Genomic DNA, 114749 nt, shown 5'->3' with positions numbered 1-114749 from the left:
GATGCCGATGCTCAGCCTGATCCTGCCGCTGTGGATCGCCCAGCGCGCCCCCGGCCTCGGCTGGCTCGGCTCGGCGCTGTTCGTGCTCAACACCCTGGCCGTGCTGGGCTTCCAGGTCCGGGCGGCCCGCGACGTCAGCGGGCTGGACTCGGCGATCCGGGCGGTGCGCTCCTCTGGGGTGCTGCTGCTCGCCTCCTGCGTGGTCTGCGGGCTGTCCGTGCTGGACGTCCCGCTGTGGGCGTTCGCCGCCCTGCTGGTCGCCGCGGCCGTGCTCCAGGTGGTGGGCGAGATGCGGCAGTCGGCAGGCTCCTGGCAGCTCGGCTTCGACCTCGCGCCGCCGGAGCGGATCGGCCAGTACCAGGGCTTCTTCGGCACCGGCGTCGCCGTCGCCCGCACCCTCGGCCCGCTGCTGCTCACCGCGCTGCTGCTGGACGGCGGGCTCGCTGGCTGGCTGGTGCTGGGCGGGGTGTTCCTCGCCGCCGGGTACGCGATGGGCCCGGTGGCCCGCTGGGCGGCGAGCGACCGCGGCTACCAGCCGTCGGCCTCCTCGGCGTCGCCCGACGCGGCATCGGCCGCCGCCCCGCCGGCCGCCGCGCCGTCGACCCCCTCGCCGTCCTCCGCGGCCGTCGGGGCCACCGGCGCCGAGGCGCCGTAGAGGTCGTCGTCGCCGCCGTACGGCGCTCCGCCCCCGGCCCCGGCGGCCCGCCGCCCGGACCGGTCGGCGAACAGGTCGTCCGGGCCTTCCTCCGCCGGGTCGGCCGACAGGTCCGGCCAACCGTCCCGCCGCTCGTTTCCGGTCATCGCACGCTCCAACCGCCGCTGCTGCTGCTCCGGATACGGCCGATGCTACTCCGCGAGCGCCCTGCGGAGCCGCCCGCGCGGGCTCCGTACGGGCCCGCGCACGGGCCGCCGGAAAAGGGTGGCCCCCACCCGCCGCCCGCTGGCATGCTGGCCGCGTGGACAGACCCCAGATCTGGCTCGACTTCGCCCCTGAGCTGCACCTCTTCGTCTCCGCGCCCCGGCGGGCCGGCCGCACCGCGCTGCGCACCGACGGCACCTCCAGCCTCGGCCACGTGGTCGAGTCACTGGGCGTCCCGCTCACCGAGGTCGGCACCCTGCTGGTGGACGGCCGCCCGGTGCCCGGCTCGTACGTCCCGGCCGACGCCGAGCACGTCAGCGTCGCCGCGGTCGCCCGGCCGCAGCCCTCGCCCGCCCCGCCGCGCTTCCTGCTGGACGTCCACCTGGGCACCCTCACCCGCCGGCTGCGCCTGCTCGGCATCGACGCCGCGTACGAGAACCCCGACATCGGCGACGCCGCGCTGGCCGCCCGCTCCGCCGCCGAACAGCGCGTCATGCTCTCGCGCGACCGCGGCCTGCTGCGCCGCCGCGAACTGTGGGCCGGCGCCTACGTCTACAGCCACCGCCCCGCCGAGCAACTGCGCGACGTGCTCTCCCGCTTCGCCCCGCCGCTCGCCCCCTGGAGCCGCTGCACCACCTGCAACGGCACGCTGCGCACGGTGAGCAAGACCACGGTGCGCGAGCAGCTCCACGACGGCACCGAGCGCTCCTACGACGCCTTCGCCCAGTGCGCTGACTGCGGCCAGGCCTACTGGCGCGGCGCCCACCACGCCCGCCTGGAGTCCATCGTCACCGATGCGGTGCGCGAGTTCGGGGGCGTCTCGGGGTAGCGACAGCGCCTTCCCTCGGGGTTGTCTCGGGGTCGGATACGGACCGCTGCGGATGGCGGGCCGTCCGGCGGGCGTGGTCTGATCGGCGGTGGGGGACGAGCCCAGGAACTCCTTCGTACGAGAGAGGCCGGGTCGTCGGATGAACGATCAGCCAGTGCACCAACCCTTCGAGAGCGCCGAGACGGCGGACGCCCCCGTGGTGACCGCCCCGGACGGCGCCGAGGTCCGCCCGCTGCTGGTCCTGGACGGGCGGGGCAGCCTCGCGGTCTTCGAGTTGGCCCCCGGGCAGGTCACCCACGCGGTGTCGCACGCCACCGTCCAGGAGCTGTGGCAGGTCGTCGCCGGCCGCGGCGAGCTGTGGCGGCGCCAGGACGGCCGGGAGGAGGTCCACCGGCTCGCCCCCGGCACGGCCGTGTCGATCCCGCTGGGCACCGCCTTCCAGTTCCGGGCCGATGCGGACGCCGACGGGCCGCTGTGCATCACCGCCGTCACCATGCCGCCCTGGCCGGGCACCGACACCGAGGCGCGCCCCGAGGAAGGCCCCTGGAAGGCGACCGTCCGATGAGCCGGGGGAGCACGAGTCGCCCGGGCCGGGGGAGTACGGGCCGCCGGCGGGTGCGCCGCACCGCCGCGGCCGCCGTCGCCGCGCTCACCCTGCTGGGGCTGGCCGCGGCCCCGTCCGTCGCGGACACCGCCACCACCGCACCGCACCTCCAGTCACGCTACGTCACCATGCCCGACGGCGTCCGCCTCGCCGTCGACGTCTACCTCCCGACCGCCACCAAGCCCGGCACCAAACTGCCCACCGTCCTGGTCACCGAGCGCTACTGGCGCGCCCGGGTCCTGCCCGGTCAGCCGGGCGGCACCAGCGGCGAGGCCGAGGCCTGGAACGCCAAGGGCTACGCCTACGTCGCCGCCGACCTGCGCGGCACCGGCGCCTCCTTCGGCGCCATGGCCTCCGAGCTGGGCGCCGCCGAGATCGCCGACAGCGGCCCGCTCAGCGACTGGATCGCCGCCCAGCCCTGGTCCAACAGCCGGATCGGCACCACCGGCGTCTCCTACGGCGGCGACACCGCCATGCTCGCCACCGCCCTCGGCAACCACCACATCACCGCCGCCGCACCCATCTCCTACGACTTCGACCCGTACGAGGACCTGGTCCGCCCCGGCGGCGTGCTGATCGAGCCCCGGCTCGCCCCGTACGCGCTGCTGCTGCGCATCCTGGACCAGACCGGCGGCACCACCTGCGAGACCAGCGAGGAGACCCGGCAGCTCTGCGCGCACGTCGGCCTCACCGGTCTGACCCCCCGTCCGGTCGACGGTCCGGACGGACCGGCCCTGCTGGCCGCCGCCCGCGCCGAGCACGCGAACAACGCCAACCTGGTCGACCTGGCCCACCAGGGCGTCCACCGCGACTACCGCAACGGCCCGCAGAGCTGGACGGTCGGCAGCGTCGGCGAGAAGACCGACGCCGTCGAGGACGGCGGCGTGCCGGTGCTGACCCGAGCCGGCTGGCTGGACGCGGGGACGGCCAACGGCGTGCTCTCCCAGTTCTCCGGCCTGTCCAACTCCCAGGACGACTGGATCGGCCCGTGGAACCACGGAGCCGGCTGGCTCGCCGACCCGTTCAAGCCCGCCCGGCCGCTCACCAGGGCCGAACACGAGCAGAACGACCGGCGCGTGGTCGACTTCTTCGACCGCTACGTGCGCGACGGCGCCCGCCCCGACGGCAAGCGGCAGGTGCACTACTACACCTACAACGAGGACGTCTGGCGCACCACCACCCGCTGGCCGGTGCCCGGCACCCGCACCCGGCCCTTCGAGCTCGGCGCGGGCAACACCCTCACCGCCGGACGGACCGGGGACGCCCCGGCCGGCTCCGACCCGCTGCACCTGGACCCCACCGCCGGCACCGGCCCGCTCGACCGCTGGAACACCAACCTCAGCGGCTCCCAGGTGAGTTACCCCGACCGCGTGGCCGTGGACGCGAAACTGCTCAGCTACACCACCGCGCCGCTGACCGAGCCCACCAGGGTCACCGGCAACGGCAAGGTGACCCTCGACGTCACCGGCCTGGCCGGCTCGGCGAACGGCGCCCTGCACGTCTACCTGGAGGACGTCACCCCCGACGGCCGGGTCACCTACCTGACGGAAGGTCAACTAACCCTCATCGAAAGGGCGGTGGCCGACTCCGACGACAACCCCGACTGGCGCCGGCTGCGCACGCCGCGCAGCTACGCGGCCGAGGACGCCGGGCCCTTCCCGCAGGGGCGGGCGCAGCAGGTGGTGATCGACCTCCAGCCGGTCTCGGTGCTCTTCAAGGCCGGTGAGCGGATCCGGCTCACCGTGGCCGCCGCCAACCCCGACTCCTTCGAGCTGCTCCCGGCCGACGGCCGGGCGGACTACCGGATCGGCTACGGCGGCGAGCGCGGCTCGGTGCTGGAACTGCCCGTGGTGCGCGGGCAGTTGCCCTGATCACCGGGTGTGCAGGCCGAGGGTCCAGACGTGCGAGCTGTAGCTGCCCATCCGGGTCGGGTGGCGTTCGACCAGCGTCGCGGTCAGGCCCTCGGCCGTCCGGCGCAGCGAGCCGGTGAAGCGGTGCTGCTCCTCCGGGGCGAGCGGGAGCAGTTCGGCCAGCACGGCGTCGTCGAGCTCCCGCCCGACGGCGCGCAGCACCCCCGCGTCCAGCACCAGCAGGGTGCCGTCGGGCAGCACCAGCGGTTCCGGGGCCAGCGCGCCGCGCAGCGGCGGGCCGGGCTCGACCACCCCGCCGGGCAGCAGTCGCACCACCCGGCTCCCGGTGGGGTGGCGGCGGTCCGTCTCGACCACCCGCAGGCCGCTGCCGACCACGTAGTGGCCGTAGCTGTGCCAGCTGTCGACCACGGCGCCGTCCCGGTCGTGGGCCCGGGTGTCGAAGGCGCCGTAGCCCTCCAGCCCCAGCACGAAGCGCCCGTCGCCGAGGGCGGCGCCGCGCTCGCCGCGCAGCTCGGCGACCAGCGCGCCGTCGGCGAGGTCCAGCAGCAGGGCCGGGCCGAGGTGGCCCCAGGCGGTGTACTCGAAGGAGCTGGTGGTGACCAGCACCCGGTCGGCGGAGAGGTGCGCCGCGTTCGGCCGCCCCGGGCAGGGCCGCCGCCAGCGGACCCCGCCGGCGGCGTCGACGCAGCTGAGCTCGCCGTCCCCGCCGTGCACCGCCCACCCGTCCCGCCGTGCCAGCGGCCCCGCCGGGCGTCCCTGCGGACGGCCGCCGGGCTCGTGACGGTGGTCCATGACGGTGACCTGCCAGCTCCCCATGGTGCGGATGCTATCGGCTGGGCCCGAACCACGGGTGTCGTTTCGGTAGCTGCTCACGGCGCCCTGACGGCGGACAATCTCCTCAGGAGCGCAGGAGGAGGCGACGGTGGAGTTCCCGGAGCAGGCGGAGTTCGAGGTGATGATCGAGATCCCCCAGGGATCGCGCAACAAGTACGTGATGGACTTCGACGCGGGCCGGATCCGCCTGGACCGCACCCTGTTCACCGCCACCCGCTACCCCGCCGACTACGGCTACGTCGAGGGCACCCTGGGCGGTGACGGCGAACCGCTGGACGCCCTGGTCCTCGGCCGCGAACCCGCCGTCCCCGGCTGCCTGTCGACCTGCCGGGCGGTCGGCATGTGGGTGATGCGCGACGAACGCGGCCCCGACCAGAAGGTCCTGTGCGTCCCGGCCCGCGACCCCCGCTACGCCGAGCTGCGGGACATCGGCGACCTGCCCGAGTTCGACCTGCTGGAGATCACCCACTTCTTCCAGGTCTACAAGGACCTGGAACGCGGCAAGTCGGTCGAGGGCTCCCACTGGGCCGACCGCGCCGCCGCCTACGCCGAGATCGCCGAGTCCCGCACCCGCGCCACGGGCACCCGCTTCGCCTACCCGGCGTAGGTCGGGGCCGGGTCCGGTCCGGCGGAGGCGCCGGACCGGACCGTGGCGTCGGGCGCGGGCCTGCCGGGGCGGCCGCGCGTCGCTCAGAGCCGGGCGCTGCTCAGGATCGCCCGGACCTCGGCGGCGATGGCCGCCTCGTTGTGCTCGAACTCCGGTGAGGTGATGCGGTCCTGCTGGTCCGGCAGGCCGGTGAGGACCGGGGTGTGGAGGTGGCCGCCGGGCAGCTCGGGGTCGAGCTCCAGGCGGAGGCGGTTGGAGCGGTAGGCGACCTCGTTGGAGAGGTAGCCCCCGCCGCCCCCGGCGACGGCGCGGGAGCCGGGGGTGGGTCCGTCGGGGCGGTCGACCGGGTCGGTGGCGCCCGCGGGGATCTCGGTGACGGGGGTGTTGAGCAGCACGGGGTAGGGCTGCTGGACGGCCGTCATGGCGTCGGTGGGCAGGGTGGTGCGGATGAACTGCGGGCCGTCGCCGAGGCCCGGGGCGTCCACGGGGTGCTCCGGGGTGCCGCCGGAGAGCGCGGCGGCGTTGTCGGTGTACGGGTCGGCGGAGCGGGCGCGGCCGGCCCAGGCCTCCAGGGTGAACTTGCCGGGGTAGCCCTGGCTGATGCTGGTGATCAGGTCGGCGGACTGCGGGCCGCCCGGCTCCAGGTGGCGGCCGAAGGCGCGCTCCACGATGCCCTCGTCGAAGTCGCGGTAGCGCACCGGCAGCACGACGGCCCGCACCTCGGCGGTGCTGCCGTCGGCGAGGGTGATCCGCTGCCCGTGCAGCTGCAGGACGGCGGCGCCGGAGGGGTTGGCGCGGCGCGGCTCGGTGTCCAGGCCGTACGGGTCGAAGCCGCTGATGAAGATCCGGCGCGGGGCGGAGCCGGATCCGGAGTCGGATCCGTCGGCGAAGCCGTCCTCGAGGCCGCGCGAGGCGTCCTCGAAGCGGGCCCGCAGTTCGGCGTGGTCGACGTCGAACCGGGGCTGCCAGCGGGCGAGTTGGATGGTCATGGCGAGCCGGGCCCAGTACAGCGGGCGGTCGTCGAGGGCGGGCAGTTCGCCGGCGGGCCGGCGGCCCTGGGCGCGGTCGAGGCCGGCCTGCCAGAGCTTGCGGCCCCAGGTGTCCACGACCCGCTGGGCGCGCTGGGCGGTGCGGGCGGAGCACAGGGCGGCGGGGAAGCCGTGGAGCAGGTCGGCGAGGCCGGAGCGCTCGGTGAAGGCGGCGGTCCGGGCGTCCTGGAGGCGGGTCTGTTCGGCGTCCAGCGGGGCGGTGGTGACGGTCCGGCAGCCGGCCGGTGCGGCCTGGGCCGCGGCGGCGGGGGCGAGCAGGGTGGCGAGGGTGCCGGCGAGCGCGGTCAGTGCGGCGGTGGCGCGGCGGGCGGTCCGACCGGCGGCGCGGCCGGTGGCGGGGCGGGTATTTGTCATGGCCACTGACACTAGGCGGCGGGCTGACACCCCGCCAGGGTGCCTGCGCCGTACCCGTAGGCTGAGCGGGTGACACCCCTCGACCCGACCGTGAAGTCCCTGATCAGCGACCCGTACGGCGCCTACGCCGCCCTGCGCGCCGAGGCCCCCGTACACCGGGTGCTCGGCCCCGACGGGCTGCCCGTCTGGCTGGTCACCCGCTACCCGGACGTCCGCCAGGCCCTGGCCGACCCGCGCCTGGCCCTCGACCGGTCGCACGCCGCCCCCGGCAACTACCGGGGCTTCGCGCTGCCGCCCGCGCTGGACGCCAACCTGCTCAACATGGACCCGCCGGACCACACCCGGATCCGCCGCCTGGTCGGGCAGGCCTTCACCCCGCGCCGGATCGCCGCCCTGCACGCCCCGATCGAGCGGGTCGCCGAGCAGCTCCTCGACGCCGTCGAGGAGACCGCCGGGCCGTCCGGCCGGGTCGACCTGCTCGCGGCCTACGCCGCGCCGCTGCCGATCACCGTCATCTGCGACCTGCTCGGCGTCCCCGAGGACGACCGGCGGGACTTCCGCGCCTGGACCGACACCCTGATCACCCCCGACCCGGCCCGCCCCGAGCAGGCCCGGGACGCCGTCAAGGCGATGCTCGGCTTCTTCACCGGCCTGATCGAGCGCAAGCGCACCGCCCCGGCCGACGACCTGCTCTCCGACCTGATCGCCGTCCGCGACGAGGGCGCGCAGGGCGGGCAAGACGGGCCGGGCGCGCAGGACGGGCCGGGCGCCGGAGGAGCGGACCGGCTGAGCGAGGACGAACTGACCTCGCTCGCCTTCCTGATCCTCTTCGCCGGCTACGAGAACACCGTCCACCTGATCGCCAACGCCGTCCTCGCCCTGCTCACCCACCCCGAGCAGCTCGCCGCCCTGCGCGCCGAGCCGGAGCTGATCGCGGGCGCCGTCGAGGAGTTCGCCCGCTTCGACGGTCCCGCCCCGCTGGCCATCCGCCGCTTCCCGTGCGAGGACGTCACCATCGGCGGGGTCACCGTCCCGGCCGGGGAGACGGTGCTGCTCGCCCTGGCCTCCGCCAACCGCGACCCCGGGCAGTTCACCGACCCCGACCGGCTCGACCTGCGCCGCCGGGAGAACGGCCACCTCGCGCTCGGCCACGGCATCCACTACTGCCTGGGCGCCCCGCTGGCCCGGATGGAGACGGCGCTGGCGATCACCGCCCTGCTGCGCCGCTTCCCCGCGCTCGCCCTGGACACCCCGGCCGAGCAGCTGCGCCACCGACCCGCCCTGCGCGCCCGTGGCCTGCTCGAACTTCCCGTCCGGGTCCGGCCGGACGGGCGGGAACCGGCGTGACCTCTACAGCGTTGTCGTGGTCGAACAGCGTGCTTCGGACGGTGGTGGAGGAAACCCCATGAGTGTGGCCCTGACGAAGGGTGGCAACGTCTCCCTGAACCGGCAGGCGCCCGGCGTGCGGTCCGTCCGGGTCTGCCTCGGCTGGACGGCCGGAGCCGGGTACGACCTGGACGCCAGCGCGCTGCTGTGCGGCCCGTCCGGGAAGGTCCTCACGGACCAGCACTTCGTCTTCTTCAACAACCTGCAGAGCCCGGACGGCGCGGTGCGCCACCTCGGCTCCGGCGGGGGCGGCGAGGACGCGGAGCGGATCGAGGTCCGGCTCGGGGACGTCTCGGCGGAGGTGCAGAAGGTCGTCTTCGCGGTGGCGGTCTACGACGCGGCGCAGCGGCGGCAGACCTTCGGGCAGGTGCGCCGCGCCTACGTGCGGGTGGTCGACGCGGACGCCGGCACCGAGGTGGCCCGTTACGACGTGACGCCCGAGACCGGCAGCGAGACGGCCATGGTGTTCGGCGAGCTCTACCGCAACGGCGCGGACTGGAAGTTCCGCGCGGTCGGGCAGGGTTACGCCTCGGGGCTCGCGGGCATCGCCACCGACTTCGGGGTCGACGTCCTGCAGCCCGCGCCGGCCGCCCCGGCTCCGGCCCCTGCTTCGATTCCCGTACCTGCCGCGCCCGTGGTGCCGCCCGCCGTGCCCGCTGCTCCGAAGACCCAGCCAGCTACAGGGAGTTCACCCGTGACGTGTTTCTTCGACCCCACCCACGGCGTCGGCTCGGCCGTGGTGCTGTGGCAGCCGCAGTGGGGCGTGCCGCGCCAGGTCGAGACCTGCGCCGCCTGCGCCCAGCGGGTGCAGACCACCGTCCCGCCGTTCTACACCCCGCCGCAGGCCGGCTACCCGCAGGCCGGTTACCCGCAACAGGCACAGCCGCAGCAGGCCCAGCCGCACGTGCTGGCCCAGCAGCAGGAGCAGGGCGGCCGCCGCTTCGGCACCGGCGCGATGCTCGGCGCCGGCGCGGCGGGCCTGGTCGGCGGCATGCTGCTCAACGAGGCGCTGAGCGACGACGAGCCGCACGTGGTCGTCAACAACTACTACGAGGACGACGACGACTCCTTCTTCTGAGCCCGTGTAGACCGCCGGGCCGACGGTCCGCAAAGACCGTCGGCCCGTGGTCCGTCGCCCCCGACGCCCCCTCGCTCAGCCGGTGCGGTGCAGGTCGCACTGCTGCTGGATGGCCGAGGGGGCGTCGCTGCTGACGATGGCGACCTTCGGCACCGGTCCGGTGGTGGGGGCGTCCTCGGTGGTGCAGACGAGCTGCTGGATGGCGGGGGCGGACAGCGAGGCGGCGGGCCAGGAGAGCCGCAGGGTGACCACGCCGGGGGTGGCGGTGGCCTGGACGCGGCCGTCCTTGGGGAGCTCGCTGTACAGCCCGGTGCGCCGTTCGGTCTGGTCCGGCCCGGCCAGCAGGGTGTCCAGGGTCTGCTGGAGGTCCTCGCGCTGGGCGCTCGGCCGGATGGCGGACCGGATGCCGTGCTGGTCGAGGAAGTAGAGCCGGGTGCCCGGTTGGACGCCGGTGGCCGGGCCGCCGTTGCGGACGGCTCCGGTGGTGGAGATCGAGCAGCCGCTGGCCAGCAGCAGGACGGCGGCCAGCGGGACGAGTCGGCGGACGGTCACTCCTCCTCCTCTCCGTCCAGCCCGCGGGGCAGGACGAGGGTGAACACGGCTCCGCCGTCCGGCACGTTGGCGGCCTCGATGAGCCCGCCGTGCAGTCGGGCGTTCTCCTGGGCGATGGCCAGGCCCAGCCCGCTGCCCTCGGAGCGGGCCCGGGACTTGTCGGCCTTGTAGAACCGGTCGAACAGGTGCGGGAGTTCGGCGGGCGGGATGCCCGGGCCGGAGTCGGTGACGGTGAGCACCAGCTCGTCCTCGCCGCCGCGCAGGGCGAGGTGCACCGGCGGGCGGCCGTGTCGCAGGGCGTTGCCGACCAGGTTGGCGACGATGACGTCGAAGCGGCGCGGGTCGAGCCGGACGGGCAGGGCGGCGGGCAGGTCGAGGTCGACCCGCTCGCCCCAGCCGCGCAGGTCGAGGGTCTCGCGCACGGCGATGGCGGCGTCGACCGTCTCGCTGCGCAGCGGGGCGGCGCCGGCGTCCAGGCGGGAGATCTCGATCAGGTCGTTGACCAGCCGGGTCAGCCGCACGGTCTCGTTGCTGATCATGCGCAGCGCGGTGGCGGTGTCGGCGGGGAGCTGTTCGGCGTCCTCGTCGAGGATGTCGGTGACGGCGAGCATCGCGGCCAGCGGGGTGCGCAGTTCGTGGGAGACGTCGGCGGCGAAGCGCCGGCCCTGGGACTCGATGGCGCGCAGTTCCTCGATGGTGCCCTGGAGGGTGCGGGCGGTGTGGTTGAAGGTCTTGGAGAGCTGGGCGAGTTCGTCGTGCCCGGTGACGGTCAGCCGGGTGTCCAGCTTGCCCTGGGCGAGGGCGCGGGCGGCGTCGCCGAGCGCCCGGACCGGCCGCAGCACCTGGCGGGCGGCCAGCAGGGCGAGCCCGGCGGCCAGGATCGCGGCGAACGCCCCGGCCCCGGCGGCGCCGGCCAGCAGGGCGTCGGCGGCGCTCTGTTCGCGGTCGAGGGGGAGCAGGGCGAGGACGGTGAGCCCGGACGGGCCGGTGGACGGGGCGCCCGGCGCGTAGGTGACCGGGACGCCGACGGCGAGCCAGGGGTGGCCGTCGGCGGCGAAGCGCTGGAACGCGGCGTGGCCGGAGTCCACGGTGCGCTGCAGGGCGGGCGGGACGGCCACGGGCTGGGTCCAGGCCGAGCGCTCGGTGCCGTAGGCGGCCAGCACCCGCCAGTCGCGGAAGCCGCCGGTGCCCGACAACTGGACGGCCAGGCGGTCGAGTTCGCCCTGGGTGGGCGGGAACGGCAGGGCCGGGGCGAGGACGTCGACGCGGCGGCGCAGCTCGTCCAGGGCGGTGTCCTTGGTCAGGTCGAGGGTGGAGGTGGTGGCGGCCCGGTAGGTGAGCGCGGCGGTGGCCAGGGCGCTCAGGGCGGCGACGGCGACGAAGGCGACCAGCAGGCGCGGGCGAAGGCCGGCGACGGCGCGGCGCAGCCGGGCCAGCCGGCGCCGGTGCGGGGCCGGTCGCGGGGGCGGGTCGTCGGACGGTCGGGGTGCGGGCGCGGGTGCGGGTGCCGGTGCGGGTCCGGGGGCGGCGGCGTTCACCGCAGCCCGAAGCGGCAGCCGAGGCCGCAGCCGAAGCCGCAGCCAGGGCCGGGGCCGGGGCGCGGGCCGGGCGCCGGGGCCTCGGGTGCGGAGTCGTCGTCCTCGAACAGGGGTAGCCGTGCCATGGGAGCCAGTATCGGGGGTTGACCTGGGGGAATGCGCCACCGGGGTGGGTCGGGGGCGGGTTGTTGCCAAACGCTCATACATCGCTCACAGGCTGCGCAAGCGCGCGCGTCAGTCGATGACCACCGCCATCTGCCCGTACGTGGCGTAGCCGTCGGCGAAGTCCTGCTCGGCGACGGTCGTCCGGCCGCGGGCGGGGTCGTTGAGCGACACCCTGCCGCCGCTGAACCCGGTGACCACGACGGTGTGTTCGGCGGGCCCCGCGTACAGGACGCTCCGGCCGTCGTACGCCGTGTAGGTGGTGCTCCGCAGGTGCCGCCAGAGGTAGTCCACCCAGACGATCGCCGGGTGGCCGGCGGCCAGCTGGTCCTTGAGCTGCTGGACGGAGACGCCCGGGCCGTCCTGGCGCACGGTGAGCCCGTAGGAGCGGGCGGCCGCGGCCACGGGCGGGGAGTAGACGCCGAAGCCGGTGCCGGCCGACTCCGAGCCGTCCGGGTCGCCGACGAAGGCTACGTAGGGGTCGCCGGACAGCGGGCCGGAGTGGCCGAACTCGTGGTGCACCAGGTCGACGCCGATCCGGTCGAGGATCTGCTGGTCGTCGGCGGTCACGCCCCGCGCGGCGAGGAGCATGCGCAGCGCGGCCGCCTCGCAGTCGTTGCCGAGCTGCTGGTCGTAGTAGGGGACGGACGCGGCGGCGGGGGCGGCGGGGGCGGCCGGGGCGGCACCGGTGCCCGCCGCCACGGTCGCGGCGGTCAGGACGGCGAGCCAGGTCGCCCGTACGCGTGAGGTGGTCGTCATGGCCATGACGCTACGAAGGGCCGTTGCGCTCCGCAGCCGCTGGGCGGCGATCAGGTGACGGAGCGTACGGCGTGCGCTCCGCCCCGGCTCCGTCGGCGCTCAGCCCGCCTGCCGCCGGTACGCCCCGGCCCGGGCGGCGGCCTCGGCGGCTGCCGCGGCGCGGTCGGCGGCGGCTTCGTCGAGCGGCTCGGCGGTGGTGAGCATCCGGTAGTAGAGCGGTGCCGAGACGGCCCGGATCACCTCGAACGGGTCGGTGTCGGCCGGGAGTTCGCCGCGCTCCACGGCCTCGGTGACGCACGGCGCCCACTCCTCGACCCGGCGCCGGTAGAAGTGCCGCAGGGCCTCGGCGGTGCCCGGGTCGCCGTTGGCGGCGACCAGGACGGCGCGGAACAGCGCGCCCTGCCGGGGGTCGGCCAGGGTGCGCCGGACCAGCCGGGCGTTGGCCCGGAGGTCCTCCGAGAGCGAGCCGCTGCGGGTGCGCGGGAGCGACTGCTCGGCCATGTCGGCGAGCAGGTCGGCGACCAGGGCGGTGGTGCTGCCCCAGCGGCGGTAGACGGTGGTGCGGCCGACCTCGGCCCGCTGGGCCAGCTCGCCGAGGTCGAGGCCGCCGAAGCCGTGCTCGACCAGGGCGTCCTCGGCGGCCCGCAGGACGGCGGTGCGGACCCGGGCGGTGCGGCCGCCGGGGCGGACGGTGCCGGGCGTGGAGGGCGCGTCCGTGGAGGGCTCGTCGACCATTAACGGGATTCCTGTTCCATTAGTCGGGCGGAGTCTGCTAGCTTCGAGACATCCTAACGGAACGGGAGTCCCATTAGTGGCTCCGAGGGGAGTACTGTCATGACAACCACCACGGCACTCGAGGACATGGAATACCGCCGACTCGGCGCCTCCGGACTCAAGGTCCCCGCCCTCAGCCTCGGCACCGGCACCTTCGGCGGCCGCGGCCCGCTGTTCGGGGCCTGGGGCAGCACCGACGTCCAGCAGGCCCGCCGCCTGCTCGACATCGCCATCGACGCCGGGGTCACCCTCTTCGACACCGCCGACGTCTACTCCGACGGCGCCGCCGAGGAGGTGCTCGGACAGGCCCTGCGCGGGCGCCGCGACCAGGTGCTGATCTCCACCAAGGCCGGTCTGCCGCTCGGCGACGGCCCCCAGGACGCCGGCACCTCCCGGGCCCGGCTGGTCCGCTCCGTCGAGGACGCGCTGCGCCGCCTCGGCACCGACCACCTCGACCTCTTCCAACTGCACGCCTACGACGCCGCCACCCCGATCGAGGAGGTGCTGGCCACCCTGGAGGACCTGGTCCGCGCGGGCAAGATCCGCTACACCGGCGTCTCCAACTTCTCCGGCTGGCAGCTGATGAAGTCCCTGGACCTGGCCGAGCGCCACGGCCGCCCCCGCTACGCCGCCCACCAGGTCTACTACTCCCTGGTCGGCCGCGACTACGAGTGGGAGCTGATGCCGCTCGCCGAACAGGAGGGCGTCGGCGCCCTGGTGTGGAGCCCGCTCGGCTGGGGCCGGCTCACCGGCCGGATCCGGCGCGGACAGCCGCTCCCGGCCGGCAGCCGCCTGCACGAGACCGCCGACTTCGGCCCGCCGGTCGACGAGGACCTGCTGTACCGGGTGGTCGACGCCCTGGACGAGGTCGCCGCCGAGACCGGCCGCACCGTCCCCCAGGTCGCCATCAACTGGCTGCTGCGCCGCCCGACCGTCTCCTCGGTCATCATCGGCGCCCGCAACGAGGAGCAGCTGCGCCAGAACCTCGGCGCCGTCGGCTGGTCGCTCACCCCGGACCAGGTCGCCCGCCTGGACGCCGCCAGCGCCCGCACCGCGCCCTACCCGTACTTCCCCTACCGCCGCCAGGAGGCCTTCGCCCGCCTCAACCCGCCGCTCGCGGGCTGACCGGCGCCCGGCCGGGCTGAGCCCCCGGCCGTGCTCGGCCCGCCCGCGCTGACCCGCCGGACGTGCTCAGCCCAGCAGCTCGGCGGCCTCGAGGCAGGCGGCGATCGCGGGCCGGTGGGCGGTGCCCCGGCGGACCGCGGTCTCGATCGTCCGGGTGAGCGTGCCGTCCGACACCGGCCGTACGGTCAGCGTCGGCGGGAGGCGGTCGGTGGCGATCCGGGGGATGAGGACGGTGTGGCCGCCGCTCGCGGCGAGGGCGGTCATGGCGGCGAAGTCGGTGCAGGTGTGCCGCACCCGCGGGGTGAAGCCGGCCGACCGGCAGGCCTGGAGGACGGCGTCCCCGCAGGGGGTCTGCGGCGGGGCGGTGATCCACGAGGTGTCCGCGAGGTCCCGCAGGTCGACCGGTGACCCGGCGGGGTCGGCGGCCGGGTGGTCGGCGCGCAGGACCGCGACCAGCGGATCGGTCCGCAGGGTGCGGGTCTCGATGCCGGGGTGCCGGGGCGCGGCGAGGTCGGTGTGGGCGAGGTTGGCGTAGCGGTAGACGAGCGCGACGTCGGCGCGGCGCTGGAGCAGCAGCCGTACGGCGGTCTCGGGTTCGGCCTCGGTGATGTGCACCCGCAGGCCCCGGTGGGCGCGCTCCAGGGCCTCGCCGAGCGGGGCGGCCACCGGGACCAGGGCGCTCGGGAAGCAGGCGAGGTGCACCGGGCCGGTCGGCTCCCCGGCGCCGGTGTGCAGGCGCTCCCGGGCGTGTTCGAGCGCCGCGAGCACCGCCCCGGTGTCCTCGGCCAGCCGGTGTCCGGCCGCGGTGAGGTGCACCGAACGCCCGGTGCGTTCCAGCAGGGCGCTGCCGGTCTCCTCCTCCAGCAGCCGCAGCTGCTGGGAGACGGCGGAGGGTGTGACGCGGTGGAGTTCGGCGACGGCGGTCACCGTGCCGTGCACCTCCAGGTCGCGCAGGAGGACGAGCCGTCGGACATCGAGCATCAGTCCAGCTTAACGACCTGCTGTAGGAGATGTAGCTGGACGCGGGGGCGTGCGGACGGCGAACCTGACTGCCCCAGCCCCAGTCCTCGAACAGTGCGGGAGTGTCCTCGTGCGCGCCACCGTCATCCACGGCCCCAACGACATCCGGATCGAGGAGGTGCCCGACCCGGTGCTCCGGCGGCCGACCGACGCGGTGGTGCGGGTGGTCAACGCCTGCATCTGCGGCAGCGACCTGTGGGCGTACCGGGGCGTCGCGTCCCGGGTCGCCGGGCAGCGGATCGGCCACGAGTTCCTCGGCATCGTCGAGGAGGTCGGCGCCGAGGTGACCGGCTTCCGGCCGGGCGACTTCGTGCTCGCCCCGTTCGTCTGGTCGGACGGCACCTGCGAGTTCTGCCGCGAGGGCCTGCACACCTCCTGCCCCGAGGGCGGCATCTGGGGCCAGGTCGGCTCGGACGGCGGCCAGGGCGAGGCCGTCCGGGTGCCGTTCGCCGACGGCACCCTGGTGGGACTGCCCCGGGAGGCGGCCGGCGAGGAGAAGCTGCTGCCCGGCCTGCTCGCGCTCTCCGACGTGATGAGCACCGGCCACCACGCCGCGGTCTCCGCCGGGGTCCGGCCCGGTGCCACGGTGGCGGTGGTCGGCGACGGCGCGGTCGGACTGTGCGGCGTGCTCGCCGCGCACCGGCTCGGCGCCGGACGGATCATCGCGCTCGGCCGCCACGAGCGGCGCACCGCGATCGCCCGTGACTTCGGCGCCACCGACGTCGTCGCCGAGCGCGGCGAGGCCGCGGTCGAGGCGGTCCGGGAGCTGACCGGCGGTCTGGGCGCGCACGCCGTGCTGGAGGCCGTCGGCACCGCGGAGTCCCTGCGCACCGCCGTCTCCATCGCCCGCGACGGCGGGGCGGTCGGCTACGTCGGCGTGCCGCACGGGGGCTCCGCCGGAGTGGACATCTCCCAGATGTTCGACCGGAACGTCACCCTGGCCGGCGGCGTCGCCCCGGCCCGCGCCTACATCCCCGAGCTGCTGCCCGACGTCCTCTCCGGCGCCATCGACCCCGGCGCGGTCTTCGACCGCACCGTGGACCTCGACGGCGTCCCCGACGGCTATCGCGCGATGCACGAGCGCACGGCCCTCAAGGTGCGCATCGCGCTCTGACGGCGGGCGGCCGGGCGGCCGGGCGGGCGGCGTGGCGGGCGGCGTAGCGGGGTCACGGCCGCCTGTCTGTTCAAAGTTGATTGAGTGTCCTATCTTTTGCTCATCTTCAATCAACTCATCGCAGCTTCGAGCAGGGGGATCGATGTCCCACGTCGCCGCCGAGACCGTCATCGCCCTCGACATCGGCGGCACCGAGATCAAGGGCGCCGTGGTGGCGCAGGACGGGACGGTCCTGCGCAACGAGCGATGGCCCACCCGGCCCGGCCGCGGCGGCGCAGCCGTGATCGACACCGTGCTCGGCTGCGCCACCGAACTCGCCGAGCGCGCCCGGCGGCTCACCGGAACCCCGCCCCGGGCCGCCGGGGTCGTCGCGCCCGGGCTGGTCGACGAGGCCGCCGGCACGGTGGTCAAGGCGGTCAACCTCGACTGGCACGACATCCCGGTCCGCCACCGGCTGGCCGAACACCTCGGGCTCCCGGTCGCGTTCGGCCACGACGTCCGGGCCGGCGGCCTCGCCGAAGCCCGCCTCGGCGCCGGGCGGGGCAGCGACTCCTTCGTCTTCGTCCCCGTCGGCACGGGCATCGCCGCCGCCGTCGTGACCGGCGGCCACGCACTCACCGGCGCGCGGGGGATCGCGGGCGAACTCGGCCACCTCGTCGTGCGGCCCGGCGGCGAGCGCTGCGCCTGCGGCGGCCGGGGATGCCTGGAGACCGTCGCCTCGGCCGCCGCGATCGCCCGCCGCCACGCCCGGCTCACCGGCACCCCGGACCTCGGCGCCGAGGACGTGCACCGGCGGGCGACCGCCGGCGAGCCCGTCGCCGGGCAGGTCTGGGCCGACGCGGTGGAGGCCCTCGCCGACGGCCTGGCCGCCACCGCCGCCCTGCTCGACCCGGAGCGGATCGTGATCGGCGGCGGCCTCGCCCGTGCCGGGGCGGACCTCCTCGCCCCGCTGACCACGGCCCTCGCCGACCGCCTGGCCTTCCGGACCCCACCCCGGCTGGTCGCCGCCCAGCACGGCCGAGCCGCAGGCTGCCTCGGCGCGGCCCTGCTGGCGCGGGACCTGCTGCTCGGCGGTCCGAGTGCCGTGCCGCCGGAGGTGTGAGCGCCGAGGCACCGGGATCGCCGGGAACCTGCGGCACGAGCTGGAGCGCTGACCCTCCGACAGCCCACCCTCCCCGTGACGGAGGCCTGGGTCCTGGCCGGCTACGGCCGGGAGCCTGGGCACCGGAATCGGTGCCCCGGTCCGCATCCACAAAGCTCGGTGGTGTCGGTACCGGCACGGCCGCCCCGGCGAGCCGATCATGGCCCTGGCGTGGTCGGCCCTCCCCGGGGTGGGGTGGTCGGCCGCAGCACCGCCCGATGGCAGGTGGTGGAACGTCGGGCGCCGCCCACCACAGTCCCTCGCCTTGCCTTGCCCGTGTCGTCCGTACCAGAAAGCACCGTCCATGGCCGTTTCCCGGACACCGTCTTCCCGCCGCCGCAGCAGCCCGGCACGCCGCTGTGCGAGCGTGGCCCTCGTACTCGGCGTCGCCGTCACAGCGACCGGCGCAAGCCCCGCCCAGCAGGCAGCGGCTGACGACGGCCCGTTCCCCGTACCGGTGACGGCCCGCCTGGCCGACCAGGTGATCACGGTCAAGGCCAACGGCACCCGCGCCACCGTGACCCTCTGGAGCCGGCAGGACGGCCGCTGGCGGCCCCTCGACTCCACCGCCGACGCGCGCATCGGGTCCGGCGGCCTCCACGACGGCCCCACCCGTGTCCAAGGAACCGGCACCACACCGACCGGCACGTACACCATCACCCAAGCCTTCGGCATCTCCCCGGATCCGGGCACGAAGCTGCCCTACCACCACGTCACCACCCACGACTGGTGGGTCCAGGACCCCTCCTCCGCCCACTACAACCGCATGCGCACCGACACCCAGGGCGGCTTCCACCTCACCGAACAGGGCCCCCTCGGCAGCGAACACCTCATCAACTACCCCGTCCAGTACGACAACGCCCTCGTAATCGACTTCAACATGTTCCCCGTCGTCAAGGGCCGCGGCGCCGGGATCTTCCTCCATGACCTCGGCCCCCGAGCCGACGCCACCGGTGGCTGCGTCGCCGTCCCCGCCGCCTTCCTGACCCGGACGCTGCACTGGATCGACCCCGCAGGCCACCCCGTCATCGCGATCGGCTAGAACTCTCCGCCCCGTGCCGCGCCCGCTCACGGCATCCCACCCGGTCCTCGTAGCAGGGAGTTCGACGGGCCCTGACCGGCCAGCACAGCGTCCAGGACGCGCCGACAGGTGGTGCCGCCTGCGCCGGTTTCTCGCCGTCTGGCGTCGTCCTGCGGATGTTCCCCTCCCGGGCGGCGGCGTGTCGACGGGGACCGCCGGTCGCGGCGGGCGCTCATGACACCGAGTGCCGGTCGCGCTGAGTGTCCACCACGCGATCCTGATGACGCCCAGTAACGACGGCGGCCGAGCGTCGGTCGCGCTGAGTATCCGTCGCTTGAGTATCGCTCACCCTGCGAATCGATCGTGCCGAAACGATGCCGGTCGACCCGTTCCGGAAGATGATGGTGGGGAGGGGACGGGCGCTGGTCCTCGGGGAAGGAGCGTGCGACATGGCGACCTTCGACGGGCCCACCGGGCTGCTGCTCCAGGTCCGGCCGGACACCGGCCTCGATCCGGACGAACTGACGGAGCTCGCCGCCCGGCTCCGCACCGAACTGCTCGACGACCTCGACCTCACCGACGCCGAACCGGTCGAGGAGGGGTCCGCACCCGAGGACGCCAAGGGTCTCGGGAGCCTGGCCGGCGCGCTGCTCGTGCACTTCGTGGACATCGACATGCTGCGGGCGGTGGTCGGCGCCGTCCGGAGCTGGGTCGGACGGACCGGCCACGTCGTCGAGCTGAGCTACGGCGGCGACACGCTGAAGGTCACCGGGGTGACCGCCAAGCAGCAGGAAACGATGATCGATGACTGGCTCGCACGTCACGCGGCCGTCACCTGAACTGCCTGACGAAGTCCGCTTCGCGCTGGTGGTGGCCACGGCCACGTACACCGACCCGGCGCTGCGCCAGCTCCGGGCCCCGGCCCGCGACGCCGACCAACTGAGCGAGGTGCTCGCCGACCCGCGGATCGGGGGCTTCGCGGTGACCCGGGTGGTCGACCGGACCGCGCAGGAGATCCGCCTGGCCGCGGAGGAGTTCCTCACCGGCCGCGATCCGGAGGACCTGCTGCTCGTCTACCTCTCCTGCCACGGGCTCGTGGACGTCCGCCGCAAGCTGTACTTCGCCGCCACCGACACCGTGAAGACGCGGCTCGCCGCCACCGGGGTGGAGTCGCAGTGGCTGCTCGACCTGATGGAGGACTGCCGGGCCAGGCGCCTGGTGGTCATCCTCGACTGCTGCTTCAGCGGCGCTTTCTCGCACGGGCTCAAGGGTGACGAGGACCTGGCGCTGGGCGAACGCATGCGCGGCCAGGGCCGCGGGCGGGTGGTGCTGACCGCCTCGCGCGGCAGCGAGTACTCCTGGGAGGGCGAGTCGCTGTCCGGGGTGGAACCGCCCGGTTCGGTGTTCACCACCGCGATCGTCGAGGGCATCCGCAGCGGCGCGGCCGACGAGGACCACGACGGCTACATCTCGGTCGACGACGCCTACGCGTTCGCCTTCGACCGGATCCGGTCCGGCGGCAGCCAGCAGACCCCGCAGCGCTGGCTCTACGGCGCCGAGGGCAAGATCCTGCTCGCCCGCAGCCCGGCCGGCGTGGCCGTCACCCCCGCGCCGCTGCCGGAAGCCCTGCGCAGCGGCCTGGACAGCCCGCACCCGGCCATCCGGCTCGGTGCGGTGACCACGCTCGGCGAGTGGCTCACCGGGGCCGACCCGGCGCGCGAGCTGGCGGCCCGGCGGACGCTGCAGGAAGTCGCGGACGCCGACATCCCCCTGGTGGCCTCGGCCGCGCGGGCCCTGCTGGCGCGGGTCGAGGCCGGGCCGGGGAGGGCGCCCGTGGAGGAGGCCGGGCCTGAGGAGCCTGTCCCGGGGAAGGCGCCCGTGGAGGAGGCCGGACCCGAGGGGCCTGTCCCGGGGAAGGCGCCCGCGGAGGAGGCCGGACCTGAGGGGCCTGCCCCGGGGAAGGCACTCGCGGAGAAGCCGGCGCCGGGACTGCCGGCGGAGGAGGGCAGGTCCGAGGAGCCCCGGTCCGAGGAGTCCCGGTCCGGGCCGGTCGCGCGTGTGATGCCCCGCCCACCGGGGCTGGCCGCACGGCCGCCCGCCAAACCGGTACCGGCGGCCTGCCCCGCCCCGGAGGCAGCCGTCGTCCCGCCCCGGGCACCACCGGCGCTCCGGGAGCCGACGTCCCGGCCCCCGCCGGCGATCGCGGCCCCACGGTCGGGGGAGCGGGCGCGGACGGTCCCGCCGCCACCGCAGACCAGGGAAGTGGCCGACCTCTCGTCATTGGCGCACGAACTCGTGCCGCCCCCGCCCAGCCCGCCACCGCCGACGGACGAGGAGGGCCCGCCCGACGGCGTCCCGCCCCACCGGTGGATACGACTGCTGCCGCACGGCCGCCGTGCCCGTGTCCTCCTCCTGGGGATCCTGCTGCTGGCGGTGGTCACGGTGGCCACCGTGGTGCTCACCACCCGGTCCGGCACCCCGCCCCCGACAGCGGGCGGCGCAGCCCCGAAGTCGGGTGTTCTCGCCATCTCCACGGATCCGTCGCTGGCCAAGCAGGTCCCGGCCGCCGTGCGGTCGAGCGGCAAGCTGGTCGTGGGCACCGACCCGTCCTACCTGCCCAATGAGTTCAAGGACGGCAACGGCAACCTCATCGGCGTGGACGTCGACCTGGCCAAAGCGATCGCGCAGAGGCTCGGCCTGAACGCCGAGCTGCGGGACACGTCGTTCACCTCGATCCTCCCTGGTGTCGAATCGTCGGAGTACCAACTCGGCATGAGCTCCATCACCGACACCAAGTCCCGTGAGGTGTCCGTCGACATGGTCGGCTACTTCACGGCCGGCACGGCCGTCGCGGTGCGTGGCGGCAACCCCGACCAGATCGACCCGACGAACCTCTGCGGCGCGAAGGTCGCCGTCGAGACCGGCACCACTCAGGGCGACGAGATCACGAAAACGATCAATCCGGGCTGCGTCAAGGTCGGCCGTCCGGCCGTCCGGATGGGCTCGTTCGGCACCGCCAAGGAGGTCACCAACGCCGTGATCTCCGGCCAGGACCAGGCCATGCTCGCCGACTCCCCGGTCGTCGATTACGAGCGCATGCAGACCAACGGCCAAGTGGTGCAGCTCGGCGACACGTCCGATCCCTCCCACTACGGAATCGCCGTTGCCAAGGGATCCACGCTCACCCAGGCCGTCCAGGGCGCCGTGCAGTCGCTGATCAACGACGGCACCTACAACCAGATCCTCGCCAAGTGGGGCGTTCAGGCCGGAGCCGTCCAGGGCGCCCAGGTCAACGGAGCCACCGGCTGAGCCGCCCTCGCTCTCAGCGGACGAATCGTCAGAACACCCACAGAAGCCACCGCTTGGAGAGAGAAGGAGAAGCAAGAACAGGCGCTCGCCGCGGCCGCGGAATCACCCCGGGGTGAAACCTCGCTGCCCGGCCGGTTGCGGCCGCAGCAAACCGGCCGCGCCGGAGGCCGCTCGGCCACCTGCCAGGAGGACAGCGGCGGACCCCTCCCATCGATCCGCGACGGGCACTCGCTGGTCATGGGCGTGACCGGGTGGCGGTGCTGCTTGGTGGCCTCTGACAAGCGATCTTGACTGTTTGCCATGCCCACCGCGTCCGTGCCGGATGGCCGCCGGCCCTGGTCCGGCCGGCCCCGGTCCGGCCATCCCCGAGCGGGGTCACGGGGAGGGTGTCACACGATCTGGAGGCTGAAGGTGATGCAGGCGATCACCGTGTTGTCCTGGTCGAGGACGGTTACGCGCACGATGTAGCTGCCGCTGGGGGTATCCGTGGAGACGGGGCAGGTGGTCTGCGCGGTGTACGGGCCCGCCGCCGCGGCGGTGAGCGGTGTGGTCTGCTCGGCGGTCGTGGTGAGCCCGTACGTCAGCAGCAGGTCGACCGTGCCGCTGGTGATGGCCTTGTTCAGGGTGCCGGTCAGGGTCACCGTCAAAGTGCTCCCCTTGACCACCTGCTTGGGAGTGTATGCAACGCTCTCGACCATGAAACCGTCGGTGGCTGAACAGATCACCGCCCCTTGCCCGGGTCATCAGGGTGCTGCCGGCCGGGGACGCGGCGCACATGTTCTTCCCGGCCGGTGGGCAGGGCATGAACCTCGGCATCCAGGACGCCGCCAACCTGGGCTGGAAGCCGGCCGCCACCCTCCAGGGGCGGGCCCCCCGACGGACTGCTCGACAGCTACGACTCGGAGCGCCGGCCGGCCGCCCGCGCCGTCATCGACAACACCCGCGCGCAACTCGCCCTGTTCGCCGCGGTGAGCCCCGAGCAGATCGCGCTGCGCGAGGTCTGGTCCGACGCACTGGCCCAGCCGCACACCAACCGGCAGTGGGCCCGCCGGATCGCCGGCTTCGACGACCCGCTCCCCGCCGCCACCGCACCCGGCGCCCACCCGCTGACCGGCACCCGCCTGGCCGGCCTCACCCTGGACACCCCCGACGCACCCACCGCCCACCCGCTGACGCACCACGGCCGGACACTGCTGCTGGACCTCGACGGGAGCCGCACGCCGTGCACCGCGGACGGCCTGGAACAGCGGGCGGCCACCGTCGACACCCGCTCCGCGCACCCGGTCTGGCACGACGTCACCGCGGCCCTGATCCGCCCCGACGCCCGCATCGCCTGGGCCAGCACCGACCCCGACCCGCACCGCCGGGCCACGGACTGCCTCACCACCCTGCGCACCCTCCACCGCTGAACCCCACCGCCGAACCCGTCGGCCACCTCCGGCGCCGGCCCATCCCGGCCGGCGTCAACCGTGCGGCCCGGTCATCGCCGTGACCTCCTGCCGCACCGTCAGTTCCGTCTCACGAGGTGGTGAGCGTGCCCAGGGCGTCCCGCGCCGCGGCGGTGGCGGCGGCTTCGGCGTCGGAGGGCGGGACGTCCTTCAAGGTGTAGCCGGAGCGGGTGGCCGCCTGGTAGTCGACGGTGACGACCGCGTTGCGCTGGAGCACCACGAGTTCGACGCGGCCGTAACCCCACGCGACGGTGTAGAGCAGGGTCGCCTTCGCCCCGACGTCGGGCACCGACCGGTCGTCGGTGATCTTCATGTTGGTCGTGGCCGCCACCGTCCGGGCGCTGCTCAGCGTCGCTTGGTAGATGCTGTCGGCGTTCGGGGTCAGCGTGACCACGACCTGCAGCATGATCAGGCCGGAGTCCTGGCCGTTCCAGCTCCCGCGCGACGTCCCGGTCCCGGCCGACTTCTGCTCGGTGCAGGAGGCGCCCTTGGCGTAGCGGGCGACCGTCTCGGGGCGCACCAGTGCGCAGCCCGCCGCCGAGGCGGTGTAGAGCGCCGCGGCCGGGGACGACGGGCCGGAGGACGCGGCCGCCGTCGAACCCGCCGCCGCCGCTGAGGCGTTCGTCGCGCCGGCGGTGGCCGGGCCGGCCGAGGTGGTCGCGGTCGGCGTGACGAGGTTGGCCACCAGGCCCAGGACGAGCGCGGCGGTGCCCGCGCCGGCCGTGATGCCTCCCAGCAGCCAGGTCCACCGCCGGGCGGGCCCGCCCGGGCGCAGGTCCGCCGGGTCGGGGAGGGTGGCGGGCACGGCCTGGGCCGGCAGGGGGCTCGTGTGCGGGAGGGTGGGCAGCGGCTGGGTCGCCGGCGGGGTGTCCTCGATCTCGGCCATCTCGTGCTGAACCCTTCGAAGGCTGTCAGCCGCCGGCTGACAGGTGATAGGCGGTCAGGGTGGTCCCGTAGCCGACCAGCAGGGCCGCGTCCTGGACGAGGACGTGCGGGTCGCCGGGCTGGCGGGCGAAGGTCTGGTGCCACTGCGGGCTGCCGTCGGCGCCGGCCAGCGACTGGAGGGCGATCCCGCCCGTGTCGGTCGGCGTGGTGACGAGGACCGAGCCCGCGGCCGCGCCCTGGACGGTGGCGGCGCCCTGCGCCGACGGCCAGGTCCACGCGGTGGCCCCGGTGCGCGGGTCGGTGCCGGACACGCCCTTCGGGCCGCCGGTCACGACCAGGGCCGCGGTGTCCGCGCACCCGGTGATGGCACCGGGGTGGGTGCCGCGCCACAGCTGGGCGCCCGTGGTGTCGAAGGCCGCCGTCGGGATCTGCCCGTCGGTGCCCGTCACCCCGCTGACGGGCAGACAGGTGAGCACCGCTCCGCGGAGCGCGAGCGAACCCCGATAGGAACCGGCGGACATGGTCGCCGAGGCCGGCGGCAGGCCGCTGGGCCGGCTCCACAGGGCGGTTCCGCGCCCGCCGTCCACGGCGGTCAGGGCACGGTCCGGGTCCAGTGCGTACAGGCTGCCGCCGCTCGGCGGCGCGTACAGCTCCTGGGCGTCCAGCGACCAGCGTTGGCGCCCGCTCGCGCGGTCGAGCGCCAGGAAGCGGAAGGTGTCGGCGGCGGCCAGGGTCGGATCGCCGAGGACCGTGACGACCAGCAGGCCCGCCCCGTCCATGCCCTGGACCCGGAAGGAGGTGCCCAGCGCCGCGCTGCTCCACAGCCTGCGCCCCGCGGCCGCGTCGTAGCCGTGCAGTGCCCCGTCCGCTCCGGTGACCAGCAGCAGACCCGGCAGCGGCAGGGTCAGGGCCTGCGCGCCGGGAACCGGGTCGGGGGAACGCCAGAGCTCGGCGCCGCTGCGTGCGTCGCGCGCCCGCACCGAGCCGTCCTGGTCCACCGACCACACCCGCCCGCCGTCGCCGACCAGCGACGCCCCCGCCTCCGAACTGCTGCTCCACAGCACCCGTCCGTCGGAACGGGCGTAGCCGACCGCCCCCGTGCGGTCCGCGCACACCACCGCCGCCGGGCCGCAGGCCACCGGCGCCATCCCGGCCCGGGGGAGGGCCGCCGTCCAGGCCTTCGGGGGCGCCCCCGCGTTCCCCGGCCACAGCAGCCGGGTGGCCCCGCCCGCGGCGGCCGTGGCGAGCAGGGCGCCGCCGAGGACGAGCAGCCGGCGCCGGGTGCCGTTCGGATCGCTCAGCACCCGGGCCAGTTCGCGCTCACGCCGGTGTACGGTCCGCTCCGCCCCGCCCATCCAGTCGGTGCCGACCGCCGGGCCGTACCGGAAGGCCTCGGCGAGCTCGGCGGGTGCGGGCCGCCGGGCCGGATCCCGGTCCAGACAGCGCACCAGCAGGCCCGTCAGCTCCGGTGGCGCCCCGTCCAGGTCCGGGGGCTCCTCGGAGGCGCGGTAGACCAGCACCGCCGGCGGTCCCTCGCCGAAGGGCGCGCGGCCGGTCGCGGCGTAGGCCAGCACGGCGCCCAGCGAGAACAGGTCGCTGGCGGGCGTGAGGGGCCGGCCCGCCGCGTGTTCGGGGGACATGAATCCGGGGGTGCCGATGATCTGGCCGCTCGCGGTGGGCAGCGCGTCGGCCGTCGGCTTGCTGATCCCGAAGTCGATGACCCTCGGGCCGTCCCGGGCGACCAGGATGTTCGAGGGTTTCAGGTCCCGGTGGATGATCCGGGCCCGGTGGACCGCCGCGAGCGCCTCCACCAGCCCCGCCCCCAGGACGTGGAGCGCGGGCCGGGCGAGCGCCCCGTGCCGCGCCACCGCCTCGTAGAGCGACGGCCCGGCGACGAACTCGGTTGCCAGCCAGGGGAGTTCCGCCTCCGTGTCGGCGTCCACCACCGCCACGGTGTAGGCCCCGTTGACCGACCTGGCCGCGGCCACCTCCTGGGCGAACCTGCGCCGGAACTCCGGGTCGGCCGCGTACTGCTCCTGCACGGTCTTCACCGCGACGGGGCGCCCGCTGCCGGTGGCGGCCAGGTAGACGGCGCCCATGCCGCCCGCGCCGAGTCGGCGCAGGACGCGGTACGGGCCGATGCTCCACGCGCTCATCCGGTACCGGCCCGGTAGGCGCGCAGGGTGGTGGCGGAGGCGCAGTAGAGCGTCGGGCCGTCGGCGGCGGTGGTCCACAGGCCCTCGTCGGAGGGCGGCCGGGCCACCCAGCGGACGGCGCCGCGGGCGGCGTCCAGGACGGCCGAGCCGTACGGCCCGCCGGGCAGCGGGACGGCGAAGAAGCCGTCACCCGCGCTCGGAGCCCGGAAGTCACCGGCCGCCGCCGGGGCGGTCCCCGCCGCCACGGTGCAGTGCCACAGCCCCCGGCCGGTCGTGACGTCCAGGCAGTAGGCCGTGCCCTGGGCCCCGGACAGCAGCAGCCGGTCGCCGCCGAGCGCACAGCCGAAGACCGCTTGCGGGACCGGGGGAGCCGTCCAGCGCTGCCGCCCGGTGGCCGCTTCCACGGCCGCGACCGTCCTGCCCACGACGACCACCAGCAGGTCGCCGGTGCGCAGCAGCCGCGCGGGTATCCCGCCGCCGCCGGGGGCGAGACCGGTGGCCTGCCAGCCGGACCCGCCGGTGCGCAGGTCCACCGCGTGCAGGACGTCACCGTCCTGGTAGTAGCACCTGCCGTCGGCGACCAGGCCCATCGAGCTGCCGGAACCGCTGTACAGGGACTCCGAGTGGCGGGCCATCTCCACCGCCAGGCTCGCGGCGACCTCGTGCTGCCACAGCACCTCGCCGGTGCCCAGATCGGCCCCGACGACGAGTCCGCCGCCGGTGGCGGAGGTCTGCCGGGCCGTCACCACGGTCCGCTCGTCCGCGCCGAAGACCCGCAGGGTCATCGCGGCGCTCATCTGCTGGTCGGCGGGCACGGCGAGCGGGATCCGGTGGGACTGGGCCGAGGCGTCCAGCCACACCAGGCTCGCGAAGTCCGGGGACGTGCCGTAGAGCAGCCCGCCCTGCGCCTGGACGAACTGGACCTCCTGCTGGGACCACGCCGTACGCCCCGTCGAGGGGTCCACGCCGGTCGCGCCCATGCCCTCGTTCCACCACACGGGCGTCGAGCCGATGAGGGACAGCTGGTGGTCGACCGTCACGCCGCTGAACGGCCGGCTCCACAGCGGGGCCGGCGCACCGGGCGGGGTACCGGCGCTGCCGCCCGTACCGCTCGTGCCCGTACCGCTCAGGCCCGTACCGCTGGTGCCTGCTCCGCCCGCGTCGGCCCCCCACGCGTCCACGGGGTCACCGACCGTCGCCGCCCCGGCGGCCGCCCGGGCCCGGCGGGTGAGCAGCAGCGGCACGCCCACGGCCGCCGCCGCGCCCGCGCCGAGCCCGGCACCGAGGCCGAACAGCCCGCGCCGGCTCAGCGACTGCCAGGCCCGCACCGGCCGCGCGGGCGGATCCGCGGGCGGCGCCGCCAGGTCGATCCCGGCCTGCCGCTCCCGGGCCTCGAAGTCGGCCAGCAGCCCCGGGCTCAGCAGCGCCGCCGGATCGGCCGGGGCCAGCGCGGCCAGCACGGCCGCCGCCGTGGGCCGCCGACCCGGGTCCTTGTCCAGGCACGCGGCCACCAGCGGGCCCAGCGCGGCGGGCACCCCGGAGAGGTCCGGCCACTCGTACACCACCCGCCGGTTGATCTGCGCGGGCTCACCGGTGCCGAAGGGGGTACGGCCGGTGAGCGCGTACACCAGTAGGCAGCCGAGCGAGAACACGTCCGAGGAGGCGAAGGTGACGGACGCGGAGACGATGCGCTCGGGGGCGATGTATCCCGGGGTGCCGCACACCATGCCGGTCCGGGTCAGGTGGGCCGCGTCGAAGGCCCGGCTGATCCCGAAGTCGATGACGCGCGGGCCGTCCCGCGCGATCAGCACGTTGCCCGGCTTGAGGTCACGGTGCACCACCCCCGCCGCGTGGATCGCGGCCAGCGCCTCCGCCAGCGCCGCCCCCAACGCCCGCGCCCCCGCCTCGCCGAGCGGACCGAACCGCAGCACCACCTCGCCCAGCGACGGCGCCGGCAGGTACGCCGTGGCCATCCACGGCCGGGGACCGCGCGGCTGCGCGTCCACCACGGGCGGCGTGTGGAAGCCCGTCACCCGCCTCGCGGCCTCCACCTCCTGCTGGAACCGGCGTTGGAACTGCGGGTCCTCGGCGTACTCGGGCCGGATCACCTTCACCGCGAGCAGTCTCAGCCCGGGCGAGCGGGCCAGGTACACCACCCCCATCCCGCCCTCGCCCAACGGCCGCAGCAGTTGATGGGGGCCCACGAACACGGCCGGCCGCGCCCCCGCGCCCGCGCTGTCACCCTTGGCAGCCACCAAGCCTCCCCCGTGCCCTCGCCACCGTCACCAGACAGGGTGGCACGGACACCTCATCCGGTGGACCCCTTCCGTACATCGAAGGCCCCCCGTCCGGCGGGCGGGAGGAGACTTGTCCTGCACAGCCACAGCCGGTCGGTGCGTCAGGGGGACAGTGTGATCGAGCTCGTTTTCAGCGTGCAGGACTTGGCGCGGACCCGGTTCAGCAGTTCGCCGATGGACCATCTGCTGCTGGGGGCCGTCGGAGCCGCGCGAGGGCACTACGTCGGTGGGTCGAGCACCCGGGAACGCTGGTGGCGACGGGTGCGGGCACAAGCGCCGGCGAAGGCCGCTCCGTTCATCGAACTGGTCAACGCGAGCAGCGAGGGGATGCCGGACTTCCTCGGCGCGGACCTCCTCGGGCACTGCCGGCGGCTGAGCGACGAACTGGACGACATCACCGCCGTCCGCGACGACGTGGTCCGCAGCGACCTCGCCAGGTACGAGCAGGTGCCGCGGCTGCCCAGAATCGTCGAAGAGCTGCGCGACGAAGGCAGCGCGGCCCTGCGGCGCGTCGCGGACGCGGCATGGGCGCTGCACCGGGCCTGCCTGGCCCCGGACTGGTCCGACATGGAACGCGTCCTCCAGGCCGACATCCAGCGCCGGGCCCGCACCACGGCCGAGCACGGCCCGGGAGCCATGCTCGGCACGCTCCACCCCCAACTCGCCTGGCACGACCGGGGAGTGCTCGAGTACACCGAGCCGCCCGGCTTCGACGGCGTCTGGTCCGTCCCGCTCGAAGGACGCGGCCTGGAACTGCGCCCCAGCCTGTTCCTCCAGGAGGGCGTCGGCTTCCTGCTCCAGGACGGCCGCCAGCCGGCCGTGTTCCACCCCGTCACCCCCGGCGCGCACCGGGACGGGCCGCCGGACACCGGAGACGGCCTGGCCGTCCTGCTGGGGCCCGCCAAGGCCAGGGCCCTGCGGGCGATCGGCCCCGGCAAGGGCACCGCCGAACTGGCCCGATGCCTGGGAATCAAGCCCCCGGCGGCCTCGGCGCACGCGGCGGCGCTGCGCGCGGCCGGACTGCTGGCGACCACCCGGCAGGGACGCGCCGTGCGGCACACCCTCACCCCGCTCGGCACCGACCTGCTCGACGCCAACCCCGGCTGACGCGCCGCCCCTCCGCCGGCCGAACCATTCGCCGCTCGTCCGAATGGATGGCCCCCGCCCGCGGCCCGTGGTGGGCTGTCCAGCGCCGCCCGCACGGGTGGCGGACGACGGCATCAGCCCGCAGACAGCACTCGTGACGACGTTCCACAGTACCCGGACCGGGCCCTCGGCGGCCCGGCCCTCCGGGTGGAACCCAGGTGTCGGACCGGCCCGTTGGGCGGCCCGACTCCCACGCGCGGCTGGCTGAACGGCGGTGCGCACTCGAGCACGGGAGGATCTCGCATCATGCGCGCAATCATCAAGGCGGCCACGGCAGTCGGGCTGGCCCTGGCGGGGCTCACGGCAACGGCCGGTAGCGCTTTCGCCACCGGGGACTGGGCGAGCCAGATCGGCACGACGAATCAGGGCTGCTACGCCTGGAGCACCTTCACCAGCAACTCCATCGCGGGCCATGTCTACTCGCAGACCGGCGACAAGTGCGAGGTCTGGATCGTCCAGAACGGCCACTGGCAAGGGCCGTTCGCCACCAGCGGCAGCGGAACGGTGGTGGACACCTGGACGAACTCCTACGGCCCGGGCGTCGGCGTCTACATCTACGCCCAGGACGACACCCAGGGCGGGTCGACGACCAGCCCCGTCTACGGGGGCTGACGCCACACCCGCGCGGCACGGCCCCGCGGCGCCGCCGTCGAGCGCCACGGCTGAGAGAGGGCCCCGCCGGGCGATCCGGCGGGGCCCGTCGCGCTCTGCACGGGTGGGCCGGTGACACCCTGGTCCTCCTGCCGCCCGCCGCCCGGGACTGGGGAGAGCCGCGGCCCCGACCGGACGACCTCTGCGCGTCACGAGGCGAGTATTCGGGCCCGCCGGGCGGGGGCGGTGACAGCTACCTGGTAGAGCGCGAGGGCCACCGCGAGGAACGGCTCCCGGACGGCGCCGGCCACCGACGCCACCACGGAGGCCACCGTGACCACCGCACAGACCGCGGCCGGACGGGCCCGGCGCAGGGCCAGCGGCAGCCCCATCGCGGCCGCGAGGGCGATCCGGGCCGACCACCCGCCATAGGAGTTCCACGCCGGGCCCGGCAAGGCCAGGAACAGCGCGGTCAGCACCACGGCCGTCACGCCGTCGACGGCCACCAACTCGCCCCGGCGCAGCGGCCGGACGGCACCGTCGCGGTACGGCGTCGGCCAGGTCGGTGGGAGTTGGGCCATGCGCCCCACCGTATCCACCCCACCACGCGCACGCCTCAGCCCCGGGAATGACCGACCGTGGTAGGAGACGGCGCCGGTGGAGCCGCCCCGCCTCCACCGCGCGGCGGAGGCCACGGGTCGGATCGCCGGCCGATGTGCCGCGGCGCTGCCGCACGGCAGCCTGGTGCCGTGATCGAACTACGGCAACTGACCAAGCGCCATCGCGACACCGTCGTCGTCGACGACCTCACCTTCACGGTCCGGCCGGGCCGGGTGACGGGCTTCCTCGGCCCGAACGGGGCGGGCAAGTCCACCACCCTGCGGCTGATGCTCGGCCTGGACCGCCCCGACAAGGGCCACGTCCACTACGAGGGCAAGGCCTACCACGAACTGCGCGAACCGCTGCGGCACATCGGCGCGTTGCTGGAGGCCAAGGCGGTGCAGAACAGCCGCACCGCCTACCACCACCTGCTGTGGCTCGCCCGGACCAACCGAATCGGCCCGGCCCGGGTCCGCGAGGTGCTCGCCCTGGTGGGCCTGGAGTCCGTCTCCTCCCGCCGGGCCGGCGGCTTCTCGCTCGGCATGGGCCAGCGGCTCGGCATCGCCGCCGCACTGCTGGGCGACCCGCAGGTGCTGCTGCTGGACGAACCGGTCAACGGCCTCGACCCGGAGGGCGTGCGCTGGATCCGCACGCTGCTGCGGGGCCTGGCCGCCGAGGGCCGGACGATCCTGGTCGCCAGCCACCTGATGAGCGAGATGGCGATCACCGCCGAACACCTCGTGGTGATCGGACGCGGCAGGCTGCTCGCCGACACCGGCATGGCCGACTTCATCGCCGACAACTGCCGTCCCCAGGTGCTGGTCCGCACCTCGCAGCCGGACCGGCTGCTGCGCGTCCTGACCCGCGCCGGGCTGACGGCGCACCAGCAGGAGCGCGGCGCCGTGGTCGTCGACGACGCCGGAACGCGGAGGGTGGGCCGGATCGCGGCCGAGGCCGGGCTCGTCCTGGGGGAACTGACCACCCGCACCGCCTCCCTGGAGGACGCCTTCCTCCGCCTCACCGGCGACGCCGCCCAGTACCGGGCCGAGGCCCTCACGGGGACGGACCGGCATGTCCTCTAACGCACCGACGGCCGTGGTCCGGGCCGAACTGACCAAGATCGGGACGGTCCGGTCCACCCTCGTCCCGCTCGTCCTCGCCCTGGTCGTCAGCGTCGGGACCGGCGTGGTGAACGGCGCCTCGGCCCGCTCCGCGATCGACCGGCACAGCCCCCTGCTCCGACCCGACTTCAACCCGGTGGACGCCGGCTTCGTCGGCGTCCAGCTCGGCCAGCTGGCCCTGATCGCCTTCGCGGTCCTGCTGGTCTGCACCGAGTACGGCACCGGCATGATCCGCACCTCGCTCGCCGCGGTACCCAGCCGCGGCCTCTTCTGCCTCGCCAAGATCACCGCCGCCACCACGGTGGCCCTGCTCGTGGCCGTACCGACCACATTCCTCGCCTTCCTCGCCTCCCAGACGGCCCTGGGCCCGCACGGCGTCGGGCTGAGCCACCCCGGAGCGCTGCGCGCCGTCCTCGGGACCTGCCTCTACCTGACCCTCATCTGCCTGTTCTCGCTGGGCATCGCGACGACGCTGCGCAGCACGGCGCTCTCGCTCTCGCTGCTGTTTACCCTCGTCTTCGTGCTCACGCCGGTGGCCAACACCATCCCGGCACTGCGCACCATCGCCCGCTACCTGCCCGACCACGCCGGCGCCGAGGTCATGAGGGCCGATCCGGGCCTCAGCCCGGTAACGGGTCTGCTGGTCCTCGCGGCCTGGACGGCGGCGGCCCTGCTGGCCGGCTACCTCACGCTGCGCAGCCGTGACAGCTGAACGATCGTTCTCGATCACTCTCCGTTCGCACATCCGGTTCCGGCGGGGGCAACGGTGACGCTTCCTCAGATGCGCCCGACCTGCCAGGATCCGCTGGTGAAACACGTGACCTACCGTCTCCACCCGGCACAGATACGCCGTCAGTGGATCTTCTCGACGCTCTTCCTGGCCGGTGGTGCCTACCTTCTCTACCGCGGTTCTCTCGCCCCGACAGACGTCCGGACTGTCGCCGGCATGGCTTTCGGCGTTCTCCTGATCATCAGTGGACTCCTCCAGGTGAGGGGCGCCTTCAGCAGCGTGAGCTTCGACGAGCGCGAGATCTGGTGGACCGGGGCGCTGGGCTCCCGCAAGCGGTTCGCCTGGGCGGACATCACCGACGTCGAAGTCGGGAAGAACCGCAACCGCCCCGACTCCGGGGACGTCGTGCGGGTCACCCACCGGGAGCACGGCGACTTCAAGCTGCCGGCGGTGATCGGCATGCCGGGCGCCTGGCGCGACCCGGACTTCGAGACCAAGGCGGCCGCCACCATCGCCACCTGGCGCGCGGCGACGGCGACGGCAACAGCCGAGCCCGCGACGTAGCCGGGCACATGCGCTCCGGCCTCGCTGGTGGTGCCGGCGGCGGCCGTGACCACCGGTGCCGATCGCACGGTCTCGGTGACGGTTCTCGCCGCGGACCGGTCCCAGCGACGCGTCCCGGTGACCGCCGGGGTGGACGCGGCCGGCCTGGTCGAGGTCACACCCGCCGACGGAGCGGTGCTGAACCCCGGTGACAAGGTGGTGATCGGGCAGTGAGCGGATCTCCCCCGGCCGAGGGGCCGGCTCGGCGGTCGGTCATCGAACTGGTCGGAATCACCCGCACCTACCCGGGCCCGTCGCCGGTCCACGCGCTCCGTCCGACGGATCTGACGGTCGGAGCCGGTGAGTACTGCACGGTCGTCGGCCCGTCCGGATCGGGGAAGTCGACGCTGTTGAACCTGCTCGGTCTCCTGGACCGGCCCTCGGAGGGCACGTACCTGCTCGACGGCGTCGACACCGCGCGGCTCCCGGAGAAGCTCCGGACCGCGCTCCGGGGGCGGCGGATCGGTTTCGTCTTCCAGTCCTTCCACCTGCTGCCCTACCGGACGGCCACGGACAACGTCGCCCTGGCCCACCTGTACGACGCGGTGCCGCGTCGACAGCGCCGGCAAGCGGCGCGGGAGGCGCTGGCCCGGGTCGGGCTGGGCCATCGCCTGGACGCCCTGCCGACGACGCTGTCCGGCGGCGAGCGCCAGCGGGTCGCCATCGCCAGGGCCCTGGTGCACCACCCCTCACTGCTGCTGTGCGACGAGCCGACCGGGAACCTGGACTCCGCCACCGCGGCCCAGGTCCTCGACCTCTTCGACCTGCTGCACGGCGAGGGCATGACCCTGCTGGTCATCACCCACGACGCGCACACGGCCGCGCGGGGCCAGCGGACCCTGACGATCCGCGACGGAGTGCTGACCGAGACCCGGCCGGTGGCGAGCGCCCATGGCTGAGTCCGAGCCGACCGGCTTCCCGGTGTCGAGGATCCGCGGTCGCGACCTCTACGCCGAGGCCCTCGCCGGGCTGTTGCAGCGACCGGCCCGCACCCTCCTCACCATGCTGGGCACGGTCCTCGGGGTCGGGGCCTTCACCGCGATCCTCGGGCTGACCTCGACCACCTCCGGTCAGATCTCCAAGGACTTCACCGTGCTGACCGCGACGACCGTCACGGTGAACGACCCGGGGGACGGCGGCGCGACCGCACCGTCCAAGAAGGGCGTCGACGACTTCCCCGCCGACGCCGACGGGACGGTGGAGCACCTCAACGGAGTGGTGGGAGCCGGCCGCACCTGGCCGGTGTTCGGCACCCCGCCGTCCGTGTCGACCGTGACCCACCCCGTACCCGCCCAGCTCCGGCAGCTCCCGGTCGCCGCGGCCACCCCCGGCTACCTGAAGGTCCTGGAGCCCACGCTGAAGTCCGGCACCCTGTTCAACGCCTTCCACGACGAGCGCCGTATGCGCGTGGCGGTGCTGGGCAACGCCGCGGCGGCCCAACTCGGCGTCTCCAACCTCGCCAACCAGCCCGCGGTGTTCATCAACGGGGTGCCGTACACCGTCATCGGCATCATCGACGACGTGAAGCGCTCGCCGGAGGCGCTCCTCGACGTCCTGATCCCCGCCGCGACCGCGCAGAGCGAGTACGGCGCCCCGGCGGGCCAGCCGGCCATGCTGATCCGGACCAAACCCGGAGCCGCGCAACTCGTGGCCCACCAGGCGCCGCTGGCACTGCGTCCGGACAAGCCGCAACTCCTCCAGGCGGTCCCGCCGCCGGACCCGCACGGGCTCAAGGACCAGGTCGGCGGTTCCCTCGGTGACCTCTTCCTGATCCTCGCCGCGATCACCCTGCTGATCGGCGCGGTCGGAATCGCGAACACCACCCTGGTCGCGGTCCTGGAACGGACCGGGGAGATCGGCCTGCGCCGCTCCCTGGGAGCCCGCTCCCGCCACATCGCGGTGCAGTTCCTCGGCGAGACCACCGTGATCGGCACCCTCGGCGGCCTGATCGGCACCGCCCTCGGACTCAGCGTCGTGCTCGTCGTCGCGGTCGCCAACGACTGGACCGCGGTGCTCAACCCGACCACCACCCTGCTCGCACCGCTGATCGGCACCGTCACCGGCCTGGTGGCCGGCGCCTACCCGGCGCTGCGCGCTGCCCGTATCGAGCCCCTCGAAGCACTCCGCAGATGACCCCCCCCCGAGGCCGCACGACGAGCCGCGCGGCCGGAAATCCTCGGCGAGAACTCCGACGGAATCGCCGTTCACGCCGTGAACCGGATTCGGAGCCACCGCCCACCGGACGACGGTCCGGAGCAGCAGCTCCGGCGCAACACCCGGGCCGTTCCCGAACGCCCACCCGACCCGACCGGTGGGGCGGTACAGTGAAAAGATCGTCCGTGTCCTGATCGCCGGCGCACCTGCCCGTCACGCACACGCACACTTCCGGGGGGAACGATGACGACACGCACCCGCACACTGTCCACCGCCACGGCCCTGGCCGGGGCCGCGGTACTCCTGCTCGCCGGATGCGGCGAGAAGGACGTACCCACCCTGGACTTCGGCTCCGCGCAGCCGTCGGGGAACCGGCTCACCGCCCAGCCGCCGTCGGGTCGCTCGCTGGCGCTGGCCCAATGGCCGCACGCCTGCGAGGTGCTGGGCGACGCCGAGATCAAGGCGATCCTGCCGCAGGCCGCCGGCATCAAGCGAAAGCCGGTCAAGGTCACCATCATCGACTTCAACCCGCTGGCCGAGGCGGACCCCGGCACGACGGGCGACGTGCCCGACGCCGGCTGCAAGTTCGGCTTCGGCCTGCCCGACAAGTACGAGAGCGACAGCAACAGCAGCGTCACGCTCACCTTCACCGCCGTCGCCGACCCCGCGCTCGTCGCGAAGAGCTACGCCAAGGACCTGGCCCGCGCCCGCGAGGACGCGACCAAGTACCACAAGGAGTTCCAGGACCTCGGCACCTCACTGGGCCCGCAGGGCTGCTACACCGACGACCTCGCCAGGGGCAACCTGACCTGCCGCCAGGGACCGTACGAGTACGAGCTGAGCGGCACCTCGACGGCCGACGGCGTGGGGGAGTACCCGAAGGCGGACCGGAACTGGAGCGACAAGGTGCTGCGCCAGGTCGCCCGCACCCTCAGCGCGCGCATGCCCTGACGGCGGCGAACCGGCCCGCCCGGCATCCGGCCGACCGCCGGCAGTGGGCAGTGGGCAGCGGGCGGGCCGACACCGCCGGAGGAGCCCTGACGACCGGTCGGCGACCGGTCGCCGACCGGCCGGACAACGTCCGGCGGAAGTTCATCGGTTCAATTCCGTACGTATTTCGCGTGCTTGTGATTCTCGTCGCATCCAAGCCTTCTGACGGCCTTTTAGCACCGTGACGGTCCGGTGCACCGTTGCGTGAGCGTTACTGTGGTGGAGCGGCAATGTGGCTGCTCGGACCGGGCACGCCTGCTTGCGACTCAAGTTTCTTTCGTGGTGCGCGTGCGATGAACCGTGTTCGCGCCGCCTTTTGGGAGAGGCGACTTGGCCCTCGAATTCATCCCGGCCCGTCCAGACGACGTGGCCGGTCTGTTGACGCTCTACCGCCAGGTGTACGGGCGGAGCTACGCGCTGCCGCTCGGCACCGACCCCGAGGTGATGGCCCGTGAGATCACGGCCCCGGATACCACCTGGCTGGTGGCCCGGGAGCCCGGCGGCGACCGGCTGCTCGGATCCATCCTCGGCACGGTCGACCCGGCCGCGCGGATCGGCAAGCTGCAGGGTCTGGTGATCCACCCCGACGCCCGTGGGCTCGGCGGGGCCAACCTCGCCGTCCAGCAGCTCGCCGACCAGCTGCTGACGGGCGACCACCCGGTCGACTCCGTGTACGCCACCGCCCGGACCGACACCACCGCCCCGCAGCGCATCTGCCTGAAGTCCGGCTTCCGCGCGCTCGGCGTGCTGCCGAACCTGCGCAAGGCCGCCTGGCACGAGACCATGGTGCTGCTGGCCAAGCACCGCGCGGGCGTGCTGGAGCAGCGGCTCCCGGTGCACAAGGTCCCGTCCGAACTCGGCGGGCTGGTACGGGCGCTGGCGGACGTGCCGGGGCCCGCGCAGCGACCGGAGCTCGTGGACGAGCCGCTGCCCAGGCCGAGGAAGGGCGGCAGCGCCGTCCGGGAGCTGGAGTTCATCGACGCGCCGGCCTTCGTGAGCCGCCGGTTCGACGGGCTGGAGGAGCGCTTCTACCCGTTCCACGAGCCGAACGTCATGCTCTCCGCCGCCGACGGCGCCTACGAGGTGTACGCGCACCTCAGCCCCGCCGACGGGTACTGCACGCTGATCGGCATCGAGCTCGCGGAGAGCGACGAGGAGATCGGCGAGGAGCTCGACACCATCACCGACCGGCTGGCCGCGCACGGCGCCCGGTACATCGAGGCCCTGGTGCCGCTGGACAGCTACCACCTGCTGCGCCGGCTGCTCGGACACGGCTTCCTGCCGGTGGCGGCCTACCCCGCCATGCGCCGGGAGGGCGAGGGCTTCCGCGACCACGTGGTACTCGCCCGGGTCCTGCAGCCGCTGGACTTCCGGGGCCTGGCCGTCGACGCCGCGTTCCAGCCGTTCACCGAGCAGTACATCGAGCTGTGGAAGAAGCAGCACCTCGACACCCACGGGATATTCCAATGAACACGTACCTCCAACCGGTCTCGGTACCGGACCCCGAAGCACTCGCCCACGTACAGCAGCTGGTCGACCTGGCCGAGCCGTACCGCGCCGGGGACGACGTGGACGCCCTGTTCACGGCGGCGATGAACGAGATCAACGCCTGGCACGCCGAGCGCTCGCCCTACTTCGGCAGGCTGTGGGAGGCCGAGGGGCACCACCTGGAGTCCATCGAGGAGCTCCACCGACTGCCGTTCGTGCACGCCAACTTCTTCAAGCTGCACGAGGTGCTGTCGCTGCCGCGCGAGGAGACGCTGCTGACCCTGACCTCCTCCGGCACGACCGGCCAGAAGTCGCAGATGGCCTTCGACGACTTCACCCTGCGCAACGGCCAGCGGATGGTCGCCCGGGTCTTCGACCACTACGGCTGGATCAGGTCCGAAGGCGACGAGCCGGTCAACTACCTGCTCTCCAACTACCAGCCCCGGCCGGGCCTGAACCTCGGCACCTCGTTCACCGACGAGTACCTGTGCCACTTCGCTCCCGTCCGCTCGGTCGAGTACGCGCTCAAGCACACCGGCAGCGGCCACGAGTTCGACCCGTTCGGCTGCGTCCGCGCGCTGATCCGCTTCGCCGAGGAGGGCGCGCCGGTCCGGATCCTCGGCTTCCCCGCCTTCCTCTCCTTCACGCTGGACCGGATGCGCGAACTCGGCCTGCCGCCCCTGCGGCTGAACCCGGAGTCGCTGGTGGTCTTCGGCGGCGGCTGGAAGGGCAACGCGGACAAGCAGGTCGCCAAGCCGGAGCTGTACCGGCGCATCCACGAGCAGCTCGGCATCCCGGACGGGCGGATCCGCGACGGCTACGGCGCGGTGGAGCACTCCGTCCTGCACATGGAGTGCCCCAACCACCGGCTGCACGTCCCGGTCTGGGCCCGCCAGCTGGTCCGCGACGTGCGCACGCTCCAGCCGCTGCCGTACGGCGAGAGCGGCTACCCCCAGTTCATCTCGCCGTACATCACCTCGGTGCCGGCCCAGTCCGTGCTGATGGGCGACCTCGTCACCCAGCACGCGCCGGAGGAGTGCGGCTGCGGCCTGCCCACGCCCTGGTTCGAGGTGCACGGGCGGGCCGGGCTCAGCCGCAACCGCAGCTGCGCCGTCGCCGCCGCCGAACTGCTCAAGACCGAGGGGACGAAGTGACTCAGCACTACTGGCAGGGCGCGTGGGTGGACGACGCGGAGGCGGCGGCCCGCCTGGAGCGCCTCGACGAGTACGCCGCCGGTGCGCTGGCCGAGCGGCTCAGCCCGATCACCGTGCTCGCCGCCTGCGACCGCCTGGCCGTCGCGCTGGCCGACCCGGCGGGCGAGCACTCCGTCAAGCTGGCGGGTCTGCTGCGCGAGGCGGGCGTGCCCGAGGACGAGACCTCGCGGACGATGCGCGACCTGACCGAGGCGCTGTCCCGGGAGGCGCTGGAGGTCAAGCTGACCCGCGAGCTCGGCGGCATCGACCCCGGGCGGCTGGCGCGCTTCGACTTCCGCCGGGAGATCTTCGAGGGCTGGCTGCCGGTCGGCCTGCTGGTGCACATCGCGCCCGGCAACGCACCCGCCGCCGCGGCGCTGACCGTGGTCGAGGGCCTGCTCGCGGGCAACCTCAACGTCGTCAAGACCAGCGGCGAGGGGCGGTTCACCCATGAACTGCTCGCCACCCTGGCCGAGTTCGACGGCACCGGGGCGATCGCCCGGCAGGTCGTGGTGCTCGGCTTCCCGTCCTCGCGCACCGACTGGCTCCAGCGGCTGTGCGCGGCCGCCGACGCCGTCGCCGCTTGGGGCGGCGAGGAGGCCATCGCCTCGATCGCCGCGCTGATACCCGCCGGCTGCCGGCTCGTCGACTGGGGCCCGAAGCTCTCCTTCGCGTACCTGACGGCCGACGCCTGGTCCGCCCCCGGGACGCTGGACGGCATCGCCGACGACATCTGCCGCCTCGAACAGCAGGCCTGCGCCAGCCCGCAGGTGGTGTACCTGGACACCGAGGACGAGGACGAACTCTTCGCCTTCGCCGAGCGGTTCGCCGCCGTGCTCGCCGCCCGCGCACCCGCACCGCAGGACCGGGAGCAGCTGGAGAGCGCCGAGATCACCAACACCGTCCTGGTGGCCCGGCTGGAGGAGCACCTCGGGCTCACCAAGGTGCACGCCGCCCCCGACGCGAGCTGGCACGTGCTCGCCGACACCCGCAGCGCGCTGCGCGCCTCGCCCCTGCACCGCACGGTCTGGGTCAAGCCGCTGCCGCGCAAGCGGATCGCCGAGGTGCTGCGCCCGATGCGCCGCTACCTGCAGACCGCCGGGATCGGCGCGAGCCGCACCGACACCGCGGAGCTGGCCGGCGCGGTGCTGGCGGCGGGCGTCCAGCGGGTGACGGTGCCCGGCGGAATGCTCGGCAGCTACGACGGCGAGCCGCACGACGGCGTGTACGCGCTGCAGCGCTACAGCCGCCGGGTGGACGTCCAGCTGGACGAGCGGTTCACCGGCGACGCCTGCCTGGACGACCTGGTCGGTGCGCGCGCACTCACCCCTCCGGCGGTCGCGGTGACCGCCAAGACCGAGTTCGAGCAGCTGCAGACCGACCTCAGCCGTGCGGAGGTCTTCTTCCGCAGCGGCGGCAGCTCCGGCGCGCCCAAGCTCTCCGCGTTCAGCTGGGACGACTACCACGAGCACATGCGCTCCGGCGCGGAGGGCCTGCTCGCGGCCGGGTTCGACCCGCGGACCGACCGGGCGATGAACCTCTTCTTCGGCGGGCAGCTGTACGGCGGGTTCTCCAGCTTCTTCTCGGTGCTGGAGACGCTCGGGGCGGTCCAGTACCCGATGATGGCGCAGGACGACCACGCGGCGGTCGCCCGGTCGGTGGTCGAGCACCGGGTCGACACCCTGTTCGGCATGCCGAACTACCTGCTGCGGATCTTCACCGAGGGCGCGGACCTGCTGCGCGAGTACCGCGGTGTGCGCAAGCTCTTCTACGGCGGCGAGCACTTCCCGGCCGGCCGACGCGAGTGGCTGCGCGAGGAGTTCGGGGTCGAGGTGATCCGGGCCGGCGCGTACGGCAGCGTGGACGCGGGCCCGCTCGGCTACCAGTGCCCGGACGCGCCGGAGCGGGTCTACCACCTGTTCAGCGGACTCCACACGCTGGAGATCCTCGACCGCGAGGAGGACCGGCCCGCGTCGGCGGGCGAGGCCGGGCGGCTGGTGTTCACCGCGCACACCCGGCGCGGGCAGCGGCTGGACCGGTACGAGATCGGCGACCTCGGGCGCTGGCTGGCCGAGGACTGCCCGTGCGGTCGGCGCACCCCGCGTTTCGAACTGCTGGGGCGCTTCGGCGACATCTTCCGCAGCGGCAGCCACTTCCTCAACTACCGGCGGTTCGTCCAGGTCGCGGAGGAGCGGCTGGAGCACCACGGTGCGCTGCAGATCCTGCTGGACGAGGACGACGCCGCCAACGAGACGCTGACCGTCCGGCTGGAGGGCCGGCCGCAGGACGGGCCGGGCGTCCGGGAGTTCCTGGACGGGTACCCGGACCTCGCGGCGGCGGTGGAGCGGGACCGGCTGGTGGACCTGCGCGTGGAGTGCGTCCCGGCCGCGGACTTCGCGCAGACGGCGGCGAGCGGGAAGCTGCTGGCCGTGGTGGACCGGCGGTCCAGGAACCGCTGACGTTCCCGAGGGAGCGGGGCAACCGCGCGAGCGGCCGTGCATCGTGGGAGGATGCACGGCCGCTCGCGCGTTCTCCCAGCGGACGTCAGTTCGCGCGCTGGTCGACGAGGCGGATCAGTTTGCCCGTGCGCGGGTTGATGTCCAGTCCGTCCGGGCCGACCCACTCGAAGGCGAGCGGGTGGATGTTCTCCTTCCGGACCTCCGCGCCGAACATCGGCCGGGCCTCGTCCAGCACGGCGAGCAGCTCCCGCTCGAAGTCGGCCGAGCGGGCCGGGCCGGCCAGCCGCAGGAGCAGTTCGTCCTTGGCCTCGCGGTGCCGGAGCACGACCTGCAGGTCGCCGACCGCGCCCTGCCGGTCGGCCCGGGCGGCCATGGCGCGCAGGTCCTCCAGGTAGACGGTGACCACGCCGACCCGGGCGCCCTCCTCGGAACGGCCGAGCAGCCGGAAGCGTCGTCGCGGGTAGTCGACCCACTCGGCCATGTCGCCGACCGGGTAGCGGATCACCGGCATCAGACGACGCACCAGGTCGGTGGCGACGACCCGGCCCGCACGGCCCTCCTCGGTGATCGGCTCGCCGGTCTCGGGGTCGAGCAGCTCGATCACCTTGTCGGTGCTGAACACCTCGTGCACCCGGGTGTCCGGCTCGTCCGCCACCGGCCCGGCCAGGATGCCCGCGTCCACGCTGGCGTAGCCGATCGAGCGGACCCGCGCGTTCGGGAAGGCGGTGGCCATGAGCGTCAACTGGTCGCCGTAGAAGGCCTCTCCGGCGAACAGCGCCAGCCGGACCTGCGGCAGCGTCCCCACGGTCTCGGTCACCTGGCGGGCCAGCCGGCACAGTGAGGTCGGCGGTGCGGCGATCACCGTGGCGCGGAAGTCCCGCAGGGTCTCGACGGTGTAGTCCAGCGGCGCCGCACCGCCGATCGGCAGCTGCACCAACGGGACCGGCGCCTCCTGGAAGGCGTTGAGGGTGAAGACGAAGCTGGAGTACAGCTCCCCGGCGTAGAACAGATTGGCCGCCCGGTCGCCCGCCCGCACCCCGGCGGCGGGCAGCCCGCCGGCGAAGCGCCGGGCCATCGCACGCCACTCGTCGCGGGTGTAGACCGAGACGCGCGGTGCGCCGGTGGTGCCGCCGGTCTTGAAGACGATGCCGTCCTGGTGCGGGCCGGTGAGCAGACCACTGCGCTCGATGCCGTGGGCGCCCCAGTAGGCGGTGTGGTCGATCAGCGGCAGCGCCGACAGGTCGGCGACGTCGCCGGGCAGTCCGGCGTAGAGGTCGCGGTAGAAGGGCGAGTGCTCGCGTACATGGGCCAGGAGATCAGCCAGCTGATGATCAGTCATGTCGTCCAAACCTGCGATGTGATTACCCGTTGATCGTAACCGCATCGCCGCGGGCCGGACGCCGTGCCCCGCGGCCGGGCACGGCCGGAAGCGGATAATGGGTAGATGTCATCTAAGTCCTCGACGGGCGGCGGCGCGACAGCGCGAGGAGCGAGCTTCGAGGCCCTGTGCCTGGCCTGGCTCGGTGCTCACTGCGTAGCCCAGAAGCCTCCGCCGGCCTCCTGGCTGGACAACGCCCTGGTGACATCGATCGGTGGCCAGACGGGCGAAGACGTCGATGACGCGGGAGCGTTGACCGACAGTGACGGTTGGCTACTGGTGCAGGCGAAGACCAAGCTGTCGCTGAGCGAGTTGGAAGACTCCGATCTGGCTTCTGCCTTGCAGCAGGCCGTGAAGCAGTACCGCAGAGGAGTGCCGGTCAGTCTGCAGGGGCAGCAGCAGGGGCAGCGACCTCTCGACCCTGCCCGGGACCGCATCGTGATCGTGACGAACGGCCCTGGCGTATCTACGGTCCGAGACAGCCTGGCAAACGTTGTCGACCGCTTGGCCACGTTGCCTGACGCGGTGCCCTTGGACAGCGTGGCCTACAACAAGCCCGAGACAACGGCCAGGAACGCGCTTCTCGGCCACGTGCGCAGGCTCTGGGAAGCCGAGGCGCACACGCCGCCGACCGACAGCGAGCTGAGGGCCTTTCTGAGGGTGCTGCGCGTACGCGTTCTCTCCCTGGAAGAAGGGGAGGAGGACCGCCAGGTCGCGCAGAGTCTGCTGTCGCCGACGCTGGCGACTGCAACGCCGAGCGGCACTGCATGGAGGGCTCTCGAGACCGTCGGAACCGCCCTGCACAAGGGCATGCAGTGGATGCGTCGTGCGGACGTAGAGGCCCGCATGAAGCACGAAGGCTGCATCTTCGGGCTGCGCCCCGAGGTGCACACCGATGTCCAGCTCCTGCGGGACTACAGTTCAAAGCGCCTGACAGGTGACCTCCGGGAGGTCAAGATCCCGACGGTCGCCGGAGACGTCGTGCTCCAGCGGGACCTCGACGCGGTGGTCGCCGGCGCCGGCGACGGTTTCGTTCTGGTCGGCGCCCCCGGGGCCGGAAAGACCGCGGTCGCGGCCCAGCTCGCTCGCCTGCTGAGCGACCAGGGGGAGGACATGGTCTATCTCCCGGTCAGTGCGTTGACGGGCGCTTCGGCGCACCTGCGCGGCGACCTCGGCATCCAGCAGCCCCTTCACGTGATCTTGCAAGGGTGGGACGGGCCGCAACCGGGGACTCTGATCCTGGACAACCTGGACGGCACCCGCCTCGCAGAAGGCAGTGACTGGCTCTCGAACCTTCTCGGCGAACTCCAGGGCACCCGCTGGAGGGTGATCGCCACTGTCCGCAGCTTCGACATCAAGAACAACCGTAGCTGGCGGCAGGCCTTCCACGGAGCCCCGGTCGATCCCGCGCGCGCGGACAGCTCCCTCGCGGGCACCCGGCACCTGCTCGTGGATGACCTCACCGACCCCGAGATCGCGCCCGTCCGGGCCGCCAGCCCCGTGCTGGACGCCGTCTTCGCCCAGCCCAACACCCACCTGGCCCGCCTGCTGCGGAACCCGTTCAACCTGCGACTCGCCGCCGAGCTGGTGCAAGACCCGAACGCCTCACTGGCCGCGATCATCAGCCAGCTCGACCTGCTGAACAGCTACTGGGAAAGGCGAGTCACTGACGCCAGCGATGGGTACGCCCGCGAAGGCGTCCTGACCGCGCTGACCCAGGAGATGATCCGACTGCGCCGGGACCGCATCGGCCGTCCCGCCACCGTTTTGGACCCCGCAGGGTTGGCGCGCCTGAAGGACATCCTGCACGACGGCGTCCTGCGCGAGGAGACAGCTGGTGGCTCCCTCGCGGCAGCACCCATCCTGTACGCACACCCCGTCCTGTTCGACTACGGAGTCGCCCGCCTCATCCTCAGCGACGCCACGGATCCCTCCCACGCTGCAAGCCAACTCGATCAGTCCCCGGACCTCGCTGTCCTGGCCCGCCCCAGCCTCGACATGCATCTCGCTCACCTGTGGCACAGCGATCCGAGCCGCAAGCCGTTCTGGACGCTGGCCCTGCGACTGGCGCCACAATCGCAAGGACACCCGCTCGCGGCAGCAGCGACCGCCTACGTCGCCCTTCAACAGGCGATCACAGCAGCCGACCTACAGCCCCTCATCCAGGCGTGCTTCGGGGAGTCTGCACTCGTTGAGGCGACAACGGCCCAGGAGTACCTCGCCTACCAGATCACCGGAGCCCTCGACCCGGAGAACACCGCCTCCGAGGAACTGCACCAGAACGTGCAAGCCCTGTCCGAGACTGCCGAGGCCCTAGCCCAACGTGCCCTGGATACGACGGACCTCCAACTCGCGCGTACTGCTGGCATTCTGCTCGACCGCCTCCGCAGAGCCGACCCCGCCACCACTGCGGGTGCCGCGGGCCGGGCCGAGCGCGCTCGGGCAACTGTGTGCCTGCTTCAGATCGCGCTCAAAGATCCCTCGAACCCCCAGTACGAGTCACTCGCGAATTTCAGCGCCAACTCCTTCCTGGACGCCGTCGCTATCGATCCCACGTCCAACGCACCGATCCTCGACGAGATTCTCGCCGCCGCCACCATGAAGCACTGGGGCGTCTCGGTCATCTCCGCCTTCGCCCGCCGATTCGGCGAACTGGCCACTGCCGCGCCTGCACGGTCCGTGCACCTTGCTGAGGCCGTCTGGAGCTTTGAGGAGACACGCGATCAAAAGACCGCGCTGACGTACTCGCAGATCAGTTCGTTCACCGGCACGCGCGAAGGCGATCTCCAAGGGGTGCGGTTCGACATTGGCCGGCAGTACCCCGCCCTTCTCGCCAAGGACCTGCACACGGCCGTCGATCTCTACCTCCGCATTCTCGACACCCTCCCCATCGATGTCGCCCTGCCCGAGAGCGACGCACGTCCCCGCGTGACGTACGGACGCCACCTGCGAGCAGCGGGGGGCCACGAGGTACTGGTGACCATGACGGACGCCTTCGTCCGCCACGTGCGAGAGCTCGCAACGCAACGCCACGCTGACTTGGCACATGTCCTTCAGGAACTGAAAGACAAGCTCCACCACAGCGACGTGTGGAACAAGGTCCTCGAGGCCGCAGCCAGTGACCGTGAGGGCCTCGGCCTGCCGATGGCTGAGCTCCTGTCCGCCGGAGACCTGCTCGGCTCCGCTGCGACCTGTGTCCAAGCCGGACACCTCCTGGCCCGGATCACCCCGCTCTGCGACGACACCCAGCACCAGGCTCTCGAACAGCGCATCCTCCACCTGCACGACGCCGAGACCGCGACCGGGCAACCGCACCTCAGCCCCGAGACGGCTGCCACCCTCCTCGCGGTCCTAGACCGCGGCCGGTTGGCAGACGAGAAGTCCACCAACCTCCTGCAGCCCTACGACGCCCAGGGCGGACCGCCGGCTCTGCCTCCTGCTCACCTGAACTCCGGCCTCCTCCAGGTACAGGACTTCAGCCTGTCTACTGGCATCCCCTCAGGCGGGCGGCCGACCACCCTGCAGCAGGCGGTAGAGGCAGTCCGCGCCGACCTTGTGGCCACCGGATCCCAGGACGCGGCGCAGGCCCAGGCCGCCAAGGTCCAACTGCGCTCGACGTTCGCCCAGTTGCGCCACGAGTTCAACGAGTCCCGGACGAACAACGCCCAAGTCGACGCAACACCACAACAACTGGCCGAGGCCGCGAACCAACTGGTCCTCGGCGCACACGGACTCGCCCAGGACGAAACGGTTCTGCCCGACACAGAGCTCGGCACGAACATCCGCGCAACCCTGATCGAGGCAGCCCCCGCCCCGAACGCAACCCAAGCAACGTACAGCGAGATCAAGGCCGTAGAGGCCCTCGTCAGCCTGAGCGCCCGCCCGGACTGGGGCAGCGCCCCAGAGGTCCACCCCTTGCTGCAGACGTTCCTGGGCCACCCCTCCTCAGCCATCCGAGCCATCGCTTCACAGACCATTGCCCACCGCACCACCGACTCGTCCCAGCTCGCCCAGACACTGCGCCAACGCCTGGAGACGGAGCCCGACGACCTGGTACGCCTGTCCCTCCTACGTGTCCTCGTCTCCCTCATCCACAACGCCCCCAGCATTGTCGACGCGACCCTGGGTGAACTGTCACAAGCCGACGACTGGCAGCTCCTGTCGCCACATCCGGAGCAGCTCGCTGACGACAGCACGAACGCGACCCAGCTTCGTGAGTACATCGTCGAGGTGCTGGTCTACCTGGCAGTCACTCGGGAAGCGCCTGCCAGCACGTTGCTCCTGACGGGATGGCTTTCCAACCCAGTCGGCTCCACGGAACGGGCAGAGAGGACCTGCGTCATCCTGCGGCAGTTCCTCAACCCCGCTCCGCCCACCCCGGCCGAGTACCAGGACCGGACGTTCGCGCTCCTCGCGCTGCCCCTGCCCGCGATCACACAGCTCCTTAGCTCTGCCCCGGCCACGAACGACCCGAACGGCAGGGCCGCTCTGCGCGTGTGCCGGGCGATCTCCCGCGAGCTCTACCTCGCCAGCGGCGCATCAGAGATCGCAGCAAAGAACATGTCGCTTGGTGACCCGAAGGCGTTCGCTGATCACGCCCTCCCGGTCCTGGACGACCTCGCGTCCGTGGGGAACCCGGCGGTGACTCACGACGTCATCAACATTCTCGGGCATCTGCGTTCCCTCCACCCGCGTCGAGTCTTCCTCAGCGTCGCCTCCGCAGTTACCGCGACAAAGGACTACGCGCGCGAGCTCCAAGGCCTCGAAGCGGTACTCGAGATCGTCGACGCCTACCTGGCGGAGCACAGGGAGCTGCTACTGAACGACCCCGCCTGCATGACGGCCCTGCGCCGGGTGCTGGAGTCCTTCGTCCACCTCGGATGGGAGCCGGCCATCAAACGCGCCCAGGAGCTGCCAGAGCTGTTCCGGTAACCGCCGGTATCCGGCCTGGCAGAACTGGCGGCCAGTCTCCGCCGTCGCTGCGGCGGGGGAGGCAGCGGCCCACGGCCACGGCGCTGTCAGTCCGAGAAGAGCTGCGTCCCTACGTCGCCGAGAACCAGGCAGAGGACCGCGAGGCCGTCGCCATGTTCGGCGGTGCCGGGCAGCAGGACTAACATCTGAGGGTTGTCCTCGGCGCCCGTCCGGGCCTCGTCGTGCCGGAGCCCGTCGTGCATGTCGAGGCGTGGGAGGCCGGCGCGACGCTGCACGCCGCCCTCGCCCGCCACCCCAACCGCCCCGCCCGCACCCGCTTCACCCAGGACGAGGACGACGGTCAGGAGGACGGGCTGCGCGGCGACGTCCCTCACCGGGTCCGCCGCCGGGCGGCCGGGATGACCCTGGAGAACCTCCAGCAGGCCCTGGAACAGGCCCGGGTCGAGGAGCGCCACGCGGATCGGTACGCCGACGCCGGGGACGAGACCGCCTATGCCACCGCAGCCACCGTCTGCGCCGAGTGGCAGCGCGTGCGGCCACACCGCCGGACCAGGGCCGAGCGCTACGACCCCGACCGCGACACCGCCCTCCAGCACGCGCTGCGCGCCCAACGCCACCGCCAGGACGTCGCCGAATGCGCCCGCGAGGCCGCCCACCGGGCCCGCCAGACCACCGCCGCCGCCCTCCGCCGCCTCGCCGGCACCGCCGCCCAGCCCCCTCTGCACCGCCCTCGACCGCGCGGGCCTGTACGCGCTCACCGACGACGACCACCAGGCCGTCCGCGACCTCACCCGCCACCTCGACCCCGCCACGCTGCGCCAGGTCGCGAGCTGGCTGGAGCGCACCCGCACCGCCACCTTCGCGCTGCGCGGCACCGAGCAGGCCCGCCCACCCGTCCCAGGACGCGCCGCGGCCGGTTCTGACCGGCTCTGTTCACGGGAACGGGTTCTGGCTCGACTTCTGTGGGGCGGCGGCGTGGGCGCTCGTCCCTGCGGCGGGCTCGGGCCTCTTGCCTGCGGGTTCTTCGGCGTTACGGGGCCGGTCCGCTGAGCGCTGGGGGGCCGCCGCAGAAGTTGAGCCGGAACCGGGAAATTGACGGCGCTAGCAGGGGTTGTGGTGGCTGCCCGCCCACACGGCGGGGGTTCGCTGCGCCCAGGGGGCGGCCTGTTCCAGCTGTCCGGCGAGACGGAAGAGGACGTCCTCGCGTCCGAATCCCGCGGCGAACTGGATGCCGATCGGGAGTCCGGTGGCGGGGTCGGTCTCCAGGGGGACGGACATCGCGGGGGTGCCCGCGACGTTGAACGCGGCGGTGAAGGGCGAGCGGTGGAGGAGTTGCCTGAGCCAGCCGGGGCCGTCGGCGCCCTCGGCACTGCCGGCGTACGTGCCCAAGGGGAGGGGCAGTTCGGGCAGGGTCGGGGTGAGCAGCACGTCGTAGTCGGTGAAGTACCGGCCGATCGCGCGCGCGACGCTGTTGCGCATCGCGAGCGCGTGGACGAACTCGGCCCCGCTCACCTGCTGTCCGTAGGCGTAGCTGGCCAGCGTCTCGGGTTCGACGGTGGTGGGGTCGACGGGTCGTTCGAAAGCCGCGGCGAAGCCGTCGATCCACGTCACCAGGTTGGTGCTCCAGAGGCGGGCGTTGGCCAGGATGAAGTCCTCCCAGCTGACTCCGAGGTCGACCTGGACCTCTTCCACCCGGTGTCCCAGGGACTCGACGAGTCGTGCGGAGCGGAGTGTGGCATCGACGACGGTGCCGTCGACTGCCCGGCCGCCCCAGGGCCGCGTAAGGAGGCCGATCCGCAGGCTCCCCGGGGAGCGGGTGATCTCCTGTGCGTAGGGCCGCTCCGGCCGCTGGGCGGAATAGGGGTCGCCGGCCTCGGGGCCTTGGACGAGGTCCAGCAGCGCGGCGCTGTCGCGTACCGAACGGCTGAGCACGCCGTGGACGGCGAGCCCGTTGAAGACCTCGTCCGCGTCGGGGCCCATGGAGATCCGGCCGCGGGTCGGCTTCAGCCCGAACAGACCGTTGCTGGCCGCGGGGACACGGATGGAGCCCGCTGCGTCGGTGGCATGCGCGATCGGGACGATGCCTGCGGCGACGGCGGCTCCCGAGCCGCCGCTGGAGCCGCCGGGGCTACGGGTCGGGTCCCAGGGGTTGCGGGTGGCGCCGTACAGGACGCCTTCCGTGGTGGTGCTGTAGGCGAACTCCGGAGTCGCCGTGCGTCCGAGCGTCACCAGCCCTGCGCGACGGAAGCGTGCCATGAGCGATGAGTCGGCCCCGGCGACGTTCCCGGCGGCGATACGGCTGCCCAGCTCCACCCGCTTGCCGGCCATCGCGACGGCAAGGTCCTTGATCAGGAAGGGCACCCCCGCCAGTGGCGTACTGCCGGGAGCCGGCGTGTCCTGTGCGGGCCAGGTCTCGACGACGGCGTTGATCCGTGGATTCACCGCGTCGGACGCCAGCTGGGCGGTCGAGGCGAGCTCGGCGGGAGTCACTTGGCTGCGGGCCACCAGGTCCGCCAGGCCGACGCCGTCGTGGCTCACGTACTCGGAGAGCTTCATTTTCGTCCGTTCAGGAGCATCGATACCGGTTGGCGATACCGATCGGTATCTCATGAGACCGATCGGTATCGTGTGGGACTGAGCGGTACCGTAGCATTGCGGCCAGGGCGGTGGACCGCCCGCGGGACCGATGAGAGGCCGTATGGCGAACACGGACAGGGCCAGCAGGCAGAGCAGGGTGGCCAAGTTGCCGCCCCGGGAGCGGATCCTCGACGCGGCGGAGCACCTCTTCTCGCGTGAGGGGATCAAGGCGGTGGGTGTCCAGGCGATCGCCGGCCGGGCCGAGACCACCAAGATGGCGCTGTACCGCCATTTCGCGACCAAGGACGCGCTGGTCGAGGAATGGCTGCGCATCGTCGCAGCCGACTACACCGCCGTGTTCGACCAGTTGGAGACCGCACACCCCGACGAGCCCCGGGCACAGATCCTGGGGATGGCCCGGTTCATCGCCGACGGACTTCCCGAGATCTCCCACCGGGGGTGTCCGTTCATCAACACCATCGCGGAACTGCCCGACCGCGCCCACCCGGCGCGGCGGCTGATCGAGGCCCACAAGGCCGGCCAGGTGCGCCGGCTCACCGACCTGTGCGCCCGGGCCGGGCTGCCCTATCCGGACGAGGCGGCCGCGGAGATCACCTTCGCCCTTGAAGGAGCCCAGGTAAGCGCCCAGAACGGAAGCATCGAGCATGCGGCTGAGCGGCTCATGAGGATCGTCGAGGATGTCGTGAGCCCGAAGGCCGCCCCGTGAAGGGTCACGCTACGGAGTGAGGAGGGCGCGTAGCCGGGCATGGCAGGACCCCTGCGCAGCGGCAAGGGCAAGGTCTGCCACCGATACGGCGAAGGCCGGGACGGCGCCGTCATCTCTGACAGGCTGCCGCACTACGCGACCGGCGGGGCGAACAGCAGAGCCCGTACGTCCGCGAGGATCAGCCGCTGCATCCAGGTGGCGAGCACAAGGGCCTCCTGGACACCGGCGCAGGCGAACTGGGCGACCTTGGTGTCGGGGGCGGGGCCGACGAGGACGTCGATCGTGAGCCCGGCGTCGGGTGAGGAAGGCTGCGCAGGTGCGTCGGCCACCGTGCGCGGCAGCGCGCCGGCGTACTCCCTGGTCTGCAAGGCGCCGGGGACGACGCGGGAGGAGTAGGCGCCGACGCAGGTGGCCGGTCGGCAGTCGCGCGGGCCGTGATCTGCCGGATCTCGCCGCAGGTTCCGCAGAGTCTGGGCGGTGCCTCGTAGCATTGGTCGCAGACCGGACCGTCGTCGCCCTGGTGCCGCCCTGTACCGCGCCGTGCTGCGCCGGGTCGCGGCGCAGCGGCGGCCGGCGACGGGCCCGCCGTCCTCCGCCAGCATGGCGCGTTCAGGTCGAGGACGATGTCCATCACGTCGAAGAAGGTTCCGCGGGCCCCGCCTACCTCGGCGGAAGAGCACCGGCCGGCAGCACTGTGAGCGGTGCGCCGACGGTTCCTCACGGGGTTACCGAGATGGGCAGGACGTTGCTCGCCCCGTGCCCGCTGACCACCAGGACGTTGTACGCACCGGCGCGGGGCAGGGCCGGCATGGTGAAGGTGAGCGAGGCGAACGACTTGGCGGTGATCGTTCCGACGATGTTGGCGAGGGAGCCGATGTAGACGACGGTCGCCTCGTCGAGGTTCTTTCCCGTGACCGTGATCGAACCGCCGCCCGCCGCGTGGGCGGTGTCCGGGGTGAGGGAGAACAGGACGGGGGCGGAGCTGGTGACGGCGCCCCGCTGGGTCCAGTGCCCGCTCATCGAGTTGGCCAGGGAGTAGTAGAGGGTGAGGATCCGTCCCCGGGGGACGGAGACGCTGCCGCCCGGCTCGCAGTCGAGGACGAGGCCGGTCGGCAGGACGGTGCCGTCCGGCCTGGGCCTGCCGTCGTGGAAGGTCAGCGGGTGCTCGCTGATGTTGCAGACCGCGATCTCCTGTCCGTCGGCGCCCGCGGAGAAGGTGGGCGTGGCGGTGATGTCCGCCGCCGAGTCGATCGTGCCGCGGTCCGCCAGGAAGTTGAGGTTTCGTCCCGTCACCTCGACCTGCGTGGTCCAGGGGCTGCGGTCGATGGTCACGGCCGCGCCGCCGCTGGGCATCGTGAGGGTGCCCGTGTTCGTGAAGTTGCTGCCCCGTATGGCGGCGATGCCGCTCGTGGTTCTCGAGCCGACCGGTTGCAGGCCGAAGGCGCCATCTGGGGTTTTCACCCAGTCGGCCGCCGTGCCGATGATCCCGTAGTTGCGGTTGGAGATCTCGTTCAGGACGAGACGGAAACCGTCCGGGTGTCCGAGCCACATCGGCTGGTCGATCGTGATCCCCCGGGCCTGGCCGATGAAGATGCACCCGCCGCGGAAGACGGTGCCTTCGAAGTAGGCGTGCGAGATCGTCGTGTCGAGCCCCAGGCCGTTCGACGGCGACAGCGTGCCGATCACGATGCCGGCGAAGCCGCACCCGTAGAAGTCCTGGTTCTCCAGCAGCGGACCGTACTTGGCGCGGCTCACGACGCCGCTGCCGGCGCACGAGTAGAAGTGCCCGGTGTCCATGCGCGTGCGGTTGCAGTCCTGTTGGATCGCGAGGTCCGCGCCCGCCCCGTCGAGTGCGTCGCTCCAGCCGTCGCCGACCCCGATGGCGAACGGCTGTCCCGACAGGTCCCGGGTCGGCGGGTGGAGTCCCTGGACGGTGATCCGGTCCGGACCGTCGATGCCGACGATCTCCAGTCTTTCCAGGGTGTCGTCGTCCGTGGCGCCGATGACGATGAAGTCCCCTGGCCGGGCCGGAATCTTGGTGAAGTCCGTGCCCGCCCCGAGCACCGTCGGCACACCGGCCCGGCAGGACACCGTTCCGCTGACCGGCGTGACGAGCCGCAGGTTGCCGTACCGCAGGGCGAGCGAGGGCGAGCAGTACATCGTCCCGCACCGGACGGCCCAGACCTCCCGCGCGTAGATGTTGTCGTTGTTCGCGGCCAACGTGCCGTCGTGCGTGGCCAGCTCCTCGTCGGTCAGTCCTCCCACCACCCGGTAGCCGTCCTTGACCGTCTCACCGACCCACACGTCGTCGAGGTGCAGCCGCCCCGCCCCGTGCAGATGGAGCCCGTGATCGGCGACGCCGCCCCCGTGGAGGCTGATGCCGCTCAGCGTGACCCAGCCGGCGGCGATCGACAGGATCGACCGCATGCCGGCCCCGACCGCCGTGATCTGGCTGCCCCCGCCCGAAAAGCCGGTCGTTCCCCTGCCCCGGATCGAGAGCCCGGTGTCCGAGGCCCCGGCGAGGTAGCTCTCGACGGCGATCTCTGTGCTCGTCCGGTAGGTTCCGCCGGGAAGGTGGACGCAGCCGGAGACCGTCCTGGCCGCGCGGATCGTGGCGACCAGCGGTTCGGTGTCGTTGGCCGTGCCGTCACCGGCCGCGCCGAACCACCGGACGTTGAGCTCCCCGGCGTCGCGCCGCCGCACCCAGCGCCCCGACACGTGGGTGGAGCGGGCGCAGGGGAACGACAGGCCGCCGTCGCCCACCGACCCGCCGCTCGTGTACGAGCCGCTCGGAGCCGCGGGAAGGCTGAAGACGTCCGGCGCCATAACCCCGACGGGCAGGTACCGGTCGTCCAGCGCGAACCCGCCCGTCCCGTCCACCCCCGCCACCACCGCACGCCCGCCCGGCGCGAGCCCGTGCGGCCCGGACGTGGTCACGGTGACGCTCGTCGCCGTCCCGCCTCCCGTGTGCGCGGCGTTCCCCCGTGACCCGAGCAGCGCGAAGGACTGCGGACTGTGCGGGTCGACCGCGATCATCCACGGGCCGTTGGCGGTGGTGTTCCCGGGGACCCCTTCGATGAGAACGACCTGCCCGGTGACGAACTGGTGCCCGGGCGCCGTGACGACGATCGGCCCGGGAACGGCCGGGTCGAAGCCGACCCGCGTGATCCCGGCCGAGGCGACCGTGGCCCCCGTGATGTGCGTGGAGTCGAAGAAGAAGGTCCCGCCGCCGCCGTCCTGGCCCGAGGTGTAGCCCGCCACTTCAACGGCGTCCCCGGCCTGCGGCGACCGGATCGCCTGCAGCGCAGCAATGGTGGAAACACTGGAAACAGTCACGACAGACACCACCCGGGTCCGGCGACCGAGCGTCATCGGCAGCACGGCGCCGCCTGGTTCGGAATGAAGGCCTTGCCTGCTCTTTCGAGCATACGCGGGAGCCCTACCACGCGCCCTGCCCGCCTGCCGCCCGCACCTCGGGCGGGCCGGGGTCCACAGGACATGCGCCGGAGACCGGGGTGCCGGTGCTGACGGTGGAGGTCGACCGCTCGACCACGGCCCCGGCCGGTGTCGCCGCGAAGTTCCCCCGGTACCGCGAGCTGTTCCGCACCAGGGTCCGCGACAACGACCCGGCCCTCGCCGGCCGGGAGCCGGCCGACCGGACGGTGCACTGGTGGCGCCGTACCTGGCCCGGCCACACCCGCGCCGGGTTTCCGCCGGTCGCCCTGGTCGTCACCGACGCCGGACCGGTCGCGCTGGCCAACCGGCAGGACGCGGTGGCCAACCGGCAGGACGCGGTGGCCGAGCTGTCGGCGGAGTTCTGGCGCGGGCAGGGGTACACCGCTCACCAACGACGACCACCAGGCCGTCCGCGACCTCACCCACCACCTCGACCCTGCCAGGCTGTGCCAGGTCATGAGCTGGCTGGAGCGTACCTGCACCGCCGACTAGACCCCTCAGTAGTGTTTGCTGCTGTAATCCGCGTCGATCCTCGACGACTTCAGGTATCCCCAGATGATCGCCCAGAGGATGCATCCGAGCAGGGGTGTCAGTCCGACGGTCAGGTCGAACCAAAATGGCGATTCCTTGTGCCTGAGGTGGGCGATCAAGTCGGTGAAGTAGAAGCCGAGTGACCCGCCGAAGCCGACCACGCTCAGGAGCGTGACCAGCAGGCGCCATTTCTCGATCATCTGTTCTGCTCGCCCGACTCTGGGCCTGACACCTTGCCAACCAACGGCGACACGCCATCCGGCAGCGGAGCGCAACTGCTGCGCGTACCAGGCCGCAAGACGGTCCCGGAAGAGCCAGTACAGGAAGAGCTCGCCAGCAGCGATGGACACCAGGAGCGCTGCCCAGCGAGGAGGAACGTGAATCGCGGCGGTGGCACCGAGCAGCGCAAGACCAAGGAGCCCGAAGAGAATAGACCCGTAGGCGTCCCGACCGTCTTCCATGAGCCACGCGACTGACTCCGGATCGGTCGCTCTGCCCCAGCGGGTCCTCGTCATGCGATTCAGGCTAGGCGGCCGCGCACCGCGAAAGTGGTAGCGGCGCCGCGCCGATTCCCCGCCGCCGCGCCGTGCCACATCCGCGTCCCGGCAGCCGTTCTGGTCTGCGCCCTGGTCGATCCGTGGTGGGAGGTGTGGGTGCTGCACGAGACGTTCTACCCGGCGAGGGACCGCAAGGTGTGACCTGTTGGGTTATCGGCAGAGTTCGAAGACGATGTCGTCGAAGTCGGGGAACTCCTGGCCCGCGTGCTCGATGATGGCTTCGGCCGGGCGTCGGGGGCCGGGGGCGAAGCGTTCCGCGATGTCGGTCCGTTCCGGGCTGGGGCGTGGGGCCCTCACACCCTGGGCATCCACGCGCCGGCGGGCCAGATCCGGGTGAGCGCCTCGAACTCGCAGTCCTTGTGCCTGCCGGAGCGGGAACCGGTCGCGAGCGGCCCCGGAGGGCCCCTGACATCCACTCCGGCCTCGGCGCGGTGCGGCCCCGCGAGGCCGGAAGGGGCTCGTTCAGGCCGCCGCGGAGGCCCTCTTCGCCGGGCTCCTGATGCAGCTCCCGATGCGACCCCTGACGTAGCTCCTGATGCCACCACCCCGACCCCGGGCGACCAACGGTATTTGTCCAGCTCAGACCGCCTACCAAGACGCCCGGAAATTCCGACAGCCCTCTCTGGGCCCGTCCTTGGCGTGGCAGCGGTGGGCGTGGTCGGGTCGGAGGTGCCTGCGGTGCCGAAGATGGACAGCGGGGCCGGCCGGGGCCGCGCCGCGCTGCGCCGGCGCCCGCAGCGCGGTTCGCCACCGTCCGGGCGTGCTCGTCGGTCCCTGGTGCTGCGCCCCCCGGGCGGGTCCTGGGCCCCGCCCGGGTCGCCCGAACGCGGTGCTGCAGGCCCCGGAGATCGGGGTACCGGTGCTGATGGTCGAGGTCTGCCGCTCCACCGCGGCACCGGAGCGGGTCGCCGCGGAGTTCACCGCCTACTGGCATCAGGTGATGCCAGACCGCGTTCTCTGCCTGGTCGCTACCCGACCGCCGAACGACACGCTCGCCCGGCGTTGGTTTGGCCGCCCGCCGCAAGCGCCCCTGACCAGGCCCGACCACCGTCGAAGCCTGCCAGCGAAGCTGCGGCGATCCCCGGGAGCACGCTGTTGCCTTTCTCCGGCGTATTCCGGTTGGCCTCCTGCTTGGGGCCAGCCGGGATACGCGGTCATTGACTGGCCGTATTAGGGCACGGGTAGGTTCTCGATCCGATAACTCGCCGCCACCTGCATTTGCAGCACCCTTTCCGCGGACATCACGCTGTCCCAGGTCCGGCCGCCGAGTTGATTGTCGATGATGGCCAGGGCGTTCCCGTTCACCCGGCCGTACACGACGTGCCCTCCGGTGCTGCCGCCGCGCATGAAGATGACGTAGTGCCCGTCGACGCCGCCATTGGCGACGGCGCGGAACTCGACAGGTTTCGGTGACAGTTTTATTCCCACCTGCTCGAACCAGTGGAGGGAGTAGTCCACTGCCGTCTTGAAGCTGCCGATGGTCTCCCGGGGAAGGCCGAAGCGGCGGACGAACACGGCGGCGTCGACCTCGACTCCGGTCATCTCCAGGACGACGCGCGCGGTGGTCTGTGCTGCACAGTCGCGCCACTTGACCGTGAACGCTGAGCCGATGCCGGTGACGCTCACCGCCCCCGCGCCGACCGGGCTCGCTGCGAGTGTGAAGATCGCGATCTTGGCGAGTTCCGCCGCCACCCACAGGGCCCGGGACTTGAACCGCTCGTTCTCGTACGTCGCGTTCGCGCCCTGCGAGAACCCCTGCCGTACGGCGACCGCCTGGGTCGGATTGGCCGCCGTGGGCAGCGGCGGAAGCCGCGTGTAGGCGTTCTGGACGATCGCGATCTTGGCGAGCCGGTCGTCCTTGTCCAAGCGGTCCCACAGGACCACACCGCTGGTCAGGGGCAGCGGCTTCAGGAACATGTCGCAGAAGTCCTCACTGAGCACCTCGAACTTGGCGTACGCCGCGCCCACCGGCACCGCCGCTCGGCGAAGGGCCTCGGCCTCCGGTGGGAGCGGGGAGGGAGGGCTGACGCCGGCCGCGGGCGCGGGCTGGCTCTGCGGGGTGCTCATCGCGCCTACCCGATGCCGGACAGGTCGGACGTGATCGCGATGTCGGTGCCGGACGTGGGGGTGTACTCGCCCCACTCCGCGATCAGAGCGCCCTTCTCACCCGGTTGCAGCACCGGGAAGGGCGAGCTGGTGCCGTTGTGCGCGAACTGCACCTTCTCCAAGACGATCTGGTTCGGGCCCGGAACCGCGGTGATGAGTACTGCCTCCTGGATCCCTCGCTCGTCTGCGACATCGAGCAGGACAGGCAAGCCCACGACGAAGTTGGCGCTGCTGTCGACCTTTACGATCACTGGCGTCGTGCTCGGTGCGATGTTCGCCGAGCAGGTGGTGTAGACGGCGTCCTGGAGCCGGGTCGCGGTCCTGGCGGGGTTCGCCGGCGGGATACCGGGGTAGTTCCGGTCGTCGTACGCGGCGATCTCCTGTGCGACGGACAGGTACGGGGCGGGGATCGTGGCCCCGATGGAGCCGCCTACGGCGTAGCGCATCCATGCCTCCTCCCAGCCCTTTCGGACGGTGAGCACGACCCGGGCGCTGCCGGCGCGTAGGAACGCCTGCCGGTTGGCGTCGGGATGGCGCAGCGCGCGAATGAACTGCCAGGCGGGCGGGACGTCCCAGAAGTAGGAGTAGAGGAAGCTGACGACGTTCTCCCACTCGATGGCCTCGTTGATGAACCGGATCACGTCCTCGTGCTGCCGCACCAGGGTCCACTGATCCAGCGTGAGGCCCAGAGTGGGGTCGTCGAAGCCGATGCCGTGCGGAAGGTCGACGCCCGCTGCGAGGAACGCGGCGATCACGTCGGCTGGCATGAGGTCGACGGTCGGGCCGAGGATGAACCGCAGCACGCTCTTCATGATTTCGTCGCTCTCCTCGCGACGCAGCGTGAGGGTGTCCACGTTGCTCAGCTGGTCCTCGATCGCCGCGATCTGGGCGGAGATCTCCTCCTGGTGTGCGAGGTAGCGTGCCTGGGCGGCGTCGAACAGCGCGGTCCACACGTCGTTGCGCCACTGTTCGACCGTGGTGGGATCCAGCTCGACACTCGCGGTGAGACCCGCGAACATCCGCTCGGCGTGATTGGTGAAGACGGTTACCTTCTGGTGGCCGGTCTCTCCCAGCAGGAAGGATGTTCCGGCGGTGGTCTTCAGGTGGTAGCCGCGGACGATCACGGGGTCGGTCGGCTGGTGCCAGGCCGGGTCCGCCACCACGCCGATGACGTCGAAGTCCAGTGCCAGGTTAGAGCCGTCGTGTCCCACCTGGGCGTCCAGGACGACATCGGTGATCCGAGTGCCCTCGGGAACGTCGAACTCCACGTCGAGGAACCACCAGTGGCCGTCGGACACCACGTGCTGACCGGCCTGCACCGGTGCGGGGGTGGTCGGATACGGCCGCACCGTGGCACCGTACTGGTCGGCCAGCCACTTGTACTTGGGCACCCCGTTCGGGTCCGGCAGCCCGGCCGGGTTCACCGCGTCGGTCGTGATGTCCGAGTGCTTGACCGAGAAGTCGAACGAGCCCTGCTGCCCGCGCAGCGTGTCGAGTTCGGCGTAGGCCCGCCGCATGGCCGCCCCGGGTTCCGGGATGACGATGTCGTAGGTGAGCCGGAGGCCGTAGCGGTAGAGGCGCACGCGCCACTTCCGCATCAGGCTGAAGTAGTCGATCCGCATCGGCTGCGTCTGGCTGGGGTTCTTCAGCTGCCGGGTCGACGATTCGGAGGTGCCCGTCTCCGTCTTCGTCGAAATGGTCATCTTGTGTTCCTGGCGTGACCTCGTCGAGGCCTTCTGGGTAGTGCTCCGGGCGTGCTTGATGCTGTCCGTGGCGGAGGCCGACTTGGCGTCCTGCGCGGTGAAACTCGCGGTACTCGACCCGGAGATGACGGGTATTCCGCCCTGCACTGTCCCGGTGATGTTGAACTGGTTGGAATGCTGGCTCTGCGAGGACGTCGACTGGGCCAGGTCGGTGTTGTCCGTGACGCCGGTTTCGCTGACCTGCTCCAGCGAGTCGGTCACGATCGTCGTGAACTCCTTGGAGGTGACGGACCATTCGGTCTGCGTCACCGCCGTCTCCTCCAGCGGGGAGAGCGGGATCGTGGCCAGGAGTTGGCCGCGCTCGATCCCGGAGGGCACCATCTCGATGCGCTCCAGGTTGAGCATCCCCACGGGCGGGGTGGCCGCGTCCAAGCCGCGCACCGCGACCACAGCGGTGTTGAGGGCCCAGGCGGACCGGCCGGTTTCCACGTCCGAGCTCCGCTCCTGCGCCCACCTCAGCCGCTCGGCCCGCAGGTCGACGAGTACCTCCGCAAAGGTCTTCAGCTCGTGGGCCGGCACCCTGGAGGCTGCGGCCAGGTCGGGCATCAGGGCCGGCACCAGCGGTGCTTCGAACGCGGTGAGCAGGTCGAGCGTGGCGGCGGAGACGCTGCGGGCCGAGCCGCCGCGCTGGTACACGCCCTCAGCAGCGCGGAGCCGCTCCCGGACCTGCTCGGTCTCACCCGGCTCCAGCGCGAACTGCCGGATCGCGACGATCTTGGACAGGCTGCCGGTTCCCGTCTCGGAGACCAGTGTGGTGGGGAACTTGACCGGAACCAGGGTTCCCTTCAGGACTTCCCGGGCCGAATTCTCCAGCGGCGGCGGGGGAAGGGACGGATCGGCAGGAACGGTAGGCATAGCGGATCTCCTCGCGGGGATCTCCGCGCGGCCGGGGGCTGGCAGGGCGCACGCGGACCACGTCTCAAGGTTCTCCGGCACGGCACACGGGAATCCCGGGGCGGTTTGCCCGGCGGAGGCATATCAACACACCTTCGGCGGCGCTCGCGACCACAGGAAGGGTCCCCCATAGCGCCCGTGCGGGACAGTGCTCACTGCCGCTTGGCGAAACGGAGCTCGCTATCACTTGGGTCGTCAGGAAAACTCTATCCCGCCGCGTCCTGGGTCGCATCCGCCGCAGGCGCCCAAGCCGTTTGGTGCTGAGGCCTGTTCGTGGCCGGTGTCGTAGCCTCGGTTGCGCAGTTCGGCGATGCCGGCGGCGGCCGTGCCGACCAGGACCACCAGCAGCCGCGGGAACGCCCGCCAGCGGCGCTCCCACGCCCGACCCGACCCGCCCTCGCCCGCCTGCTCCCACAGGGCGGCGCAGGCTGCCAGCTGCGCCGCAGTCTCCTCGGCGCCGACACCCGGACGGTGGCGTTTGATGAACGCCCGCAGCCGGTGCCGGCGGTGCTGGCGGTGCACGCGAGCTCGGCGGCGGGCCGGTACACCCCGCCGCTGTCGACCGGCGGCTTTGGGGCGGGGTGGAGGTCGAGCGGGCCGCAGTCCTCGCCGCGCTCCCGGGCGTCGGCGACGAAGGTGGCGTGGATCCCGGCCGACGTCGAGCAGGTGCTCGCGCCCGTGCCGTACCGCCGGATTCTCCGCCCCTTGCATCGGGACGCCTGGGCGCAGGGCCTCGGGGAAGGTGGCGGTCAAGGCGGAGTCGGCCGCGGTGATGTGCAAGGCCTTTGCACGGCAAGCCTGCGGCAGGGGCGCTAACTCCGCCAGGCCTTCGGCCTGGAGCCGGCAGACCGGGTCGCAGTACGCGGCGGGGCGGCCGGTGGCCGCCTTCGGTAAGAGGGGGGGCGGCCGCACCCCGGTCGTGTGCAGTACCCCGCTCGCGCCGACTACGACCAGGAACGACGACGAGGTCGACCGCCGGAGTGAGCGGGACGGGCTCCTGGGCGATGTCCAGGCCGAGCGTGAGTCGGTGGTCGCCTGGTCTCGGTGCTGTCGGTGGTGGGTTTTAGGGTGCGGCGGGTGACGACGATCTCCGGCCCGTACCCGGGTCTTCCCGTGCCGTTGCCCGATGTCCTGCCGGATCCGTGGGTGGTGGTGCGGGGTACGGACTGGCCTTCGTTGGGCACCGCGTACGGGACCGGGGAAGGGCTTGCTCGGGTACTGGCCCCCCTTCTGAATCCGGACCTGACCGCGGCGGAGACCCGGCAGGTGATCAACGCCCTGGAGCCGGTGCAGCACCAGAACACCATCTACGAGGCGACGGCGCCGGTCGCACTGTGTATCGGGGCGGTCCTGGCCCACCGCGCCGAGCACCACTGCGGGGCGGCGGACAGAGTGTGTGCCCTGCTGCTGGACTGGCTGGCTGGTATCGCCTACGACAGCGACGATGCCTGCGTGGCAGCTCATCAGCGGTACTTCGAGGAGGACTTCCTGGAGGGCTACCCTCCGATGGCGGCCGTGCGTGCCTTGAGGCCGGTGCTGTTCCAGGCCGTCGTACCGTTCCTCGACGATCCCGACCCCGCAGTCGCCGGTTCCGTGTTGTCCGCCGCACTGGCGTTCGCCGAGCACCCGGGCTTGGCCGGGCACCGTGACAGCCTGGCCGACCGCGCCCGACACCTCCTGCTCGTCTGCGACACGCGGTGGCGTCGTCAGCAGGCCCTCGATGTCCTGACCGTGCGGGGCCATGACACCACCGGCCTTGCCCGCCCCGGCGATGACGACCGAAGCCCATACCTCCCTGGCTCGGCCTGGCCTCTCGGTGACGGCGATCTTGACAACCCGCCATTCTGACCGTCCCGTGGTGGGAGGTACGGGTGCTGCATGCCAAGTTCTACCCGGCGATGCCCGTCGGGTGTGACCTGTTGGTTGTTGTGGCGGGTCGGTGATCGGCTGAGCAGCCGTGTTCTTGGGCTTGGGTTTGACGGGTTGGTTGAGACGGAGCCGGGCTGTGGTGGGGTCGTGTTCGGGGCGGGGCTGGTCCTGCAGGGGTGTTGCCGGCTGAGTGTCGGGCCGTTTGACCTGTGGGTTTTGGTGGTTGGTTGAGAACTTGCGGGTCGCGTGAGAAGTGGTGGGGATTCCCGCACTCTGCTTGAGAGCCCTGTCGGTGCTGGCCAGGCCCGCGGCTGGACGGGAAGGACGTTGACGGTCTGGACGGCTGGGTGGGCCTGGTGGAGGGCCGGATCGTTCTCGGTACCCAGCCGGGTACCACCCTGCCGAAGCCGATCGTCCACGCCGAGGCGTGGGCCGGCGTGACTGCACGCCGTCCTTGCCCGGCAGCCCCACCACCCCGATCGCGCCCCGGACGAGGATGACGACCAGGAGGACGGGCTGCTCGGCGGCGTCCGCAGCCGGGTCCGCAGCCGGGTCCGTCGCCGGGCGGCCGGGATGACCCGGGAGGACGAGCGCGCCGCCGACCGGTACGCCGACGCCAGCCACTAGGCCGCCTTCGCCACCGCAGCCGACGCCTTGGCCGAATGGCAGCGCGTTTGCGACGACACCGCCGAAACCCATGCAGAGCGCTACGACCCCGACCACGACACCGCCCTCCAGCACGCACTGCGCGCCGATCGCCACCGTCGCGACGTCGCCGAATGCGCCCGCGAGGCCGCCCACATGGCCCGCTGACGGTCGAAATAATTTCTTTCGACGCACCTGCAACCTCGGTGAGGCCCGCACGTCTGTGGAAGTGAGAGGCCGGGGGGATCCCATGTGCCGCTCACATCACACCAGATACGTACGGCTCCATGGGAGGAACCATGAACATCCGCTCCAGCATCGCTGTGCTCGCCCTCGGCCTCGGCGCCGGTCTGCTGACCGCCGCGCCGGCCTCGGCGTCGTGGTTCCCGCCGCTGTCGTCCGACTCCACGGTGGAGATCCGGGCCGACTTCAGCGGCAAGTGCCTGGAGGTCGCGGACGCGCGCACCGACGACGGCGCGCCCGTCGTCGAGGCGACCTGCACCGGCGCCAGCAACCAGCAGTGGAACATCACCGACGGCTACGTCCTCAACGTCCACAGCGGCAAGTGCCTGGACCTGCCGGGCTGGAACCGCAACGCGGGCACGGCGATCGACCAGTGGACCTGCAACCAGGGCGACAACCAGCGCTGGGGCCACCTCGACCTCACCGGCGGCGGCATGTCCATCGTCAACTTCAGCAGCGGCCTGCTCCTCGAGACCGACGGCGCGGACACGGCCGACGGCACCCCGGTGATCCAGTGGTACTCGGAGTACAACGACAACCAGCGCTTCACCCTCAACCCGGTCGGCTGACGCACCATCATGCCGACTCCTCAGCCCCGTCGCCCCGCCGGCCGACGGGGCCGAGGCTGCGTGCCTGGTGATGTCCGATGCTTTCCCAGTGGTTTATGAGGAGGGTCGCCCTGATCCGCTGGGGCCCCGACATCGACGACTGGTGCTGGTACTTCACCTCCCCGACACGATCCGCCGCACCGCGCAGCCGGCCGGGCCCGACGGCCCGGCGAGCTGGTGAACACCGGCACCGACGGGCCCGGCGCGGCCGCCGTGCCGACCAGGACCACCAGCAGCCGCGGGAAGGAGCGCCAGCGCCGCTCCCACGCCCGGCCCCGGCTGCCCGGCCCGGACTGCTCCCACAGGGCGGCGCAGGCCGCCAACTGCGCCGCGGTCTCCTCGGCGCCAGCCCCGGGGCGGTGCCGTTCGTCACCACCGGCATCACCGCCGGCCCCGGCGGCGTCGCTGGATGTCCAGTACGACGGGGCTGACGAGTGGTACACCGTCGAGAACAGCCTCGTTCCGGCCTCCGACCAGGCCTCAGCCCAGGCCATTCACGAGGCGATGATCGCCGCCATGGAACGCGGAGGCGGGAGCGAGGCCGGGCTGATGATGGGAGTGATCGTGGACATCGAGGAAATGCTGGACCGGCTGGGCGCGGTGATCGGGCCACCGCCGGCGGATGGAGCGGTCCCGGTCCCGTGGGAGCGCGGCCCCGAGGTGCTTGGTTTCCAGCTGCCAGCGGACTATCGGGCGTTCGTCGACCGGTACGGGATGGTCAGCATCCGAGAGGAGCTGCACATCTACGCACCGTCGGCGGCGCCCAGTCCTGACACCGGACAACCGCTCGGCTTCGCGGGATTCCTCTACGTCACCACAGATCCTTATGGATACACCGCCATGCTGGCCCAGGCTTTCGCGGACGGGGACTACCGAGAGTGCCCGTATCCGTTGTTCCCGGCCGAGGGAGGGCTGTTGAAGTGGGGCAACAACTGGAGCTCCGACCAGTTCTTCTGGCTGATGCGGGGTCCGGATCCGGACCGGTGGCCGGTTGCCGCGAAGTTCGACTCGATGCGGGAGTGGGACCTGTTCGAGGGTGGTTTCCTGGAGTTCCTGCTGGCGGCGGTGACGGAGCAGTACCCGTACCACGATGACGTCGTTCCCGGCGGGCAGGGGCATATCGGTGACGGCCGTGCGTATCGCCCTCGAGGTGACTGGTCGAAGCAGCTCTGGTAGCCAGGCCGCGAGACGCCGCAGAAGGCAGGATGGGTCACCGGCCGCACGCGCCCACTTCTCGCACCGGTCAGTATGGGAGCGGGAGCGCCGGTCAAGCTGGGCCGGCCCGGTCGTCCTCGGTTCCCGCCCGGGCCTCGCCGTGCCGGAGCCCAGTCGTGCTTGCCGCAGCGTGGGAGGCCGGCTTGCCGCTGCGCGCCGCCCGGCCCGGGATGGCCTGTCCCGGGCTGGGGCGGTCGGTTGCGGTGGTAGAGCGTCTGCCGCTGCCAGGACGATTCACCTGCTGAGCCGCGGGCGGTACTGCTCGGCCGTGGCGCTTGGAGCGAAGCTGCTACAGCAGCGGCCCGAGGTGGGCGATGACCGTGCTGGTTGGAATGCGGAGGATCGTTCTTGCCGAGGGGTCGTAGACGATGTAGGACCCGTCGGCGATGCCGAGCAGCACGACGACGTCTTTGGGCGGTGGGGAGGTAGTGGGACTTGAGTTCGTCAGAGCGACCAGACCGGCGCTCACACCGACGAACCGTGCGGCGAAGCTCAGCGGTCTCCCGTCCGCAAGCGCCCGGCCGTCGCGCTCGCCCAGTACTCCGAGGCCCCAGAAAGCGCTGACCACGAAGGCTGACAGTACGGCCAGCACTATCGCACGTTGAAGGCCGCGGGACTGAAGGCGGGTGATGAGGTACGGGACGGTGGCCAGGAGGTAACCGGTGGCGAGTGCCGCGAGGAACTCCAGGCCGAACGCGGCGTAGACCGCGACCGCGAGTACGAGCAGGGGCCCGCCTGCCACGGCGGCCCACACCCAGGGCAGGGCGCACCCGTTGTCGGCCAGAAGCCCCCGGACGACGGAAACGTAGATGGCCGTCCCGACTGCGGCCCATGTGGCGATGAGGGCCAGGATGATGCCGAGAGCGGCGGAGTTCACGACGATGGGTGTCTGGCTGACGCCGGCCTGCTCGGGGACGAGACCGAACACGGCGAAGAACTGCTTGTAGTAGAACAAGCCCGCCCCGTACAGGACGAGGCCCGTGGCGGAGGCGGTCGCGAGCGCGGGCTGCAGCCATGCGAAGGCCCCCTTCGGCGGCGCGGTCCGGGCTTCGCGCCGGGCCCGTCTACGTGCCAACGAGATCCCCGGTGTCCACGGCACCGTGGTCAGCCTGGGGAGTCTGACGGGCGGTGGGCCAGGCGGTCCCGCTCGGCTTGCCTGCCGCTGTCCGGAGCGGTGGGCCGTCCGGCCCCCGGCGAGGGTGAGGGACAGGGGAGAGGCATCCGCATCATGGGCACAGGTCCAGGGCGCGGGTGAGCGCGTCCTTCTTGCTCTGGGTGACGGTCAGGCTCCAGGCGTACTTGACGGCCACGACGGCGCACGGTTGGTCCTCTCCCGGACGGCCCTGCAGGCACAGGGCGCAAGACGCCGCTGGGCGGCAACGCGGCAGCCATCCTCAATGATCACCCCCGGCCAAGATCCCCACCCGCGGACAGCAGCGCCGTCACACCACCGGCCCTGCCAAAGCCCTGACGGACGTCGACGGACGCAGCGCTCGTTATGGCGCCGCCCGCGCACCGGGTACTTCCTGCGCGCGGAGAGCTTCTACAACGTCGCCACCGAGATCGAGCGCCTGGACCGCGAGGGCCCGACCCCGTTGCTGCCCGCCTACGGCGGCCGTTCCCCGCACGAACGCTCCCACGGCCAGTCGTTCCTGGACCTCGCGCTCCACCGCTTCGGGCCGGACGGTCTCTACGTCCTCGACGAGCCGGAGGCGGCGCTCTCCGTGCAGGGCTGCCTGGCCCTGATGGTCAGGATGCGCGAACTCCTCGCCCAGGGAAGCCAGTTCGTGATCGCGACGCACTCGCCGATCCTGCTCGCTCTCCCCGGCGCCCGGATCCTGCAGCTCGAAGCCGACGGCACCATCGAGCAGGTGGGATACGACCAGGCCGAACCCGTCGTGCTGACCCGTGCCTTCGTGAACCGGCCCGAGCGCTTCCTGCGCGACCTGTTCGGCGAGGACGAACCGGGCCCATCCTCCCCACGGCTCTGACGCACGCCGACGGCAGGCCCGGACCGGATGGACGTCGAGCCGTGGAACCGCCGTCCGCCCCACGCCACGACCGCTCGTGGACGCGGACGGAACAACCACCACGCCGGACACGATCCGGGGCCGCCGACTCCACCCGAAGCCCGCACAGCGGATCGGGCCCACGCCGGCCCTGACCCGGAAACGGGCGGGGAACACCGGCACGGCCCGGTTCCGCATCGAGCACGGCCACCTCGACCCCACTGGCAAGGCGAAGCACGCCGGGCTGATCTCCTGGCTCACCCGCCAGCGCCACCTGAACGGCCAGGGCCTGCTCGAGGCCGCCCGCGTCTCGGAGCTGGGCGCGTTCGGCATGATCTGGTCGAAGAACGCCAACGCCTGGGAGCGCGGCGCCGCGTACGCCGCCGCGTTCCATCACCGGCACGGCCACCTGGCGGTCCCGGCGACCGCTAAGCTGGATGACTACGCGGTGGGGCGTGGATGCGCCGCCAGCGCAAGGCCGACGACCTCGCCACCGACCAGGCCGCGGAGCTGGGCGCGTTGGATGAGCTGTGGAGCTTGGAGCCGGACTGGAACCGCTCCTACCGCCGCCTGCTCGCCTACCTCGCCGCCGGCGGCACCCTCGACGGCCCGGCGAACCGCACCGGCGGCGACGCGGACCCGGCCTTCCGCCCCGGTACCTGGCTGCGAAAACAGGACAAGGCCCGCGCCGAGGGCAAGCTGACCGAGCGGCAGAGCGCGCTCCTGGACGCGCTCCACCGGCACGTCGAGACCGTCGCCGGCTGACCGGCCCCGCACGATCCGCCGCTGCGGTGAGGTACCAGGCCTTCGCCCGGCCGGCCTGCGGCAGGGTCACGAACTGCGCCAGCGCCGCCAAGCCCTGGGTGAACCGGTCGGTACTGGACACCGTCGGCTTCGCCGCGGCGGCGGAGGTGGCCGTGGTGCGGGGCTACGCGGTGGCCGGCCGGCCCCGGCGGCCCGCGCTGGTGGTTGCTGTGGTTGCGGTGGTGCGTGGTCTGGGGGCGAGGGCGGCGCGCAGCGCCGGGGTGAGGACGTGTCGGGTCTGGGAGGGGGTGAGGGTGGCGGGGGTGGGGAGGGGGTTGAGGTAGCGGGTGTAGATGAGGCCGCCGAGGATCGTCACCACGGCGGTGGCGCGGGCGGTCGCGTCCCGGCCGCCGAGGAATTCAACGAGTTGGGCGAGCAGCTCGTGTTCCAGGTATTCGCGGATCACTTCGGCGGCTTCGTCGCCCTGGGTGGTGAGCTGTCGGAAGTCGGTGTCCTTCCACAGGTCCGTCACCGCGGTGATCAGGCGGTCGGGGAGGGTGGCCGGGTCGCCGCCGAGGACGGTGTCCACTGCGAGTGCGTTGGCGCACTGGAACTGCATGACCTCCGCGAACAGTCCTTTCTTCGAGCCGAAGTGGTAGGCGATCAGTGCGGGGTCGACTCCGGCGGCCCCGGCTACCGCGCGCATGGTGGTGCCGCGGTAGCCGCGCTCCAGGAACAGCGCGTGAGCCGCCGGGACGATCGATTCGCGGGTCGGCGGGTTGCCGCGGGGCCGGCCCCGGGTGCGGGAGGGGGCGGGGGCGTCGTTATTCATCAGCGTTGAGCCTGCGTTGCGTGGTCGGCACAGTCAAGGGCGTTCCGCGAACCACACGAAGGGATGACCCGACACCATGCGCATCGCAGTCTTCGGCGCCAACGGGGCGACCGGCCGCCACCTCACCGAGCAGGCCCTGGCTCACGGCCACGAGGTCGTCGCCGTGACCCGCCGTCCCGGCTCCCTCGCCGAGCGGCCCGGCCTGGCGGTGGCCGTCGCCGACGCCACCGACCCGGCGGCCGTCGCGGCCGCGATCGAGGGCACGGACGCCGTCCTGTCCGCACTGGGCGCGCGCTTCAGCAAGGAGAGCATCACCACGTACTCGGCGAGCGCCGCGGCCATCACCGCGGCGATGGCCCGCCACGGCGTGGAGCGGCTGCTCGCCGTCAGCTCCAGCATCGCCGACCCGCACTGGCGCCCCACCGGCGCCCACTTCTTCAACCACGTGCTCGACCCGCTGGTGAACCGGCGCCTGGGCCGCACCCTCCACGAGGACATGCGCCGCATGGAGGCCGTGATCCGCCGGACGGACCTCGACTGGACCCTCGTGCGGCCCTCGGGCCTCTTCGAGCACCCCGCCGTCACGGACTACCTGACCGCCGAGACCAGCGCCGACGGCGTCTTCACCGCCCGCGCGGACCTGGCCGCGAGCATGCTGCGCGAGCTGGAGGAGCGCAGGTACGTCCGCACGGCCATGGGCGTCATCACCACGGCTGTGAAGCCGAACATCGCCAAGCTGGTGTGGAACGAGGGCGTGAAGAAGAAGTGAGCCGGGCGACAGTCGAACTGCCGGCCGGCGTACGGGCGTTCCTCGCCCGCCCGGACACGGCCACCCTCACCACGCTTCGCGCCGACGGCACCCCGCACGTCACCCCCGTGCGGTTCACCTACGACGCGGGCGCCGGCCTGGCCCGGGTGACCACCCGGGCGGCGGCCGGCAAGGCCCGGAACGTGGCGGCGGGCGGCCCGGCGGCCCGGGTCGCGCTCTGCCAGGCGGACGGCTTCCGCTGGGTCACCCTCGAAGGCCGGGCCACCGTCACCGACGACCCCGAGCGCCTCGCCGAGGCCGTGCGCCGCTACACCGCCCGCTACCGCGCGGCCCCACCCGCCCCACCGGACCTGGTCGTCATCGAGATCGCCGTCGACCGCGTCCTGAGCCTCAACCTCTGAAATCCCCTGAATCCCTGTACGGAAAGCGAAGTGACACCGCGATGCCCACCCTCCCCGTCCTCGACTCCACCCTCCACTACCGCGAGTGCGGCGACCCCGACGGGCTGCCGTTCGTCTTCCTCCACGGCAACCCCACCTCCTCCCACCTGTGGCGCAACGTCCTGCCGGGGGTGGCCGCGCCCGGCCGCCGCCTGCTGGCGCCCGACCTGATCGGCATGGGCGACTCCGGCAAGCCGGACCTGGCCTACTCCTTCGACGACCACGCCCGCTACCTCGACGCCTGGTTCGACGCCCTCGGCCTGGCCGAGGCCGTCCTGGTCGGCCACGACTGGGGCGGCGCGCTCGCCTTCGACCGCGCCGCCCGCCTCCCGGGCACCGTCCGCGGCCTCGCCTTCGCCGAGACGATCGTCAAGCCGCTGGTCGGCGACGAGTTCCCGGCGGCGGGGCGGGAGTTGTTCACCCTCCTGCGCACCCCCGGGGTGGGCGAGGAGATGGTCCTGGAGAAGTCGCTGTTCATCGAGGGGCTCCCGGACACGCTCGCCACCCCGCTCGACCCCGCCGACCTGGAGGCCTACCGCCGCCCCTTCCCGACCCCGCGAAGCCGCCGCCCGGTGCTGGCGTGGACCCGCATGATGCCGCTGGACGCCGAGCCCGCCGATGTCGTGGCCCGCATCGAGCGCTACGACGCGTGGCTGGCCGCCAGCCCCGAAGTCCCCAAGCTGCTCGCCGCGTTCGAGCCGGGCCCGGGCGCGATGACCGACGAGGGGACGGTGGCCTGGTGCGAGAGGAACATCGCGGGCCTGGAGGTCTCCCGCCACGGCCTCGCCGGCCACCACTGCCCGGAGGACCGCCCCGAGGAGCTGGCCGCGGCGATCAGCGCCTGGGCCGACCGCCACGGGCTGGCGCGCCGGTAGGGGTCCTCGATCCCGGCGGTGCCGATCCTCCCGGAGCCGGCCGCGCTACCCGCCGGCGGGGCGTACGCGCCGCGGTCGCCGCCGTCATCGAACGCTCCAGGAAGCCTGCGCGTGGCCGGCGACGACGCCACGCGGCGCCGGGCGATCCCGCCCTGCACGGCCTGGTCGCCTCCAACGCCGACACCGAGGCCCGGCCCAAGGCCCGGCGGCTGGAGGGCACGGCCGGGCTGGACGCGTCCGGGCGGGTGCCCGGGATGGTCCGCCCGGAGACGGGCGGCACCGCGAGGGGCGCCGGCCGCTGCGGCGCCCGGCATGCGATGGCGGGTCGAGCCGTACCCGGCGCCGGGCGCGGTGATCGTCCACTGCGCCGTCTTCTGATCCGGCAAACCGCCACCGGCGTGGGGCTTCTCCTGGCAGCCTGCCAGGAGAAGCCCCACGCGCGAGGAAGGACAGCAGCGTGTACCGCATCCCGCCGGGAGCCGGCCGGCCCAGGCCCGCCATCCCCACCCACGAGGACACGCTGCGGGAGTTCGCCCGCCCCGTCGCGGCGCTGGCCCGCCCCGAGCCGGGCTGGACGATCCTGCTCGGCCGCGAGGGAATCGACGGCTACCTGACCGACATCGACCTGGACTACGCCCACCAGCGCGCCTACCGCGTCCGCGTGCGCACCGTCCGGCCGGCACCGGAGTACTTCAGGGTCAAGCCGCGCACGCGCCTGGAGGACGTCCTCGACACCACGGTCTCCAACTTCAGGGACGAGGACGGGCTCGACCCCCTCGCATCGGCCGAGACGCTCCTGAACCCCGCCCCCGCCGCATCCGGAGAGGCGGTGCTGCGCCTCGACGGCCAGGAACACGCCGTCCGCACGGCGGCCCGGGACGGCTTCTTCGCGGCCGTGCTCGAAGTCGGCGACCAGAGCATTGTCGTGGCAGCCCCGGAGACGCTGCGCGACGTCGCCCTCGACCTGACCTGGATCCAGCCCGGTCAGTCCCTGTAGGCGAGACGACGCCGGCCGGGACGGGCTGCCGCCGGTTGCCCTGGTCCTGGAGAGCAGCCGCGAGCATCCGCCCCGGAACCAAGCCGCCCACGCCGGAGAAGAAGTGCCCGGGAGGCCGGCGAGTCTCCGCGTTCGTCACCCGCCCGGCAGTGAGAGGAAACCGAGGAACTGTGGCTGGCCCCGCTGCTCCAGGTCGTCACCACCGAGATCGCCGGCAATTGCGGCAGCAGCCTGTTCCCCGGATGGCCCGCCGCGCGGTTTCGGCTGAGCGGGCGCGGGGGCGACCGGCGTTCGGGCGGGCGAGGTGCTGCGGGTCCGGCGAGGTGGCGGGGCTCGAGGGCCCCGCCCGGGTGGCTGCCGGTCAGTTGTGCTCGGAGCGCTCGGCGGTGTGGCCGCCGGCGGTGGTGGCGGGGGCCTCGGCGACGGTGGTGGTGGCGGGGGCGGTGTGCTGGGCGTAGCCGGCCCCGATGGACAGCAGGGCGGCGGCGGCGATGAGGAGGGCGGATATCCGGCGGATCATCAGGGTCCAATCAGCTGAGATGGATTCTGGTCGCTGAAGCATGACACACCCGCAGCCGGTGGCCCAGGGTCCGGCCTCGGTCTCAGGCCGCCCACCGCCGTTCCAGCAGGGAGCCGATCTCCCGTGCGGCGGCGTCGAGTTCGGCGAGGAAGGGGCGCAGCGCCGGATTGCGGTTGGTGGCCCGGACGGCCACCCCGATCCGGCGGTGCAGCCGGGGGTGGTCCAGTCGGCAGACGTGCACCCCGGCGTCGTCGGCCAGGCCGAGTGCGGGGATCAGCGCCACGCCCATCCCGGCCCGGGCGAGGTTGACGGTGACCTGGTAGTGGTCGCTGCGGCAGCGAACTCGGGGGCTGAACCCCTCGGCCGTGCAGGCGCGTTCGAGCACCGGCTCGCCGTGGCCGCCGCCGTGGGTGCCGATCCAGTTCTCGTCCGCCAGCTCCGCCAGCCGCACCGCCGGGCGCCGCCCCAACCGGTGCCGCGGCGGCAGCACGATCAGCGGCGGCTCCTCGAAGAACATCCGCACCTCCACCGCCGCGTCCCGGCACCACGGGTCCAGCGGGTGCTCGAAGACCACGGCCGCGTCCAGTCGGCCCGCCTCCAGGTCGGGCACCAGCTCGTGCGGTTGGCCCATCACCAACTCCAGCTCCACCAGGGGGTATCGGGCCGCGAACCCGGACACCGCCCGGGGCAGCAGGTCCAGCCCGGCCGAGACGAAGAAGCCGATCCGCAGCACCCCGGCGGCCGCCTCCGCGTGCGCCCGCAGGTCGTCCCGGGCGACGGCCATCAGGTCGGCGATCGCCTGGGCGTGCTCGGCCAACCGGACGCCGGCGGCCGTCAGGCGCAGTGACTGCGGCGCCCGCTCCACCAGGGCGACCCCCAACTCCTGCTCCAGCCGCGCTAGTTGGTGCGAGACAGCGGAGGGGCTCAGGTGCAGCGCCTGCGCCGCGGCCACGATGGTGCCGCGGCGGGCGATCTCCAGCAGGACGAGTAGTCGGGCGCTGTTCAGCATCGGCCCAGACTAGGTCGCGGTCCCGGGTTCCGGCTGGGGCTCAGGCGCCCCGCTGCGCGGTCGCCGGATCCGGGGTCGCCAGATCCGGGGCCGACCGCTGCGGGCCCTCGCCCGCCACATCGAGGCGCAGCAGGTCGTACTCGGTCTCCCGGCGCACCACCAGCCGGGCCCGGCCGTCGCGGACGAAGACCACCGCGGGCCGCGGCAGCTTGTTGTAGTTGGAGGCCATCGCGTAGCCGTAGGCGCCGGTGACCGGGGTGGCCAGCAGGTCGCCCACCCGCAGGTCGTCGGGCAGGGCCGCGTCGTCGATGATCACGTCGCCGCTCTCGCAGTGCTTGCCGACCAGCCGGGCGCGCTGCGGGCGGGGTGCCTCGGGGCGGCGCGGCAGGAAGGCCTCGTAGCGGGCGCCGTACAGCGCGGGGCGGAGGTTGTCGCTCATCCCGCCGTCCACGCTGACGTACGTGCGCACGTCCGGGATCCGCTTGACGGTGCCGACCCGGTACAGCGTCAGCCCGGCCCGGGCGGCGATCGAGCGGCCCGGCTCCACGCCGACCCGGCCCGTCCAGCCCGCTCCGCGCACCGCCGCGTGGACCCGCTCCGCCCAGACGGCGAGGGACGGGGCCTGCTGCCCGCCCACGTAGGCCGCGCCCAGGCCGCCGCCCACGGTCAGCCCGGTGATGGCGCGGGTGACGGCGCCGTCGACCGCGCTCTCGGCTCCGCTCTCGGCCGCGCAATCGACCGCGAAGCGGGCCACCGCCGCGGCCCCGTCGGCCAGTTCGGCCGGGTCGAGGACCTGGGAGCCGACGTGTGCGTGCACCCCCTCCAGCCGGACGGCCGAGGAGGCGGCGGCCCGGCGCACCGCGGCCGAGGCGGCGCCGTCGGCCAGGCCGAAGCCGAACTTGGAGTCGTGGCCGCCGGTCCGGATCGCCTCATGGGCGCCGGCCGCGACACCGGGCGCCACCCGCAGCCGGATCCGGGCCGGCGGCAGGCCCTCCACGTGGTGCAGCCGCTCGATCCGCTCCAGCTCGTCGAAGCTGTCCACCACGATGTGGTGCACCCCCGCGGTCATCGCGGTGCGCAGCTCGGCGTCGTCCTTGTTGTTGCCGTGCAGCACGATGCGGTCCGGCTCCACCCCGGCGTACAGCGCGGTGCGCAGCTCACCGCCGGAGGCGACATCCAGCAGCAGGCCCTCGTCGGCGACCAGCCGGGCCATCGCGGTGCAGAGGAAGGCCTTGGCGGCGTAGGCCACGTTGCCCGGGCCGAAGGCGGCCACCGCCTCCCGGCAGCGGCTGCGCAGGTGCTCCTCGTCGTAGACGAAGAGCGGGGTGCCGTGCTGGCGGGCGAGCTGCTCCAGCAGGACGCCGCCCACCGCCAGGCCCTCGGGCCGGATCTCGGCGGTGAGCGGCAGCAGCCCCGGCTCGACGGGCGCGTCGGAGGGGGAGTCGAGCTGGGCGGCTGAGCAGGCCTGGACGGACGGCAGGGCGGGCGACACAGGGGACACGGCTTTCCTCCTGGGCGGGTTGACTCGCCCGCCCATCCTCCGACCGGGGGAGGGCCCGAGAAAGCGCATTCTTCCGGCGCTGAGCCGTACCTCCGTCGATGCTGCCGAGCCTCCCCTCCGCCCCGCTACTCCGCGGGCTGAGGTGCTGCCGGCTCGCAGCGCTTGGTGTACGGCAGGAGGCCGGTGAGTGCGATTCTGAGCAGGGCCCGCAGTTCGACGTGGAGCGGGACCGATTCGTCGGTGGCCCGGCTCCATCGGTAGAGGAGTCCCAGGTAAGCGTCCCGGAGCAGGTTGCCCGCCATCACCGGATCGATGTCGCCGGCCACGTCGCCCCGTTCCCGGCCCGCGGAGATGACCTGGACGAAGACGTGGCCGGCGTATTCGGGCTCCTCCTGGAGCGGCTGGCCCGACTTGACCCAGGCGGCCAGCATGACCTGGGTGAGGTTGCGCTCCGCCTCGTTGAAGTCGGCGAGCGCGGACATGCACCGCTCCAACTGGATGATGGTGCCGTCCTCCTTGTGCGCCAGGGACTTCTCCATGAACTCCTGGAGCCGGTCCTGGCGCTGCTGCGCCCAGGTGGTGACGAGGTCGTCCTTGCGCTGGAAGTGGTTGAAGAAGGTTCCCCGGGCGACGTCGGCGCGTTCGGTGATCTGGTCGATGGTGGTGTGTTCGTAGCCCTGCTCTGCGAAGAGTTCCAGTGCGGACGAGTACAGGCGATCGTGCACGCGCTGCTTGCTCCGCTCCCGTCGGCCGGGGGCACGTACGACCTGGGTTCCCTGAGTGGTCATCGTTTCTCTCTTCTCAGCTCATCGAGTCATCTCCGTGGCGCTCCCCCGAAGTCCGACGACAGCGCGCTTGTCGGCGCGTCACAAGGCCGTGTCCGCGGTGACACTTCTTTGTACCGTAGTGCACGAATGCATCTCAGTGCTAGTTGTTGGACGGACTTCGAGCCCGGACGCAGGAACGGCCGCACCGCGGAGGACGCGGTGCGGCCGTTCGTGGGGCCGGGCCCGGCGGTCAGCCCCGGGCGGTGGCCAGGAGGGCCGCGATGGCGGCCGTGCTCTCGTCGCCCAGCAGTCGGCTGGTCGGTACCTCCACCCCGAGGTCCTGTCTGAGGCTGCGGTTGAGCTGGACGGCCATGAGCGAGTCGAGGCCCAGGTCGCGCAGCGGCCGTTGCAGGTCGACCCGGTCGACGGTGGTGCCGAGGACCGTCGCGGCGTGAGCGAGCAGCCGATCCGTCGGCAGCTGCGGACCGGCCGACGGCGCGTACCCGGGTGCGCCGAGGTCCGCCCGCTCGGCGGGCCGGGCCGGTTGCCGGAGCAGGGCGATGCCCTGGAACTCGGCGAGCAGGTGGTTGTCCGCGGTGGTCAGGACCACGTCGCAGCGCGCGCTCCGCCCGTCGGCCCCGGGCGTGAAGCGGGCCACGCACCAGACCTCCCCGGCGGGCGGTCCGGCCAGCCGGACGCGCTCGAAGGAGAGCGGCAGGTACGCCCACGCCGGATCGTCCGCGGAGGCGCAGTGCGGCCATGCCCCGAGCATGGCCAGCAGCCCGGACTCCAGGGCCGCGCCGACCGCGCCGGCGGGCAGCTGCAGTCGGGCCACCGCCTCGCCGTCCCGCCGCCACAACTGCCGTACCGCCTGCAGCTCGTGGGGCACGGAGTAACCGTGCACCTCGGCCCTGCGGTAGAACTCGGGGCCCGGGACGAACTCCCCGCACCGCGTCAGCACGATGTCCAGCGGGACGGCCGTGGTCTCCGCCGGGCGGGCGCGCCGGCCGGTCGACGTGCGCGCGGCCTCCGCCCACGCCGTCCCGGTCACGCACGGAACCGGGGCACCGGACCGGCCGCAGAACGCGTCGACCCGGAAGCCGAACTCCCCGTCACCGAACTCGCCCTCACCGCCGGCCCCGTCACCGGACTCCCCGTCACCGCCCGTCCAGTCCAGGGTGATGGTCAGGGTGGTCTCCGCCGCCTCCGACAGCCGCGGCAGGTCGTCGCCGATGCGGACGTCCCGCAGTTCCACTGGGCCCTCGCCGACGAGGTCGCGCAGGGTCTCGGTGACGGCCTCCAGGTACAGCACCGGCGGTACGAGGGCCGCACCGCGCACCGTGACCCCGGGGCCCGACGCGGTGACTCCCAGCCTGGACAGCCGGATCCGGCGTTCCTGGCGTTCCCGGCGTTCCTGGCGGGCCCGCGGCGCCACCGGAGGGGCCGGCGGGTTGGGGGCGGGTTCGACGCGGTGCTCCTCCAGGTCCCACGGGTACAGCGGCAACGGCACCCGGGTGGTGTCGTCGCCGTACCACCGCCGCCAGTCGACGGTGGCGCCGAGGCCGAAGACGCGGCCGAGGGCGCGGGCGATCGTCGTCGGTCCGCTCTGCTGCCGGGCCAGGGTCGTGACCACGGTGGGCGGCAGACCGGCGTCGCGCTGCACGTCCTCGATCGCCTGGCTGAGGACGGGATGCGGGCCGACCTCCAGGAGGACCACGTTCCGCTCCTCGGTGACCCGTCGCACCGAGTCGGCGAAGCGCACCGGCTCCCGCAGGTTCTCCACCCAGTAGGCCGCGTCGAGGACGGCCCCCTCCACGGGAGCGCACCGGGTGGTGGAGAACATCAGGGTGTCGGGCGCGGTCGGCTCCAGGGGTGCGAGCCGCGCCAGCAGCTCGTCCCGGATCTCGTCCATCACCGGGGAGTGGGAGGCGACGTTGACCTTGACGGCGCGGCACAGGACCTGGCGCCGGTCCAGCTCGCGGGCGATCTTCTCCAGGACACCGGCGTCGCCGGCCAGCACGGTGGAGCGCGGGGAGTTCTCCACCGCCACGCAGACCTTGTCGCCGTAGCCGGCGAGGAACTCGTGCGCCTGCTGCGGGGAGAGTTCCGTGGAGAGCATCGCGCCGCGGCCCGCGAGGCGTTGCATCAGGCCGCTGCGCCGGGCGATGACCCGTGCGGCGTCCGGCAGGGACAGGGCTCCCGCCACGCAGGCGGCCGCCAGCTCGCCCATGCTGTGGCCGAGGCAGAGGTCGGGGTCCACGCCGACGGCCCGCCAGTGCGCGGCGAGCGCGACCTCCACGGCCCACAGCACGGGCTGCACCACGTCGACGGCGTCGGTGAGTTCCGCGGCCTCGTCCAGCAGCAGGTCCAGCACCGACCAGCCGAGTTCCTCGCGCAGCGCCGCGTCGCACTCCGCCATGGTCGCGTGGAAGGCCCGGGAGGTCCGCAGCAGGTCCCGGCCCATGCCCTGCCACTGCGAGCCCTGGCCCGGGAAGACGAAGGCCACGTCGCGGGGGCCGCCGAAGCCCGCCTCGTGCAGCCCGCCGTCGGGTGTGGGCCGGCCGTCCGCCAGGGCGCGCAGGACGCCGGCCAGGGCGTCGTGGGAGTCGCCGACGGCCCACAGCCGGAAGGGGTGGTGGTCCCGGCCGGTCGCCGCCGACCGGCAGATGTCGCGCAGGGCGAGGCCGCGGCCGCGGCCGTCGGGGCCCAGGTGCTCCGCGTGGCGCAGGGCCAGTCGGCGCAGGGCGGTGGGGGAGCGGGCACTGAGGACGAGCAGGTGCGGGCCGGTGTCGTCGGCCCGGTCCGGGGTGCCGCAGGTCTCGGGGGTGACCGGCGCGGGGGTGACCGGTTCGGGGAGGTGTTCGCCGATCACCAGGTGGGCGTTGGTGCCCGAGATGCCGAACGAGCTGACGCCGAGCACCGCCCGTCCGCCGGCGGGGCGCAGCGGGGTGTTGCGGGTCACCACGGCGACGGGGAAGCCGGGTTCGGCGAGCCGGGCCTGAGGGGACGTCAGGTGCAGCGAGCCGGGAATGGTCCGGTGTTCGGCGATGAGGACGGCCTTGATGAGGCCGGCGATGCCGGCGGCGGCCTCGGCGTGCCCGATGTTGGTCTTCACGGAGCCGACCGGCAGGGGTGCCGGGCGGTCCGTCCCGTCGCGTACGGCTTCGGCCAGCGCGCGCAGTTCCACGCCGTCGCCGACGATCGTCCCGGTGCCGTGCGCCTCCACGTAGTCCACCTCGGCCGGGGACACCCCGGCAGTGCGCCAGGCCGCGCGCAGCATCGCGGTCTGCCCGGACACCGCCGGCTGCAGCAGCAGTCCGCTGCCGTCGCCGTCGTTGGTCACCGCGCTGCCCAGCAGGAGTGCGCGGACCCGGTCGCCGTGGGCGAGCGCGTCGGACAGCCGCTTGAGCAGGACCACCCCCACGCCGTCGCTGCGGACGAAGCCGTCGGCGGAGCCGTCGCCGAACTTGCACCGCCCGTCGGCGGCGAGCATGCGCCCCTGTGAGTAGGCGACCGCGTCATCGGGCGAGAGGACGAGGTTGACGCCGGCCGCGACCGCGAGGTCGCATTCGCCGGTGAGCAGGCTCTGACGGGCCGTGTGCACGGCGACCAGGGAGGACGAGCAGGCGGTGTCCAGCACCAGGCTGGGGCCCCGCAGGTCGAAGGCGTGCGAGATCCGGCCGGAGGTGACGGCCCGCAGCCTGCTGCCGGACAGGGTCCGTACGTCGGCGGTGGCGGGGTGCCCGGTGGCGTCCGCGTACTCGGCGGTCGCCTGTCCGACGAACACCCCGCCGCCGCTGCCCCGGACGGAGGAGGGCGGGATGCCGGCGTCCTCCAGCGCCTCCCACACGGTCTGCAGCAGGAGGCGCTGCTGCGGGTCCATGGTGCGGGCCTCGCGCGGGGAGATCCGGAAGAACCCGGCGTCGAAGTCGTAGGGGCCGTCCAGGAAACCGCCGTGACGGGAGATCAGTCTGCCCGGTGTCGCGGGCTCGGGGTGGTACCAGGCGGTGACGTCGAACCGGTCCGGTGGGACGGGGGTGATGGCGTCGGTGTTGCTCTCGAGCAGTGTCCAGAACTCCTCGACCCCTGCCGCCCCGGGGAGTCGGCATGACATGCCGACGATCGCGATCGGTTCCGATATGTACATTTCGTAACCTTCCCCCAGTTGGTGATTCAACCTTATACCGAAGGACAAATTTGACCTCGGATTTTGCGGAAGCTTGGGAATGGGGGTGATGGCCCGTCAGTCCATGACGTTCGCTTAACACGGTTACCACAATTGGCCTCTGGGCTCCCTGGCGGTGTCCGCATGGCGAGACGTCCGGGTCGACCGGCCTGGAGGATGACCTTGACTCGAGTCGGGCATTGAACTTCAGTCCATGAATGTGCTTCAGTTGGAGCGCCAGCTGCCACGAGCAAGGGCAAGCCGAGGACGCGCAAGCCGGACCGTCGGGCACGACCACGGCGCGTGCGTCGTCGAGTTGATCCTTTCCGGCCCCCAACCGTGAACCTTCAGACTTCTCAGGAGCAGCCGTGGACGATCCTCTTTGGCTGAAACACTGGTACGACCGCCGTGAACCATTCGCAGCCGAATGCCGGCGGGCCCGGGACGAACTGCTGGTCGACCTCAAGCAACCGGCCCTGGCGCAGCAGCGCGTCCTCGCCGACGTCATCGACATGAGCGCCGGCTCGGTGCACTGGAAGGAGCGCGGCTACGACGTCCTCGCGGACGACCCCGGCCGCTTCCGCTCGGTGCTGCCCGTGATGCGCTACGACGACTTCGTCCCCGAGATCCGCAACGAGACCCGGACCAAGGGCGGCACCCTGACCTGCAGCCCGGTCCTGCGCTGGCTCAAGACCAGCGGCACCACCGGCGACCCCAAGCTGGTGCCGTACACCCTGCACTGGCTCCTGACGTACCGCATCCCCGCGATGAAGGCGATGTGGGGCACGTACCTGGAGTACCACCCGGAACTGCTGGCACACCCGTACGCGACGCTCGACACCCAGACCGTCCGCGAGGACGTCTACGACTTCGTGCACGGCATCGGCCACCAGGCGATCAGCAACCGGCACCCGAAGGTCAACAGCCGGGACTGGAACCCGCCGTGGTACGAATCGCCGTGGTTCGGGCCCGGGGTGCCGAGCAGCCACGAGGGCCGCATGTACCACCGCATCCGGCATCTGGTCGCCCAGGACCTGCACTACATCTCGTCCATCAACCCGAGCACCCTGATCTCCCTGCGCGACATCCTGGCGGAGCGCGCGGACCAACTGGTGGGCGACCTGCGGGCCGGAACACTGGAGGGCCGGCCGTACACCGAGCCGGACGAGCAGGCCGCCCGCCGCCTGGCGGAGGTGCTGCGCCGGCCGGACTTCACGCTCAAGGACGTCTGGCCGTCGCTGACCCTCTACACCTGCTGGCTCTCGGCCTCCGCGAGCCTGTACGCGGCCAAGCTGGACGCGGTCTTCCCGGGCGTCGCCAAGCTGCCGTTCATGAGCTGCGGCACCGAGGGGGTCACCACCATCCCGGTGGACGACTCGCTGCACAGCCAGCCGCTGGCCGTCTCGCAGGCGTACTTCGAGTTCGTGCCCGCCGAAGTGCCGCTCGGCGAACTCGTCGAGAGCGGCGAGCAGGTGGAGACGCTGCTGTTCGACGAGGTGGAGGCGGGGCGCGACTACCACCTGATCATGACGCAGGGGAACGGCCTCTACCGGCTGTGGACCGGGGACGTCTACCACGTCGACCGCATCGTCGACGGCACCCCCTGGGTGCACTTCGTGCACCGCGACGGGATCTTCCACTCCTTCACCGGCGAGAAGCTCACCGAGTCCCAGGTGGCCGGGGCCATCCAGCGCGGCCTCCGGTCCCAGGGCATCGACGTCGGCCTCTACATGTGCGGCCCGCGCTGGGCGGAGCCGCCGTACTACCAGCTGGTCGCCGAAGTCCCCGAGCCGTCCGAGCAGTTGGACCGGGCCCTGTCGGCAGCCGTCGACGCGGCGCTGCACGAGATCAACATCGAGTACGCCTCCAAACGGGACAGCGGCCGGCTCGGTGCGCTGGAGGCCGCCACCGTGCGCCAGGACGCCATCGCCGCGTACGTCGAGAGCAGACGCCAGGGGAGCAACACCACCCAGTACAAGTACAGGCCGTTCCAGCGGGACGTCGACTTCGTCACCGCCCTCACCAGTCGCTGAAAGGGAGTTCGGACGTGATCGAGACCAAGAGACCGCCGCAGAACACCCGCCGCGAGATCGTGGCGCTCCCGGTCGACGGCGCCGAGCTGGCCCTGCACCTGTGGCGCCCGCGCGGACCGGCCAAGGGAGCGGTCTTCTACTTCCACGGGCTGCAGTCGCACGCCGGCTGGCAGTGGGAGGTCGGCCCCCAGTTCGCCGACAACGACATCGCCTTCTACGTCCTCGACCGCCGCGGCAGCGGCACCAGCGGGGGAGACCGGCAGGACCTGGCCGATGTGGACACCGTCATGCGGGACTACATCACGGCCCTGGAGCACGTGCGGCGCACGATCGGCGACGAGGTGCCGCTGTCCCTGTTCGGGCACTGCCTGGGCGGCTCCTTCATGGCCGCGCTCATGCACCACCCGGACTTCACCACCCGCTACGACGCCGTGGTTGTCTGCTCGACCTGGCTGGGCAAGCTGCACGCCACGCTCGACGAGGAGCAGCGGCGGGCCCTCGCGGCCGAGACCAGCACCGAGCCGTGGGACCCGGGACTCAGGTCGGAGGACTTCACCGACGACCCGCGCCACCGGCACTTCATCGACCACGACGACCTGGCGGTGCGCACCCTGACCCGCCGCTCCCGAGCCGTGCTCCTCGGCCTGGAGGAGCTCTACCTCCGGCCCCGGCGGGCCCTGCCCCCCGTTCCGTCGGCCTACGTCTCCGGGGTGCGGGACCCGATCGTCGACCTCGACGACGCGCGCGCCGTGTACCGGCGGATGACCGGGGCGAACGGTGCGCTCGTCCAGCTCGCGACGGACAAGCACTACCTGTTCTTCACCGACTTCCGGGCCCGGCTGGTCGACTGGGTGTCCACCTTCACCCTGCTCCAGGGGGTGGACCGCGATGGCTGAACCGGCCCGGGCCACCCTGTACCGGGTCGAGGCGCCGATGGCGGTCGGCTTCGACCACCCCGCCAAGCGCCGTTCGACCTCGGACAGCCTCCTGCTGCGCCTGGAGGCCGACGGGGTGGCCGGACTGGGGGAGTGCGCGCCCCGGGCGTACGTCACCGGCGAGACCGCCGCGTCCGTGACCGAGGAGCTCCGGAAGGTCTCCCTGGACGCGGTCTTCGCCCGGCTCCGCGCGGCCGACCCCGCCGAACTGCTGGCCGAGCTCCGCGAGAAGGGCGTCGCCGACACCTTCGGCGTGCGGGGCGGCAACAACCTGCTCTGCCTGCTGGAGATCGCGCTGCTGGACCTGCTGGGGCGCGGACTCGGGCTCGGTGAAACGGAGTTGACGCCTGGTCAGAGTACGTCGGCCGTCCGGCCGGCGGCCCTGCCGGTGTCCCAGGTGCTCGACCTCAGCCTCGACGTGGAGGAGTTCCTCGACACCCGCGGCCCGTTCCACTTCGTCAAGGTCAAGGCGTCCGGCGACATCCGCCGGGACGTGGCCACGGTCACCGCGATCCGCACCCGCCTCGGCGGCACGGTCCCGGTCATGGTCGACGCCAACATGAGCTGGTCCGTGGCGGACGCCCCCGGGCACCTGGCCGCCCTGTGCGACGCCGGCGCCGACTTCGTCGAGGAACCGCTCGCGAAGGGGTCGTGGGCCGAACTGGCCGCGCTCCGGGCGGGCAGCGGGCTGCGCCTGATGCTCGACGAGTCCGTGTGCACCCTCCAGGACGCCGGGTGGGCGGTGCGCTCCGGAGCCTGCGACGCCTTCAACGTCCGGGTCGCCAAGAACGGCGGCCCGGTCACCGCCGCCAAGGTGATCGGCCTCGCCCGCCGGGCCGGGCTGTCCTTCCAGATCGGCGTGCAGGTCGCCGAGGTGGGGCCGCTGATCAACACCGGCCGGGCGCTGGCCTTCGCCCACCCCGACGCCCTCACCGTGGAGGCCGGCCAGTCGGACCGGTTCTTCCCCGAGATGGTCGTCTCGCCCCGCCCGGCCGTGGACCGCACCGCCAACACCGTCGCCCCGCCGCCCGGACCGGGGTTCGGCCTCGAGCTCAACGGCCGTGCCGCGACCTGGTCCGTGGCGCACTACACCGAGGGCGGCTCCGGCTGGCGGACCCGACCCGAACCCGCCCTTTCCACCGCGACTTCGCCAGGAGGCATCCACCCATGACGGTCGTCTTCGAGTGCTGGTACGACGATCAGCGTCATCTCGGCCTCGGCCTGCCGTCGGACGGGGCTCCGCTGCGCCTGTACCCGCTGGCCGGCGGGACCCTGGCCGCGGCCCTGCCCGCCGCCGGCGGCGACCCGGCCGCCGCGGTGGCCCGGATCACCCGGGAGCGCGAGCCCGTCGAGGTGCGGCCCGCCGACCGGCACCGGGTGCGGATGCTGCCGCCCCTGCTGCCCGCGCACCCGGGAGACGCGCTGGTCAGCGGCTTCATGATGACGCACAACGTGAAGGTCGGCGCCGAGGTGCCGGACCAGCCCAACTGGTTCGTCAAGGGCCTCGGCGACTGCCTGAAGGTCCCCGGCGAGCCGCTGTCCGTCCCCGCCGACGCGGTCGCCGTCTGCGAGGAGGCGGAGGTCGTCCTGATCTACATCGGCGACGAGGCGGGCGTGCCGCGCTACGTCGGCCACACCTTCGGCAACGACCTCACCGACATCGGCCGCTTCAAACAGCACGCCGGGCACCTCTCGTACGCCAAGCTGTGCGACGCGGGCGTGTCCCCCTGGCTGCACCTGGCCGAACCGCCGCGTGTGGTGACCGGAGAGGTCGTCATCGAACGGGACGGCGTACCCGCCTGGAAGGGCTCCTTCACCACCGGCGCGGACGCCCTGCACTACGACCTGCCGACCATGATGTCCCGCCTGTTCGCGTACCGGGCCGTCCACTGGCCCGGCCGAGTGCACTACGTGTACATCGGCGCCGACCGGAGCAGCTTCCACGCCGGCTTCCGGACCGCGGACGGCGACCGGGTCACGATGGCCTTCGCCAGCCACGGGGTGACGCTCTCCCACCCGCTGGAGTGGGTCCGCGACCCCCGGCCCGACCTGGTCCCACCGGCCTGACCGGGCCCCACCAGCGCGACCGAGTCACACCGTTCCACGGAGGTTGATCCGCATGTCCCCTGACGTCCCGCCGCGGCGTCAACTGATCCTGGCCATCAGTTGCCTGAGCATGTTCATCACGGCGCTCGACAACTCGATCGTCAACCTGGCCCTGCCGGACATCCAGCACGACCTGCACGCCTCGGTGTCGAGCCTGCAGTGGATCGCCGACGCCTACACCATGGTGCTCGCCACCCTGCTGCTGACCGCCGGCGCCACCGCCGACCGCTGGGGAAGGCGCCGGGTGTTCCTCACCGGCCTGACGGTCTTCACGCTGGCCTCGGTGCTGTGCGGGCTGGCGCCCTCGGGCGGATGGCTGATCGCCTTCCGCGCGCTGCAGGCCGTCGGCGGGGCGATGCTCAACCCCATCGCGATGTCGATCATCTCCACCACCTTCCCTGAACCAGCCCTGCGGGCAAGGGCGTTCGGGGTCTGGAGCAGCGTGTACGGAGCGAGCATGGCCGCGGGGCCGCTCGTCGGCGGGCTGCTGGTGGGCACCGTCGGCTGGCGGTCCATCTTCTGGGTCAACGTGCCGGTGGGCGTGCTGGCCATCGTCCTCACCCTGACCTTCATCCCCGAATCGCGGGCCGAACGGGCCCGCCGGCTCGACCCGGTCGGGCAGGTCCTGGTGATGGTGCTCCTCCTGCCGCTGACCTACGCCGTGATCGAGGCCCCCGGCATCGGCTGGACCGCTCCCCGGATCCTGGTGTGCCTCGGCGCCGCGACGCTCGGCCTGCTCGGGCTGCTCGGCTACGAGAGCCGGCGCACCGAACCCCTGATCGACCTGCGCTTCTTCCGCAGCGTCCCGTTCTCCGGGGCGACCCTCACGGCGGTGGCCGCCTTCATCTCGCTCGGCGGCTTCCTGTTCATCAGCAATCTGTACCTCCAGGAGGCCAGGGGGTTCTCCGCGCTGCGCAGCAGTCTGTACCTGCTGCCGATGGCCGCGATGACCCTGGTCTTCGCCCCGGTGTCCGGACGGATCGCCGGCGCCCGCGGCACCAGGACTCCGCTGCTGCTCGCCGGTGCGGCCCTGATGCTGAGCGCCCTGATGCTGACCGGGCTCGGGAGCACCACCCCGGACTGGTGGGTGCTCGTCGCGTTCGGCCTGTTCGGCGTCGGCTTCGGCCTGGTCAACGCGCCCATCACCGCCACGGCCGTCGCCGGGATGCCGCGCTCCCAGGCGGGGGTGGCCTCGGCCATCGCCTCCACGAGCCGTTTCGTCGGACAGGAGCTGGGGGTGGCGGTCATCGGCAGCGTGGTGGCCGCCGGCCTGCACGGCCGAAGCGCCGCCGTCGCGCTCGACACGGCCAGCCGGGCCGGGTGGTGGATCATCGTCGGCGGCGGGGCGGTGGTCACGGTCCTGTCCGTGGCCGCGACCACCCCCTGGGCGAAGGGCACGGCCGCGCGGGTCGCCGGGCGGCTGGACCTCGCCGAAGCGCCGGCCCCCGACCCCGCCCCGGCCGCCGTCGCCGTCGCCGCGGCCCCCGACCCGGCCGCCCGGGAGAAGGGCTGATCCCGAGACCGACCGCCCGGGCGAGACCCGGCCGGCCGTCGGCCGACCGGAATCCAGGAACCGCATGAGCCTGAGATCGGAGAACCCCATGAGCAAGACGTCCGCACTGCGTGTCCTCGTCCTCAACGGCCCCAACCTGAACCTGCTGGGCGAGCGGGACCCCGCCCACTACGGGACGGCGACGCTCGCCGACGTCGAGCAGAACGTCACCGCGCTGGCGAAGGAACTCGGCGCCGAAGTGGACTTCGCCCAGCACAACTCCGAGGGGGACGTCGTCGACCGGCTGCAGCAGGCACGCCACGACTACGACGCGGTCATCCTCAACCCCGGCCCGCTCTCCCACTCCAGCCTGCCGGTCCGGGACGTCGTCCAGGTCATCAAGACCCCGGTGGTCGAGGTCCACATCTCGAACGTGATCTCACGCGGCGGCTACCACGAGAAGTTGGTCACCGGCCCCGCCGCCACGGCCGTGATCTGCGGCTTCGGCATCGCCGGCTACGAGCTGGCCCTGCGCTTCCTCGTCGACCGGTACGCGCCCGCCGCGGACGCCGGCCGACCGAGCTGACGGCGTCCACCCATCTCCTGCAACAGGACGATCCCCAGCAACAGCACAGCCCCGGCAACAGCACAGCCCCGAAACGACAGGCAGTGGAGGTACTCAGAGTGGAGGCGACAGGGATGTCCGCACCGGCATCGGCGTTCGGACTGCAGGACCAGGTCGTGCTGGTGACCGGAGCCGGCAGCGGCATCGGACAGGCGGCCGCGGTCGCCTTCGCCGAGGCGGGCGCGCGGGTGGCACTCGCCGGCCGGCGCCCGGAGGCCCTCGAGGAGACCCGCAAGCTCCTCCCGGACCCGGACGGCGCCCTGGCGCTCCGCTGCGACGTGGACAGCGAAGCCGAGGTCACCGCCCTGCTCGACGCGGTGGTGGAGCGCTTCGGCCGGCTCGACGCGGCCTTCAACAACGCCGGCACCTTCGGCCGGTTCGGCCCCCTCCACGAGGACGACGACGAGAACTTCGAGCTCGTGGTCGGAACCAACCTGCGGGGCCTGTGGCGCTGCATGCGCCACCAGGTCGCGCGGATGCTGGAGAACGGCGGTGGAGCCATCGTCAACTGCGCCTCCGTGGCCGCCCATCTCGGCCACGCCAAGAGCCCGCTCTACTCGGCGACCAAGCACGCCGTCATCGGCCTGAGCAAGTCGGCGGCGCTCCAGTACGCCGGCTCCGGCATCCGGGTCAACGTCGTCAGCCCGGGTTCCACCGACACCGGCATGCTGCGCTCGCTGTACGAGAGCGCGGACGCGCTGCAGGCCCGCTCCAGCCGGGCGCCGCTCAAGCGGCTCGGCACGCCCACCGAGGTGGCCAACGCCGCGGTGTGGCTGGCCAGTCCGCTGAGCGCCTACGTCACGGGCCAGACCGTGCTGGTCGACGGCGGCGTCACCGCCGGCAGTTCCTGACGGCGCGCCACACCCCCCCCGGACTCCGAACCCCGGATTTCAGACCCCTCCATCCCCGAGCCCCATCCCCCCGAGGAGACACCGAACCATGGCGGCCACGCTCTACCGCAAGGTCTTCGACCAGCACGTCGTGCGCGAACTGGGTGAAGACCAGTACCAGTTGTTCATCGGTCTGCACCTCATCCACGAGGCGACCAGTGCCCAGGCCTTCGCCATGCTGCGCGAGCGGGGCCTCAAGGTCGGCTACCCGGAGCGCAACGTCGCCACGGTCGACCACATCATCCCCACCGACGACACCTCGCGCCCCTTCGCGGACCCGCAGAGCGAGGCGCTGATGTCCGCGCTGGAGCAGAACACCGGGTCCTTCGGGCTGCGCTTCCTCTCCCCGGAGCGGCGCGAGAACGGTGTCGTGCACGTGATCGGGGCGGAGCGCGGGCTGACCCAGCCCGGGCTGACCATCGTCTGCGGGGACTCGCACACCGCCACCCACGGCGCCTTCGGCGCACTGGCCTTCGGCATCGGCACCTCGCAGGTCCGCGACGTGCTGGCCACCCAGTCGGTCATCGTCAACCGGCTCAAGGTGCGCCGGATCGAGATCACCGGCGAGCTGGCGCCCGGGGTCTCCGCCAAGGACGTCATCCTCTACGTGATCCACCGCCTCGGCCCCAAGGCCGGTGTGGGGTACGCCTACGAGTTCGGCGGGCCGGTCGTCGACGCGATGTCGATGGACGAGCGGATGACCGTGTGCAACATGGTCGTCGAGGGCGGGGCGCTGGTCGGCTACTGCAATCCGGACGAGACGACCTTCGGCTACCTGCGCGGCCGGCCGAGCGCCCCCCAGGGCGAGGACTGGGACCGCGCGGTCGCCTGGTGGCGCTCGCTCGCCTCCGACCCGGACGCGGAGTACGACGACCGGGTGGTCTTCGACGGCGCGGAGATCAGCCCGATGGTCACCTGGGGGGTCAACCTCGGCCAGTCGGTGCCGGTCGACGGGCACGTCCCCGGGCCGGCCGCCGACGCCTCCGGCGAGGCCGCCCTCGCCGACGCGCGCGCCTTCATGGGCGTCGAGGCCGGGCAGCCGGTCGCGGGCATCGGCATCGACGTCGCCTTCCTGGGCTCCTGCACCAACGGGCGCCTCTCGGACTTCGTCGAGGTGGCCGAGGCGCTGCGGCGCAGCGGTGCCCGGGTGGCCGAGGGCGTGCGCGCACTGGCCGTGCCCGGTTCGCAGGAGGTGCGCGCCCAGCTGGTCGAGCGCGGCCTGGACAAGGTCTTCGAGACGGCCGGCTTCGAGTTCCGGCAGCCCGGCTGCTCGATGTGCATCGCCATGAACCAGGACCGGCTCAACGACGGCGAGACCGCGGCCTCCTCCTCCAACCGGAACTTCAAGGGCCGCCAGGGCTCCCCGACCGGCCGGACCCTGATCATGTCGCCGCTGTCGGTGGCCGCGGCCGCGGTCCGCGGCGCCGTGGCCGACCCGCGTGAGGTCTTCGGGATCACCGGCTGACCGCCCCCGCCCGCCCCGTACTCGAACAGCGTAAGAAAGGCCCGACTGCCATGGTCGCCATGCAGCCCATCGAGATCATCAGCGGCACCGCCATCGCCATGGACGGCGATGACATCGACACCGACCGCATCATCCCGGCCCGCCACCTGAAGGCACTCACCTTCGACGCCCTGGGCACCTTCGTCTTCGAGGGCGACCGCAAGAACGCCGAGGCGGCCGGAGCGGTCCACCCCTTCGACGCGCCCGAGCACGCCGGCGCCTCCGTGCTGGTCGCGGGGGAGAACTTCGGCTGCGGCTCCTCGCGCGAACACGCCCCGCAGGCGCTCTACCGCTGGGGCATCCGGGCGATCGCGGCGGTCAGCTTCGGCGAGATCTTCCGCGGCAACTCCGCCACCATCGGCCTGCCGTGCGTGCTGCTCACGCCCGAGGCCGCCGCCCAGGCCCGGGCGGTCATCGCGGCGGACCCGACCGCGGAGGTCACCGTCGACCTGGCGACCAAGCAGCTGCGGACGGCCGGTCGCAGCTGGCCGGTCGAGATCAACGAGTCGCTGCGCCAGAGGTTCGTCTCGGGCGGCTGGGACAGCCTGAGCACGCTCGCGGAAGGGACCGCGGCAGCCGCCGACCTGAGCCGCCGCCTGCCCTACCTGAACGGGTGGCGGGCGGCCTAGGGCCTGTCCGGCGGGTCTTGCCGGCCGGCACGAAGAACCGGACACCCAGGGGGAGAGAAGTGATGCGGCGACTCGTCATGCCCGACACCACGGGCTATCCGCGGCTGGCGGAACTGGTGCGCGGCTGCCCGGGCGGTGCGGAGGTCGATCTCCTCACCGAACAGCCGGGCAGCACACGGGAGTTGGCCGAACGGATGCGCGGCGCGACGAACGTGCTGAGATTCTTCGACGGCCCTCCCCTGGACACCGGGGCACTGCTGGACGCCCGGCCGGCCCGGGTGCTGGTGGCCGGCCCGCTGGGCGGCGCCGTGGACCTCGACGCGGCCCGGGCCGCCGGGATCCAGGTCTACGACACCCCGGGACTGGCCGCCGGGACGGTCGCCGAGTTCACCCTCACCCTGATGCTCGCCCTCGCCCGGCGCCTGCCCACCGGGGTGGGCGCCGGGTCGGGCTGGCAGCCCACCACCGGCCGGGACCTCTCCGGACGGCTGCTCGGGGTGGTGGGCTGGGGGCGGATCGGCTCGGCGGTCGCCGCGCTCGGGGTCGGCATCGGCATGCGGGTGGCCGTCTGGTCGCGTTCCCTGGACGAGGAGGCCGCGCGCAGCGCCGGAGTCCGGCGCCTGGAGCTGGACGAACTCCTCGGCAGTGCGGACGTGGTGAGCCTCCACCTGCGCGCCGACCCCGGGACGACCGGGATCATCGACGCCCGCCGGCTCGCCCTGCTGCGCCCCGACGCCCTGTTGGTGAACACCGCCCGGGCGGCCCTGGTGGACATGGCCGAGCTGCGCCGTCGGCTGAGCGCCGGGGCGCTGGGCGGAGTGGCCCTGGACGTCTTCGATGTGGAGCCGCTGCCCGCGGACGACCCGCTGCGCACGGACCCGCGAGCCCTGGTCACCCCGCACATGGCCTGGATGACCGATGACGCGGTCGAGCGCTTCCTGGCGGCGGCGATCGCCTTCGGGGTCGAGGGGGACGACAGCCTGGTGCGGCGACTCGCCTGAACCGACCCCTGAGGAGCGGACACGTAAGACGCGTAAGGGCACGTAAAGACACGTAAGGACACGTAAGGAGCGGACACCCAAGGAGGGAGAAGCGATGCCCGTCGAGATCTTCGTCGGTGACGATCACGTGCTCGGCGACGTGCTGGACCGGGTCGCGGCGGAACTGGGCAAGGAGGGCCACACCGTGGTGCGCGGCCCCGCGGCGCCCGCGCCGGCCCGGACCGAGTACCCGCGGGCGCAGTGGCCCCGCTACTTCGGCCGGGCCGAGGTGGCGGTGATCAGCTCCCGGACCGTGATCACGCCGGAGCTGATGAGCTGGGCACCGCGGCTGCGGGGACTGGTCTTCGCCTCCAGCAGCACCGCCTCGTGCGATCTGCGGGAGGCCTCCGAACGGGGCATCGTGGTCGCCCACGGTGCCACCCCGGAGAACATGGAGGGGATGGCCGAGGCCACGGTCATGCTGCTCTCCGCGCTGATGCTGGACCTGCCGCTCAAGCAGCGGCAGTTGGCCCGCCACGAGCCGCGTCCGGCCCCGCAGGCGCTCACCGCCCGGCTGCTGGCCGGCAGCACCGTCGGCCTCGTCGGCCACGGCCGGATCGCCCGGGAGGTCATCGCGCGGCTGGCGGGCTGGCGGGTGGCGCGCGTCCTGGTCGCCACCCGCCACCCCGAGCGCCACCGGTCGGCCCCGCCGGTGGAGTTCACCGACCTGGACACGCTGCTGGCGCAGAGCGACGCGGTCAGCCTGCACCTGCCGCTCACCGCCGACACCCGGGGTGTCATCGGCGCGGCCGAGCTGGACCGCATGAAGCCCGGAGCGGTCCTGGTGAACACCTCCCGCGGCGGTCTCGTCGACGAGGCCGCCCTGTCCGAACGGCTCGCCACGGGCCGGCTGCGGGCCGCGGCGATCGACACCTTCGACACCGAGCCCGTACCGGCCGACCATCCGTTGCGCGGGCTCGACAACGCCATCCTCACCGAGCACATCGTGGGCCACACCCGGGACCTGTTCGACTCCCTGGTGCCCACCGCGGTCGAGCACGTCCGTGCCGTCCTCGCCGGGCAGCGCCCCCGCTACCCGGCCGACCCGGGAGCGCGGACCGACCGCGCCCGGAACGTCCCGCAGGCCCGCTGAACGGGACACCCCCGCTGAACGGGAAACCAGAGAAGGAGAGTCGGATCATGCGCAAGTCAGCAGTGCCTTCGACGTACGACGCGGAGACGGACGTCATCGTCATCGGCTACGGATTCGCCGGCGCGGTCACCGCGATCACCGCCCATGACGCGGGCGCGGAGGTGACGGTGCTGGAGAAGATGGCCCAGCCGGGCGGGAACTCCCGGGTCAGCGGCGGGAACTGCGTCATTCCCCGGGACAGCGACGAGGCCGTCGAGAGCTTCACCGACTACCTCACCGAGCTGTGCTTCGGGACCACCCCGCGCGACGTGGTCGAGGCCATCGTGCGGGAGGCCCGCACCCTGGTCAAGTGGTGCGCGGACCTCGGCGGTGACCTGCACATACCCGAGCAGCTGATCGTCGCCGGAACGTATCCGCGCACCGTGAAGGGCCCCGGCTTCCCCAAGGTGCCCGGCGGCCAGGGCACCTTCGACAAGTACTGCCTGCGCGGCGACGCCGACGTGCCGCCGTCGCTGCGGCTGTGGAACCTGCTGTCCGCCAACGTGGCCGAGCGGGCGATCGACGTCCGGCTGCGGACCGCCGCCCAGGAGCTGATCACCGACGACGCGGGCGCGGTCGTCGGCGTGGCCGCCGAGGTGGACGGGCGGCGCGTCACCCTGCGCGCCCGCCGGGCGGTGGTGATGACCTGCGGAGGCTTCGAGAACGATCCCGGGCTCAAGCAGGACCACGTGCCCGCCAAGCCGCTGAAGTTCGCGGGCAACCCGGGCAACACCGGCGACGGGATCCGGATGGCCCAGGGGGTGGGCGCCGACCTCTGGCACATGTCCCCGACCTCGACCATCATCGGCTTCCAGGCGCCGGAGTTCGAGGCCGCGTTCGGCATCTTCTTCCCCTCCGACGGCTTCGTCTACACGGACCGGCACGGCCGTCGCTACGTCAACGAGACCGGGGTCGAACTGCACGAGTTCACCCGGGTCTTCGCCCACTTCGACACCGAGGAGGTCGAGTTCCCGCGCATTCCGAGCTGGGGGATCTTCAACGAGGAGACCCGCCTGGCCGGCCCGCTGACCTGGAACGCCAGCGGCTACAACCGCGACCTGTACCGCTGGAGCCCCGACAACTCGGCCGAGATCGAGCGGGGTTGGATCGTGCGGGCCGACTCCGTCGAGGAACTGGCCGAGCGGCTCGGCGTGGCCGTGGATGAACTGGAAGCCACCCTGGGCCGCTACAACGCGGCCTGCGCGAGCGGCGTGGACACCGAGTTCGGCCGTTCCGCGCAGACCCTGAAGCCCATCGAGGCGCCGTACTACGCGGTGCCGCTGCACCCGACGGTGCTCAACACCCAGGGCGGGGCCCGGCGGGACCGGAACGCGCGGGTGGTGGACCCGTACGGGGAGCCGATTCCCCGGCTGTACTCCGCCGGGGAGTTCGGATCCGCCTGGGGCCACCTCTACCAGGGCGCGAGCAACATCACCGAGTGCCTGGTCACCGGACGGATCGCCGGTGCCGGTGCGGCGGCCCAGGAAGGGAACTGACGCACCGTCGGTTCGCAGGCCGCCGGTTCTCACAGGTCGGCCGTCGCAGGCACCGTGTGCCACTCCGTGACGGGCCGGGCGCTCTTGGCCCGGCCCGTCGCCCACCCCGCAGTCCTCCCGGGAGGAGAACACCCCATGACCGTTCGCACCGCCCTCATCACCGGCGCCGCAGGTGGCATCTGCCGCGAGCTCTCCCGGGCGCTGGCCGCCCGCGGCGAGCGGCTGGTCCTGCTCGACCGCGACGAGATCGCGCTCAAGGAACTCGCCGCGGAGCTCTCCGGCGCCACCGAGGTCCGCGCGGTGGTCGCCGACGTCCGGGAGGTGGCCCGGCTGGAGGCGGAACTGGGCGCGCTCACCGGCGAGTGGGCGCCCGGGATCCTGGTCAACGGGGTCGGCGGAGACACCCGGGTGCAGTCGCTGGAGAACCTCGACGAGGCGTTCCTGCACGAGTCGATCGCGCTCAACGTGGTACCCGTGCTCACCACCATGCGGCTGTGCGTACCGGCGATGAAGCGGTCCGGCTACGGGCGGATCGTCAACTTCTCCTCCGCCGGCGGGCGGACCTACAGCCACTTCAGCAACGCGGCCTATGTCGCCGCCAAGTCCGCCGTCCTCGGCCTCACCAAGCAGGCCGCGTACGAGCTGGCGCCCTTCGGGGTCCGGGTCAACGCCGTCGCGCACGGCCCGATCGCCACGAAGCGCATCGCCGACGCCTGGGTCGACCGCCCGGAGGAGGAGCGGCGGGCGGTGCTGTCACGGATCCCGGTCGGCCGGTTCGGCACCATCGCCGAGGCCCTGGGCAGCGTGCTCCACCTCTGCTCCGAGGAGGCGGGGTTCACCACCGGCACCGTCATCGACGTCAACGGCGGGCTGCTCATCTAGTCGCACCCGCCGGGGTGCGGTCGGGCCCGGGTCAGCGCCAGGCGGCCAGCACCGCGAACCTGAACCGCTTGTAGAAGCAGTCCGCGGACCGGAAGCCCGCGTCCGCGAGCCAGGCCAGGTGGGAGGCGACGGGCGCCGGGCGGTCGTAGGCCATCCGCTCGCGCGCCTTGTCGACGGTACCTTTCGGGGTCCCCGCCGCCTTGACCTCCCGGAGCCAGAACTCCGCGTAGAGCTCGTCGAGTTCGGGTACCGCCGCGGCGACCTGCTCGGCGTTCACGAACACCCCGCCCGGCCGCAGCACCGCGTACACCCGACGGTACAGATCGGCCTGCTCGGCCGCGGACAGGTGATGGATCGCCAACGCGGAGACCACGATGTCGTAGGGGCCGCTGGGCAGGGCGTCGGACAGGTCGCCCTCGATGAGGGTGTGCTTCACCGCGTACAGGTCGAGCATCCGGTCGGCCACGTCGAGCATTTCCCGGGAGGCGTCCAGGAGGTCGATCGAGGCGTTGGGCAGGTGGGTCGCCAACTCCCCGCTGAACAGGCCGGTGCCCGCCCCCAGGTCCAGGACCTTGGGGGCGGTGCCCCGGCCGTGCACGGCGAGGTCCACCGCGATCTCGTACAGCGCGTGCAGGTGGGGGATCAGTCCCGCGCGCTCGCGGTCGAACTGCCCGGCGTCCGCTCCGAACAGCCGCGAGACGTGTGCGGTCACGGAAACCTCCAACTGCTCCGAGCGGTGGCGGCTGTGCCGCCTCCACGGCTTTCCGTGGATCGTACGCGGTGTCCGCTCCGCCCCGCTTCGGGCGCCACATGGTGAGAACGGGGCGTGTGTTGACGGTCCCTCAGACCTTGGCGCCGTTCTTGGCACGGGCGGTGGCCGGGAGGCCGTTGGCGAGGTCCTCGGTCAGCAGGCGCCAGGCGATGGCGTCGGCGGCGGTGCGCAGTTGGGGGCTGCGGGGGCGGCCGGCGTCGGCGTCGAGGCGGGCGTTGAGCCAGTCGGACCAGGCGCGGGCGAGGGCGCGGACCTCCCGGGTGCCGGCCTCGGTGTGGGTGAGGCGGTTGCCGTCGCGGGTCAGGTAGCCCTCGGTGGCCATCCGGTCGAAGACCGGTTCCAGCACCTCGGGCGGCAGCTTCTTGCGGGTGGCGATCAGGTCGAGGGAGGCGTGGCCGAGGGCCTTGGTGTGGCCGGCCACCTCCATCAGGGCCCAGGCGCCGGCCAGGTCCACCCGGGTGTCGGCGTCGCCGACGATGGTCCGGACGGCGTCCAGGTCGATGTCGCGCACGATCTTGCAGACGGCGAACTCCAGGTGCGGGTCGGAGTCGCTGGTGGTCGGCTGGGCGAAACCCTCGCCCATGTCGGTGGAGCCGGCCCGGGTGGTGTCGCGCAGCTGCACCTGCTTGAGGAACAGCGCGACCACGAAGCCGACCGCGGCCACCGGGATGGTCCACAGGTACACGGTGTGCAGCGCGTCCGAGTACGACTGGATGATCGGCGCGGCCTGCTCGGCGGGCAGCTTGTGCAGGCCCTGCGGGCTCCCGGCGGCGTGCGCCAGCACGGCCGGGTCGGCGCCGGTGAGCCGGGCGGCGGAGGCGACGCCCTTGGCCAGCTCGGTCTTGAGGCCGTTGGCGTAGATGGTGCCGAACACGGCGGTGCCGAAGGAGCTGCCGATGGTGCGGAAGAAGGTCACCCCGGAGGTGGCGGTGCCGAGGTCCGCGTAGTCGACGGTGTTCTGCACGGCGATGGTCAGCACCTGCATGCTCAGCCCGATGCCGACGCCGAGCACGAACATGTAGAAGGAGGCCAGCGCGGTGCCGGTGCCGGGTTGCAGCCGGGACAGCAGGTAGAGGCCGACGGCCATCACCAGGGTGCCGGCGATCGGGAACACCCGGTACTTGCCGGTCTTGCTGACCACGTTGCCGCTGGCGATCGAGGCGATCAGCAGGCCGATCACCATCGGCAGCATCCGCACGCCGGAGACGGTCGCCGAGTCGCCGTCCACGTACTGCAGGAAGGTCGGCAGGAAGGTCAGGGCGCCGAGCATCGCGAAGCCGACGATGAAGCTGAGCACCGAGCAGACCGCGAACACCGGGTTGCGGAACAGCCGCATCGGCAGCATCGGTTCGACCGCCCGGGTCTCCGTCCAGCAGAACAGCCCGAGCGCCACCACCCCGCCGACGAACAGGGCGATGATCACCCCGGAGCCCCAGGCGTACTGGTTGCCGCCCCAACTGGTCGCCAGGATCAGGGCGCTGGCACCGACCGAGACCAGGGCGATGCCCAGGTAGTCGATCACCGGCCGCACCGCCGAGCGCACCGCCGGGATGGTCCGGGCGGCCGCGAGCACCACCACGACGGCGATCGGCACGTTCACGTAGAACGCCCAGCGCCAGGACAGGTGGTCGGTGAACAGCCCGCCCAGCAGCGGCCCGATGACGGTGGCCAGGCCGAACACCGCGCCGATCGCGCCCTGGTACTTGCCGCGCTCGCGCAGCGGGATGACGTCCGCGATCAGCGCCATGGCGGTGACCATCAGCCCGCCCGCACCGATGCCCTGCACCGCCCGCCAGGCGATCAGCAGGGTCATGTTGGTGGACAGGCCGCACAGGAAGGAGCCGCCGACGAAGACGATCGCCGAGACCTGGAAGATCAGCTTGCGCCCGTACAGGTCGCCGAACTTGCCCGCCAGCACGGTGGCCACCGTCTCGGCCAGCAGGTAGGACGTCACCACCCAGGACATGTGGGCGGCGCCGCCGAGGTCCGAGACGATGGTGGGCAGCGCGGTGCCGACGATGGTCTGGTCGAGGGCGGCCAGCAGCATGCCGAGCACGATGGTGGCGAAGACGACGTTCCGCTGCCGCACGTCGAGCACCGGCGGGGCGGAGGGCTGGTTCTCGGTGGCGACAGTCATGCCGCCAGCCTCGGGGGCACGGGGGCCGGTCGCGATCCGGTTCGTCCGTTCGGGTGAGGCGGGTGCCGGACGGGGTTCGGGTGGCGGCGGGGTCCGGTGCAGGTGAGGATGAGCCGCAGCAGAGCCGGGGCCGGTCCCCGGGCGCCGGGAGGAGGTTCCCCATGACCGCCCCACCCTCCCGCGACGCGGAGAGCCCGCGCCCGCAGCCGCCCGGCGCCTCGGCGGTCGGCGGGCGGGCGGAGGCACGGCGCTGGCGGGCGCTGACGGTCTGCCTGGTCGCCGGGTTCATGACCCTGCTGGACGTCAGCATCGTCAACGTCGCCCTGCCCACCGTCCGGGCCGGACTGCACATGTCCGACAGCGGCCTGCAGTGGGTGCTCAGCGGCTACGCGCTCGCCTTCGGCCTGGTGCTCGTCCCCGCCGGGCGGCTCGGCGACGCCCGCAGCCGGCGGGCCGTCTTCCTCGCCGGGCTCGCCCTGTTCACCGCGGCCAGCGCACTGGCCGGGGCGGCCCAGGACCAGGAGTGGCTGGTGCTCGCCCGGCTGTTCCAGGGCGCGGCGGGCGGGGTGCTGGTGCCGCAGGTGTCGGGCTTCATCCAGACCCTGTTCCAGGGCGCCGAACGGGGCCGGGCCTTCGGCGCGCTGGGCGCGACCATCGGGCTGTCCACCGCCGTCGGACCGCTGCTGGGCGGCCTGTTGATCCACGTCTTCGGCCCGCAGGACGGCTGGCGCTGGGTGTTCCTGGTCAACCTGCCGATCGGCCTCGCCGCCCTGCCGATCGCCTACCGGCTGCTCCCGCCGCCCCGCCCGGCCGCCGAGCGGGCCGGGCAGCGCGACTTCGACCCGCTCGGGGTGCTGCTGCTCGGCGCGGGGACGGTCGCCCTGCTGCTGCCCTTCGTCCAGGAGCAGCAGTGGCACGGCCCGGCCCGCTGGCTGCTGCTGCCGCTGGCGGCGGTGCTGCTGGCGGCCTTCGTCGGCTGGGAGCGCCACTACGCGCGGGGGCACGAGCCGCTGGTCAGCATGGCGCTGTTCGCGGTGCGGCCGTACGCGGCGGGGGTGCTGCTGTCCCTGGTGTACTTCGCCGGGTTCACCGCGATCTTCTTCATCTTCACGCTCTACCTCCAGGCGGGCCTGCACTACTCGGCCCTGACGGCAGGCCTGGCGATCACCCCCTTCGCGGTCGGTTCGGGGGTGGCGGCGCCGGTGGGCGGGCGGCTGGTGGGCCAGCTCGGCCGGCGGCTGGTGGTGCTCGGGCTGCTGCTGGTGCTGGTCGGCCTGCTGGCCTCGGCCCTGGCGGTGCAGCTGTGGTCGGGGAAGTCGGTGGGCTGGGCGACGGTGGGCCCGCTGCTGGTCGCCGGGGTGGGCAGCGGCCTGGTGATCGCCCCGAACCAGACCCTCACCCTCCAGCACGTCCCGCTCGCCCGCGCGGGCAGCGCCGGCGGTGTCCTGCAGACCGCCCAGCGGGTGGGCTCGGCGGTCGGCATCGCCGTCGTCGGCTCGGTCTTCTTCGCCCACGCCACCGGCCGCCACCCGGACTGGGCGCTCGCCTTCCAACTGGGCGTCACGGTGGCGGCGGGGCTGGTGCTGGCGGCCCTGCTGGTCGCCCTCGGCGACGAGTGGGCGGGGCGGCGGGCGGCCGCCGCACCCGGTGCCGGCCCGGTCAGTGGTCGCGGCGTTGGATCACCGCCGCCGCGATGAGGACCGAGGCCAGCGCCCATACCGCGTAGCTGATCCAGGAGCCGGCGACGGTGGCCGGGTACTCGCTGGGGCGCATCCCGACCAGGGTGGTGCGGGCGAGGCGCTGCCAGGCGGGGAAGGGCAGGGCGTGCAGGAGGTCGGCGGACCAGCGGTAGCGCTCGGTGACGAAGGACGGCAGGAGGAACAGCACCGCGATGGTGCCCACCACCGCGCCCGCGCTGTGCCGGATCACGGTGCCGAGGCAGAGCCCGACCAGCGCGCAGACCGGGGCGAACAGCGCGGCCGCGGCCACGTACCGGAAGGCGGTCGGGTCGGTGATCGACTGGCCGATGCCGCGGTCGGCCAGGACGGCCTGGGTGATGCCGAAGGAGACGCCCGCGGCGACGGCGCCGTAGCCGGTCATCACGCCCGCCAGCACGCCTGCCTTGGCCAGCAGTACCGCCCGGCGGTCGGGCACGGCCGCGAGCGTGGTGCGGATCAGCCCGGTGGCGTACTCACCAGCGATGACGATGGCGCCGATGCCGCCCGCGACCAGCATCATGATGTCGGCGGAGCCGATGTGGAAGGAGTCGTTGAGCGCGGTCTGCGCCATCACCGCCGGATTGCCGTCGCCGGGCGTGTAGGTGTCGTGGGTGTAGCTGGCCGCCTTGTAGTTGGCGGCGATGATGACGAGCGTGCTGATGCCGAGCACCCAGGGCATCGAGCGCAGCGACCAGAACTTGAGCCACTCGGCGGCGAGCAGGTCACCGAAGCGGGCCCGGCGTACGGGGGTTGAGGCGTGCGTGGGGGTGCTCATCGGGGTGCTCATGGGGGTGTTCATGGGGGTGTTCATCGGGGGTCTCCGGCGAGGTACTCGACGCTGTCGGCGGTCAGTTGCATGAAGGCCTCCTCCAGGGAGGCGCCGTGCTCGGTCAGGCCGTACAGCAACAGGCGCTGCTCCAGGGCGAGTTCGCCGATCCGGCCGGCGTCGAGGCCGGTCACGTCCAGACTGCCGTCCGGCCCGGGGCGGACGGTGGCGCCGGCGGCCCGCAGCACGGTGGTCAGCCGCTCGGGTTCGGCGGCGCGGACGCTGACGGCGGCGCGGCCGGCCCGGGCGGCGAACTCGCCGAGGCTCTCGTCGGCGATCAGCCGGCCGCGGCCGATCACCACCAGCCGGTCGGCGGTGTGCTCCATCTCGGCCATCATGTGGCTGGAGACGAAGACCGTCCGGCCTTCGTCGGCGAGTCGGCGGAACAGTCCTCGCACCCAGAGCACGCCCTCGGGGTCGAGGCCGTTCAGCGGCTCGTCGAAGAGCAGTACGGGCGGGTCGCCGAGCAGGGCGCCGGCGATGCCCAGGCGCTGCTTCATGCCCAGCGAGTAGCCGCCGATCCGGCGCCCGGCGGCGTCGGCGAGGCCGACCTCGGCGAGCACCTCGTCCACCCGGCGGCGCGGGATCGCGTTGCCGAGGGCGAGGGCCCGCAGGTGGGCGCCGCCGGTGCGGCCGCCGTGCACGTCGCCGGCGTCGAGCAGCGCGCCGACCTCGCGCAGGCCGCGCGGCAGACCGCGGAAGTCCCGGCCGCCCACGGTGGCGGTGCCGGAGGTGGGGGCGTTCAGGCCCAGCACCATCCGCAGGGTGGTGGACTTGCCGGCGCCGTTGGGGCCGAGGAAGCCGGTGACGTGGCCGGGGCGCACGGTGAAGGTCAGTCGGTCGACGGCCGTGCGGCGGCCGTAGCGCTTGGTCAGTTCGTTGACTTCGATCATGGGCACTACGGTGCCGGGGGAGCCCCCGCGGCCGCATCGGACCGGCGTCGACACCGCAGGTCGGCCCCGGTCGTACAACCAGGGTTGGATGACGGCGCCCGAGCCCGTCGTTACGATCTTGAACCATGCCCGAGACACCGACGCCCCCGCTGCTGCGGCGCGTCCCGCCCGAGGCCTGGGTCGCCCTGGCCTGGTGCGTGGCCGCCGCCTACCCCGCCGTGCTGCTCGGCGCCACCGAACGACTGCAGCACGGCGCCGCCCTGCACGGCGGCCTGGCCTTCACCCTGGGCGACACCGCGATCGCCTTCGTCGGCGCGGCCCTGGTGCGCCGGCTGCCGGTGCTCTCGGTCGTCGTGCTGCTGATCGCCACCTGGACGGAGACCGACGGCTGGTCGGCGAAGAACCAGGTCCCGCCAGGTGCGCTGCTGGCGGTGTACGTCGCCCTGTTCCTGATCACCGCCCGCGGCTCGCGCCGCAGTTCGCGCACCGCCTTCGCCGTGGCGGGGGTCTTCCTGGTGCTGCACATGGGCATGGTCCACGGCAACACCGTCGGCATCTTCACCGGCACCCACATCGGCGAGGCCGACGGCGCCGCGCTGCTCGCCCTGGTCGCCTGGCTGGCCGGGCGCTCGGTGCGGCAGAACCGGGAGCACGCCGAGACGCTGAGCAGCCGGGTGGCCGCCGAGGCGGTCACCGCCGAACGGCTGCGGATCGCCCGGGAGATGCACGACACCGTCGCGCACAGCATGGGCATCGTCGCCCTCCAGGCCGGCGCCGCCCGCCGGGTGATCGACCGCCGGCCCGAGCGGGCCAAGCAGGCCCTGGGCGAGATCGAGACCGCCGGCCGGGAGACCCTCGCCGCGCTGCGCCGGATGCTGGTCGCGCTGCGCCAGGCCGACGGCGAGGTGTCCGACACCGTCCCGGCGGGCCTGGCCGACCTCGACCGGCTGGCCGAGACCACCACCGCGGCCGGGGTGCGGGTGGAGGTGCGGCGCGCGGGCGAACCGGGGCCGCTGCCACCGGAGATCGACCTCTCGGCGTTCCGGATCATCCAGGAGTCGGTGACCAACGTGGTCCGGCACGCGCGGGTGCGCGACTGCCTGGTGAGCGTCGACGGCAGCCGGGCGGGGGAGCTCCGGCTGGAGATCACCGACCGGGGCCGGGGCCACGGCGACGCGCCCGGCAGCGGCTTCGGCCTGGCCGGGCTGCGCGAGCGGGTCGCCCTGCTGCACGGCGAGTTCGAGGCCGGGCCGCGCCCGGACGGCGGCTTCCGGGTCGCCGCCCGGCTGCCCGTCCCCGAGGCGGTGACCGCGTGATCCGGGTGGTGCTGGCCGACGACCAGCCGCTGGTGCGGGCCGCGTTGGAGATGGTGATCACCGAGACGACGGACGTCGAGGTGGTCGGCGAGGCGGGCGACGGCGCCGAGGCCGTCCGGCTGGCCGCCGAACTGCGGCCGGACGTCGTGGTGATGGACATCCGGATGCCCGGCACCGACGGCATCGAGGCCACCCGGCGGGTGACCGCCGCCGGCGGGCCGACCAAGGTGGTGGTGCTCACCACCTTCGACGAGGACGAGCACGTGTACGCGGCGCTGCGCGCCGGGGCCTCCGGCTTCCTGGTCAAGGACATGGCGCTGGACGACATCCTCGCCGCGGTACGGGTGGTCGCCGCGGGGGAGGCGCTGATCGCGCCGAGCGTCACCCGGCGGCTGATCGGGGCCTTCGCGGCCCAGCAGCCCACGCCGACGCGGGCGTCGGACCGGCTGGGGGTGATCACCGAGCGGGAGCGGGAGATCCTCACCCTGGTCGGCCGGGGCCTGTCCAACCCCGAGATCGCCGCCGAACTGGTGCTCAGCATCGCCACCGTGAAGACCTACATGACCAGGCTGCTCGCCAAACTGGACGCCCGCGACCGGGTCCAGCTGGTCATCCTGGCCTACGAGGAGGGCCTGGTCTCCGTCCCCGGCTGACCAGGCCCCACGCACCTCAGTCCTTGACCGCCACGCCCGCGTACATCGCGATGTCCCGGTCGCGGATCGGCGGGGCGTCGGCGTCCGGCCGCCAGTGGTGGACCAGGGTGACGCCCGGGTCGAGCAGCCGGTAGCCGTCGAAGAAGGCCTCGGTCTCGGCCTTGTCGCGGATCTGCAGCGGGATGCCGCGGGCGTTGTACTCCCGGCCGACGCCGCCCACGCCGACCGGGTCGGTGTCGCCGGTGAACACGGTGAGGGCGAGGAAGCTGCCGGGCGCCAGCGTGTCCATGAAGCGGCGGACGATGCCCTGCGGGTCGTCCTCGTCCAGCACGAAGTGCACGATGGCGATCAGCGAGAGCGCCACCGGCTGCGAGAGGTCGAGCACCTCGCGCAGCCGGGGGTCGCCGATGATCGACTCCGGGTCGCGGAAGTCGGCGTCCACGTAACAGGTGCGGCCCTCGGGCGTGCTGGACATCAGGGCCCGCGCGTGGGTGAGCACGATCGGGTCGTTGTCCACGTAGCCGACCCGGGCCTCGGGGGCGATCGCCTGGGCGATCTCGTGCACGTTGGGGGAGGTGGGGATGCCGGTGCCGATGTCCAGGAACTGCCGCACCCCGTACTGCTCGGTGAGGTGGCGCACCGAGCGCTGCATGAAGTCGCGGGTGGTGCGCATGGAGGTCGGCAGCGCGGGCCAGGCCCGGACGGAGGCGTGCGCGGCCGTCCGGTCCGCCTCGAAGTTGGTCTTGCCGCCGATGAGGTAGTCGTAGACCCGCGCGGAGTGCGGCACGTCCATCCGCAGGTCGACCGAGGGGTACTGCTCGTCCGTCACGCTCTAGCTCCCCGTTGCTGTCCGGCATCCTTCACCGAACGCCACGGCGGCCGGCCCTGGTGCGCATGGTAACGGTTGCCCAGTGCGACAAGGTGACGATTGCTCAGGTCTGTGCCTCCGGACTCCGCACCCCGCCCCCGACCGCCTGCCGGGGCAGCGACCCGGCCCGCCCGCCGCGCCCGGCCGCCAGCTCCACCGCCGCACCGATCCAGGCCGCACCGAACGCCCAGGTCGCCACCCACTCGCACAGGTACACCGGCCGGACCGTCCAGTCCGCCCCGAAGCCCGACAGTCCCGTCACCACCGCCGCCAGCAGCGCGACCAGGATCAGCACCCCCGCCGCCAGGTACGCCGTGGCCACCCGGGCCGGCTGCGCCGAGCGCGGATTGCGGAAGGAGTACAGGCAGAACAGCGCCAGCATCACGAACAGCAGCCCGGCGCACACCAGATGGACCACCCCGACCGTGCGCTGCAGCCCGCTCGGATCCGGGGGCGTGGTCGGGCACAGCGCGACCCCGAGCGCGAACACCCCGGCCGCCGTACTCCACCGGTCGTCCCGCCGGTCCAGGCGGTAGCAGATCAGGAACACCCCGAGCGCGCACAGGGCGCCCACGAAGATGTTCCGGGTGCTGCCGTAGTACGCGGCACTCATCGACGCGGGCCAGTACCCGCCGGTGGCCCGCCCGGTGACCTCGTCCGCCAGCCAGTTGCCGAACGGCAGGGCCGGCGGCAGCAGCACGCCGATCGCCCCGACGCCGAAGCGCAGGAAGGTGACCGTCCGTTCGTCCTGGAGGCCTTCGCCTTGTGGTGGGTTCGTCGTTTCCTCGCTGCGCAGGTCGTCGCTCACGGACGCCTCCTCGCCTTCCGCACGGGCAGCACCGGCCCGCAGTCCTCCGGCCGCTGGGGAGTCGTGCGGGGCGGTGTCGACGGGGCGCCGCCGCACGGACGCGGCCGTCAACTGGTGTACCCGCAAAGGCGCAGGTCCCACCACCGGATCAGGTGGTTTGCGACGACGGCGAGTTGACGCGACCGCGCTGAAGCGACACCGCGCTACAGCGGCACCGCGCTACAGCGCCGCCTCGGCGCCGGGTTCGAGGGCGAACTCGGCGTCGTCCGCGTCGTAGTCGTAGAGCTCGCCGTAGCGGCCCCAGTCGATGGCGGTCTCCAACTGCCGTCGGGCGTCCTCGGTGTCGTAGCCGGCCCGCAGCAGGTCGAGGAAGAGGTCCTCGCGGAGCTTGTGGTTCGCGGTGGTGGCGAGGGCCTGGACGACGGCGCGGACCAGGGGGGCGCGGCGGGCGGCCTGGTGGGCGAACAGCTGCTTCCTGGTGAGGATGTCGGCGGTGGCGAACGCGCGGCCGTCCGGGGTGATGGCGAAGCGGCCGTCGGTGGTGCGGGCGAGGTCGAGCAGGACGGCGGCGTCGACCAGCGGGAGCAGGTCGTCGACCTCGAAGTTGAGTTCGTCGGCGATCTCGGCCAGGCCCTCCTCGCCGCCCATGGCGAGCAGGATCTCCAGCAGGCCGGCCAGCCCGCCGACGGTGGCGGGCGGCAGCGGGGTGGTGATCGGGGTGGCGGCCTGCCGGGCGGCGGGCTCGGCGGCGGGCTGCTCCTCGCGGCCGGTGAGGATGCCGTAGACGGTGTCGACCAGGGCCTCGAACTGGGGGGTGCGGCGGTCGCGCGGGCGGGGCAGGTCGACGGTCAGTTCGGAGCGGATCCGGCCGGGGTTGGAGGACAGCACGAGGATCCGGTCGGCCAGCAGCACCGCCTCCTCGATGTTGTGGGTGACGATCAGGATGGACTTGACCGGGGCGCCGCGGCCCTCCCACAGGCCGACCAGCTCGTTGCGCAGGTTCTCGGCGGTCAGCACGTCCAGGGCGGAGAACGGCTCGTCCATGAAGAGCGCGTCCGGTTCGACCACCAGCGCCCGGGCGAAGCCGACGCGCTGGCGCATCCCGCCGGACAGCTCCTTGGGGTAGGCACCCTCGAAGCCGTCCAGGCCGATCAGGTCGATCGCGCGCAGCGCCCGTTCGCGCCGCTCCTCCTCGTCCACCCCGCGCGCCTGGAGGCTGAGTTCGACGTTCTGCTGGACGGTCAGCCAGGGCAGCAGGGCGAAGGACTGGAACACCATGGCCACCCCGGGGTTGGCGGCCCGCAGCGGGGTGCCCCGGTAGGTGACCGTCCCGGAGGAGGGCGAGATCAGCCCGGCCAGGCAGCGCAGCAGGGTGGATTTGCCGGAGCCGGACTTGCCGAGCAGGGCGACGATCTCGCCCTCGGCCAGGTGCAGGCTGATGTCGTCCAGGACGGGCAGCGCCCGTCCGTCCGGGGTGGTGAAGGTCTTGGTGACGTCGGAGGCCTCGACGATCGTGGTGCGGGTGGCGGCGGTCATCGTGCGGGGTCTCCTCGGGTAGCGGGTCTCAGAGGGCGTAGCGGGTCTCGGAGAGCCGGTAGAGCCGGCGCCACAGCAGCCGGTTGAGCGCGACCACGTAGACGCTCATCACGCTCACCCCGACCAGGATCTTGGGGAAGGTGCCGGTGCCGGTGGCGTCGGCGATGTACGAGCCGAGCCCGGTGGCGGTCAGGTGGTGGGAGCCGTAGTCGACCACCTCGGCGACGATCGAGGCGTTCCAGGCGCCGCCGGCCGCGGTGATGCCGCCGGTGACGTAGTACGGGAAGACGGCCGGCAGGATGAAGGCCCGCCAGCGCAGCCGGCCCCGGACCTGGAAGCCGGTCATCGCCTCGCGCAGGTCGCTGGGGATCGCGGAGGCCCCGGCGATCACGTTGAACAGGATGTACCACTGGGCGCCGAGCGCCATCAGCAGCACCGAGCCGAGGTTCAGCGAGACGCCGAGGGCGACGAACGCGGCGGTGGCGAAGGGGAACAGGAAGTTGGCCGGGAAGCTGGCCAGCACCTGCACCACCGGTTGGGCGAAGCGGGTGACCTTGGGGTTCATGCCGATCCACACCCCGATCGGCACCCACACCACGGTGGACACCGCGAGCAGCACCAGCACCCGCCCGAAGGTGGCCGCGCCGAGCGCGAAGGCGTGGCCGAACTCGCCGAGGCCGACGGTGGTGTGGACGTAGTCGAAGGCCCGCCAGGCGCCGAAGACCACGACGGCGGCGACCGCGCCGGCGAAGAACACGTCCCCGGTGCGCTCCCGGGTGGCGGGCCGGGCGAGCGGGTGCTCGGCGAGGCCGAACACCCGGGTGGCCCGGTCCAGCGCGAACCCGACCGGCCGCAGCGGGCGGGCGGCCAGCTCCGGCAGGCTGGAGCGGCGCAGCAGGTCCAGGACGACGCTGCGCGGCCGGTCGGCGGCCTCCGACTCCTCCACCCGGAAGCGTTCGGACCAGGCCGTCATCGGCCGCCAGAACAGCACGTTGACGCCGATCACCATGACGACCATGACGCCGATCGCGATGCCGACCTGGTCGAGGTCGCCGTTGCCGATGGCGGTGGCCGCGTAGGAGCCGATGCCGGGCAGCGCGTAGCGGTGGTTGAGCACGCTGATCGACTCGGAGGCGGCGAGGAAGAACCAGGCCCCGCCGAAGCTCATCATCCCGTTCCAGACCAGCGGGATCATGCCGCTCGGCACGTCGAGGCGCCAGAACCGCTGCCACTTGGTCAGCCGCATCACCCGGGCCGCCTCGTCCAGTTCGCGCGGCTGGCTGACCAGCGAGTAGTAGAACGCGAAGGTCATGTTCCAGGCCATCGAGGTGAAGATGGCGAAGACCGACGCGCATTCGAGGCCGAGCGTGGAGCCGGGGAAGAGGTTGATGAAGGCGGTGACGGTGATCGACAGGAAGCCCAGGATCGGCACCGACTGGAGGATGTCCAGCACCGGCAGCAGCACCTTCTCGGCCCGCCGCATCCGGGCCGCGGCGATCGCGTAGACGAAGGTGAACAGCACCGAGGCGATCAGCGCGACGAACATCCGCAGCAGCGAGCGCACCGCGTAGAAGGGCAGCTCGGACGGGTCGGTGGAGACGGTGGCGGGGGCCTGGTCGGGCAGGAACGGGGCGTCCAGCGAGGGGGCGAGCCGCAGCAGTCCGTACAGTCCGGCGACCAGTGCGGCGGCGACCAGGACGTCCACCCAGCGCAGTTCGGGGCGGCGCCACACGCCGCGCGAGGGGAATCCGCCGCTGCCGCCGGGCACCCGCACCACCGTCCGTCCGCTCGTCCGCCGCGGCCCGGAGTCCGGTCACCGGTCCGGCCGCGCACCAGCCTCGCCGCAGACGGACCGGCCCGCCACCGGAGGCGGGCCGGTCGGTCCGCGGCGGTGTGGGCCGGTCGGCGGGTCAGCGGGTCGGGGCGTCCGCGCGGGCGATCAGGGCGTTGAGCAGGGCGGCCCCGCGCTCGGCGTCGTCGACGCTGACCGCGAAGTCCGTCCCGCGCTTGGTGCGGACCACCAGGCACTCGCCCCGGCGCAGGAACACCGTGGAGCCCCCGCGGTACGCCCGGTAGCCCCAGCCGCCGGCCTGGCGGGCGGTGAGCTGCTCGACCCGGGCCGAGACCAGCTCGCCGGGGGCGAGGTGCCGGGCGGGCAGGCCGAACGGGCCGAAGGCGACGTCCAGGCCGTGCGGGCTCACCCGCACCCGTACGGAGGAGCAGAGCAGGAGGACGACGGAGGACAGGCCGAACAGGACGATCCCCGGCCAGTCGGGCATGCCCAGGCCGCCGACCAGGGCCAGCAGGGCGCCGGCGGACAGCAGTCCGAAGAGCGCGGCGACCACCTGCATCCACGGGTTGGCCGCGGAGGAGAGCCAGACCAGCCGCTGGCCGGCCGGCAGGTCCAGCACCGGCGTGCCGGGTTCGGCCGGGGCGGTGGCGGCCGGCCGGGTGGCCAGCCAGGTCAGCACCCCGGCCGCGCCGGCGGCTACGATGATCAGGACCACCTCGATGCCCATCGGGGCGGCGTCCTGCCAGCGGGCGCGGTCCAGGTTGGCGTGCACGATGGAGGTCTGCGCCCCGGTCAGCAGCACGCCGGTGGCGGCCAGTACCGTCCCGTGGGCGCCCCGCCCCCGGCCGGGTCGGAAGCGCAGGGCGGCCCCGGTGCCGAGCGCGGTGAGCAGCCAGACGGCGGCCGGGAACAGCGAGGCCGCCGTCAGCGACATCGAACCGTCCGGGTCGCGCCCGCTCCAGTGGGTCGCCACCGGGTCGGGCAGCCGGTCGCCGGCGAGCTGCGGGAGCGCGAGCAGCAGCGCCAGTACGCCGAGTGTCCAGACCACCGCCCCCCACAGCGCCCCCCGGCGCACCGGCCGGCTTGAGTAGGGCTCTCCGGCCGGCTCTTCGTTCCTCACGACATCCCCCTGATCAGGTCCACGAGATCGTTCCTGCTGTAGCCGGCCTGGGCCGCGTCCGCGACCAACTGCCGTACCCGCTCGACCAGTTCGGTACGGGTGTCGGCGTCGGTGGCGATCGTGATGCCGCGGCCCCGGCGGAACTCCAGCACCCCCTCGTCGCGCAGGGCGCGCAGCCCGCGCAGGACGGTGTTGGTGTTCACCCCGAGGGCCCGGGAGAGCTCCCGGGCCGGTGGCAGTTTGTCGCCGGGGGCGCATTCGCCCTCCGCGACGGCCCGTCTGATCGCGCCCGCCACCTGCTCGTGCAGGGGGCGGGCGTCGCCAAGGTCCAGCTTCAGCAACATGGTGCTAGTGACGATAGCACCATTCGGTGGTGGTGCCAGTGCCGCTCGGGGTGCGGGTCGCTCGGGGCTCGGGGTTCGGGCCGGTCGGGGTTCGGGCCGGTCGGGGCTACTGTCCGATGAACTCGGACAGTCGGTAGAACTCGGCGGCGAGCTCGGCGCTCCCGCTGATGTCGATGGCGTCGAAGTCCAGCCGTCGCCACAGCCACAGGTTCAACCGCATCGGATCCGCGGAGAACGTGAGGTGCGGCTCCGTCCCGGCGGGGGCTTCGGTGATCCCGTCCGCCGCCACGGTGACGGACCGCTCGGAATCGCCGTAGACGAACTTCACCGCGACCCCCTCCAGGGAGCCCAGCTGGTCGCGGATCGCCGCGTTCCGCGCGACGGATTTGTGGATCAGCTTGGTGTCGATGAATTCGTTCACGCCGTCCGCGGCCAATGCGGAATCGATGGGACTGACCTCGAGGCCGAGTGCCAGTTCCGCGTCCACCCGATGGGTCATGACTTCATGGGCGAGCCGCCGCCGCCAGAATCCCACGGTATTGTCCAGGCCGACCCAGGTGACGGCGGGATCGGAGTCCTCGTGGCTCCTGAGGTCGTTCAGGATATCGGCCAGGGCGGTGTCGAAAGACTCGATCGGATCCTCGGACGACAGCCTGAGAGTGGGCTCCACCTCCTCGAAAGCGGCCCGGTCACTCCCGGCGTGAATGCAGGCGGACCGTTCGACGAACACGGTGGCGACGTGTTCGACGAGTGCCCTCATGTCCCACTCGCCGCAGCTGGGAACGGGCACGCCGAGATTCCCCACCGCGTGCGACCGGAGGAGTGCCGATTCCTCAACAATGTGCCTCATGAATTCGCTGACCATGCCGGGCAGTGTAACAGCGCCGTGCTAGGGTCGGAATGGGGTGTGCGGTGGAATTCGGGCTTCGCGCGGCGAATCGGAACACATGCCCCCAAGGGAATCGTCGGACGCTAGGAACAGAACCCATGGCCCCATCTTCGGGAAGCCCGATTGCGGGCCTCATTTCCCAGGTCCTGCCGGCCGGCGTCGCCGGAGTGGAATCGTGGGTGAATGGCCATGAGATCGAGCTGTTCCCCGCCGAGGAGGAATACATCGCCGGAGCCACCGCGTCCAGGCGCGGCGAATTCCGGGACGTCCGCTGGTGCGCCCGTCAGGCGCTGGGCTCGATGGGCGCGCCGGTCGGTCCGTTGGTCCCCACCGCGACCGGTGCGGAGTTCCTGGTCGGCTATCCGACCTGGCCGCCGGGGTACACCGGCTGTCTGACCCACTGCGACGGGTATCGGGCTGCCGCCGTCGCCGACACCGCCGACGCCCTCGCCCTGGGCATCGACGCCGAACCCCACGACCGTCTCCCCGGGCCGGCCTTGGGCAGGGTGGTCGGCCCCGAGGAACTGGATCTGCTCGCCGCACTGGACTCGGAACGCCCCGGAGTGGCCTGGGACCGGGTCCTGTTCAGTGCGAAGGAGAGCGTCTTCAAGGCCTGGTTCCCGCTGACCCGGCAGTGGTTCGACCTCCGGGACTGCGTGATATCCGTCGACCCGGCCGGCGGGGGCTTCACCGCGGCCCTGCGGCGGGGCTCGGCGGCGACCGCGACGCCCACCCGGCGCGCGATCCTCGGCCGGTGGGCGGTCGGCGGTCCCCGCTCAGGGGGTCACATCGTGACCTCGGCGGTCATCCGATGAACCTGTTGATGACGGTGGCCTTCCCCGTTTCGAGCGCCCGGTCCATCACGTGGCTGCCGACGGCGATGTCGAGCACGCCCAGCCCGAACGGGGAGAAGACGACCGGCTTTCCGTCCGGGAGCGCGACCGTCCCGTTCAGTAGACCGCCCAGCGTGCCGTGGATGAACTCCCTGCTACCGGTGGCCTGTTCGGCCAGGTGCGGGGAGGTGTTCGCCTTCAGGCAGTGCTCGACGTCGTCGACCAGGTTGGTCGACGCCAGGATGACCTCGGGCGGCAGGTCACGCAGCGAGATGTTGAGGACCACCTGGCCCGGTGCGAACCGGTGGTCGGCCGCCACGTACGGTTCGCCCGCGGTGGTCGCGAAGACCACCAGGTCGGCCTTCAAGGCCGTGTTGAGCCCGACCGGCGCGACGTCGAGACCGATCTCCGCACGCACCTGTTCCGCGAACCCCGTGACCCGCTCGTGGTCGAGGTCGTGGGCGACGACGTCGGCGATGTCGACCGTCGAGCTGTGCAGGTGGTCGAGGACGGTGGACGCGATCACCCCGGTGCCGACGACGCCCACCGTGATGCCGGTTCCCCGGCACAGCTGCTCCGCCGCGACCGCCGCCGACGCGGCCGTACGGGCGGCGCTGATGTGCGCGGACTCCAGGCACGCCAGTGGACGGCCGGTCTCGAAGTCGTTGAGGATCAGCACCGCGGACGCCCGCGGGATCCCGCGCGACAGGTTGTCCGGGAAGCTGGAGATCCACTTGATGCCCATCCGGTTGACCCCGGCCCCGATGTAGGCGGGCAGGGCGATGACCCGCGAGTCGGGCTTGTGCGGGAACCGGAGGAAGTAGCTGTCCGGGTTGATGGTGTCGCCGGCGTCGTGCAGGCGGTAGGTCGAGGCGACGATGTCCCGTACTTCCGCCTTGTCGCCGCGGAGGATGTCGGCGATGTCGGGGCCGGCGACGACGATGAAGTCAGACACTGCTGCGCTCCTTGATCAGGGTCGGGTGCTGGTTCAACCACTGCTCCGAGTAGAGGGTGGAGAGGTACTTGTCCCCCAGGTCGGGGGAGATGACGACGATCCGGGAGCCGGGGGGTATCTCGTCCCGCATCCTTCGCACCCCCGCGAGCACCGTGCCGGTCGAACCTCCGACGAGGAGTCCGTAGGTGCGGGCGACGTGGTGGCACTGGGCCACGCTCTCGTTCTCCGGCACGACCACCTTGTGGAAGCTGCCGTCGTCGGAGTAGATCTCCGGCAGCCGGCTGGCGCCGAGGCCGGGGATGTAGCGACGCTCGGAACGCCCCCCGAAGGTCACCGAGCCCTCGGAGTCGACTGCGACCACCTGGTGCGAGAGGCGGTTCTCGCGGCGGTACTCCAGACAGCCCATCAGCGTTCCCGACGTGCCGACGCCGACGAAGAGGTAGTCGATGGCGCCGAGTTCCCGGTCGATCGACCGGGCCGTGGTGTCCCTGTGGGCCTCCACGTTCGCCCGGCTCCGGTACTGGTTCAGCCACACCAGGTGCGGGTCGGCGTTCAGCATGTCGCCGACGAGGGCGATGCGCTGGTGGAGGAAGCCCCCGTTCGCGTCGGGTTCCTCGACGATGACGACGTCCGCCCCCAGGGCTTCCATCGCCAGCACCGCCGATTCGACCGTGTTCAGGTCGGAGACGATGGTCAGCGGGTAGCCCTTGATCGCGCAGACGACGCTGAGCGCGATCCCGAGGTTCCCCGAGGAGGACTCGACGATCCGGCTCGTGCCGGGGACCAGGGTCCCCGCCTTCTCGGCCTGTTCGACGAGGTTCACGGCGGCCTTGAACTTGATCGAGCTCGCGGGATTGAGCCCCTCGATCTTCAGGAAGACGTCCGAACCGGGCAGAAAGTCGGGGAGCGTCAGGAACACGTCGTCGTTGACGATTTCCGTCGCGTTCTGGTAGATCAACTGGACATCCTTCCAACAGCGTCTGCGGAGTGGAGGGCGGCCCGGAGCCCGATCGACCTCAACAACCCGAGGGGGCGGATCACTTGGCGGACAGGGCCGGCTCGCGCTCGGCGTCGAGGGGCTCCGAACCCTGGTCCGCGAGCGCTGCCTCGTCCGCCAGCATCCGCTTCTCCGCGTGCTCGGGCAGTGCCCAGCGGTAGAGCGGCGCGGCCAGGGCGCTGCTGATGAACGCGACCAGCACCAGCATGGAGAAGACCTCCTGACTGATCATCCCCTGGGCCAGGCCGATGTTGATGAAGATCAGGATCATCATGCCGCGGGCGTTCATCAGACCCCCGAGGGCGAGGGAGGTGCGCCAGGGGAGGCCGCTCCCGCGCATGGCCAGGCCGCAGCCGACGTACTTCCCGAACAGTCCCACGGCGAGGATGAGCAGGAAGGGACCGGTCGTGGCCCATCCGCCGAGCGCGTTCAGCTGGGTGTTCAGGCCGGAGAAGGCGAAGAAGATCGGGAGCAGGAGAACGCTGACGACATCCATCATCCGCTTCTGCAACGCCTCACGGAAGGCGGGGTTCCTCGGCATGGCGAGTCCGGCCACGAATCCGCCGAACACCGAGTAGACGCCGATGTAGTCCGTGAACAGCCCGGCCGCCAGCGTGATCCCGAGCACCAGGTACAACTGGTCGTGGCCGAACCTGCCGGTCCGCTCGACCCGGGCCCCGAGCGGCCGCAGCAGGCGGGCGACGCCGAGGAGCATGACCGCCACGAAGACGACGGTGAGGCCGATCGTCCGGAGGGCGCCCGCGCTGCCGGAGTTGGCGTGCACGGCCGAGAGCACGGCGAGGAAGCACCAGGCCGCGGCGTCGTCGAACGACGCGCCGAGCAGTGCCATCCGCCCCAGCGAGGTGTTCTGCAGGTTCCGCTCGTACAGGATGCGGGCCAGCATCGGCAGCGCGGTGATGGACAGGGCGCCGCCGATGAAGAGCGCGAACTCGAGGGTGCCCACTTCGGCGGTGGACAGCCGGTCGTGCAGCAGCCACCCGACACCCGCACCCATCAGTACGGACGGGACGATGCCGGAGACCGCCAGTAGACCGGCCCGCCTCGTCTCCCGGCGCGCGTTGCCGCCGCTGTGGTCGAAGCCCGCACCGACCAGGAACATGAACAGCATCAGGCCGATGGTGCTCAGCACGTAGAGGACGGGTTTGACCTCCTTCGGGAAGACGAACTGCTGCGCACCGGGGAACACGGCGCCGAACAGCGTCGGGCCGAGCAGTACACCGGAGACCATCTCCCCGAGCACTCGGGGCTGCTTCACCAGGACCGCCAGGCGACCGCACGCCCAGGAGGCGGCCATGATGACGATGATCGCCGGGAGGACCTTGAGGAGCAGCTCGAGGTTCTTGTCCGTGACCGCCGCAGCGATCTGAACGGATCTGGACATACCTATCCCCACGTCGGAATTGCCTGTCGTTCTCGGTCCCGGCCGGGGGGGGGGGGGGCGCCCGGCCCCCCGCCCGGGGGGGGGGGCCGGCGGGGGCCGCGGCCGGACAGGGAGTCCGTGTCCACCCCCGCGAGAACCAACACGGCGGGG

100 protein-coding genes and 1 pseudogene (1 of these 101 only partly in view) are annotated in these 114749 nt (G+C 72.7%); 57 read left to right on the top strand and 44 right to left on the bottom strand.

Features of this window, described 5'->3' with window-relative positions; translation table 11 throughout:
• The 4 genes from ACFVXG_RS31015 to ACFVXG_RS31000 form a co-directional block, all read left to right on the top strand.
• Positions 1-655 carry the final stretch of an MFS transporter gene (locus ACFVXG_RS31015; protein WP_387932132.1) on the top strand. Its footprint begins 692 nt before the window's first position, so the window shows 655 of its 1347 coding nt (coding positions 693-1347); its start codon lies beyond the left edge, outside the window; it ends in the stop codon at positions 653-655.
• 301 nt (positions 656-956) lie between these two features.
• Entirely contained in the window at positions 957-1688 is a 732-nt protein-coding gene (locus ACFVXG_RS31010; RefSeq protein ID WP_387932130.1) for a Mut7-C RNAse domain-containing protein, read from the top strand.
• 154 nt (positions 1689-1842) lie between these two features.
• Positions 1843-2253: a cupin domain-containing protein gene (locus ACFVXG_RS31005; protein ID WP_387932129.1), complete on the top strand. Its 411-nt coding sequence runs from the start codon at positions 1843-1845 to the stop codon at positions 2251-2253.
• Positions 2254-2303: 50 nt separating this feature from the next.
• On the top strand, positions 2304-4163 hold the full coding sequence (locus ACFVXG_RS31000; protein ID WP_387932127.1) for a CocE/NonD family hydrolase: 1860 nt from the start codon (positions 2304-2306) through the stop codon (positions 4161-4163).
• Here the strand turns inward: ACFVXG_RS31000 and ACFVXG_RS30995 are convergent, their stop codons facing one another.
• Positions 4164-4979: a hypothetical protein gene (locus ACFVXG_RS30995; RefSeq protein WP_387932125.1), complete on the bottom strand. Its 816-nt coding sequence runs from the start codon at positions 4977-4979 to the stop codon at positions 4164-4166.
• A gap of 139 nt (positions 4980-5118) precedes the next feature.
• Here ACFVXG_RS30995 and ACFVXG_RS30990 point away from each other — a divergent pair, with 139 nt between their 5' ends.
• Positions 5119-5604 carry an inorganic diphosphatase gene (locus tag ACFVXG_RS30990; protein WP_387932171.1) on the top strand — a complete coding sequence of 162 codons (486 nt, stop codon included), beginning with the start codon at positions 5119-5121 and terminating at the stop codon, positions 5602-5604.
• Between the two features lie 83 nt (positions 5605-5687).
• Here ACFVXG_RS30990 and ACFVXG_RS30985 read toward each other — a convergent pair whose 3' ends face one another.
• On the bottom strand, positions 5688-7007 hold the full coding sequence (locus tag ACFVXG_RS30985) for a pyroglutamyl peptidase (RefSeq protein ID WP_387932124.1): 1320 nt from the start codon (positions 7005-7007) through the stop codon (positions 5688-5690).
• Between the two features lie 69 nt (positions 7008-7076).
• Between ACFVXG_RS30985 and ACFVXG_RS30980 the strand changes: the two genes are divergently transcribed.
• Both ACFVXG_RS30980 and ACFVXG_RS30975 read left to right on the top strand, forming a co-directional pair.
• Positions 7077-8354, top strand: a complete 1278-nt coding sequence (locus ACFVXG_RS30980) for a cytochrome P450 (RefSeq protein WP_387932123.1) — start codon at positions 7077-7079, stop codon at positions 8352-8354.
• A 58-nt stretch (positions 8355-8412) separates the two neighbouring features.
• Positions 8413-9471, top strand: a complete 1059-nt coding sequence (locus ACFVXG_RS30975) for a TerD family protein (RefSeq protein ID WP_387932122.1) — start codon at positions 8413-8415, stop codon at positions 9469-9471.
• Between the two features lie 75 nt (positions 9472-9546).
• Here ACFVXG_RS30975 and ACFVXG_RS30970 read toward each other — a convergent pair whose 3' ends face one another.
• The 5 genes from ACFVXG_RS30970 to ACFVXG_RS30950 form a co-directional block, all read right to left on the bottom strand.
• Positions 9547-10023: a GerMN domain-containing protein gene (locus ACFVXG_RS30970; protein ID WP_387932120.1), complete on the bottom strand. Its 477-nt coding sequence runs from the start codon at positions 10021-10023 to the stop codon at positions 9547-9549.
• Complete coding sequence (locus ACFVXG_RS30965) at positions 10020-11561, bottom strand: ATP-binding protein (protein WP_387932118.1); 1542 nt, start codon at positions 11559-11561, stop codon at positions 10020-10022. The genes ACFVXG_RS30970 and ACFVXG_RS30965 overlap by 4 nt, the downstream gene beginning before the upstream one ends.
• A complete protein-coding gene (locus tag ACFVXG_RS30960) occupies positions 11558-11686 on the bottom strand; it encodes a hypothetical protein (protein WP_387932116.1) in 129 nt (42 codons plus the stop codon). The genes ACFVXG_RS30965 and ACFVXG_RS30960 overlap by 4 nt, the downstream gene beginning before the upstream one ends.
• Positions 11687-11795: 109 nt before the next feature.
• Complete coding sequence (locus tag ACFVXG_RS30955) at positions 11796-12482, bottom strand: C39 family peptidase (protein ID WP_387932114.1); 687 nt, start codon at positions 12480-12482, stop codon at positions 11796-11798.
• 99 nt (positions 12483-12581) lie between these two features.
• The gene (locus ACFVXG_RS30950) at positions 12582-13217 is read right to left on the bottom strand and encodes a TetR/AcrR family transcriptional regulator (RefSeq protein WP_387932112.1); all 636 of its coding nucleotides are present in this window, start codon (positions 13215-13217) and stop codon (positions 12582-12584) included.
• Between the two features lie 126 nt (positions 13218-13343).
• Here ACFVXG_RS30950 and ACFVXG_RS30945 point away from each other — a divergent pair, with 126 nt between their 5' ends.
• The gene (locus tag ACFVXG_RS30945; RefSeq protein WP_387932170.1) at positions 13344-14381 is read left to right on the top strand and encodes an aldo/keto reductase; all 1038 of its coding nucleotides are present in this window, start codon (positions 13344-13346) and stop codon (positions 14379-14381) included.
• 66 nt (positions 14382-14447) lie between these two features.
• On the opposite strand, the gene ACFVXG_RS30940 is transcribed toward ACFVXG_RS30945, so the two are convergent.
• Positions 14448-15362: a LysR family transcriptional regulator gene (locus tag ACFVXG_RS30940; RefSeq protein ID WP_387932110.1), complete on the bottom strand. Its 915-nt coding sequence runs from the start codon at positions 15360-15362 to the stop codon at positions 14448-14450.
• Between the two features lie 109 nt (positions 15363-15471).
• Here ACFVXG_RS30940 and ACFVXG_RS30935 point away from each other — a divergent pair, with 109 nt between their 5' ends.
• The 5 genes from ACFVXG_RS30935 (at position 15472) to ACFVXG_RS30915 (ending at position 21986) form a co-directional block, all read left to right on the top strand.
• Positions 15472-16515, top strand: a complete 1044-nt coding sequence (locus ACFVXG_RS30935) for a zinc-dependent alcohol dehydrogenase family protein (protein WP_387932109.1) — start codon at positions 15472-15474, stop codon at positions 16513-16515.
• A gap of 142 nt (positions 16516-16657) precedes the next feature.
• A complete protein-coding gene (locus tag ACFVXG_RS30930) occupies positions 16658-17617 on the top strand; it encodes an ROK family protein (protein ID WP_387932107.1) in 960 nt (319 codons plus the stop codon).
• A gap of 406 nt (positions 17618-18023) precedes the next feature.
• Positions 18024-18698: a L,D-transpeptidase family protein gene (locus tag ACFVXG_RS30925; protein WP_387932105.1), complete on the top strand. Its 675-nt coding sequence runs from the start codon at positions 18024-18026 to the stop codon at positions 18696-18698.
• Positions 18699-19126: 428 nt separating this feature from the next.
• Complete coding sequence (locus tag ACFVXG_RS30920) at positions 19127-19516, top strand: hypothetical protein (protein WP_387932104.1); 390 nt, start codon at positions 19127-19129, stop codon at positions 19514-19516.
• On the top strand, positions 19482-21986 hold the full coding sequence (locus ACFVXG_RS30915; protein WP_387932102.1) for a transporter substrate-binding domain-containing protein: 2505 nt from the start codon (positions 19482-19484) through the stop codon (positions 21984-21986). The genes ACFVXG_RS30920 and ACFVXG_RS30915 overlap by 35 nt, the downstream gene beginning before the upstream one ends.
• A 389-nt stretch (positions 21987-22375) precedes the next feature.
• Here ACFVXG_RS30915 and ACFVXG_RS30910 read toward each other — a convergent pair whose 3' ends face one another.
• Complete coding sequence (locus ACFVXG_RS30910) at positions 22376-22684, bottom strand: ML domain-containing protein (RefSeq protein WP_387932100.1); 309 nt, start codon at positions 22682-22684, stop codon at positions 22376-22378.
• Positions 22685-22761: 77 nt separating this feature from the next.
• Here ACFVXG_RS30910 and ACFVXG_RS30905 point away from each other — a divergent pair.
• A pseudogene (locus ACFVXG_RS30905) lies at positions 22762-22806 on the top strand (hypothetical protein); the annotation flags it as partial.
• Positions 22807-22954: 148 nt separating this feature from the next.
• Entirely contained in the window at positions 22955-23395 is a 441-nt protein-coding gene (locus ACFVXG_RS30900) for a hypothetical protein (RefSeq protein ID WP_387932099.1), read from the top strand.
• Between the two features lie 109 nt (positions 23396-23504).
• Here ACFVXG_RS30900 and ACFVXG_RS30895 read toward each other — a convergent pair whose 3' ends face one another.
• The 3 genes from ACFVXG_RS30895 to ACFVXG_RS30885 are packed head-to-tail and all read right to left on the bottom strand — an operon-like array spanning position 23505 to position 28730.
• Positions 23505-24320 carry a hypothetical protein gene (locus ACFVXG_RS30895; RefSeq protein WP_387932097.1) on the bottom strand — a complete coding sequence of 272 codons (816 nt, stop codon included), beginning with the start codon at positions 24318-24320 and terminating at the stop codon, positions 23505-23507.
• A gap of 25 nt (positions 24321-24345) precedes the next feature.
• Complete coding sequence (locus tag ACFVXG_RS30890) at positions 24346-26475, bottom strand: PQQ-binding-like beta-propeller repeat protein (protein ID WP_387932095.1); 2130 nt, start codon at positions 26473-26475, stop codon at positions 24346-24348.
• A complete protein-coding gene (locus tag ACFVXG_RS30885) occupies positions 26472-28730 on the bottom strand; it encodes a protein kinase (protein ID WP_387932093.1) in 2259 nt (752 codons plus the stop codon). Before ACFVXG_RS30885 ends, ACFVXG_RS30890 begins: the two co-directional genes overlap by 4 nt.
• 156 nt (positions 28731-28886) lie before the next feature.
• Between ACFVXG_RS30885 and ACFVXG_RS30880 the strand changes: the two genes are divergently transcribed.
• Positions 28887-29879 (top strand): hypothetical protein, encoded by a 993-nt coding sequence (locus ACFVXG_RS30880; RefSeq protein ID WP_387932091.1) that lies wholly within the window; start codon positions 28887-28889, stop codon positions 29877-29879.
• 285 nt (positions 29880-30164) lie between these two features.
• The gene (locus ACFVXG_RS30875; RefSeq protein ID WP_387932089.1) at positions 30165-30530 is read left to right on the top strand and encodes a hypothetical protein; all 366 of its coding nucleotides are present in this window, start codon (positions 30165-30167) and stop codon (positions 30528-30530) included.
• Positions 30531-30718: 188 nt separating this feature from the next.
• Here ACFVXG_RS30875 and ACFVXG_RS30870 read toward each other — a convergent pair whose 3' ends face one another.
• Entirely contained in the window at positions 30719-31090 is a 372-nt protein-coding gene (locus tag ACFVXG_RS30870) for a hypothetical protein (RefSeq protein WP_387932087.1), read from the bottom strand.
• 168 nt (positions 31091-31258) lie between these two features.
• Between ACFVXG_RS30870 and ACFVXG_RS30865 the strand changes: the two genes are divergently transcribed.
• The 10 genes from ACFVXG_RS30865 (at position 31259) to ACFVXG_RS30820 (ending at position 41847) form a co-directional block, all read left to right on the top strand.
• Complete coding sequence (locus ACFVXG_RS30865; RefSeq protein ID WP_387932085.1) at positions 31259-32191, top strand: ATP-binding cassette domain-containing protein; 933 nt, start codon at positions 31259-31261, stop codon at positions 32189-32191.
• Positions 32181-32942 carry an ABC transporter permease gene (locus ACFVXG_RS30860; RefSeq protein WP_387932083.1) on the top strand — a complete coding sequence of 254 codons (762 nt, stop codon included), beginning with the start codon at positions 32181-32183 and terminating at the stop codon, positions 32940-32942. The genes ACFVXG_RS30865 and ACFVXG_RS30860 overlap by 11 nt, the downstream gene beginning before the upstream one ends.
• A gap of 234 nt (positions 32943-33176) precedes the next feature.
• Positions 33177-33524 (top strand): DUF308 domain-containing protein, encoded by a 348-nt coding sequence (locus tag ACFVXG_RS30855; RefSeq protein WP_387932081.1) that lies wholly within the window; start codon positions 33177-33179, stop codon positions 33522-33524.
• 45 nt (positions 33525-33569) lie between these two features.
• Positions 33570-33737, top strand: a complete 168-nt coding sequence (locus ACFVXG_RS30850) for a hypothetical protein (RefSeq protein WP_387932079.1) — start codon at positions 33570-33572, stop codon at positions 33735-33737.
• Positions 33734-34462 carry an ABC transporter ATP-binding protein gene (locus ACFVXG_RS30845; protein ID WP_387932077.1) on the top strand — a complete coding sequence of 243 codons (729 nt, stop codon included), beginning with the start codon at positions 33734-33736 and terminating at the stop codon, positions 34460-34462. Before ACFVXG_RS30850 ends, ACFVXG_RS30845 begins: the two co-directional genes overlap by 4 nt.
• On the top strand, positions 34455-35696 hold the full coding sequence (locus ACFVXG_RS30840; protein ID WP_387932075.1) for an ABC transporter permease: 1242 nt from the start codon (positions 34455-34457) through the stop codon (positions 35694-35696). The genes ACFVXG_RS30845 and ACFVXG_RS30840 overlap by 8 nt, the downstream gene beginning before the upstream one ends.
• A 264-nt stretch (positions 35697-35960) precedes the next feature.
• The gene (locus tag ACFVXG_RS30835) at positions 35961-36668 is read left to right on the top strand and encodes a hypothetical protein (protein ID WP_387932073.1); all 708 of its coding nucleotides are present in this window, start codon (positions 35961-35963) and stop codon (positions 36666-36668) included.
• 369 nt (positions 36669-37037) lie between these two features.
• A complete protein-coding gene (locus ACFVXG_RS30830) occupies positions 37038-38177 on the top strand; it encodes a GNAT family N-acetyltransferase (protein ID WP_387932072.1) in 1140 nt (379 codons plus the stop codon).
• Complete coding sequence (locus tag ACFVXG_RS30825; protein ID WP_387932070.1) at positions 38174-39349, top strand: acyl-protein synthase; 1176 nt, start codon at positions 38174-38176, stop codon at positions 39347-39349. The genes ACFVXG_RS30830 and ACFVXG_RS30825 overlap by 4 nt, the downstream gene beginning before the upstream one ends.
• The gene (locus ACFVXG_RS30820) at positions 39346-41847 is read left to right on the top strand and encodes an acyl-CoA reductase (protein ID WP_387932068.1); all 2502 of its coding nucleotides are present in this window, start codon (positions 39346-39348) and stop codon (positions 41845-41847) included. The genes ACFVXG_RS30825 and ACFVXG_RS30820 overlap by 4 nt, the downstream gene beginning before the upstream one ends.
• A gap of 85 nt (positions 41848-41932) precedes the next feature.
• Here ACFVXG_RS30820 and ACFVXG_RS30815 read toward each other — a convergent pair whose 3' ends face one another.
• On the bottom strand, positions 41933-43186 hold the full coding sequence (locus ACFVXG_RS30815) for a phenylacetate--CoA ligase family protein (protein WP_387932066.1): 1254 nt from the start codon (positions 43184-43186) through the stop codon (positions 41933-41935).
• 105 nt (positions 43187-43291) lie between these two features.
• Between ACFVXG_RS30815 and ACFVXG_RS30810 the strand changes: the two genes are divergently transcribed.
• Positions 43292-48157 carry a hypothetical protein gene (locus ACFVXG_RS30810; RefSeq protein ID WP_387932064.1) on the top strand — a complete coding sequence of 1622 codons (4866 nt, stop codon included), beginning with the start codon at positions 43292-43294 and terminating at the stop codon, positions 48155-48157.
• A gap of 86 nt (positions 48158-48243) precedes the next feature.
• Here ACFVXG_RS30810 and ACFVXG_RS30805 read toward each other — a convergent pair whose 3' ends face one another.
• The gene (locus tag ACFVXG_RS30805) at positions 48244-48399 is read right to left on the bottom strand and encodes a hypothetical protein (protein ID WP_387932062.1); all 156 of its coding nucleotides are present in this window, start codon (positions 48397-48399) and stop codon (positions 48244-48246) included.
• Between ACFVXG_RS30805 and ACFVXG_RS30800 the strand changes: the two genes are divergently transcribed.
• On the top strand, positions 48394-49080 hold the full coding sequence (locus tag ACFVXG_RS30800) for a hypothetical protein (RefSeq protein WP_387932061.1): 687 nt from the start codon (positions 48394-48396) through the stop codon (positions 49078-49080). The genes ACFVXG_RS30805 and ACFVXG_RS30800 overlap by 6 nt on opposite strands.
• A gap of 178 nt (positions 49081-49258) precedes the next feature.
• Here ACFVXG_RS30800 and ACFVXG_RS30795 read toward each other — a convergent pair whose 3' ends face one another.
• A complete protein-coding gene (locus tag ACFVXG_RS30795; protein ID WP_387932059.1) occupies positions 49259-50713 on the bottom strand; it encodes an amidase in 1455 nt (484 codons plus the stop codon).
• Between the two features lie 142 nt (positions 50714-50855).
• Between ACFVXG_RS30795 and ACFVXG_RS30790 the strand changes: the two genes are divergently transcribed.
• On the top strand, positions 50856-51461 hold the full coding sequence (locus ACFVXG_RS30790) for a TetR/AcrR family transcriptional regulator (RefSeq protein WP_387932057.1): 606 nt from the start codon (positions 50856-50858) through the stop codon (positions 51459-51461).
• A 131-nt stretch (positions 51462-51592) separates the two neighbouring features.
• Here the strand turns inward: ACFVXG_RS30790 and ACFVXG_RS30785 are convergent, their stop codons facing one another.
• The 7 genes from ACFVXG_RS30785 to ACFVXG_RS30755 form a co-directional block, all read right to left on the bottom strand.
• On the bottom strand, positions 51593-51952 hold the full coding sequence (locus ACFVXG_RS30785; protein WP_387932055.1) for a hypothetical protein: 360 nt from the start codon (positions 51950-51952) through the stop codon (positions 51593-51595).
• A 226-nt stretch (positions 51953-52178) separates the two neighbouring features.
• Entirely contained in the window at positions 52179-54797 is a 2619-nt protein-coding gene (locus ACFVXG_RS30780; protein ID WP_387932053.1) for a glycosyl hydrolase family 28-related protein, read from the bottom strand.
• Positions 54798-55414: 617 nt separating this feature from the next.
• Positions 55415-55963: a hypothetical protein gene (locus ACFVXG_RS30775; protein ID WP_387932052.1), complete on the bottom strand. Its 549-nt coding sequence runs from the start codon at positions 55961-55963 to the stop codon at positions 55415-55417.
• A gap of 192 nt (positions 55964-56155) precedes the next feature.
• Positions 56156-56302, bottom strand: a complete 147-nt coding sequence (locus tag ACFVXG_RS30770) for a hypothetical protein (protein WP_387932050.1) — start codon at positions 56300-56302, stop codon at positions 56156-56158.
• 873 nt (positions 56303-57175) lie between these two features.
• On the bottom strand, positions 57176-58072 hold the full coding sequence (locus ACFVXG_RS30765) for a hypothetical protein (protein WP_387932049.1): 897 nt from the start codon (positions 58070-58072) through the stop codon (positions 57176-57178).
• Positions 58073-58077: 5 nt separating this feature from the next.
• A complete protein-coding gene (locus ACFVXG_RS30760) occupies positions 58078-60729 on the bottom strand; it encodes a hypothetical protein (RefSeq protein ID WP_387932047.1) in 2652 nt (883 codons plus the stop codon).
• Between the two features lie 234 nt (positions 60730-60963).
• Positions 60964-61290: a hypothetical protein gene (locus tag ACFVXG_RS30755; RefSeq protein WP_387932045.1), complete on the bottom strand. Its 327-nt coding sequence runs from the start codon at positions 61288-61290 to the stop codon at positions 60964-60966.
• Between the two features lie 555 nt (positions 61291-61845).
• Here ACFVXG_RS30755 and ACFVXG_RS30750 point away from each other — a divergent pair.
• The 4 genes from ACFVXG_RS30750 (at position 61846) to ACFVXG_RS30735 (ending at position 65309) form a co-directional block, all read left to right on the top strand.
• A complete protein-coding gene (locus ACFVXG_RS30750; RefSeq protein WP_387932043.1) occupies positions 61846-62616 on the top strand; it encodes a hypothetical protein in 771 nt (256 codons plus the stop codon).
• A 675-nt stretch (positions 62617-63291) separates the two neighbouring features.
• Entirely contained in the window at positions 63292-63450 is a 159-nt protein-coding gene (locus tag ACFVXG_RS30745; RefSeq protein WP_387932041.1) for a hypothetical protein, read from the top strand.
• A 131-nt stretch (positions 63451-63581) separates the two neighbouring features.
• Positions 63582-64094 (top strand): RICIN domain-containing protein, encoded by a 513-nt coding sequence (locus tag ACFVXG_RS30740; RefSeq protein ID WP_387932039.1) that lies wholly within the window; start codon positions 63582-63584, stop codon positions 64092-64094.
• A 216-nt stretch (positions 64095-64310) separates the two neighbouring features.
• Positions 64311-65309, top strand: coding sequence for a hypothetical protein (locus ACFVXG_RS30735; protein ID WP_387932037.1), 999 nt, complete (start codon positions 64311-64313; stop codon positions 65307-65309).
• A gap of 328 nt (positions 65310-65637) precedes the next feature.
• Here the strand turns inward: ACFVXG_RS30735 and ACFVXG_RS30730 are convergent, their stop codons facing one another.
• The gene (locus tag ACFVXG_RS30730) at positions 65638-66303 is read right to left on the bottom strand and encodes a hypothetical protein (RefSeq protein ID WP_387932036.1); all 666 of its coding nucleotides are present in this window, start codon (positions 66301-66303) and stop codon (positions 65638-65640) included.
• 442 nt (positions 66304-66745) lie between these two features.
• Between ACFVXG_RS30730 and ACFVXG_RS30725 the strand changes: the two genes are divergently transcribed.
• Positions 66746-67339, top strand: a complete 594-nt coding sequence (locus ACFVXG_RS30725) for a hypothetical protein (RefSeq protein WP_387932034.1) — start codon at positions 66746-66748, stop codon at positions 67337-67339.
• 477 nt (positions 67340-67816) lie between these two features.
• Positions 67817-68122: a helicase associated domain-containing protein gene (locus ACFVXG_RS30720; protein WP_387932032.1), complete on the top strand. Its 306-nt coding sequence runs from the start codon at positions 67817-67819 to the stop codon at positions 68120-68122.
• Positions 68123-68285: 163 nt separating this feature from the next.
• On the opposite strand, the gene ACFVXG_RS30715 is transcribed toward ACFVXG_RS30720, so the two are convergent.
• Positions 68286-68933: a TetR/AcrR family transcriptional regulator gene (locus tag ACFVXG_RS30715; protein WP_387932031.1), complete on the bottom strand. Its 648-nt coding sequence runs from the start codon at positions 68931-68933 to the stop codon at positions 68286-68288.
• A 76-nt stretch (positions 68934-69009) separates the two neighbouring features.
• Between ACFVXG_RS30715 and ACFVXG_RS30710 the strand changes: the two genes are divergently transcribed.
• The 4 genes from ACFVXG_RS30710 (at position 69010) to ACFVXG_RS30695 (ending at position 72014) form a co-directional block, all read left to right on the top strand.
• Positions 69010-69702, top strand: a complete 693-nt coding sequence (locus ACFVXG_RS30710) for an NAD(P)-dependent oxidoreductase (RefSeq protein ID WP_387932029.1) — start codon at positions 69010-69012, stop codon at positions 69700-69702.
• Positions 69699-70103 (top strand): pyridoxamine 5'-phosphate oxidase family protein, encoded by a 405-nt coding sequence (locus ACFVXG_RS30705; protein ID WP_387932027.1) that lies wholly within the window; start codon positions 69699-69701, stop codon positions 70101-70103. Before ACFVXG_RS30710 ends, ACFVXG_RS30705 begins: the two co-directional genes overlap by 4 nt.
• 14 nt (positions 70104-70117) lie before the next feature.
• A complete protein-coding gene (locus ACFVXG_RS30700) occupies positions 70118-71017 on the top strand; it encodes a haloalkane dehalogenase (RefSeq protein WP_387932168.1) in 900 nt (299 codons plus the stop codon).
• A gap of 457 nt (positions 71018-71474) precedes the next feature.
• On the top strand, positions 71475-72014 hold the full coding sequence (locus tag ACFVXG_RS30695; RefSeq protein WP_387932026.1) for a hypothetical protein: 540 nt from the start codon (positions 71475-71477) through the stop codon (positions 72012-72014).
• Positions 72015-72375: 361 nt separating this feature from the next.
• Here the strand turns inward: ACFVXG_RS30695 and ACFVXG_RS30690 are convergent, their stop codons facing one another.
• The 5 genes from ACFVXG_RS30690 to ACFVXG_RS30670 form a co-directional block, all read right to left on the bottom strand.
• Entirely contained in the window at positions 72376-72534 is a 159-nt protein-coding gene (locus tag ACFVXG_RS30690) for a hypothetical protein (RefSeq protein WP_387932025.1), read from the bottom strand.
• An 82-nt stretch (positions 72535-72616) separates the two neighbouring features.
• The gene (locus tag ACFVXG_RS30685; RefSeq protein ID WP_387932024.1) at positions 72617-73543 is read right to left on the bottom strand and encodes a LysR family transcriptional regulator; all 927 of its coding nucleotides are present in this window, start codon (positions 73541-73543) and stop codon (positions 72617-72619) included.
• Between the two features lie 40 nt (positions 73544-73583).
• Positions 73584-75044 carry a diaminopimelate decarboxylase gene (gene lysA, locus ACFVXG_RS30680; protein ID WP_387932023.1) on the bottom strand — a complete coding sequence of 487 codons (1461 nt, stop codon included), beginning with the start codon at positions 75042-75044 and terminating at the stop codon, positions 73584-73586.
• A 125-nt stretch (positions 75045-75169) separates the two neighbouring features.
• Positions 75170-75832: a TetR/AcrR family transcriptional regulator gene (locus ACFVXG_RS30675; protein ID WP_387932022.1), complete on the bottom strand. Its 663-nt coding sequence runs from the start codon at positions 75830-75832 to the stop codon at positions 75170-75172.
• A gap of 229 nt (positions 75833-76061) precedes the next feature.
• Complete coding sequence (locus tag ACFVXG_RS30670) at positions 76062-79958, bottom strand: type I polyketide synthase (protein WP_387932020.1); 3897 nt, start codon at positions 79956-79958, stop codon at positions 76062-76064.
• 386 nt (positions 79959-80344) lie between these two features.
• Between ACFVXG_RS30670 and ACFVXG_RS30665 the strand changes: the two genes are divergently transcribed.
• The 13 genes from ACFVXG_RS30665 (at position 80345) to ACFVXG_RS30605 (ending at position 94740) form a co-directional block, all read left to right on the top strand.
• Positions 80345-82009, top strand: coding sequence for a GH3 auxin-responsive promoter family protein (locus ACFVXG_RS30665; RefSeq protein WP_387932019.1), 1665 nt, complete (start codon positions 80345-80347; stop codon positions 82007-82009).
• A 14-nt stretch (positions 82010-82023) separates the two neighbouring features.
• Positions 82024-82905, top strand: a complete 882-nt coding sequence (locus ACFVXG_RS30660; protein WP_387932017.1) for an alpha/beta hydrolase — start codon at positions 82024-82026, stop codon at positions 82903-82905.
• A complete protein-coding gene (locus ACFVXG_RS30655; RefSeq protein WP_387932015.1) occupies positions 82898-84115 on the top strand; it encodes an enolase C-terminal domain-like protein in 1218 nt (405 codons plus the stop codon). Before ACFVXG_RS30660 ends, ACFVXG_RS30655 begins: the two co-directional genes overlap by 8 nt.
• Positions 84112-85011 (top strand): FAH family protein, encoded by a 900-nt coding sequence (locus ACFVXG_RS30650; RefSeq protein WP_387932013.1) that lies wholly within the window; start codon positions 84112-84114, stop codon positions 85009-85011. Before ACFVXG_RS30655 ends, ACFVXG_RS30650 begins: the two co-directional genes overlap by 4 nt.
• A gap of 52 nt (positions 85012-85063) precedes the next feature.
• On the top strand, positions 85064-86563 hold the full coding sequence (locus ACFVXG_RS30645; RefSeq protein ID WP_387932011.1) for an MFS transporter: 1500 nt from the start codon (positions 85064-85066) through the stop codon (positions 86561-86563).
• 88 nt (positions 86564-86651) lie between these two features.
• A complete protein-coding gene (locus ACFVXG_RS30640) occupies positions 86652-87128 on the top strand; it encodes a type II 3-dehydroquinate dehydratase (RefSeq protein WP_387932009.1) in 477 nt (158 codons plus the stop codon).
• 113 nt (positions 87129-87241) lie between these two features.
• Positions 87242-88018, top strand: a complete 777-nt coding sequence (locus ACFVXG_RS30635; protein WP_387932007.1) for an SDR family NAD(P)-dependent oxidoreductase — start codon at positions 87242-87244, stop codon at positions 88016-88018.
• An 88-nt stretch (positions 88019-88106) separates the two neighbouring features.
• Complete coding sequence (locus tag ACFVXG_RS30630; protein ID WP_387932005.1) at positions 88107-89522, top strand: 3-isopropylmalate dehydratase large subunit; 1416 nt, start codon at positions 88107-88109, stop codon at positions 89520-89522.
• Between the two features lie 59 nt (positions 89523-89581).
• Positions 89582-90190, top strand: a complete 609-nt coding sequence (locus ACFVXG_RS30625; protein WP_387932003.1) for a 3-isopropylmalate dehydratase small subunit 2 — start codon at positions 89582-89584, stop codon at positions 90188-90190.
• A gap of 62 nt (positions 90191-90252) precedes the next feature.
• Complete coding sequence (locus ACFVXG_RS30620; RefSeq protein ID WP_387932002.1) at positions 90253-91191, top strand: NAD(P)-dependent oxidoreductase; 939 nt, start codon at positions 90253-90255, stop codon at positions 91189-91191.
• 94 nt (positions 91192-91285) lie between these two features.
• Positions 91286-92323 (top strand): NAD(P)-dependent oxidoreductase, encoded by a 1038-nt coding sequence (locus tag ACFVXG_RS30615; protein WP_387932000.1) that lies wholly within the window; start codon positions 91286-91288, stop codon positions 92321-92323.
• Positions 92324-92370: 47 nt separating this feature from the next.
• A complete protein-coding gene (locus tag ACFVXG_RS30610; protein ID WP_387931998.1) occupies positions 92371-93858 on the top strand; it encodes an FAD-dependent oxidoreductase in 1488 nt (495 codons plus the stop codon).
• A 135-nt stretch (positions 93859-93993) separates the two neighbouring features.
• Positions 93994-94740 carry an SDR family NAD(P)-dependent oxidoreductase gene (locus ACFVXG_RS30605; RefSeq protein ID WP_387931996.1) on the top strand — a complete coding sequence of 249 codons (747 nt, stop codon included), beginning with the start codon at positions 93994-93996 and terminating at the stop codon, positions 94738-94740.
• Between the two features lie 31 nt (positions 94741-94771).
• Here ACFVXG_RS30605 and ACFVXG_RS30600 read toward each other — a convergent pair whose 3' ends face one another.
• Positions 94772-95452, bottom strand: a complete 681-nt coding sequence (locus ACFVXG_RS30600; RefSeq protein WP_387931994.1) for a class I SAM-dependent methyltransferase — start codon at positions 95450-95452, stop codon at positions 94772-94774.
• Positions 95453-95582: 130 nt separating this feature from the next.
• Positions 95583-97649 (bottom strand): MDR family MFS transporter, encoded by a 2067-nt coding sequence (locus ACFVXG_RS30595; protein WP_387931992.1) that lies wholly within the window; start codon positions 97647-97649, stop codon positions 95583-95585.
• 161 nt (positions 97650-97810) lie between these two features.
• On the opposite strand from ACFVXG_RS30595, the gene ACFVXG_RS30590 reads away from it, so the two are divergent.
• A complete protein-coding gene (locus tag ACFVXG_RS30590) occupies positions 97811-99346 on the top strand; it encodes an MFS transporter (RefSeq protein ID WP_387931990.1) in 1536 nt (511 codons plus the stop codon).
• On the opposite strand, the gene ACFVXG_RS30585 is transcribed toward ACFVXG_RS30590, so the two are convergent.
• Together ACFVXG_RS30585 and ACFVXG_RS30580 are read right to left on the bottom strand one after the other, a co-directional pair.
• Positions 99309-100166, bottom strand: a complete 858-nt coding sequence (locus ACFVXG_RS30585; protein ID WP_387931988.1) for an ABC transporter permease — start codon at positions 100164-100166, stop codon at positions 99309-99311. The genes ACFVXG_RS30590 and ACFVXG_RS30585 overlap by 38 nt on opposite strands.
• 8 nt (positions 100167-100174) lie before the next feature.
• On the bottom strand, positions 100175-101086 hold the full coding sequence (locus ACFVXG_RS30580; protein WP_387931986.1) for an ABC transporter ATP-binding protein: 912 nt from the start codon (positions 101084-101086) through the stop codon (positions 100175-100177).
• 125 nt (positions 101087-101211) lie between these two features.
• Between ACFVXG_RS30580 and ACFVXG_RS30575 the strand changes: the two genes are divergently transcribed.
• Both ACFVXG_RS30575 and ACFVXG_RS30570 read left to right on the top strand, forming a co-directional pair.
• Positions 101212-102402 carry a sensor histidine kinase gene (locus ACFVXG_RS30575; RefSeq protein ID WP_387931984.1) on the top strand — a complete coding sequence of 397 codons (1191 nt, stop codon included), beginning with the start codon at positions 101212-101214 and terminating at the stop codon, positions 102400-102402.
• Positions 102399-103055, top strand: a complete 657-nt coding sequence (locus tag ACFVXG_RS30570) for a response regulator (protein ID WP_387931982.1) — start codon at positions 102399-102401, stop codon at positions 103053-103055. Before ACFVXG_RS30575 ends, ACFVXG_RS30570 begins: the two co-directional genes overlap by 4 nt.
• Before the next feature lie 16 nt (positions 103056-103071).
• On the opposite strand, the gene ACFVXG_RS30565 is transcribed toward ACFVXG_RS30570, so the two are convergent.
• The 7 genes from ACFVXG_RS30565 to ACFVXG_RS30535 all read right to left on the bottom strand — a co-directional run bounded on the left by ACFVXG_RS30565 (position 103072) and on the right by ACFVXG_RS30535 (position 110388).
• Positions 103072-103848, bottom strand: a complete 777-nt coding sequence (locus tag ACFVXG_RS30565; RefSeq protein WP_387932166.1) for an SAM-dependent methyltransferase — start codon at positions 103846-103848, stop codon at positions 103072-103074.
• Between the two features lie 139 nt (positions 103849-103987).
• Positions 103988-104731, bottom strand: coding sequence for a hypothetical protein (locus ACFVXG_RS30560; protein ID WP_387931980.1), 744 nt, complete (start codon positions 104729-104731; stop codon positions 103988-103990).
• 219 nt (positions 104732-104950) lie between these two features.
• The gene (locus ACFVXG_RS30555; protein WP_387931978.1) at positions 104951-106267 is read right to left on the bottom strand and encodes a nitrate/sulfonate/bicarbonate ABC transporter ATP-binding protein; all 1317 of its coding nucleotides are present in this window, start codon (positions 106265-106267) and stop codon (positions 104951-104953) included.
• Between the two features lie 28 nt (positions 106268-106295).
• Complete coding sequence (locus ACFVXG_RS30550) at positions 106296-108035, bottom strand: ABC transporter permease (protein ID WP_387931977.1); 1740 nt, start codon at positions 108033-108035, stop codon at positions 106296-106298.
• A gap of 142 nt (positions 108036-108177) precedes the next feature.
• The gene (locus tag ACFVXG_RS30545; RefSeq protein WP_387931975.1) at positions 108178-109179 is read right to left on the bottom strand and encodes a DUF1648 domain-containing protein; all 1002 of its coding nucleotides are present in this window, start codon (positions 109177-109179) and stop codon (positions 108178-108180) included.
• Complete coding sequence (locus tag ACFVXG_RS30540; protein WP_387931973.1) at positions 109176-109523, bottom strand: GntR family transcriptional regulator; 348 nt, start codon at positions 109521-109523, stop codon at positions 109176-109178. Before ACFVXG_RS30540 ends, ACFVXG_RS30545 begins: the two co-directional genes overlap by 4 nt.
• A gap of 106 nt (positions 109524-109629) precedes the next feature.
• The gene (locus ACFVXG_RS30535; RefSeq protein WP_387931971.1) at positions 109630-110388 is read right to left on the bottom strand and encodes a maleylpyruvate isomerase family mycothiol-dependent enzyme; all 759 of its coding nucleotides are present in this window, start codon (positions 110386-110388) and stop codon (positions 109630-109632) included.
• Between the two features lie 203 nt (positions 110389-110591).
• On the opposite strand from ACFVXG_RS30535, the gene ACFVXG_RS30530 reads away from it, so the two are divergent.
• Positions 110592-111227, top strand: coding sequence for a 4'-phosphopantetheinyl transferase (locus tag ACFVXG_RS30530; RefSeq protein ID WP_387931969.1), 636 nt, complete (start codon positions 110592-110594; stop codon positions 111225-111227).
• On the opposite strand, the gene sbnB is transcribed toward ACFVXG_RS30530, so the two are convergent.
• The 3 genes from sbnB to ACFVXG_RS30515 all read right to left on the bottom strand — a co-directional run bounded on the left by sbnB (position 111217) and on the right by ACFVXG_RS30515 (position 114599).
• On the bottom strand, positions 111217-112200 hold the full coding sequence (sbnB, locus tag ACFVXG_RS30525; protein WP_387931967.1) for a 2,3-diaminopropionate biosynthesis protein SbnB: 984 nt from the start codon (positions 112198-112200) through the stop codon (positions 111217-111219). The genes ACFVXG_RS30530 and sbnB overlap by 11 nt on opposite strands.
• On the bottom strand, positions 112193-113158 hold the full coding sequence (gene sbnA / locus ACFVXG_RS30520; protein WP_387931965.1) for a 2,3-diaminopropionate biosynthesis protein SbnA: 966 nt from the start codon (positions 113156-113158) through the stop codon (positions 112193-112195). Before sbnA ends, sbnB begins: the two co-directional genes overlap by 8 nt.
• Before the next feature lie 79 nt (positions 113159-113237).
• A complete protein-coding gene (locus ACFVXG_RS30515; RefSeq protein WP_387931963.1) occupies positions 113238-114599 on the bottom strand; it encodes a cation:proton antiporter in 1362 nt (453 codons plus the stop codon).
• Positions 114600-114749: the final 150 nt, after the last annotated feature.

It is taken from the genome of Kitasatospora sp. NPDC058162 (assembly GCF_042884005.1).
Classification (GTDB): Bacteria; Actinomycetota; Actinomycetes; order Streptomycetales; family Streptomycetaceae; genus Kitasatospora.
Note: the sequence above shows the minus strand (reverse complement) of the source record. Positions and strands in the feature narration are given on the sequence as shown.

Excerpts from the sequence above, each read along its gene's own strand:
- ACFVXG_RS30990 (WP_387932171.1), top strand. The coding sequence starts at position 5,119 with ATGATCGAGATCCCCCAGGGATCGCGCAACAAGTACGTGATGGACTTC.
- ACFVXG_RS30840 (WP_387932075.1), top strand. The coding sequence starts at position 34,455 with ATGGCTGAGTCCGAGCCGACCGGCTTCCCGGTGTCGAGGATCCGCGGT.
- ACFVXG_RS30555 (WP_387931978.1), bottom strand. The coding sequence starts at position 106,267 with ATGACCGCCGCCACCCGCACCACGATCGTCGAGGCCTCCGACGTCACC.
- ACFVXG_RS30675 (WP_387932022.1), bottom strand. The coding sequence starts at position 75,832 with ATGACCACTCAGGGAACCCAGGTCGTACGTGCCCCCGGCCGACGGGAG.
- ACFVXG_RS30855 (WP_387932081.1), top strand. The coding sequence starts at position 33,177 with ATGGCTTTCGGCGTTCTCCTGATCATCAGTGGACTCCTCCAGGTGAGG.
- ACFVXG_RS30870 (WP_387932087.1), bottom strand. The coding sequence starts at position 31,090 with ATGGCCCAACTCCCACCGACCTGGCCGACGCCGTACCGCGACGGTGCC.
- ACFVXG_RS30890 (WP_387932095.1), bottom strand. The coding sequence starts at position 26,475 with ATGAGCGCGTGGAGCATCGGCCCGTACCGCGTCCTGCGCCGACTCGGC.
- ACFVXG_RS30710 (WP_387932029.1), top strand. The coding sequence starts at position 69,010 with ATGCGCATCGCAGTCTTCGGCGCCAACGGGGCGACCGGCCGCCACCTC.
- ACFVXG_RS30615 (WP_387932000.1), top strand. The coding sequence starts at position 91,286 with ATGCCCGTCGAGATCTTCGTCGGTGACGATCACGTGCTCGGCGACGTG.
- ACFVXG_RS30795 (WP_387932059.1), bottom strand. The coding sequence starts at position 50,713 with ATGAAGCTCTCCGAGTACGTGAGCCACGACGGCGTCGGCCTGGCGGAC.
- ACFVXG_RS30645 (WP_387932011.1), top strand. The coding sequence starts at position 85,064 with ATGTCCCCTGACGTCCCGCCGCGGCGTCAACTGATCCTGGCCATCAGT.
- ACFVXG_RS30720 (WP_387932032.1), top strand. The coding sequence starts at position 67,817 with ATGCGCCGCCAGCGCAAGGCCGACGACCTCGCCACCGACCAGGCCGCG.
- ACFVXG_RS30805 (WP_387932062.1), bottom strand. The coding sequence starts at position 48,399 with ATGCACGACGGGCTCCGGCACGACGAGGCCCGGACGGGCGCCGAGGAC.
- ACFVXG_RS30945 (WP_387932170.1), top strand. The coding sequence starts at position 13,344 with ATGGAATACCGCCGACTCGGCGCCTCCGGACTCAAGGTCCCCGCCCTC.
- ACFVXG_RS30590 (WP_387931990.1), top strand. The coding sequence starts at position 97,811 with ATGACCGCCCCACCCTCCCGCGACGCGGAGAGCCCGCGCCCGCAGCCG.
- ACFVXG_RS30815 (WP_387932066.1), bottom strand. The coding sequence starts at position 43,186 with ATGACTGATCATCAGCTGGCTGATCTCCTGGCCCATGTACGCGAGCAC.
- ACFVXG_RS30775 (WP_387932052.1), bottom strand. The coding sequence starts at position 55,963 with ATGACGAGGACCCGCTGGGGCAGAGCGACCGATCCGGAGTCAGTCGCG.
- ACFVXG_RS30655 (WP_387932015.1), top strand. The coding sequence starts at position 82,898 with ATGGCTGAACCGGCCCGGGCCACCCTGTACCGGGTCGAGGCGCCGATG.
- ACFVXG_RS30790 (WP_387932057.1), top strand. The coding sequence starts at position 50,856 with ATGGCGAACACGGACAGGGCCAGCAGGCAGAGCAGGGTGGCCAAGTTG.
- ACFVXG_RS30740 (WP_387932039.1), top strand. The coding sequence starts at position 63,582 with ATGAACATCCGCTCCAGCATCGCTGTGCTCGCCCTCGGCCTCGGCGCC.
- ACFVXG_RS30535 (WP_387931971.1), bottom strand. The coding sequence starts at position 110,388 with ATGGTCAGCGAATTCATGAGGCACATTGTTGAGGAATCGGCACTCCTC.
- ACFVXG_RS30985 (WP_387932124.1), bottom strand. The coding sequence starts at position 7,007 with ATGACAAATACCCGCCCCGCCACCGGCCGCGCCGCCGGTCGGACCGCC.
- ACFVXG_RS30995 (WP_387932125.1), bottom strand. The coding sequence starts at position 4,979 with ATGGGGAGCTGGCAGGTCACCGTCATGGACCACCGTCACGAGCCCGGC.
- ACFVXG_RS30760 (WP_387932047.1), bottom strand. The coding sequence starts at position 60,729 with ATGCCTACCGTTCCTGCCGATCCGTCCCTTCCCCCGCCGCCGCTGGAG.
- ACFVXG_RS30580 (WP_387931986.1), bottom strand. The coding sequence starts at position 101,086 with ATGATCGAAGTCAACGAACTGACCAAGCGCTACGGCCGCCGCACGGCC.
- ACFVXG_RS30625 (WP_387932003.1), top strand. The coding sequence starts at position 89,582 with ATGCAGCCCATCGAGATCATCAGCGGCACCGCCATCGCCATGGACGGC.
- ACFVXG_RS30595 (WP_387931992.1), bottom strand. The coding sequence starts at position 97,649 with ATGACTGTCGCCACCGAGAACCAGCCCTCCGCCCCGCCGGTGCTCGAC.
- ACFVXG_RS30725 (WP_387932034.1), top strand. The coding sequence starts at position 66,746 with ATGATCACCCCCGGCCAAGATCCCCACCCGCGGACAGCAGCGCCGTCA.
- ACFVXG_RS30930 (WP_387932107.1), top strand. The coding sequence starts at position 16,658 with ATGTCCCACGTCGCCGCCGAGACCGTCATCGCCCTCGACATCGGCGGC.
- ACFVXG_RS30715 (WP_387932031.1), bottom strand. The coding sequence starts at position 68,933 with ATGAATAACGACGCCCCCGCCCCCTCCCGCACCCGGGGCCGGCCCCGC.
- ACFVXG_RS30950 (WP_387932112.1), bottom strand. The coding sequence starts at position 13,217 with ATGGTCGACGAGCCCTCCACGGACGCGCCCTCCACGCCCGGCACCGTC.
- ACFVXG_RS30785 (WP_387932055.1), bottom strand. The coding sequence starts at position 51,952 with ATGCTACGAGGCACCGCCCAGACTCTGCGGAACCTGCGGCGAGATCCG.
- ACFVXG_RS30975 (WP_387932122.1), top strand. The coding sequence starts at position 8,413 with ATGAGTGTGGCCCTGACGAAGGGTGGCAACGTCTCCCTGAACCGGCAG.
- ACFVXG_RS30825 (WP_387932070.1), top strand. The coding sequence starts at position 38,174 with ATGAACACGTACCTCCAACCGGTCTCGGTACCGGACCCCGAAGCACTC.
- ACFVXG_RS30640 (WP_387932009.1), top strand. The coding sequence starts at position 86,652 with ATGAGCAAGACGTCCGCACTGCGTGTCCTCGTCCTCAACGGCCCCAAC.
- ACFVXG_RS30585 (WP_387931988.1), bottom strand. The coding sequence starts at position 100,166 with ATGAACACCCCCATGAGCACCCCGATGAGCACCCCCACGCACGCCTCA.
- ACFVXG_RS30940 (WP_387932110.1), bottom strand. The coding sequence starts at position 15,362 with ATGCTCGATGTCCGACGGCTCGTCCTCCTGCGCGACCTGGAGGTGCAC.
- ACFVXG_RS30955 (WP_387932114.1), bottom strand. The coding sequence starts at position 12,482 with ATGACGACCACCTCACGCGTACGGGCGACCTGGCTCGCCGTCCTGACC.
- ACFVXG_RS30920 (WP_387932104.1), top strand. The coding sequence starts at position 19,127 with ATGGCGACCTTCGACGGGCCCACCGGGCTGCTGCTCCAGGTCCGGCCG.
- ACFVXG_RS30515 (WP_387931963.1), bottom strand. The coding sequence starts at position 114,599 with ATGTCCAGATCCGTTCAGATCGCTGCGGCGGTCACGGACAAGAACCTC.
- ACFVXG_RS30575 (WP_387931984.1), top strand. The coding sequence starts at position 101,212 with ATGCCCGAGACACCGACGCCCCCGCTGCTGCGGCGCGTCCCGCCCGAG.
- ACFVXG_RS30635 (WP_387932007.1), top strand. The coding sequence starts at position 87,242 with ATGTCCGCACCGGCATCGGCGTTCGGACTGCAGGACCAGGTCGTGCTG.
- ACFVXG_RS30650 (WP_387932013.1), top strand. The coding sequence starts at position 84,112 with ATGACGGTCGTCTTCGAGTGCTGGTACGACGATCAGCGTCATCTCGGC.
- ACFVXG_RS30540 (WP_387931973.1), bottom strand. The coding sequence starts at position 109,523 with ATGTTGCTGAAGCTGGACCTTGGCGACGCCCGCCCCCTGCACGAGCAG.
- ACFVXG_RS30765 (WP_387932049.1), bottom strand. The coding sequence starts at position 58,072 with ATGAGCACCCCGCAGAGCCAGCCCGCGCCCGCGGCCGGCGTCAGCCCT.
- ACFVXG_RS30895 (WP_387932097.1), bottom strand. The coding sequence starts at position 24,320 with ATGGCCGAGATCGAGGACACCCCGCCGGCGACCCAGCCGCTGCCCACC.
- ACFVXG_RS30910 (WP_387932100.1), bottom strand. The coding sequence starts at position 22,684 with ATGGTCGAGAGCGTTGCATACACTCCCAAGCAGGTGGTCAAGGGGAGC.
- ACFVXG_RS30630 (WP_387932005.1), top strand. The coding sequence starts at position 88,107 with ATGGCGGCCACGCTCTACCGCAAGGTCTTCGACCAGCACGTCGTGCGC.
- ACFVXG_RS30670 (WP_387932020.1), bottom strand. The coding sequence starts at position 79,958 with ATGTACATATCGGAACCGATCGCGATCGTCGGCATGTCATGCCGACTC.
- ACFVXG_RS30915 (WP_387932102.1), top strand. The coding sequence starts at position 19,482 with ATGACTGGCTCGCACGTCACGCGGCCGTCACCTGAACTGCCTGACGAA.
- ACFVXG_RS30835 (WP_387932073.1), top strand. The coding sequence starts at position 35,961 with ATGACGACACGCACCCGCACACTGTCCACCGCCACGGCCCTGGCCGGG.
- ACFVXG_RS30565 (WP_387932166.1), bottom strand. The coding sequence starts at position 103,848 with ATGGACGTGCCGCACTCCGCGCGGGTCTACGACTACCTCATCGGCGGC.
- ACFVXG_RS30810 (WP_387932064.1), top strand. The coding sequence starts at position 43,292 with ATGTCATCTAAGTCCTCGACGGGCGGCGGCGCGACAGCGCGAGGAGCG.
- ACFVXG_RS30685 (WP_387932024.1), bottom strand. The coding sequence starts at position 73,543 with ATGCTGAACAGCGCCCGACTACTCGTCCTGCTGGAGATCGCCCGCCGC.
- ACFVXG_RS30605 (WP_387931996.1), top strand. The coding sequence starts at position 93,994 with ATGACCGTTCGCACCGCCCTCATCACCGGCGCCGCAGGTGGCATCTGC.
- ACFVXG_RS30620 (WP_387932002.1), top strand. The coding sequence starts at position 90,253 with ATGCGGCGACTCGTCATGCCCGACACCACGGGCTATCCGCGGCTGGCG.
- ACFVXG_RS30960 (WP_387932116.1), bottom strand. The coding sequence starts at position 11,686 with ATGGCACGGCTACCCCTGTTCGAGGACGACGACTCCGCACCCGAGGCC.
- ACFVXG_RS30875 (WP_387932089.1), top strand. The coding sequence starts at position 30,165 with ATGCGCGCAATCATCAAGGCGGCCACGGCAGTCGGGCTGGCCCTGGCG.
- ACFVXG_RS30860 (WP_387932083.1), top strand. The coding sequence starts at position 32,181 with ATGTCCTCTAACGCACCGACGGCCGTGGTCCGGGCCGAACTGACCAAG.
- ACFVXG_RS30610 (WP_387931998.1), top strand. The coding sequence starts at position 92,371 with ATGCGCAAGTCAGCAGTGCCTTCGACGTACGACGCGGAGACGGACGTC.
- ACFVXG_RS30690 (WP_387932025.1), bottom strand. The coding sequence starts at position 72,534 with ATGATCCGCCGGATATCCGCCCTCCTCATCGCCGCCGCCGCCCTGCTG.